Genomic DNA, 115,343 nt, shown 5'->3' on the forward strand with positions numbered 1-115,343 from the left:
CAGCAGCGTTTCGGCAAATTACTCGCCGAACTGCTCGGCTGATTGGCCCTTCCCAAAACCGCTGCAAGGGCTTTACATTGGCACTTGCAGCGGTTTTGCGAGGGTCAGCGAAAAATCAGCGCTTCCCTAAACGCTGGTGATTTTTTAAACTGCTCAGTCCGCTCGCCCAACCGGGCAGCGCGCATCTTGCATTCGCTCCGAGGAATACCATGGCCCGCGTAACCGTTGAAGACTGCCTAGAACACGTGGATAACCGCTTTGAGCTGGTCATGCTCTCTACCAAGCGTGCCCGTCAACTGGCCACTGGCGGCAAAGAGCCCCTGGTCCAGTGGGAAAACGACAAGCCTACCGTTGTAGCCCTGCGTGAAATCGCAGAAGGCCTGATGAGCTATGAGTTCATCGCCAACGCTGAAATCGTTGAAGACGAACCGCTGTTCGCAGCGTTCGAGGACGAGTCCAACGAGGCCGTCTAAGCCTATGCCTGGTCGACGTAGCACGGCGCGGGGTCACAGCCTTCGGCAGGAGTTCACACTTTGCCGAGCATAGACGCCCTCGCCGATCGCTTATCGGCCTACCTCGGCCCCGACCAGGTCAACCTGGTCCGCCGAGCGTATTTCTACGCCGAACAAGCTCACGATGGCCAACGCCGTCGTAGTGGCGAAGCGTATGTCACGCATCCTCTTGCGGTGGCAAATATTCTGGCCGACATGCACATGGACCATCAGAGCTTGATGGCCGCGATGCTGCATGACGTGATCGAAGACACCGGCATCGCCAAGGAAGCGCTCAGCGCGCAATTTGGCGAAACCGTGGCCGAGCTGGTCGACGGGGTCAGCAAACTGACCCAGATGAACTTCGAGACCAAGGCCGAAGCCCAGGCGGAAAACTTCCAGAAGATGGCCATGGCCATGGCCCGCGATATCCGCGTGATCCTGGTCAAGCTGGCCGACCGGCTGCACAACATGCGCACGCTGGAAGTACTCTCCGGCGAAAAACGCCGGCGAATCGCCAAGGAAACCCTGGAAATCTATGCGCCCATCGCCAACCGGCTGGGCATGCATGCCATTCGTATCGAGTTCGAAGACCTCGGCTTCAAGGCCATGCACCCGATGCGTTCAGCGCGCATCTACCAGGCGGTCAAGCGCGCCCGGGGCAACCGCAAGGAAATCGTCAACAAGATCGAAGAGTCCCTGAGCCATTGCCTGGCGATCGACGAGATCGAAGGCGAAGTCAGCGGGCGGCAGAAACACATCTACGGCATCTACAAGAAGATGCGCGGCAAGCGTCGGGCCTTCAACGAGATCATGGACGTGTATGCGTTCCGGATCATCGTCGACAAGGTCGACACCTGCTACCGCGTACTGGGCGCTGTACATAATTTGTACAAACCGCTGCCGGGGCGCTTCAAGGATTACATCGCGATTCCCAAGGCCAACGGCTATCAGTCGCTGCATACCACACTGTTCGGGATGCACGGCGTGCCGATCGAGATCCAGATCCGCACCCGCGAAATGGAAGAGATGGCCAACAACGGCATCGCTGCCCATTGGCTGTACAAATCCAGCGGCGATGAGCAGCCCAAAGGCACCCATGCCCGTGCCCGCCAGTGGGTCAAGGGCGTGCTGGAAATGCAGCAACGTGCCGGCAACTCCCTGGAGTTCATCGAAAGCGTGAAGATCGACCTGTTCCCGGACGAGGTCTACGTGTTCACGCCCAAAGGCCGGATCATGGAGCTGCCCAAGGGCTCCACGGCGGTCGACTTTGCCTACGCCGTGCATACCGATGTGGGCAACAGCTGTATCGCCTGTCGGATCAATCGTCGTCTCGCGCCGCTGTCCGAACCGCTGCAAAGCGGCTCCACGGTGGAGATCGTCAGCGCCCCAGGCGCGCGGCCGAATCCGGCCTGGCTCAACTTCGTGGTGACCGGCAAGGCGCGTACGCACATCCGCCACGCCTTGAAACTGCAGCGGCGTTCCGAATCCATCAGCCTGGGCGAACGCCTGCTGAACAAGGTGCTCAATGGTTTTGACAGCGCCTTGGACAAGGTCCCGCAGGAGCGCGTGCAAGCGATGCTTCACGAGTATCGCCAGGAAACCATCGAGGACCTGCTCGAAGATATTGGCCTGGGCAACCGCATGGCCTACGTGGTTGCGCGCCGCCTGCTCGGCGAAGGCGAACAGCTGCCGAGCCCCGAAGGCCCGTTGGCGATTCGCGGCACCGAGGGCCTGGTGCTCAGCTATGCCAAATGCTGCACTCCGATCCCGGGCGACCCGATTGTCGGCCACCTGTCGGCGGGCAAAGGCATGGTGGTGCACCTGGACAACTGCCGCAATATCAGCGAAATCCGACACAACCCGGAAAAATGCATCCAGCTTTCGTGGGCCAAGGATGTCACCGGCGAATTCAATGTCGAGCTGCGCGTGGAGCTGGAGCACCAGCGTGGCTTGATCGCGCTGCTGGCCAGCAGCGTCAACGCGGCCGACGGCAATATCGAGAAAATCAGCATGGACGAACGCGATGGGCGCATCAGCGTGGTCCAGCTGGTGGTCAGCGTGCACGACCGCGTGCACCTGGCCCGCGTGATCAAGAAACTGCGTGCCTTGACCGGCGTGATTCGCATCACCCGCATGCGTGCGTAGTTCTTCAAACAAGCCATCGCCTATTACAAGGAGTCATTCATGACCAAGACAGTAATCACCAGCGACAAAGCCCCGGCCGCCATCGGTACGTATTCCCAGGCGATCAAGGCGGGCAATACCGTCTACATGTCCGGCCAGATCCCGCTGGACCCAAAGACCATGGAACTGGTGGAAGGCTTTGAAGCACAGACCGTACAGGTCTTCGAAAACCTCAAGTCCGTGGCTGAAGCGGCTGGCGGTTCGTTCAAAGACATCGTCAAGCTGAACATCTTCCTCACCGACCTGAGCCACTTCGCCAAGGTCAACGAGATCATGGGCAAGTACTTCGAACAGCCGTACCCAGCCCGCGCCGCCATCGGCGTCGCTGCCCTGCCAAAGGGCGCGCAGGTTGAAATGGACGCGATTCTGGTCATCGAGTAAAAACACCCGGCGCAGCCTCAACCGCTGCGCCGACTTTGTTTCAGAAGGATTTAGTCATGCGCAAAGCGCTTATTGCCTCTTCGTTGCTCGCATTGCTGCTCGGCGGCTGTGCCAGCAACCCTGCCAATCTGGATGTGAGCGGTACCTGGATCAACCAGGCCGCCATCGATGCGGCAGCCAAGGGCGGCCCTTTGCGTGAAGCCTTGCAGACCTTTGGCCCGAACCTCGAATGGGAGGTCAACACCAAGGCCCTGCAGGCACGCTACTACAACGGTTTTGAAGTAGCGGAAGGCAAGTTGCTGGCGCAAAAGCCCGGCGCCTGGAGCGTGGACTTCTACGGCAGCTCTGCCACCGAGCTCAAGCGTAGAGGCAAAAAGCTGCTGCAGGTGGCCAACGACAACGAGCCTGAGCAACTGTTCACGCGCTCCCAGGACCCGGCTCCGGAGGGCGCACCACTGGGCGCCAACTTCGAGCGGGCGCTTTATGCGGCGTACCTGGGCGGAGACTGGAAGATCACCGACGGTGTCGGTAATGGCGCCACGGTACAGTTCCAGGCCAACGGCAAAGTCGCCGGCCTGCCTGGCGCTGATCAGTATTCGCTGTGCCTGGCCGGGGATTGCGCCTCCATGAGCGGCGGCTACGACAGCCTTTGGCTGCAGGAGAATGGCGTGGGCAACCCGTGGATCTTTGCGCGCAGAGGCAAGCAGCTGGAAATCTTCCAGGCGATCAACACTGCGCAAGCCGATGAAGTGCCGTCCTTCACGCCTGGCCCGCGCCAGTGGTTGCTTGAAAAGCAATAACCGCTGCGACACAGATCCAAATGTGGGAGGGGGCTTGCCCCCGATAGCGTTTCTTCAGTCAACCTCTCTTTGGCTGACACACCGTTATCGGGGGCTAGTCCCCTCCCACATTTTGTCCGTCGTTCAACCTTTCAAAATGGCGGCATAGCCTTCGCGATAAGTCGGATAGGTCGGCTTCCAGCCCAGCGCCTTGATGCGCGCATTGCTGCACTGCTTGCTGCCCGCACGCCGCACACTGGCGTCCTCGGACCACTCCGTCACGCCCAGATACTCGCGCAACCAACCCACCACCTCGGCCAATGGCGCCGGCGCATCGTCGACCCCGATATAAACCTTGTCCAGCGAACCGCCCTGCTCCACATGCCGCAACAAAAACGCCAACACGCCCGCAGCGTCATCGGCGTGAATCCGGTTGCCATATAAAGGCGGGTCGACGGCTACGCGATAACCCTGCCGAACCTGTGTCAGCAGCCACTCGCGGCCTGGACCATAAATGCCGGTCAGCCGCACGACGCTCGCGGGGATGCCACTATTGAGTGCCACTTGCTCGGCTTCGAGCATGACTTGGCCGGAATAACCCTTCGCCTGAGTTTCAGAGGTTTCGTCGACCCACTCGCCATTCTGCTGCCCATATACGCTGCTGCTGGACACAAACAGCAAATGCCTGGGCGTCTGGCCGTAATCGCCCAGCCACTCCAGCACATGCTGCAACCCCTGCACGTAGGCAGCGCGGTAACCGGCCTCATCGTGGTCGGTGGCCGCAGCGCAGTACACCAGGTAATCCACCCCGCCGATCGGCCAGGTATCGGGACAGGCTTTATCGAACAGATCACCGGCGATGCCGATCACGCCGCCGGGAAGGCGCGAAATATCGCGGCGCAGGCCATGCACCTCCCATCCTGCGGCCAGCAATTGGCTAGCCAGCCGACTACCCACATCGCCGCAACCGGCAATCACAACAGAAGGCGCAGACATCATAAAACTCCATTCTCAAAGGCGCAGATTAGCCGCGCGAGAGGATCAACGGCCAGTAAAAAGCGAAATAAAGTAACAGTGCCACTTTAGTTAACAAGAATTACTTGCAATAATAACCACCCATTTGTCCTCGACCCACAGGGGTCTGGCAGGACGATCACCCATTATTTTCTCTCAGGTCCGGCCAGCATGACACGTCATACAAACCCCGCTTCGCCAACCAAGCCTCACAGCCCATCCCGCGCCCGGCGTGCGATTGCTGCGATGCTGTTCAGCGTACTGCTGGCGCCGACCGCCGCCTTCGCTGATGCCACCGCACCTGCCGCACCAGCCGCTGCCGAGCAGAATACCGCCACCCCGGCTGCGCCTGCCGCCGCGCCAACCGACCCGGCCCAGGCTGCAGCTCCTGCCGACGGCACTGGGGTAGTGCTGGAAGAAGACAACACCCTGGGCATGGCCCATGACCTGTCCCCGTGGGGCATGTACCAGAACGCCGACGTGGTGGTGAAAGCCGTGATGATCGGCCTGGCTATCGCCTCCATCATTACCTGGACCATCTGGATCGCCAAAGGCTTCGAGCTGCTGGGCGCCAAGCGTCGTCTGCGCACTGAAATCGTCCACTTGAAAAAGGCCGCCACCCTCAAGGAAGCGAGTGAAACCGCCACCAAGAAGGGCACCCTGGCCAACCTGCTGGTGCATGACGCCCTGGAAGAAATGCGCCTGTCGGCCAACACCCGCGAAAAAGAAGGCATCAAGGAACGCGTCAGCTTCCGCCTGGAGCGCCTAGTGGCCGCTTGCGGTCGCAACATGAGCAGTGGCACCGGCGTGCTGGCGACCATCGGTTCCACCGCCCCCTTCGTCGGCCTGTTCGGTACCGTGTGGGGCATCATGAACAGCTTCATCGGCATCGCCAAAACCCAGACCACCAACCTCGCCGTGGTTGCTCCCGGCATCGCCGAAGCCTTGCTGGCTACGGCCCTGGGCCTGGTTGCCGCGATCCCAGCGGTGGTGATCTACAACGTCTTCGCCCGTTCGATCGCCGGCTACAAGGCCCAGGTATCGGACGCGTCGGCAGAAGTCCTGCTGCTGGTCAGCCGCGACCTCGATCACCTGCCTACCGAGCGCAGCTCGCAACCGCACATGGTGAAAGTGGGGTAATCGGCCATGGGCCTGCATTTGAATCAAGGCGACGACGAGCTCGTCGAGAATCACGAAATCAACGTCACGCCGTTTATCGACGTGATGCTGGTGCTGCTGATCATCTTCATGGTGGCAGCACCGTTGGCTACCGTGGACATCAAGGTTGACCTTCCCGCGTCCAGCGCCAAGCCGGCGCCACGCCCGGAGAAGCCGATTTTTCTCAGCGTGAAGGCCGACCAGCGCCTGTTCCTGGGCGAAGAAGAAGTCAAGGCTGAAACCCTGGGGCCGGTGCTCGATGCCAAGACCCAGGGCAAGAAAGACACGACCATCTTCTTCCAGGCCGACAAGGGTGTGGACTACGGCGACCTGATGAGCGTGATGGACGCCTTGCGGGCAGCCGGCTACCTCAAGGTAGGCCTGGTCGGACTTGAGACGGCAGCCAAGAAATGATCACGACGCGCCACAAACTGACGCGTTATGGCAGCAGCCTCGCAGTCGTGCTGGGCGTGCATGCCGTCGCGATCATCATCGCGCTTAAATGGTCCGCGCCCCAGGCGATCCCGTTGCCTCCGGCCGCGATGGTCATCGACTTGGCGCCCCTGCCGGCGCCACCGCCACCGCCTGCACCGCCCAAGGTCGTTGCGCCACCGCCACCACCGGTCGAAGAGCTGCCGCTGCCGAAGTTGGCCGAGGCGCCCAAGCCGACGATCCAGGTGCCTAAGCCGGTCAAGCCCAAACCCAAGCCACAACCGCCCAAGCCGGTGGAGAAAAAGCCCGAGCCGCCCAAGGAGAAACCTTCCGAGGAGCCACCGAGCGACACGCCGCCGAGCAACGCACCTGCGCAGAAATCCGCCCAGCCCGCTCCCGGCCCGTCGGCGCAACAGCTTGCCGCCCAGGCCTCCTGGCAAAGCACCCTGCTGGCGCACCTGCAAAAGTACAAGAAGTACCCGCCGGGCGCCCAGCAACGTGGCAAGGAAGGCATGAACCGCTTGCGCTTCGTGGTCGACGGCGAAGGCAATGTGTTGTCCTACGAGTTGGAGGGCCGCTCCGGCAACGCCGACCTGGACCGCGCCACGCTGGAGATGATCCGTAAGGCTCAACCCCTGCCCAAACCACCGGCCGACCTGTTGAAAAACGGCAGTGTGGAGCTCGTCGCACCGTTCGTTTACAACATCGATAAACGTCGCCGCTAGAGGGCAATGTGGAAGGGGGCTGGCTCCCTTCCACATTCAGCGGCAGCGAATCAGCAAAATTACCGACAGTCCTCGCTCAATCCCCAGCAAAGTTCTGATAACGTGCGTCTATCGATTGCAGCCGGTATGCTTGGCCCGCAACCTCATGGACGCCCGCTATGACTCTTACAGAATTACGCTACATCGTGACCCTCGCCCAAGAACAGCACTTCGGCCACGCGGCCGAGCGTTGCCACGTCAGCCAGCCGACGCTGTCGGTGGGCGTGAAAAAGCTCGAAGACGAACTCGGTGTGCTGATTTTCGAGCGCAGCAAGAGCGCCGTGCGCCTCACCCCGGTGGGCGAAGGCATTGTTGCCCAGGCCCAGAAGGTGCTGGAACAAGCGCAAAGCATTCGCGAGCTGGCCCAGGCCGGCAAGAACCAGCTGACCGCACCGCTCAAGGTCGGCGCCATCTACACTGTCGGCCCGTACCTGTTCCCCCATCTGATCCCGCAACTGCACCGCGTCGCGCCGCAGATGCCGCTGTATATCGAAGAAAACTTCACCCACGTACTGCGCGACAAACTGCGCAACGGCGAGCTGGACGCGATCATCATCGCCTTGCCGTTCAACGAGGCGGACGTGTTGACCCTGCCGCTCTACGACGAGCCGTTCTACGTACTGATGCCCGCCTCGCACCCGTGGACGCAGAAGGAAACCATCGACGCCGGCCTGCTCAATGACAAGAGCCTGCTGCTGCTCGGCGAAGGCCACTGCTTCCGCGACCAGGTGCTGGAAGCCTGCCCGACCCTGACCAAAGGCAACGACGGCGCCAAGCACACCACGGTGGAATCCAGCTCCCTGGAGACCATTCGCCACATGGTCGCGTCCGGCCTGGGTATTTCGATCCTGCCGTTGTCGGCGGTAGACAGCCATCACTACGCCCCCGGCGTAATCGAAGTGCGCCCACTTACGCCGCCGGTGCCCTTCCGCACGGTGGCAATCGCCTGGCGCGCCAGCTTTCCGCGGCCAAAAGCGATTGAGATCCTCGCCGACTCGATCCGCCTGTGCTCGGTGGCCAAGCCGCCTGCTGCGAGCTAAGTAACCGTATGACTGAGCTGTCGCAGGTGCCGGTGACGGCACTCAAGGGTGTCGGTGAGGCCATGGCCGAGAAACTCGCCAAGGTCGGCCTGGAAAACCTTCAGGACGTGCTGTTCCACCTGCCGCTGCGCTACCAGGATCGTACCCGCGTCGTGCCCATCGGCCACTTGCGTCCCGGCCAGGACGCGGTGATCGAAGGCACCGTCAGCGGCGCCGACGTGGTAATGGGCAAGCGCCGCAGCCTGGTGGTGCGCCTGCAGGACGGCACCGGTGGCCTGAGCCTGCGCTTCTACCATTTCAGCAATGCGCAGAAAGAAGGCCTCAAGCGCGGCACCCGCGTGCGTTGCTACGGCGAAGCGCGTCCGGGGGCCTCGGGCCTGGAGATCTACCACCCGGAGTATCGCGCCATTACCGGCGACGAACCGCCGCCGGTGGACACCACCCTCACGCCGATCTACCCGCTGACCGAAGGCCTTACCCAGCAACGCCTGCGCCAGTTGTGCATGCAAACCCTGACGATGCTCGGCCCGCAAAGCCTGCCCGACTGGCTGCCGCTGGAGCTGGCCCGCGACTATCAACTGGCGCCTCTGGCGGATGCGATTCGCTACCTGCATCACCCGCCGGCCGACGCCGATGTGGACGAACTCGCCCTCGGCCATCACTGGGCCCAGCATCGCCTGGCCTTCGAAGAACTGCTGACCCATCAACTGTCCCAGCAGCGCCTGCGCGAAAGCATGCGCTCGCTGCGCGCACCGGCGATGCCCAAAGCCACGCGCCTGCCCGCGCAATACCTGGCCAACCTGGGCTTCGCACCGACCGGCGCGCAGCAACGCGTCGGCAACGAAATCGCCTACGACCTCAGCCAGCAGGAGCCGATGCTGCGCCTGATCCAGGGCGATGTGGGCGCGGGCAAGACCGTGGTCGCCGCCCTCGCCGCCTTGCAGGCCCTGGAAGCCGGTTACCAGGTCGCGTTGATGGCGCCCACGGAAATTCTCGCTGAGCAACACTTCATCACCTTCAAACGCTGGCTCGAGCCGCTGGGCCTGGAAGTCGCGTGGCTGGCCGGCAAGCTCAAGGGCAAGACGCGCGCAGCGGCGCTGGAGCAGATTGCCGGCGGCGCACCGATGGTGGTGGGCACCCATGCGCTGTTCCAGGACGAAGTGCAGTTCAAGAACCTGGCCCTGGTGATCATCGACGAACAGCACCGCTTCGGCGTGCAACAGCGCCTGGCCCTGCGCCAGAAAGGCGTGGGTGGGCGCATGAACCCGCACCAGTTGATCATGACCGCCACGCCCATCCCACGCACCCTGGCCATGAGTGCCTACGCCGACCTCGACACCTCGATCCTCGACGAACTGCCCCCCGGCCGTACGCCGGTCAACACCGTGCTGGTCACCGACACGCGACGCGTCGAAGTGATCGAACGCGTGCGCGGCGCCTGTGCCGAAGGCCGCCAGGCGTACTGGGTGTGTACGCTGATCGAAGAGTCCGAGGAGCTGACCTGCCAGGCCGCCGAAACCACCTATGAAGACCTCACCAGTGCCCTGGGCGAGCTCAAGGTCGGGCTGATCCACGGCCGTATGAAACCTGCCGAAAAAGCCGCAGTGATGGCTGAGTTCAAGGCCGGCAACCTGCAACTGCTCGTGGCCACTACTGTGATTGAGGTCGGCGTGGACGTGCCCAACGCCAGCCTGATGATCATTGAAAACCCCGAACGCCTGGGCCTGGCCCAACTGCACCAGTTGCGCGGCCGCGTCGGCCGAGGCAGCGCCGCCAGCCATTGCGTGCTGCTGTATCACCCGCCGCTGTCGCAGATCGGCCGCCAGCGGCTGGGCATCATGCGCGAAACCAACGACGGCTTTGTCATCGCCGAAAAAGACCTCGAGCTGCGCGGCCCGGGAGAAATGCTCGGTACCCGCCAGACCGGTCTGCTGCAATTCAAGGTCGCCGACCTGATGCGCGACGCCGACCTGTTGCCCGCAGTGCGCGATGCGGCGCAAGCGCTGCTGGAACGCTGGCCTGAGCATGTCAGCCCGCTGCTCAACCGCTGGCTGCGGCACGGGCAGCAATACGGCCAAGTGTGACAGCCGGCTCACTTATCCGACCTACACCTCTACCAAGCTGGTTATACTCCAATGAATGAAAAAAATTGGATCAGGCCATGTCAGAAGTTGCCCTCGCTACCGCCCCACTGACCGCCCCGCCGGTCATTCGGGCGTTGCTCGCAAAGCTCGCCATCCCCTACACGGAAGTCGCCGAACAGACGGGCCTGAACCCTGCGCGAAAGGTCCAGGCGGTACTGCTCGAAGATGCCGTTGGCGCGCTCATGGTGCTGTTCCCCCAAAGCCAGTTGCTCGACCTCAACCGCCTTACCGAGCTCACCGGTCGGCGCCTCACCGCCGTGGCGCCGGAGCGCGTCGAGCGCATGCTGGGCAAGCATGAGCTGAACCTGCTGCCGGGCCTGCCGCCGCTCACCAGTTCGCCGTGCCTGTATGAAGGCAGCCTGCTCAACGAGCCGAGTCTATTGGTGCATTCGGGCGAAGCCGGGTTGCTGCTGGAAATCGCCAGCGAGCACTTCAAGACCATGCTGACCAAGGCCAGTGCGGCTCAGTTCGGCGAGCCCCTGAGCAACATTCGCCCCAACCTCGACCGCCCCAATGATGATCGTGAGGAAATCACCCAGGCGATGCAGGCATTCACTGCCCGCCGTATTCAGCAACGCCTGGAAGCGACCATCGAGATTCCGCCACTGGCCGACACCGCGCAGAAGATCATCAAGCTGCGTGTCGACCCCAACGCCACCATCGACGACATCACCGGCGTGGTGGAAACCGACCCGGCCCTGGCCGCCCAAGTGGTGAGCTGGGCGGCGTCGCCCTACTACGCTTCGCCGGGCAAGATCCGCTCGGTGGAAGACGCCATCGTGCGCGTGCTGGGCTTCGATCTGGTGATCAATCTGGCGCTGGGCCTGGCCCTGGGTAAAACCCTGAGCCTGCCCAAGGACCGCCCGCACCCTTCCACGCCGTACTGGCACCAGTCGATCTACACCGCCGCCGTGATCGAAGGCCTGACCCGCGCCATGCCCCGCGCCCAGCGCCCGGAAGCCGGCCTCACCTACCTGGCAGGGTTGCTGCACAACTTTGGTTACCTGCTGCTGGCCCATGTGTTCCCGCCGCACTTTTCGCTGATCTGCCGCCACCTGGAGGTCAACCCGCACCTGTGCCACAGCTACGTGGAACAACACCTGCTGGGCATCAGCCGCGAGCAGATCGGCGCCTGGCTGATGCGTTACTGGGACATGCCGGACGAACTGTCCACCGCCCTGCGCTTCCAGCACGACCCGAGCTATGACGGGCAGTACGCCGAATACCCGAACCTGGTGTGCCTGGCCGTGCGCCTGTTGCGCAGCCGAGGAATCGGTTCCGGGCCGGATGAAACCATCCCGGATGCACTGCTCGAGCGCCTGGGCTTGAGCCGGGAAAAGGCTGAAGACGTGGTCGGCAAGGTGCTGGATGCCGAGGTGTTGTTGCGGGAATTGGCGTCGCAGTTCAGCCAGCACTGAACCTGATCATTCCCACGCTTCGCGTCACCACTTAAGAGCGGACGCGGAGCGTCCAAAGCGGCATTCCCACGCAGAGCGTGGGAACGATCACTGAACGCTTACTTCTTTTTCTTCGGCTTCAGATACTTGGTCAACCCCTGGAACCAGATCACCAGCGCCGGGTTGCCCTTGATCTGGATCGATTTGTCCTGAATCCCCGTCATGAACGCCAGTTGCTTGTTCTTCGCCTGCATCGTGGCGAAGCCATAGGCGGCATCCTTGAAGGCAATCGCAAACGCCGGCTCAGGGTGTACACCCGAGCGGCTAGTGATGCGTTGGTCTTTGACGATGAAGTGACGGGCAACCTTGCCGTCGAGGGTCTGCAGCTGGAAGGCCAGGTCTTTGTCACCTAGCTGCTGCTGGAAGGCGGGGTTGGTGCGGCTGGCTTTGCCCATCATCAGGCCCAGCACCCACAGGAGAAGACGAAATTTCATGCACACGGCCTCGGTGTAATTATTGAGTGGCCGCAGCAGTGTAACGATTTGCAAACAGAACGCCACCGATCTCGCGCTTTAGCGGGAGATCGGTTGACGTTTAACGCTTATAGCAACAGGTTACTTAAACGTTAGGGCAAGGAACCGGGGCCCAGTCGGCCAGGTTTGGATCGCGGCAGCTGCCTTCGAGCTGAGCCTTGCCGGAGCTGGCGACCTGCTTGCTTTCAGCCTGCTTGGCCTGAACGGTCTGGATGCTCTTCTCGGTGGTCACCGCTTCTTTCGGCACGGTCGGGAGCACGGGTTTCTTGGCCGGCTTCACGGCTTTCTTGCCTTTGGCCGGAGTGACCACAGGCGTGGTGTCGGCGGTGGCCACGGTCACCACGTCGCTACGCTGCACGCCAACCTGCTGCAGGTCTTTCTCGTAGGCCTGGGTGTAGTTGCTGAGGTCTTCGCTGGCTTTGCCGTTGACTGCAACGATCAAGTCATTGGATTCCTTCAGGCCCGCAACGATTTCCGCCAGGCGCTTGCGGCCTTCGGTGTCGTTGACGGTCTTGGCCTTGCGGTCTGCGACCAGCTTGGTGAATGCGCTCTGGTAGCACTGTTGCGAAGCCTTGGCATAAGCAGTGCTGCGGTCGATGTCCGAGGCACTTTTGTTGAAGTCGGTGGAGTAGGAAGCGATGCGCTGGTTGTCATCGCTGATCTGCTTCTGACGCTCGGTGTAGTAACCCGCCGCGCCACCCGCCAGGGCGCCGCCCGCTGCGCCGATAGCGGCGTTACGGCCGCGCTTTTCCTTGTCGCCGGTCAGGGCGCCCAGCAAGGCACCGCCGGCCGCGCCGATGGCTGCGCCGGTCACCACCGACTTGGTCATGTTCGAATCGGTAGCACGCAGGTGCTGCACCGGCTCGTAGCAGTTGGGGTAGTACTCAACCTTGGTGCTTGACGCGACCTTGGACGCAGGCGACGTTGCGCAACCGGTCAACACGGTGCTGAAACCGGCCGCAATCAGCAGCAGGTGACGCTTGGAAACCGTCTTACGGGAAAAAAGCATAGGTGTGATCTCTATTAAGTTTGACTTGCCCAGCACGGCCCACCGCCGCCTGAGTCCCTTCCAAGCTCGCTAGACAGCCAACGATCAAGACCGCTGACCGCTCGCTGCGAGCAATTCCTTCAAGATCGTCGCCGGGTCGGCCCGCTGTTGCTTGCGGTAGTTGCCGACATGGCGAACGAACAGTGTCGCGCGCGTCACCAGGCTCTTGCCGAGCACCGGCTTGCGATCCAACTCTTCCTTGATTCGTTGAAACTGGGTCTGGATCACCGCATCGGTGTAGCGCGTGCCGGTAGCCAGGTTGTCGATGTAGATCGCCACGGCGCCGTCCAGCGCGCTGCGCCCATTGGCGATGGCCATGTCGAACAGCTGCGCGCTGGCCTGGTCTTTATTATCCACGGCTTGCTGGCGGCTCTTCTGCAGGTTGGCCAGGCGGATGTTGTAGTTGCTGATGGTCTCGGCCACCAACGCGGCGGACTGAATCAGGTTGCCTGCCGCCTCCTCGCGCTGCTGGGCGATCAGCGAAACGTTGCGCTTGAGCTCTTCGTTGACCAGCCCCAGTTCGGCCTGCAGCTTGGGGTCGACGCTGGCGGCGATGATGCTGTCCAGGCGCTTGGTCGGGTCCTGGGCGTCGTCGATGGCGTCGGTCAGCGACGCCAGGCGGCCTTCTTTCTGCCACTGCGCAAACAGCTCCTTGTAGCGCGAGCGCGGCGCCGACAGCGCGCCAATCGCCACGCGAAACCCGGTGGTCTCGTTGCTTTGCTCGGTGCCATCGGCGGCAAACAGCGGGTACTCGCGGCGCATGCCAGTGAACAAGGTGCCTTCGCCTTCCAGGTAATTGCCGCCCTTGACCACGAAGCCGCCATAGGTGCCCTGGCGGCGCCCGGCGTGCACCAGTTGGAAGGATTCCTGGACCATTTCCGCAGCGTTGCCGATCACATCGAACATCCCGATCGGGTTGGGCAGCTTGGTGCCGATAGGCATCAGCCGTGCCGCCTGGCCGGTGCCGCCGGCGACCTGGTTGAACACCGCGTAATCGCTCAGTGGACCGTCGTTTTCACTGCCCTCGACGCGGCGCGGAAACAGGCGGCCTTCCAAGTCCTGACGACTCACTGCCTGGCCACCGCGCGCGGCGAATTCCCATTCCACTTCGGTGGGCAAGCGCACAAAGCCCAGGCCGCCGTCTTCGGCCGAGGCACCGCGCCCACTCACCGGCAGTAACTCGCGGTGGTATTTCATCAGCCAGGCGCTGTACACCGCCGAGAAACGCTCGGCTTCAAAGCGCGACAGTTTCACTTTGGGCAAGCGCCCGGCCATACCCTCAGGCGCATCACAGGCCGGCGCCGGCTCGCCGCTGGCCAGCGACTGCGCCTGGGACATTACCTGGGCGTACTGGCGGGCGGTCACTTCGTACTTGCCGATGAAGTACAGCATGGGCTTGAGCGGGGTCTTGGCGTCGGTCTTCGGCATCAGCGGCGCGATGACGGTGTTCCAGTCCTTGGGCAGGTCCTTGAGGGTGAACTGGCCATTGATGAAGTCGCGCCGGTAACCGGAGATAAACGATTGCTGGTAGCCCGCCTCGCCTTCGGCAAAGGGATAGCCGAGGCTCACCTCACGGTCGTCCAGGGTGCCCTGGGCCAGCACATAGGCGTAGCGGAACACCATATTGCCTTCGCATGGCAGCGGCAGGCTCACGTCGTTCGGCAACGGCTTGGGGTTGTCGAGCTTGTCGCTTGCCTCATCGGCCCAGGCCAGCGAGGCCAGGCTCAGCGCCACACAGGCGCCCAGTAACTTAAACATCTCTGATTCCTTCAGAAGCCTGGATACGCGCCACTCGCCAACCGCCACATGCCGCCGCCACGGCGCTGACGCCGAGCACAGCCGCCAGGGCCAAGCCGTAGTGACGCGCCAACAGATGGCTGGCGTATTCGCCCGGCACCTGCACGAATAATCGATTCAAACCCGCCTCGGCCAGGCTATACAGCCCGGCACTGAGCACGGCGGCAAAACTTGCGCTGTACAGCGCCTGCATCACGACGAACAGCAACAGCGCAGCGGTGGAAAAGCCCAGCAGGCGCAACACCGACAACTCCCGACGCTTACGCGCCACCGCCGCCAACGCCCCGGCGAAGGTCGCCGCAAACGCACCGGCCAACGCCAACCCGCAGATGATCCAGAATACGAGCGACAGGTTGCGACTCAACGACTGCACCTGGGCGATGGTTTGCGCCTGGGTCGACACCAGCACGTTCTGCCCGGCGAAATACAGCCGCAGCCGTTCCACATCGCTGAGCGTGCGCGCATACAAGCGAAACGCCGGGTACACCCGCTGCTCGCCCACACCGGCCGCCTCACCTTCCCATTGCAACGCCAGCACAGCGCGGCCATCGCGATAATCTTCCACCGCCTCCAGCAACGCCAGGTCAGCAAACAACCCGTCACGGGCGAAGGCTTCCAACGGCAATACTGCCAGCACCTGCACCCGCGTGCGCTGCGCCTCGACGCGCCCCGCCAGTTGCCGCGCAAAGCGGGGCTCCAGCCAGTCGCCGGGCCGCGCCGCGAGCTTTTCGGCGGCGGTATGGCTGAGCACGATCTGGTCCAGGCCCTTCGGCATCGGCAAGCCAGCCAACAACGGATCGCCCGCAGCGGTCGGCAGCATCTCCACTACCACGGTGCCCACCTGCGCGGTCGCCGCAATCTGCCGCGTACGCGCGATGGCAAACGCCACATCACTACGCTGGGCAAGCTGCTGGACGAGGGCGCTGCTGAATCGACCGCCGCCCAACGGAATAATTTCACGGGTGGCGGGGTCGGTCTCCAAGCGTTGGGTCAAACTGCTAACCAGTCCAAACTTCAGGCCAAATAACACCAGCAATGGCGCGATGACCGCCACCAGCGCCAGCACCGAACAGGCCGACAGCCACGCATCGTTGCGATAGTCCTGCCAAGCGAGCGACGAGACCAGGGCGATGCGCATCAGCACGCCTCCCCAAGTGTCGCCGTGACGCCGCCGTCCGCATCGCGACGACAGCCGATGCGGCGCACTTGCAAGCCACTGGCGCGGGCCAAGGGTTCATCATGGGTGGCAATCACACAGGCGGCGCGGTGTTCACGGGCCTGGGCCAGCAGCGCCTGCATCACGCGCTCGGCATTGAGCGGGTCGAGGGACGCCGTCGGCTCATCGGCCAGCACCAGTTGCGGCGCATGGGCCAAGGCGCGGGCACAGCTCACACGCTGGCGCTGGCCTACCGACAAGGCGGCCGGACGCTTGTCCAACTGGTCACTGATTTCCAGCTGCTCGGCCAGGCGCGCCACGCTGCCGTCGTCCTTTAACCCCAGCAACTGGCGGGACAAGGCGATATTGCCGCGCACATCGAGAAACCCGAGCAGCCCGCCGGTCTGCAGCACATAGCCCAAATGCCGGCTGCGCAACTGGGCCAAGGCGGTTTGGCTGTCTGCGCGCCAAAGCCCGCCGATGTCGAACTGGTTGAACTCAAACTGGCCGATCCGATCCGGCGCCAACACCAGCGCCAACATATCCAGCAAGGTGCTCTTGCCGCAGCCGCTGGGCCCGACAATCGCCAGTTGTTCACCTGCGCGCAGCTGCAGCGCCGGAATCACCAGGCTATAGCGCTGGCTGCCGACGCCCCGGCTCTTGTGCACCGCGTTCAGGCTCAGCATCACGGCAACGTCGACAACGGCACGCGGTACAACGCATCGCCCGGTTCGGCATCGCCGAAACGCACCCAATTGGCCAGGTCATTGTGGAAGGTCTCGTAGAGGCGGATTTTCGAATCCAGCTCGTCGATAAAGTCTTCCTGTTCGGCCACGCTCAACGACAACCACAGGTCCTGGGTCATGTTCAGCGACTTGCTGCGATACGGCAGGCCCTCCAGATATTCGCCCAGCAGGCCGCCGTCGGCCAGATTGCCGCCTTTGCGCAGGGCCTGCGGGTCGCGGCTCATATAGGCCGAGGCGCTGGCGATTTCCTGGAAGAAGTCCTTGGGTGAGCTTTGGGTTTTGCGCGCCGCATCGACGATCAGTTTCAGCGACTGCTGCAGGTCGTTCAATTGCAGCTTGGTCAGCATCACGCACACCTGGAACGCCGGCAGCGCCGGGTTGGTCAGGTCGCGGTCGGCAGTCCAGGCGCTGACCAGCTGGGGCGCCTGGCTCGCGGTTTTGCGACCAAGGAAATCCATGTGCATCGCATAACCGACCGCGGCGGATTTATCCGCCAGGCTCGGCGTGGCACTGAGCAGCGGCACCGGCTGCGGCGTGTTACTGCGCACCTGATGCACGAGGTTGGCGAACACCGTGCCAATCTCGTCGACGCGCTCACCGAGCTTGTGCACGTCACCACCGGGCACCGACGTGTACAGGTCGCCGATCCGTGGGTTGGCGTCGGCGGTCAGGATGCGGTACTGGCTTTCGGCGCCGGCATGGGTTTTCTTGCCGGCGTCAGTGCGCAGATGCAGCGCGTAGATTTTGATCTGCTTGCCCAACGCCGCCTGGCGCACTTCGGCTTCATTCATCTGGGTGGCGGCGAACGGGTCGTTCTTGCGCAACGCACCGGCATCGGAGACCAGCAGGATGATGCGCCCGCCGTAGCCGGACCAATCCATGCCGTCCACCGCCTGCATCACCCCGGCAAACGCGTCTTCGTTGAACGAATGGCTGGACACCGTCGAGGCCTTGACCTGCCGCGCCATGTCGAGAAAGCGTTGCGGATCGCGGCCCTGGTCGAGGGTGATCAGGGTCTTGGCCACGTATTCCAGGCCGGGGGTTTTCTTGATGCTGTTGCGAAAGCCCACCAGCCCGAAGCTGACGCTGTCCAGCTCGCCGCGCTCGGCAATACGGGTTTGCAGCTCGTGTACTACGTCGCGCACTTGATCGATATACGGCTGCATCGACACGGTGGTATCGACCACCAGCACCACCGCCGTGCGGAAGGCGTCGGCATTGGCGCTGGTCACGGGCGTCGCCGGCTTGGCGACCGCGCTGCTGCCAGGGTCGATGGACGCGACATTGAGCAACTGCACGGGCTGACCGTTGTCGTCGAAGCTCTCTTTGGCATCGAAGATCGGCAACAAGTAGAACTGGTTCTGCGGTACCGCGCTGGCAGTGGGTTCCAGGGCCAGCACTTGTTGATTGTCTTCGCGGTTGTTCTGCGCCTTGGCCAACACAGCTTTCGCCGCAGCCGGATCGGCCAGCAGTTTTTCCACCTCAGCGGACTGGCGCAGGAACATCACCGGGGCACGGCCTGAGCGCTCGGTGAATTTGAGCACCAGGCTTTGCTTCCAATCACTGACCTGCGCGGCCGGCAACCACCCGTCACTGCGCCCATCGGTGGCCGCGCCGACACGCACCCAAGGGCTGCCGTCGACTTCTTTGCGCTGGTACACATACAGCACGGAAAACGCCGGCAAGACTTTGCCCGGTGCACTGCCCGCATCGGCAGACAGTTTGGCGCCGGGCTTGCTGAGCACGCGTTGGAACAGGGTTTTCTTACCTGCCATCAGCAACGGTCGTTGACCACCATCCACTTCAGCGACGGCTGCGGGCGGCGTCACCTTGGGAACTACGGCAGCCGGTGGTTGGGCAGGCTCATCGCTACTGCTCAACCACCAATAGCTGGCACCACCAATGGCCAGTGCCACCGCAACCGCCACGGCGGCCAATGCCAACACCGGCCCACGGCGCTGTTCGGACGGGGCATTGTGCTGCGTTGGCGTCACGACCGGTTGGCGCACTATCGGCTGCGGCTGTGGTTTGTCGGTGGGTATGTCGACGGTGACAGGCGTAATGCCCGCCAGGTCAAAACTTAGTGGAATCGGCAGCGGACGCACCATGGTGGCCTCCGGCGACTCCGCCGGCAGGTTGTCCAGGGCCCGCAGTAATGCATCGGCATCCGCGAAACGCTCCGCCGGGTCCTTGGCCAACAACTTGCGCAGCACCTCCTGGTAACGGCCGTGGTGCACCGGCAATTCCGGTAACGGCTCAGTCAGGTGTGCGAGCGCCGTGGAAAGCGCATCGGTTCCACGGTAAGGCAGCTCGCCGACCAGAATCTCGTAGAGCACCACGCCCAGCGCATACAGGTCGGCGCGCCCGTCGATCTCCTGGCCGCGCGCCTGTTCCGGGCTCATGTAGCTGGGCGTGCCCACGGCAAAGCCGGCCTGGGTGAATTGGGTGCGGTCGTCCAGGGACTTGGCGATGCCGAAGTCCGACAACACCGCCGTACCATCGGCGCGGAACAGAATGTTCGCCGGCTTCACGTCGCGGTGCACCAGGCCCTGGGCATGGGCATAACCCAGCGCCGAGGCAATCTGGCGGATCAGCGTCACGCCCTGCTCCGGGGTCAGCCCGGCGGCGATGCGCTCCTTGAGCGTGCCGTTGGGCAGGTACTCCATGGCCATGTAGTACAGCTCATCGACATTGCCGATGTCATGGATGGTCACTGTGTGCGGGTGCGACAAGCGCGCCAGGGTCTTGCCTTCGCGCAGGAAGCGCTCGCAGAAGCTCGGGTCAGCCGCCAGCGCCGCCGCCATTACCTTCAACGCCACCTTGCGCTCCAGCGAGCGCTGGGTCGCCAGGTACACGTTGGCCATGGCGCCTTCGCCGATCTCGCCCTCGATGTCATAGCCGGGGATGACGATGCTCATGGCGAGACCTTCACGACGATGGTGGTGATGTTGTCCGGTGCACCGCGATTGAGCCCCAGGTGCACCAAGCTGCGCACGATTTCATCCGGCGCGTCGTGGCCGAGGACCTCACGGATTTCGTGGTCCTCGACGGTCTTAGTCAGGCCGTCGCTGCACAGCAGGAAACTGTCGCCGGGGGCGATCAGCAGATCGACCGCCGCCACGTCCAGTTGCGCTTCCACGCCCACCGCACGGGTCACGATATTGGCGCGCGGGTGCACACGGGCATCGGCTTCGCTGAGCAGGCCGCTGTCTTGCAGGTCCTGCACGTAGCTGTGGTCGCGGGAGATGCTTTCCAACTCGCCGTCGCGCAGGCGGTATAGGCGGCTGTCGCCGGCCCACAGGCACACCCCGCGCAAGCCGCGCGCCGCCAGCACCACGACGGTGCTACCCATCATGGTCACGCCCCGATTGGCGGTTTCTTCACGGACCGCCGCATTGATGCGGATCAGGTCGTTGCGCAAGGCGGCCGCGTATTCCTCAAGGGAGCGCCCCACCGGCACATTGCGCAGGCTGTCGACAATCAGGCTGCTGACATAATCCCCCGCCGCGTGGCCGCCCATGCCATCGGCCACCACCCACAGGCGGTTTTGCGGCAGGTCCAGGCATGCGTCTTCATTGACCTGGCGCACCATGCCCACATGGCTTTTGCTCGCCGATTGATACGTCGCCCCCATCTACACCACACCTTCTTGTCCGAGCAAAAACTGCGCAAAATCGCGGGCGGCAGGCAAGCCCTGACACCGTAATAAACCGGGGGAAATACGCTGCGAACCCCGGCCCCACCAGAGGCTGGCCCCTTCGCAGGCCTGTTCGGCGAGCGCCGCCATGCGCCCGTGAGGCACGCTGGCGGCCACCCGTTGCAGGCCGGCGAAACGGCTGTCGAGCGCACGCGGTTCGGTCGCCGGTACGCCCAGGCGGTCGAGGCCATCGTTGAACCCTTCGAACGTCGCGCCCGCGTCCAGAGTGCTGAGCAGCAGCTCTTCGGTCTGTTCGAACCAGACATCCGGCCCGCCCACCAAGGCGGCGGGGTTGGTGTCGTGGTCGAGCACCGCCACCACCGCCAGCGGAAAATAACGCCCGACCCGATCGATACTCGGCATCACCACACCCGCCGCCGCGTCCGGCCCGCACACGCCTGGCGCGAGTACGAAGCGCCACAGCGGGCTGACCAGATAAGCGTTGAGCCAATCAGCGCCCAGGCTGTTCTGGCTGGCGAGCAAGCCCGCCGCCAGCCAGCTGTCCCACGGGCCGATAAAACTCTGGGGCAAGGCGCGGCTGACGAAATCACCGCGGCTGGCCAACTTGCCGTAGAAACCCAGCGTGGTCATAGCCGCTCCGGCAGGCTGAAGCCGCTGAGCACACGGCTCTTGAACGGGTTGAAGGCGCTATTGGCGCGCAGCTCGTAGGCAATGCTTGCGCCGTCGACCCGCAGGCGCAGGTTGAAGCGGTCCGGCGAGTTGCCGGCGGTCAGGTCCGATTGTTCCAGCAGGCGGAACCAGGCCCAGGGGCCGTCGAGGGTCACGCCGGAGCGCCCGCTGGCCGATGGAGGCATGATCGAGATACGCACCACGCCACTGCTGCCGGGGTTCGGCCATTGCATCGCCACCGGCCGGCTCGGGCCGTGGTCGTAGCTCAGTTGCTGGCCGTCGAGATCAAGCAGGAACTGGGTGATGGTCGGGTCCATCGACACCGGCTTGAGTTCGAAGCGCACGATGGGTTGCGTGCCGCCGGACCTGAAGAACGCGTCCCGAATCGTCGCCGCGCGCTGGAAGGTTTGCAGCACGCCCGGCGCGATGCCGAGTTTCTGCGCCGCGCCCGGCTGCCAGCGCCAGGTCTGGGCCGAGGTGTCGACGTAGGGCTGCAGGTACTTGCGGAAGTAGTTATCCATCACCCCGCCGACGCCGAAGAACTGGCCGAAGTCATCCAGGGTCGCGTCCCGCGCACTGCCCGGCGACATCGGATAGCGCCCGGCCAGGGACTGGCGATACACGTTGACCACTTCGCTGACCCAGGCCGCGTTCAGCTGGTTGCGCACGCCGCCCATCATGCTGTTGGTGGTGGAATTGACCACCGACTTGACCATGCCCTGCACCAGCGCAGGCTGGCGCTCGGCGTTCAGGCTGACCCGCGTGGCCGCCGCTGCCGCCTGGTTCTTGGCCTCGCCCAGCAAGGCATCGCCACTGGCGCCGACCATGGCGCTGACCTGCACATACAGCGCGTTCATGTCCGACAGCAGGCCGTCGATCGCCGCCGGCTCGCCCTCGTTTTTGCTGACGATGCTGTTGAGTTCGGCAAAGTGCGCGGTGACCGGATCATCCGCAGCGGCAGGCGCATTGGCGCTCGCTTGCTCCTGGCCGAGCAGGCTGCCCAGGCGCTCCTTGAGCTTGTCGACGCCGCCCTCCACCGGCACGCCCTTGGCGGCCAATTGGCGCTCTTCGGCTTGCAGGTCGGTCTCCCTTGCCACCGCCACCAGCAGCTTTTTCAGCGGCGAGGTCGGCCCGGAGATCACGCGCAGCACATCGGCCGCCTGGGCCACGCTGGTGATCGGCACAAAGTCGATGTCCGCCAGCAACGCATCCCATTGGCGCTGGTAATCCTGGAAGTACAAGCGGCGCACATCGGCGGCCAGGCTCACTACGTTCTGTTGATCGGCCTGTGCCTGGCCGAGCACCCATTGTTCTTCAGCCAGGGTACCGGTCTGGTTCAGGCTGCTCAGCAAAAAGCCCTGGCGATAGCCCTTGGCGGTGAAAAACCCGCTCAGCGGTTCGCCCAATGGCTTGCCGCTCTTGCGGCTGAACACCAGCGCAGCATCGCGGCCGGCGGCTTCGTTGAGGCGAAAGTCCGGGATGCCGTCGGGCAGTTTCTGACGCTTGACCCGGTCGTAGACGCGCTGGGCCACCGGCAGTTGTTGCAGTTGACGGCGCAGGTCATCGATCAGGCGTGGGTCAAGGCGCGCATTCGGTGGGTGGCGGTCAAACAGTGCCTGCAAATGCCCGGTCAACGCCTGGCGCTGATCGGCCGGCAAGTCGCGTGGCAGGTTGCGGTCCCAGTCGAGGGCGATCCAGGCCTTGATGAAGTCCGGGTCGTAATGCTCGCTGTCGGCCAGCATCAAGTAGGCCTTGAGGCCTTCGTAGAGAAAGTCCGAGTTGCCGCCGCCATGCAATTGTTCTTCGATGCGCGTGACCAGGCGCGGCGCGAACACCGCAATCAACAACTTGCGATAGACGCTCGCGGACTCGGCTTCGAGCATGTCGCCCTGGTACAGCCCCAGCCCTTCGGACCAGCTCGGCGAATCGCCTGCCAGGTTCTTCACCGCGTTGAGCAGCGGCAGCACCGCCAAGACTTCACGCTGCGCCGGGCTGAGGTTCTGCACGGCCTGGCCCAGGGGCGCGACCTTCTGATCGACCTGGGCGATATACGCCTGGTTGGCGCGATAACTTACCCACCACAGGCCGCTGACCACCACCACGGTGGCCACGGTGGCGGCCAGCACACCCCGGGCGATCCACTTGCGGCGGCGCTCGACTTTCGGGTTCACCCCTACCAGGCCACGCTCGGCGAACGCCACGGCGGTGAACAGCTTTTCGATGAAGTAACTGCGCCCGGTGCCGCTCTGGCGCGCCAGGTGCTGACGGTCCAGGTTCATGCTCTGGGCCATGGCGCCGATCAGGCGGTCAATCGGGCTGCCTTCCTGGGTGCCGCTGGTGAAGTACACGCCGCGCAACAGCACGCGCTCTTCGAAGGCGTTGGGTTTGAACACCCCTTCGAGGAAGCTTTGCAGGCAGTCTTTCAGCGCACCGAACTGTTGCGGGAAGCCATAGATCAGGTCGCGGCGCGCCGGGTCGCGCTCTTGTTGCAGGCGTTCCACCAGGCGCTCGTTGAGGCGTTGCTCCAGGCCGGCGAATTCGCTCTGCAGATGGGCCAGCGGGCTGTCGCTGTGTTTGCCGTCGTCCAGGGCAAAGGTCATGCCCCACACCTGGGCGCGGTCTTCCTTGCTCAGGTTGTCGAAGAACTCCATGAAGCCCGGTACCAGGTCGAGCTTGGTCAGCATCAGGTAGATCGGGAAGCGCACCCCCAGCTGGGTGTACAGCTCCTGGATACGCAAGCGAATCGCGGCTGCGTGGGCGGCGCGTTCGGCGTCGGTCCCGAGCAGCAGATCCGAGAGGCTGATGGCAATGAACGCGCCGTCGATGGGGCGGCGTGAACGCTGCTTTTTCAACAGGTCAAGAAAGCCCAGCCAGGCGGCCTTATCGACCGTGGAGTTGCTGTCCTGGGTGGTGTAGCGCCCGGCGGTGTCGAGCAAAACGGCCTGGTCGGTAAACCACCAGTCGCAGTTGCGCGTGCCGCCGACGCCGCGCACCGCACCGGCGCCCAACTGCGCAGCCAACGGGAAGTGCAGCCCGGAATTGACCAGCGCGGTGGTCTTGCCCGAACCCGGTGGACCGATGATCACGTACCACGGCAGCTCATAGAGATTGCGGCGTTCGTCGCCACCCAGCTTGGCTTTCTTGAGCAGCGCCAAGGCCTCGTCCATGCGCTGGCGCAGGGTGCTGAGCTCTTCGGCAGTGGCGACGCTGTTGGGGTCGACCGGGGTTTCTGCGGCCAGGCTGCGCATGACTTCGGCGGCCTGACGGCGCGCCTGGATGATGCGCAGCACGCGATAGGCGATCCACAGCGCAAACACCAGGATGATCAGCGCCCAGCGGCGCCCTTCCGGCACCAGCACATCGAGCAACGGCCCGACGAACCAGATGATCAAGCCCAGGGCGATCAAACCCAGCACGGGGATCACCCAGCGAATCATGAAACTGAACAACGCCTTCACTCGACGCCCTCCGCCAATACGGTGATTTCAACCCGACGATTGCGGGCACGGCCTTCGGCCGTACTGTTGGTCGCCAACGGCTCGGTGTCGCTGCGGCCTTCGGCGCTGAAGCGCTCGGCCTGGCCAGTCTTGGCCGCAAGGATTTCCAGTACCGACTTGGCCCGCGCTTCGGACAGCGCCCAGTTCGACGGGAAGCGCAGCGTGGCAATCGGACGATTGTCGCTGTGGCCGGTCACCCGCACCTGGCCCTTGACCTTGCGGACCGCGTCGGCGATGCGCAGCATCAGTGGCTGGTAGTCATCGACGATGCTGGAGCTGGCGGACGCAAACAGTTCATCGCCACGAATTGTCACCACCGACCGATCAACCTTGTCTTCCACGGCCACGCGGCCGGCCTTGATGTCTTCGGCCAGAAACCCGGCCAGACGCGGCCGTTCGATCACTTTTGGCTGCGCCACCGGACGGTCGATGGCCTGCACCGGGATCTCGCCCAGGGCATGGATATTCTTGAACACAGGTTCAGCCTGCGACGCCAGCAGCATGCGCAGGCCAAACAGCAACGCCAGCAGCAGCGCCAGGCCGATCGCCACGGCAATCCACGGCGGCATGAATTGCGCCAGGCGATCACGGGCCACGGTCACGCCGCGCCAGTGCGGCGACAGCTCACGCTCGTGCTCGCCCCGCGCAGTGCGAATCGCGGCGGCGGTGCGCTCGCGCAAGGCTTCCAACTGGCTGCGCCCGTCGGTCATCACGCGGTAGCGGCCTTCGAACCCCAGGCACATGCACAGGTACAACAGCTCCAGCAGGTACAGGCGTTCCCGTGGGCTTTGCAGGCAGTGGTCGAGTAACTGGAAGACCTTTTCGCCACCCCAGGCTTCGTTGTGCACGGTGATCAGCAAGCTCTGTTTGCCCCAATCGCTGGTGCTGCCCCAGGGCGTGCTCAACACGGCTTCATCGAGGGCGGTGCACAGCGCGTAACGGGCCAGCAGCACTTCGTTGCGCGCCACACCGGCGGCTTCGGCACGCTCTTCGAATTGGCGCAGATAGGCCAACAACTGCGCGCGCAGGCTGGCTGGCGCCGGGTGCGCGATGGTGTTGCGCAACCGCGTCAGCAAGGCCAGCAGCGGGCCGGCGGCGCTTTCCAGCGGGTTCAGGCCCTGGCTTTTGCCGGTGAGCATCGGCGCGGCCGGCATCGACAAGGGCGCCGGCTCCGCACGCGCAGGTTCCGGCGCACGGCCGCCTGGGCGCGGCATGAACTGAGTGCGGTCATCATCATTGGGATGCATCGCGGTTTATCCTCGGATCGCCCAGAAGGCCAGGTTCAAGCCCGGGAACTGCCCGGCGATGTGGAAGGCGAAACCGCCGGAATTGCTCAACTGCTGCCAGTGCTCGCTGCCCCGGTCCAGCTCGTAATAGGTGCTGCCCGCGTGATACGGCAACTGGCGTGGCGCCACCGGCAACGGCAGCAGGCCAATGCCCGGCAACTGCAGGTTGACCAGGTCGCGGATGTGCTCCACCGAGCCGACCTTGCTCTGCTGGCCGAAGCGCGCACGCAGGGTTTCGCCGGGCACGTCGGCACGCACCACGAGGATGAAGCTGGCGTTGTCGAGCAGGGTCTTGTCGGCCAGCATCGCCACGTGGATGCCGTAGGCCTTCTCCACAATCGGGATCGGCGTGGCCTTGCTGTCGATCAGCATCGACAGCGCTTCGCGCAGGGCCGCCATCACCGGGGCGAAGCTCAGGGCCAGGTCGTCGTGCTGGTAGTGCGGGTATTCCTGGGGGCGCCGGCTGGAGGTGGAAAACGTCGAAAACTCACCGGCAAGGCTGACCAGCTCGCTGAAGAGGCGTTCCGGGTGCAGCGGGCTCAACTGGCTGAAGTGCTGGATCAGCGGCTGGGCGCGGTTGACCAGTTGCAGCAGCATGAAGTCGGCGATTTCCGAAGCGCCACCGGCACCCGAGGCCACCACACGACCGGCCAGGGCTTCGCCACGTTGGTGCAACAGGCCGAGCAACTCACTGCGAAATGCGCTCAGCGGTTTGCTCGCGGCCACGTCCAGCACCGGCGGAATGTAGCTGTCATCGAGCACCAGTGCGCGGTCGGCGCGCTTTTCCTTGATGCGCACCAGGCCAATGGCGGCGTAGTCGCTGATGCCGTCCTGGGCGGTCAGCAAACGCAACGCCCGCGAGCCCACGGCCACCGGCGCGCGGTTTTCGAAGGGTGCGTTGTCGTCGCGCACTTCACGCACCTGGCTCACGTAGCGCGCAGCTTCGAGGGCCTCGCCGGCATCCACCGTGTCGCGCGCGCCGGCGCGTTTGAGCGGCAGGGCCAGGTACACCAGGCCGTCGCGCAGGTTATCGTCGATATTCAGCGGGCTCGGCGCCAGGTCGTCCTGGGGAATATTGAATGGCGTGCCGTCCGGCAACAGGCCACGCGCCGACACAATGGCCAGCTTGCCCTGGGCGAGCAGGCCCTGGTCGATCAGCAACTCGGAAAACCCCCAGGCGCCAGCGGACAGGGGACGACTGCGGGCGTCGATCAGGTTTTCCAGGTAACGGTCATGCTGCTGGAAGTGCTGCGTTCCGATGAACATGCCTTCCGACCAGACCACGCGATTGTTCCAGGACATGGGGGCTCCGATTGCTTGTTAGTGGGCTGGGCTGGCGGGGGTAGCCACGACGTCTGCGCGCACAGCACGCACATCGAGGCTGATCTGATATTCGGTGTATTGGCGCGGCGGCACGTTGATAACGGTGCGCCATTGCGCGCGGTCCAGCTCGCGATAGCCCACCAGCAGGCCGATCTGGCGCGTGGCCGGGTCGAGATCGCGCTGGATGCTCAGCTGTTGGCCGGGCTGGATCACCACTTCGTCCTGGTCGAGCAGGTCCAGGCCAAGGGTGGATTGCGCACGATCGGCCAGGGCGAAGTAATCGGAGCGGGCGAAGGTGGCGGCGTTTTTCAGCTCGAAAATACGCACCCGTACCGGGGCGGCCTGGCCATTGGCGCCGGGGTTGAGCCCGGCAATCGCGTGAAAATGCAATTCGACGGCAGCCGTGTCCGCTTCAGCCTCGGCAGCGGCTTCGGGTTTGGCCGCGTCCTTGGCACACGCCGCCAGCAGCAGCGCGGTGGCGGCTACGAGTAAAAACCTGGGAATCATCCTGTGTCCTCAATGACGTGTTTAGCTATCCGTTTTATCCATCAGTGCGACGCGGTTCAGCGTCGCTGTCGTGCGCTGTGCTCTTCGTAGGCCCGGCTGAATTCGCGGCCGAACAGGTCCTGGAAATCTTCCTGGGCCTCGCGGGAAATAGTGTTGTAAAGCTCGGTGAATTGCTGCCAGTACTGGGCCTGGCGCGAGCCGTTGAAAATACTCGAGAGGCCAGCGGGCTTGCCCATGCGCTCTTCCAATTGCGCCGGTTCAAAGCGCAGCAGCAGGTGCTTGAGCGAGGCTTCCACGCCGGCCATCACCGCCAATTGGTGGGTGCGCAGGTCGTCGAAACTGTCACGTACCGCGACATCAGGCGCCATAAACGCCTGGTTGCCGTGACGAAGCAGCAGCAGTAACGCTTCGTCGGCATTCGGGGCGAATTTCAACGGGTTGTTTTCGGCGGGGCGGATCATGGTTTGCTGCATGCGAAATTCGCCCTTGAGGCTGGCGCGGGCACGCAATACGTCGATCAGGCCTTCGACCATCAGCCGGTAGCTGCGGCCGATGCTTTCCATCTGGGCGCAGGCAGCGGCCTGGTCCAGGCGCATCTGATCGAGGCCGGCACCGCGCAGAAAGGCTTGCAGCAGGTCGGGCTGTGGCTGGGCGTCGCCGTCGGGGCGCGCAACAGGCTCAACCACGGGCGGCGGTGGGGGCATCGGCGCGGGAGCTGGCGCGGCATTGACGAGCGGCGCGGGCGCGTCGCCAAACGGGTCCCAGTCTTCGGGAATCACCGAACCTTGTACCACCGGTGTGTCGACAACCGGCACGGCGACCGGCTCCGGCGCACGGAAGTCGTGTTGTTCGGACGGCACATGGTCCGCCACGGTGGGCGGTGGCACGGCGGCGGGGCTGAGGAAGTCGAACAGATCCGGCAGGGTTTCCATCGACGAGGCGCCATGGAACTGCGGCGCGATCATTGGCGTCGGCGCGGGCGGGCTCGCCACCGCGCCCATCAGCGCTTCAAAGCTGTTCGGCGACTCACCGGCAAACGGCTGGCTGTCGACGGCCTGCACGTTGAAATCAATACGCGCCTGGATTTCGTAATCGCCGATCCGGATCAGCTCGCCATCCTGCAGCGGCTCGCTGTTACCCCGGCGCAAACGGATACCGGCGTTAACCAACTCCACGCCGTTGGTGCTGTTATCGGTCAGGTAATAACGGCCATCTTTGTATTGAATAATGCAATGTTGGGAGGAGACGAGGCGCTCGGGGTCGGGCAGTACCCAGTCGTTTTCCGAACTGCGGCCGATCGCCATCGAGCCCTGGTTCATGGACTTTTCGGAGCACTGCCCAGGGGTAATCTTGTGATAACTAGTGATAGTCAAACACAGCGACATCTTGCCTCCTTGCTGATACATCGCGCGCGGTCGATCCAAGGGCTACGCTTGCCTGGATACTCCGCCAGGTCGTGGGGACGACCGTCTAAATCTGCAATTGCCAGCATGATCGCTGATCTTATCTGGCTTGCATGACAAAAATCCTCTGCGGGCGCACGGTTCGACCCACCAGTCGCGCAGGTTGTTAAACACCGCACATCTGTCACAGAGGGCGAATAGCTTACCTTGACAAGGCATAAGTACTACACCAAAAATGCACAACTTCTTGAACATCAATGATGGCACGATAGTGGCACTCTGATGGTATCACCAAGAACATGCAAAGTTCACCGCGCAACTAATGCATGCATTGCCCGGCATCTAACGGGCTGATAGGGAGATCGAACTCAGTGGATGTGCCATTGTTGCTCACCGCCGTTTCCGCGTCCTCGCCCTGTGGCGAAGACATGGAATATGACGCGCAATTTCTGCAATTGGAACGTGATGCCAAGGGCCAGCCCGAGCGCAGCATGGGCGATTCGATCCTGCCCGCTGAGCCACCCGAATGGCGCAGCATCCAGCAGCAGAGCCTCGACTTGCTGCAGCGCAGCAAAGACCTGCGCATCACCCATTTCCTGCTGCAAAGCTCGCTCGCCCTGCAAGGCGTGGTCGGGCTGGCCGACGTCCTGACCCTGATCGATGCGTTATTGCGCCAATACTGGGCCGACCTGCACCCGCGCCTGGATGCCGATGACGATAACGACCCCACCGTGCGCATCAACGCGCTGTCCGGCTTGACCGGCGACACCACGATTCGTCTGCTGCGCGAGAGCATCCTCACGCGTTCGCGCACCTTTGGCCCGGTGAGCCTGCGCGCCGCGTTGAACGCCAGCGGCCTGCTGAGTTTTCCCGATGAACAACTGGGCGCCCAGCAACTCAACGCCGCGTTCCTCGACAGCGACCCGGAGCAACTGCAGGCCACCCGCGACGCCTTGAGCGCGGCGCGTGCCGCCTGCGAAGCCATCGAACAACAGGTCAACGAGCAGGTCGGTTCCGCCCGGGGCGTGGACCTCAGCGCGTTGAAACAGCCGCTCAAGCAGGCCTTGCAACTGCTCAACCAAGCGGTGCCAGGCACCGACAGCAGCAGCGAACCCGAGGCCGTCAGTGAAGACAAAGCTCCCTCGGTGAACTACGCCGCCCCCGCAGCACCCCGTCCTGCCGGCGATATCGCCAGCCGCGATGAGGTGCTGCGCAGCCTCGACAAAATCCTTGCGTATTACACCCGGCATGAGCCTTCGAGCCCGCTGCCGGTGCTGTTGAACCGCGCGAAGAATCTGGTGCACGCCGATTTCGCGGCCATCGTGCGCAATCTGATTCCCGACGGCATGTCCCAATTTGAAAACCTGCGCGGCCCAGACAGCGAGTAAGCCGCCGGACCGTGCAGTAACAACACCGTCGCTCAAGCGACCAGGAGCAGCAACGTGGCGAAGCAAAGTTCTCAGAAATTCATCGCGCGCAACCGCGCGCCTCGAGTGCAGATCGAGTACGACGTCGAGCTCTACGGCGCCGAGAAAAAGGTCCAGCTGCCCTTCGTCATGGGCGTGATGGCCGACCTCGCCGGCAAGCCTGCCGAGCCGCTGGCACCCGTGGCCGACCGCAAGTTCCTTGAAGTGGACGTCGACAACTTTGACTCCCGCCTCAAGGCCATGCAGCCACGCGTGGCGTTCCACGTACCCAATGAGCTGACAGGCGAAGGCAACCTGAGCCTGGACATCACCTTCGAAAGCATGGACGACTTCAGCCCGGCCGCCGTGGCGCGCAAGGTCGATTCCTTGAACCAGCTGCTCGAAGCCCGCACCCAACTGGCCAACCTGCTGACCTACATGGACGGCAAGACCGGCGCCGAAGAAATCATCATGAAGGCGATCAAGGACCCGGCACTGCTCCAGGCACTTGCCAGTGCGCCCAAGCCTGCAGGGGAGCAGTAAGCATGACTGACAATACCGTTCGCGAAGGCGCGTCCAACCTGGGCGCCACCGAAGAAACCAGCGAGTTCGCCTCGCTGTTGATGCAAGAATTCAAGCCTAAGACCGAGCGCGCCCGCGAAGCCGTGGAAACCGCCGTGCGCACCCTGGCCGAACAGGCTTTGGCGCAAACCGACCTGGTGTCCAACGACGCGATCAAGTCGATCGAATCGATCATCGCCGCCATCGACGCCAAGCTCACCGCCCAGGTCAACCAGATCATCCACCATCAGGATTTCCAGCAGCTGGAAAGCGCCTGGCGTGGCCTGCACTACCTGGTCAACAACACCGAGAGCGATGAGCAGCTGAAGATTCGCGTGCTCAACATCTCCAAGCCGGACCTGCACAAGACCTTGAAGAAATTCAAAGGCACGGCGTGGGACCAGAGCCCGATCTTCAAGAAGATGTACGAAGAAGAATACGGCCAGTTCGGCGGCGAACCTTACGGCTGCCTGGTAGGCGACTACTACTTCGACCAGTCGCCGCCCGATGTGGAATTGCTGGGCGAGCTGTCGAAAGTCTGCGCCGCCATGCACTCGCCATTCATCGCTGCGGCTTCGCCGACCGTGATGGGCATGGGCTCGTGGCAGGAACTGTCGAACCCGCGCGACCTGACCAAGATCTTCACCACCCCGGAATACGCCGGCTGGCGCTCGCTGCGTGAATCGGAAGATTCGCGCTACATCGGCCTGACCATGCCGCGCTTCCTGGCGCGCCTGCCGTACGGCGCCAAGACCGACCCGGTGGAAGCCTTCGCCTTCGAAGAAAACACCGACGGTGCCGACAGCTCCAAGTACACCTGGGCCAACGCCGCGTACGCGATGGCGGTGAACATCAACCGTTCGTTCAAGCACTACGGCTGGTGCTCGCGCATCCGTGGCATCGAGTCCGGCGGTGAAGTGGAAAACCTGCCGGCCCACACCTTCCCGACCGACGACGGTGGCGTGGACATGAAGTGCCCGACCGAAATCGCCATCAGCGACCGCCGTGAAGCGGAACTGGCGAAGAACGGTTTCATGCCGCTGCTGCACAAGAAAAACACCGACTTCGCCGCGTTCATCGGCGCCCAGTCGTTGCAGAAACCGGCCGAATACGATGACCCGGACGCTACCGCCAACGCCAACCTGGCCGCGCGCCTGCCGTACCTGTTCGCCACCTGCCGTTTCGCGCACTACTTGAAGTGCATCGTGCGCGACAAGGTCGGCTCCTTCAAAGAGAAGGACGAAATGCAGCGCTGGTTGCAGGACTGGATCCTCAACTACGTCGACGGTGACCCGGCGCACTCCACCGAAACCACCAAGGCCCAGCATCCCTTGGCAGCCGCCGAAGTGATCGTGGAAGAAGTGGAAGGCAACCCGGGGTACTACAACTCCAAGTTCTACCTGCGTCCGCACTACCAGCTCGAAGGGCTGACGGTGTCGTTGCGTTTGGTATCGAAGCTGCCTTCGGCCAAGAGTGCTTAAGTAACTCGCTCGTTCCCACGCTCCGCGTGGGAATGCCGCCCGGGGACGCTCTGCGTCCCAGTAACGCAGAGCGTCACAGGATGCGTTACCACGCAGAGCGTGGGAACGATCACCAAATCAAGTGGCCAGGGCCACACAGGGAGAAAACATGGCTGTTGATATTTTCATCAAGATCGGCGACATCAAGGGCGAGTCCATGGACAAGGCCCACAAGGACGAGATCGACGTGCTGAACTGGAGCTGGGGCATGGCCCAGTCCGGCAACATGCATGTGGGCGGTGGCGGCGGCGCGGGCAAGGTGAATATCCAGGACCTGTCGCTGACCAAATACGTCGACAAGGCGTCGCCGAACCTGATGATGCACTGCGCCAGCGGCAAGCACATCGACAAGGTCAAGCTGACCGTGCGCAAGGCCGGTGGCGAAAGCCAGGTCGAGTACATGGTGATCAACCTGGAAGAAGTCCTGGTGACCTCGCTGAGCACCGGCGGTTCAGGCACCGATGACCGCCTGACCGAGAACGTCACCCTGAACTTCGCCCAAGTGATGGTCGACTACCAGCCGCAGAAAGCCGACGGCACCAAAGACGGCGGCGCGATCAAGTTTGGCTGGAACATCCGTTCCAACACCAAGCGCTGATAGCCCTTGTGACCGTGGTTTCACGCCACGGTCGCAAACCTTATGTTCCTCTCGCAACCCGTCCGTGGAGCTGCTTTGGTGGTAACTGAAATCGCTTCCCGCGACCGTCTGCAACCGTCCCTGCTGGACCGGCTGACCGACGACGACCCAACCAATCCAAAGGAAAGCGCCGACAAACGCGTGCTGTCCCTGACCCAATTGAAAGCCTCGGTATTACGCGACCTGGCGTGGCTGCTCAACACCACGTCGTTGCTCGATGCCGATGCCACGCTGCACACCCCGGCCGGCACCTCGGTGGTCAATTACGGCCTGCCGGCGCTGGCGGGCAACAGCGTTTCCAGCGTGGACATCAAGGCCCTGGAAGCGCTGATCTACCAAGCCATCGCGACGTTCGAGCCGCGCATCCTGCGCCACACGCTGCGCGTCAAAGCCCGCGTCGGCCAGGGTGAAATGAACCACAACGCCTTGAGTTTCGAGATCGAAGGCGACCTGTGGGCCCAGCCGGTGCCGTTGCGCCTGCTGCTGCAAACCGACCTGGACCTGGAGTCCGGCCATGTGCGTGTAGTGAACGCCGACCAACGGAGGCGCCCATGAACCCGCGCCTGCTGGAGCTGTACAACCAGGAATTGCACCACGTGCGCGAAAGCGCCGCCGAGTTCGCCAAGGAATACCCGAAGATCGCCAGTCGGCTGACCCTGTCCGGCATGGACTGCGCCGACCCGTACGTCGAACGCCTGCTCGAGGGCTTTGCCTACCTCACCGCCCGCGTGCAGCTCAAGCTCGACGCCGAGTACCCGACCTTCACCCACAACCTGCTGGAAATCGCCTACCCGCATTACCTGGCGCCCACCCCGTCGATGACCGTGGTGCAACTGCAGACCGACCCCGACGAAGGCTCCCTCGCCAGCGGCTTCCCCCTGCCCCGCGACACGGTACTGCGCGCCGCCCTGGGCCGTGAAACCCAGACCTGCTGCGAGTACCGCACCGCGCACCCGGTGACGCTGTGGCCGTTGCAGGTGAGCAATGCTGAATACTTCGGCAACCCTGCCGCCGTGCTCGGCCGCCTGGCCGCCAGCGAACCGAAAGCCAAGGCCGGTTTGCGCCTGACCCTGCGCACCGGCGCCGAGTTGCCATTCAACAGCCTCGACCTGGATAACCTGCCGCTGTACCTCAGCGGCGCCGATGAGCAACCGTTCCGCCTCTATGAACAATTGCTGGGCAACGCCTGTGCGGTGTTCGCACGCAAGCCCGGCGGTGATTGGGTTGAGCGCTTGCCTCAGGACGCCTTGCGCTCACGGGGCTTTGACGATGCCGACGCGGCCATGCCGGTGGTAGCGCGTGCGTTCCAGGGCTATCGGTTGTTGCAGGAATACTTCGCCCTGCCCCACCGCTTCCTGTTCGTTGAATTCGCCGAACTGAGCCGTGCGGTCAAACGCTGCGACGGCCAGGAGTTGGAACTGATTGTGCTGTTCGACCGTCACGAACCGAGCCTGGAGGGCAGCGTCGGCGCGGCGCAGTTCCTGCCGTTCTGCACGCCGGCGATCAACCTGTTCCCCAAGCGCGTGGACCGCATCCATCTGTCCGACCGGGTCAACGAACACCATGTGATCGCCGACCGCACGCGGCCGATGGATTTCGAGATTCATTCGTTGAGCGGCATCACCGGCCATGGCACCGGGCCGGAGCAGCCATTTTTGCCGTTTTACGCGGTGCGCGATCCCTCCCGCTACGGCCGCGACCAAGCCTATTACACGGTGCGCCGCGAACCGCGTGTGCTGTCCAGCGACCAGCGCCGCAACGGCCCGCGTTCCACCTATGTGGGCAGCGAAACCTTCGTCAGCCTGGTGGACAGCCGGCAAGCACCGTACCGCCATGATCTGCGCCAGTTGGGCGTGACCGCACTGTGCACCAACCGCGACCTGCCGCTGTTCATGAGCGTGGGCAACGGCAAGACCGATTTCACCCTGGCCGACAGCGCCCCAGTGCTCTCGGTGCGGTGCGTCGCAGGTCCCAGCCGCCCGCGCCCCAGCCATGCCCACGATGCCAAGGCCTGGCGGCTGATCAGCCAGTTGTCGCTCAACTACCTTTCCTTAAGCGAACAGGGCCAGGGCGCCGGTGCCTTGCGTGAGCTGTTGCGCCTGTACGGCGACAGCAACGACGCCGCCCTGCAATTGCAGATCGAAGGCTTGCGCGACGTCAGCAGCAAGGCGGTGACCCGACGCCTGTCAATGCCGGGCCCGATTGTGTTTGGCCGCGGGTTAGAGATCACCCTGGAATTCGATGAAAACGCGTTTCGCGGCACCGGCGTGTTCCTGCTTGGTGCGGTGCTGGAACGCTTCCTGGCACGCTACGTGTCGATCAACAGTTTTACCGAGACGGTGATCCGTACCACCGAACGCGGCGAGATCATGCGATGGAAAGCCAAGCCCGGACGTCGTCCGACCCTGTGAGTACCCTGGACGCGATGCACCAGGAGCCCTGGGAATATGACTTCTTCCAGGCGCTGCGGCGTATCGAGTGCGAATCACCAGACCTGCCGCGCCTGGGCCATTCCCTGCGCCTGGCGGATGACCCGCTGCGCCTGGGGCAACAGGCCGATTGCACCTTCGCCCCGGCCACGCTGGCCTCGGTCGTCCCCGGCACTGATGGCAAGCCGGCGCGGCTGGAGCAGTTCTTCTTCGGCCTCGGCGGCCCCAACGGCCCGCTGCCGCTGCATATCACCGAGTACGTGCGCGAGCGCCAGCGCAACAATGCCGACAGCACCAGCAAACAGTTCCTGGATGTGTTCCACCATCGCCTGCTGACCCTGTTCTACCGGGCCTGGGCCGAGGCACGCCCGACGGTCAGCCATGACCGCCCGGATGATGACTACTGGTCCGCACGCCTCGCCGCCTTGAGTGGCCGCGGCATGCCGAGCTTGCTCAACCAGGGCTTGATCCCCGACACGGCGAAGCTGCATTACAGCGGCCACCTGTCGGCGCAGACCCGTTACCCGGATGGCTTGAAGGCCATCCTCAGCGAGTACTTCAGCTTGCCGGTGGAAATCGAAGAATACGTCGGCCAGTGGCTGGAATTGCCCGAACGCAGCCGCGTCGGCGTCAGCGCCAACCGGCTCGGCGTGGATTTTTGCCTGGGCAGCCATGTGTGGGACCGCCAGCACAAATTCCGCATTCGCCTCGGGCCGCTGAAACTCGACGATTACATGGGCATGCTGCCCGGCCACCAGCCGTTCAACGAGCTGGTGGCGTGGGTCGCCGAGTACCTGGGCCATGAACTGGACTGGGACTTGAACCTGGTTCTGCAACAACCCGAAGTCCCGGCGCTGCAACTCAACGGCCAGTTCCGCCTGGGCTTCAACACCTGGCTCGGCCAACCTGCGCATGACGCCAACGACCTAATCCTGGCACGGCATTACGCCGATCACGCCACCACCTCAAGGAATCCAGAGCATGGGTGAAATCAGTCGCGCCGCACTGTTCGGCAAACTCAACAGCGTGGCCTACAAGGCCATCGAAGCCGCCACCGTGTTCTGCAAACTGCGGGGCAACCCGTATGTGGAACTGGCCCACTGGTTTCACCAGTTGCTGCAACTGCAGGATTCGGACCTGCACCGCATCATCCGCCAGTTCAACGTGGAGCCGGCGCGCCTGGCCCGCGACCTCACCGAAGCCCTGGACCGCCTGCCGCGTGGCTCGACCTCGATCACCGACCTGTCGTCCCATGTGGAAGAAGCCGTGGAGCGCGGTTGGGTGTACGGCAGCCTGATGTTCGGCGAAAGCCAGGTGCGCACCGGTTACCTGGTGCTGGGCATCCTGAAAACCCCGAGCCTGCGCCATGCGCTGCTGGGCTTGTCGGCCGAGTTCGACAAGATCAAGCCCGAGGCCCTGAGCGAGCGCTTTGATGAATACGTCGGCGACTCACCCGAGAATGCCCTCGGCGCCAGCGATGGTTTCAATGCCGGTGTTCCCGGCGAAGCCAGCGGCGCCATGGCCCCCAGCGCGATGGGCAAGCAGGAAGCGCTCAAGCGCTTCACCGTCGACCTGACCGAACAGGCGCGCAGCGGCAAGCTCGATCCGATCGTGGGGCGTGATGAAGAGATTCGCCAACTGGTGGATATCCTCATGCGTCGGCGCCAGAACAATCCGATCCTCACCGGTGAAGCCGGGGTGGGCAAGACAGCCGTGGTCGAAGGTTTCGCCCTGCGCATCGTCGCCGGCGATGTACCGCCGGCGCTCAAGGACGTGGAACTGCGCAGCCTCGACGTGGGCTTGCTGCAAGCCGGCGCGAGCATGAAAGGCGAGTTCGAACAGCGCCTGCGCCAAGTCATCGAAGACGTGCAGGCCTCGGCCAAGCCAATCATCCTGTTTATCGACGAGGCTCACACCCTGGTCGGTGCCGGTGGCGCTGCCGGTACTGGCGATGCGGCCAACCTGCTCAAGCCTGCCTTGGCCCGTGGCACCTTGCGTACCGTGGCCGCCACGACCTGGGCCGAGTACAAGAAGCACATCGAAAAAGACCCGGCCCTGACCCGCCGCTTCCAGGTGGTGCAAGTTGCCGAGCCGTCGGAAGACAAAGCGCTGCTGATGATGCGCGGCGTAGCCTCGACCATGGAGAAACACCATCAGGTGCAGATTCTCGATGAAGCCCTGGAAGCCTCGGTGAAGCTGTCCCATCGCTACATCCCCGCGCGCCAGTTGCCAGACAAATCCGTGAGCCTGCTGGACACCGCCTGCGCCCGCGTCGCCATCAGCCTGCACGCGGTGCCTGCCGAAGTGGACGACAGCCGCCGCCGTATCGAAGCGCTGGAAACCGAACTGCAAATCATCGCTCGAGAACATGCGATCGGCATTGCGATTGGCGCGCGTCAAACCAACAGCGAAGCGTTGCTGAGCGCCGAGCGTGAGCGTCTGGCCACTCTGGAAAACCGTTGGGCCGACGAGAAAGCTTTGGTGGATGAGCTGCTCGCCACCCGCGCGACGCTGCGTGAAAAAATCGGCGAAGTCGACAGCGGCAACGACGAATTGCGCGCCCAACTGGTGGACCTGCAACAGCGCCTCAGCGCCCTGCAAGGCGAAACCCCGTTGATCCTGCCCACCGTGGATTACCAGGCCGTGGCCTCGGTGGTCGCCGACTGGACCGGTATTCCGGTGGGCCGCATGGCGCGCAACGAACTGGAAACCGTACTCAACCTCGACCAGCACCTCAAGAAACGCATCATCGGCCAGGACCACGCCCTGCAGATGATTGCCAAGCGCATCCAGACCTCCCGCGCCGGCCTCGACAACCCGAGCAAGCCGATTGGCGTGTTCATGCTGGCAGGCACCTCGGGTGTGGGCAAGACCGAAACCGCCCTGGCCCTGGCCGAAGCCATGTACGGCGGCGAGCAGAACGTGATCACCATCAACATGAGCGAATTCCAGGAAGCCCACACGGTTTCCACCCTCAAAGGTGCGCCACCGGGCTATATCGGCTATGGCGAAGGCGGCGTGCTGACTGAAGCGGTGCGGCGCAAACCCTACAGCGTGGTGCTGCTGGACGAGGTGGAAAAAGCCCACCCGGATGTGCATGAAATCTTCTTCCAAGTGTTTGACAAGGGCGTGATGGAAGACGGCGAAGGCCGGGTGATCGACTTCAAGAACACCTTGATCCTGCTGACCACCAATGCCGGTACCGAGCTGATTTCCCGCGTCTGCAAAGACCCGGCGAACATCCCCGAGCCCGAGGAAATCGCCAAGGCCCTGCGCCAGCCGCTGCTGGAGATTTTCCCACCCGCGCTGCTCGGCCGCCTGGTAACCATTCCCTATTACCCGCTGAGCGACGAGATGCTCAAGGCGATCACTCGCCTGCAACTGAACCGCATCAAGAAGCGCGTGGAGAATACCCACAAGGTCGCCTTCGACTACGACGACGCGGTGGTCGACCTGATCGTCTCACGCTGCACCGAAACCGAAAGCGGCGGGCGCATGATCGACACCATCCTGACCAACAGCCTGCTGCCGGACATGAGCCGTGAATTCCTCACGCGCATGCTCGAAGGCAAGGCGCTGGCGGGGGTGCGCATCAGCAGCCGGGATAATGAATTGCACTACGACTTCAGCGATTAACCTGACGAAATACTGCTCAAAATGTGGGAGGGGGCTTGCTCCCGATAGCGGTGCACCAGTCACCCAATGTATCAACTGACACACTGTTATCGGGAGCAAGCCCCCTCCCACATTTGGATTCGGTTTCTTCAGTTATTTAGTCATTTACAGGTTAACCGATGCTATTCAACCAAGCCTCACGCCTGGCCAAAATCACCAGCCCTCTCGGGCCGGATGTGCTGCTGCTCAATGAAATGGGTGGCGGTGAAGAGTTAGGAAGGCTGTTCAACTATGAGCTGCAACTGACGTCCCTGGACGCCAACATCGACCTCAACCAGTTGCTGGGCAAGCCAATGAGCGTCGGCCTGCAACTGGCCGACGGTGGCGAGCGGCACTTTCACGGCATCGTCGCGCGCTGCAGCCAGAACATCGACCAAGGCCAGTTCGCCAGTTACCAGGTGACGCTGCGCCCCTGGCTGTGGCTGCTCAGCCGCACCTCCGACTGCCGGATTTTTCAGAACCTGAGCATCCCGCAGATCATCAAGCAGGTGTTCCGCGACCTGGGTTTTTCCGACTTCGAAGATGCCCTGAGCCGGCCGTATCGCGAGTGGGAATACTGCGTGCAGTACCGCGAGACCAGCTTCGATTTTGTCAGCCGCCTGATGGAACAGGAAGGCATCTACTACTTCTTCCGCCACGAGCAGGACCGTCACGTGCTGGTGCTGGCCGACGCCTACGGCGCCCACACCACGGTGCCCGGCTACGCGTCGATCCCGTATTACCCCAAGGACGAGCAGCAGCGCGAACGCGACCATATGCATAACTGGCACCTGGCGCAGGAGGTGCAGCCGGGGTCGCTGGAGCTCAACGACTACGATTTCCAACGCCCCAGCGCCAGCATCGACGTGCGCTCGGCCATGCCGCGCCCGCACACCGCCGGCGACTATCCGCTGTACGACTATCCCGGCACCTACGTGCAGAGCGCCGACGGCGAACACTACGCGCGCACCCGTATCGAAGCCCTGCAAACCCTGCATGAACAGATCGAGTTCGCCGGCAACGCCCGTGGCTTGGGTTCGGGCCACCTGTTCAGCCTCACCGGCTTCAGCCGCCAGGACCAGAACCGTGAATACCTGATCGTCGGCTGTCGCTACTACATCGTTCAGGAAAGCCTGGAAAGCGGCGGCGGCTCAGGCGGCGCGCAGTTTGAAAGCAGCCTCACCTGCATCGACGCCCAGCAAAGCTTCCGCCCGCTGGCCAACACCCACCGCCCCGTCGTCAAAGGCCCGCAGACCGCACTGGTGGTGGGCCCCAAGGGCGAGGAAATCTGGACCGACCAATACGGCCGCGTGAAGGTGCACTTTTACTGGGACCGCCACGACCAGTCCAACGAAAACAGCTCGTGCTGGATCCGCGTGTCGCAATCCTGGGCCGGCAAGAACTGGGGCTCGATGCAGATCCCACGGATCGGCCAGGAAGTGATCGTCAGCTTCCTCGAAGGCGACCCGGACCGACCGATCATCACCGGGCGTGTGTACAACGCTGAGCAAACCGTACCTTACGACCTGCCGGAGAACGCGACCCAGAGCGGCATGAAAAGCCGCTCCAGCAAAGGCGGCACGCCGGCCAACTTCAATGAAATCCGCATGGAGGACAAGAAGGGGTTGGAGCAGTTGTACATCCATGCCGAGCGTAATCAGGACATCGTGGTGGAGGTGGATGAGAGCCATTCGGTGGGGCATGACCGGAATAAGAGTATTGGGCATGACGAGGTGGTGACCATCGGCAACGACCGTGTACGCGCAGTCAAGCACGACGACATGCTCATGGTGGGGTTCAGCAAGACAGACGCCATCAGTAAAAGCTACCTGATCGAAGTGGGCGAAAACCTGCGTTTGGTCTGTGGCAAAAGCGTGCTGGAGCTCAATGCCAGCGGGCAGATCAACCTCACTGGTGTTCAGATCAATGTGTACTCCGAAGGCAGCTCTGAAATTAATACAGGGGGCAAACTGCACCTGAATATTGGCGGTAAAGGCGGTACAACCCCCATGGGCCAAGGGGTCAAGGGCGACATCGACGCTGCCGTCAACTCCATGTTCCCCAAGCCGTCTTCCGGCCAATAACGAGAACTGTGTTTAATGACTTATCGACTCAATGAATTTCAATTCACCCTGCCCAGCGATGAGGTTCAGGATGCTTCCATCAATATTCTGAAGTTTGCCGCCCTGGGTACGTCATTGATCGTCAGCCGCAGCCTTCTCAGCGATGGCGAAACACTGCAGAGCAACTTCGAGGAACAACTGACCAAGCTGCAGAAACAAGTGCAAGACCTGCGCTACCAACCCGCCCAGGCCGTGCGAGTGGGCGCAGCGCAGGATATCGATGCCATCGAAGTGCATAACCAGTTCAGCAAAGGTGCCGAGCGCATACATCAGTATCAGTTGGCGCTAGTGATACCGGGTACCCGGCAAATGCTTGCTCTGAGCTATGTCAAAGCCCAGCCCCTGGGCGACGCTGAAAATGCGCACTGGGCGACTATCAAACAAACCCTGTTGCTGAATCCGCAGCCTTGAAGCCTCTCCTCCATGTCTGACGCACTCTGGGCGGCACGTCTCGGCGACGGCCTGCTGCACACCTCTGCGATGGCCGACATTCTGGGCGGTGTACTGGAAGTCGCAGCCAACATAGCGATTACTGCGGTCGCGACAGCCGCCGTGGTGGCGGCGACCGGTATTACCGTCGTCACCGGCGGGCTGGGCTGCTTTGTGCTGGGCGCAGTGGTGGGCATCATCGTCGGCATCGGCATGAGCAAGACGGGGGCGGACAAGGGACTGACAAAGGTCTGTGACTGGCTAGGCAATGCCCTGTTTCCGCCGGTCGTGATGGCGACTATTGCCACCGGCTCACATAACACCTTCACCAACGGCATACCCGCTGCGCGTGCCGCAGGCGCAATCGGCCCGGTCAGCCCGCAACCTGCCGAAGGCGGCACTCCCGAGGAAGCCAGCTACCTGGACATGGCCAAGGGCTTTTTCTCGCAGATGTGGCGCCCTACCGTGGCGGTGCCTGCGCCGGGTGCTGTTCCCAAACCGCTGGACATCGTGATTTGCACCAAGCATCCACCCATGCCACCTCAGTTCATTGCCGAAGGCTCCAGCAAGGTCACGATTAATGGCCAGCCGGCCGCCCGCAGCGGTGACCGAAGTACCTGCGACGCATCGATTGTCGAGTCGGGGATGATCTCCAGCAACGTGCGTATTGGCGGTAGCCCGGTGGTGGTCCGCGAGATCCGCAGTGGCAAGACGCCCGGTGTCGGGCTGGCGGTGACCGCACTGTTGATGCTGCGCGGTGGCGGCTCGAAGTTCTTCAGCAAGCTGCCGTGTATGGTGGTAGGCGGACTGGTTTCGTGGGGTACCAGCCAGGTGACCAATGCCATTACCTCGGCAGTGGTCGGTTCGCCCAATCCGGTGCATAGCTCAACCGGCGCTAAAATCCTCGATGGTGAAGACGACCTGGACTTCGCTCTTCCAGGCCTGCTGCCGATCGAATGGCAACGCTACTACAGCAGCCGGGATGAGCGCCGCAATGGTTTGTTCGGTGCCGGCTGGAGCGTGATCTACGAGGTGTTTGCCGCGATCCAGGCACACCCTGACGGCGGGGAGCGGCTGATCTATACCGACGAACAGGCACGACAAATCGACATGGGCGTCATCCCATTGGGAGGCGCCGTGTTCAGTGCCGGCGAAGGCTTGAGCGTGCGGCGCAACACCAATGGTCAACTGCTGATCGAAAGCGTCGACGGCCTCTATCGGCTGTTCGAGCCAACCCCGGGCGCGCCCTTTCACCTGCGCCTCAGTCAGCTGGGGGATCGTAATGACAACCGTATTTTTCTCGACTACGACAGCCAGGGTCGTCTGAGCCGACTGCGAGATACGTTCGACCAGGTGCGCATCGAACTGGGCTACAGCCAGCAATGGCCTGCCCGGGTGGAACACATCGAGCGGCTATACCCCGATCACAGTCGAGAGCCTCTTGTCAGTTACCGCTACGACGCCCGCAGCGATCTGGCCGAAGTTCGCGATAACGCCACCAACGTGCAACGCCGTTTCGCCTACGACAGCGGCCAACGCATGATCGAGCACCAGCTGCCTACCGGGCTGCGCTGCTATTACCAATGGGACTGCGTGGACGGTAGCGAATGGCGCGTCGTGCGGCACTGGACTGACGAAGGTGACGAGTACCGGTTCGACTACGACCTGCCGAGCGGCGTCACACGCATAACTGACGGCTTGCAACGGGTCAGCACACGGCGCTGGAACCCGCAGTACCAGATAACCGAGTACACCGACAACCTGGGGAAAACCTGGCAATTTGAATGGAATGACGAGCGTCAGTTGCTCAGTGCGACTGACCCGCAAGGCGGCAAATGGCAGTTCGGCTACGACGATTCCGGCAACCTGTGCAGCACCCAGGATCCGTTGGGGCGCGTCGAGTCAACGTTGTGGCTGGAGCATTGGTCGCTGCCGCTGGTGGAGACCGATGCGGCAGGCCACGCATGGCAATATCAGTACGACCAGCGGGGCAATTGCGTCAGTGAAATCGACCCGTTGGGGCATGTCACACGGTATCGCTACGATACGTTTGGACAGGTGGTGGAGATCATCGACGCCACGGGTAAAAGCAAAACCCTGCGCTGGAATGAAACCGGACAGTTAATCCAGCATATCGATTGTTCTGGGTACCCCACAGCATTCGAGTACGACCGCCAAGGTCATTTGCAGGTCGTCATTGACGCCTTGGGTGAGCGGCAGCGTTATCAACACGACAACCAAGGCAGGCTGTTGCAGAGCGAAATGCCAGACGGCCGCATCGAGCAGTACCTGCGCGATACCAGCGGCTTGTTGATCGGCTATATCGATGCCGCAGGTCAAACCACCCGCTACCAATACGGTCGTCGCGGGCACGTGCGCCAACGAATAGATGCCCACGGCCGGCAGATTGAGTTCCGCTACGACGCCTATGGGCACCTCCAGACCCTGACCAATGAAAACGGTGAGAGTTACCGCTTTACCTGGGACCCATGCGACCGCCTTGTAGAGCAACAAGACCTCGATGGCAGCGCTCGACGTTATGCCTATGACCTTCTTGATAACGTAGCCGCTGTCGAGTACGTGCCTACCGGACAGGCACCTGAGCCTTCAATCGTGCATCGTCTCGAACGGGACGCGGTTGGCCGCCTGCTGCTCAAACACACCCGTGATGGCTGCACCGAATACGCCTACGACCCGTTGGACCAACTCACCGGTATCACCTTTACCGGCAACGACGAAACCACCCAGACACTGGCTTTCGCCTACGACCCATGCGGCCAACTACTCACCGAACAAAGCGCCGCCGGGAGCCTGAACTACCACTACGATGAACTGGGCAACCTGATCCAGACGCAATTGCCCGACGGCCGTTGGCTCAATCGCCTGTACTACGGCAGCGGCCACTTGCATCAGATCAATCTCGACGGCCGCGTCATCAGCGACTTCGAGCGCGATCGCCTGCACCGTGAAGTCCTGCGTACCCAAGGCCAGATCACCACGCGCAGCGAATACGACCGCAGCGGCCGCCTGCGCTCGCGGATACGCCGCCCCAGTGGCCAGCCAACGCAACTGCCAGCCGCCCAGCAAAAACACTTCGACTACGACCCGGCCGATAACCTGATCGGCCGCCTGGAGCGCGACCGGGAAAAACACCGCGATCAACGCCAATTGCTGCACTACGACGCGACTGGACGCATTATCGCCAGCCAGGACAACGCCCAGGGCCAGCGAGAAACGTTTGCCTACGATGCTGCCGCGAACCTGCTGGACGGGCCGGCGACCAGTGCGGGACTGGTGGTGCACAACAAGCTGTTGACCTACCAGGACAAACGCTACCGATATGACGGTTTCGGTCGAATGATCGAAAAGCGCAGCGCTGTGCAGGGTGTGCAATATTTCGCCTACGACGCCGAGCATCGCTTGATCCAGGTGCGTAGCCAGAAAGACGGGCGCGAAACGGTCGTGAACATGACCTACGACCCACTCGGGCGGCGCATCGCTAAAACCGAACAGGACAGCAACGGCTACCCGTTGGGCGAAACCCGCTTTGATTGGGAAGGCCTGCGCCTGCTGCAGGAACATCGGCACAGCCAGACCAGCCTCTATATCTATGAAGACGACGGCTATGCACCGCTTGCTCGCGTGGACGGGACCGGCGAGCATCAGAGCGTGCGGTACTACCACAACGACCTGAATGGGTTGCCTGAACAACTGACCGAAGCTGACGGGAAAACCGTGTGGCAGGCGCGGTATCAGGTATGGGGGAACACGGTCGAAGAAGTGCGTGAAGCGTATTTTATCGAAGAGCAGAATGTGCGGTTCCAGGGGCAGTACCTGGATCGGGAGATCGGGCTGCACTACAACACGTTTCGGTTTTATGATCCGGATGTGGGACGGTTTACGACGCCGGATCCGATTGGGTTAGCGGGGGGTTATAACCTCTATCAGTACGCACCCAATACAGCCGGGTGGATCGACCCGCTTGGACTGCTAAAAGAAGGTGAGGTCGCAGGTTACGGTGCCAAGGCGCACAAGAACGATGGGCTTGAAGCACACGAGATTGTCCGTAATAAATTCTTGGAAGAAAAAGGTATTGCCAAAGGCCGTCGCTACAAGGGCAACCCGTCCATTGCGTTGTCACCTAAGCATCACGACATGGTACATGCCGAGGAAAATCGTTTGCGACGCGCGCGCGGCATGGGCCCTAACCAAATGCTCAAGCGCGGCAAGCTGGAAATTCGCCTCATGTCTCAAGCCATACACAACTCGCTGGTCAAAACCGGCATCATCACGCAACAACAGGCCAGAACGGCGAGGCGCTCCGCCACCTCATTCGCCAAACGAAAAGGTTGTTTCTAAAGGATCACGCGCTATGGGCATCAACCAAATCATTCTTTCAGAGCAGGATCATAGCCTTGGACAGGTAGGTGGAGGCGCGTGGCTGAAAGATCTCGCTCTCTGGCCTAAAGACCCGCAAACCGGGCAATTGATGCTGCCCGTGATGATGATGACTTCAACGTTCCTGAGCGTGCCATTCATTCCACCTGGAATGGCGCTGACGGTGTTTGTCAGCGTTGAGCGAAATGACGAAACCTACACACGCTCATCGGTACGCAAGTTGGTTGTTCATCAACAAAGCGAGATGCAGACACTTCAAACTGGCCATAGCCGTGTCCTGCTTCACACGCTCGCTTCCGCTGAGCTCACACCCGCTACATTGGCTGACCCGATTCCGCGAAGGTACATCGCACAGCAACCGTTGACTCCCGAACAAATGGAAGAAGAACTGGAAGACGTGGAATGTGGGGTGGGTATCAGCAAGGTTCTAGGGCGCCCGGCATGGCTGCAAGACCCTCTGTATGAAAACCCTCGCTACTATTTCCTGGCTCAGTTGACCGACGCCGATATCGCAAAATTAAGCGCTCGTCACGAAGGTATATTCGGTGGCGGCATAGGTTATGTATTTGCCGATAATCGAGCGAAAAAAATGAAAGAAGGCGAAATAGGGGGCTACTTCCTCGTTCAATTTAGCTGATCACACAAACACAAAGACCAAAAAAAGGGCACCCGATCCCGTCGGCGTGCCCTTTTTTTCATACCATCCCGCCTCCCTTGGGGCGGTCCCGCTTATTACGGATTGACGCTGTCTTTAAGCGATTTACCCGGCTTGAAAGCGACGGTGTTGCTGGCCTTGATCTTCACAGGCTCACCGGTTTGCGGGTTTTTGCCGGTGCGGGCGCCGCGGTGGCGTTGCAGGAAAGTGCCGAAGCCGACCAGGGTAACGCTGTCCTTGCGGTGCAGGGCGCCGGTGATTTCTTCGAGAACGGCGTTGAGTACGCGGTTGGCCTGTTCTTTGGTGAGATCGGCTTTTTCAGCGATGGCGGCTGCGAGATCTGGTTTACGCATATATGAAGCCTCTTTGACGGTTTTTTGTTGTTATGTCCGTGCTGCTCTCTGGTGGAGCAGCGCCAAGGCGCCGCAGGCTCTACTCTGCGGCAGACGGGAGTGAGGATGGCATGCCCTCGCACGCTCCGCCAGCCTCGCCGCGACCTTTCTACAGGTAAGAAGAGGCTGATTCCGACAGAACGACCGACATTTACGCCAGCAGCGGCGGAAGTTCCTTATTCAATGCCAGTTTTTCCATGACGGCGGTACCGGTCAGCGCATAGCCCAGCAGGCGACCGCTGGCGTCGCGGCACAGGGCCTTGATGTCGGCGCCCTCGCCTTCGACACTCCATACGCCTTCGCCGCCGCGTGGAGGCGGTGAGACCACCAGCGGGCAGACCGGGGTTTTTACAGTGATCGGCATCGGCCCGTAGCTGACGGCCGTGGCGTTGCCGGCCAGGGTCTGGGCCAAGGCGCGGGCGCAACTCATCAAGGGCATGACGTACAGCAGGTTCAAGCCATCGACTTCGGCGCAGTCGCCCAAGGCGTAGATATTAGCGTGAGAGGTCTTGAGGTGACGATCCACCATGATGCCCCGGTTGACTTGCAGGCCGGCCGCCGCCGCCAGATCTATGCGTGGGCGCAGGCCGATGGCGGACACCACCAGGTCGCACTGGATCACTTCACCGTCAGACAGATGGGCTTCGAGGCCGTCAGCATTGCGTAGCAGGCGGTTGAGCACCGGCCCCAGGTGGAAACGCGCGCCAAGCCCTTCCAGCCCGGCTTGCACCGCAGCCGCCGCTGCCGGATGCAGCAGGGTCGGCATGACTTGTTCGCACGGCGCGACCAGATCGACTTCATAGCCGCCAAGGATCAGGTCGTTGGCAAATTCACAGCCGATCAGGCCGGCGCCGAGCAGCAGCACGCGGCGTTTGCCTGCAGCTGCGGCGCGAAAGCGCGCGTAGTCTTCGAGATCATTGATCGGGAAAACCAGCTCGGCGCCGTCACCCTCCACGGGTACGCGGACAGTCTCTGCGCCCCACGCCAGGATCAGGTCACGATAGGCCACCGATTCCTCGCCGATCCACAGACGCTTGTGGCCTGGGTCAATGCCGCTGATACGCGTGTGGGTGCGCACTTGCGCCTTGAGTTGCTCGGCCATGGCACCAGGTTCAGCCATGCTCAGGCCATCGGCTTCCTTGTTCTTGCCAAACCCGGTGGAAAGCATGGGCTTGGAGTAGGAGCGCCCGTCATCTGCGGTGATCAGCAGCAATGGGGTGTCGCCGTCGAGCTTGCGAAACTCCCGAGCTACGTTGTAACCGGCCAATCCTGTGCCAATGATCACGACAGGTGCGTTCATTCCTTTCTCCTTGTAGTAGGTTTCGTAAACTTCGAATTAGCCGATTTCGATCATTTCGAAATCCATTTTGCCCACGCCGCAGTCCGGGCACAGCCAATCTTCCGGGACGTCCTGCCACGGGGTGCCAGGAGCGATTCCGTCATCCGGCCAGCCATCCGCTTCGTTGTAAATCAGGCCACAGACGATACATTGCCACTTCTTCATTACTTGCTTCCTCAGGGTCCAGGCATCTTGGCCGACGGTCGATAAACCTGCGCTGCCGCTCGGCTCAGGGCGTTTTGTACTGATCGCGGCCGGCAGATGCAAGCACGATCGGCGCAAACGGCCGGTTCAGCGCGGCAAAAGTTCAGGTCGTCATGGTAAGCTCGCCGCCTCTTTTGCTGCCAATATTGACTCGCCGTGCCGCACTCAATCACCCCTTCCGATGCTTGCCGATGGCTGCCCCAGAGCCTGCTGAGCCCAATGCCTGCGCCCCTGACCCTCGATTGGCTGTTCGATGAAGGCTCGCTGACGCGGCGGCTGACGGGGCTGTCCGCGAGCGGCTTCAGCGTGACGCCGCTGCTCGAGGGCTGGCAAGCGTTGCGCGACGATGAATGCGCGGCGCTGGACCTGCCCCCGGCGACTATCGGCTGGGTGCGCGAGGTGTATTTGCGCGGGCATGGCCAGCCTTGGGTATTTGCCCGCAGTGTCGCGTCGCGCGATGCATTGCAGGGCGACGGCTTGCATATGGATGAGTTGGGCAGCCGGTCGCTGGGCGAGTTGTTGTTCTGCGACCGCGCCTTTACCCGCCAGCCGATCGAGGTGTGCCATTACCCAGGGCCATGGCTACCCACGGCGGATCAGGCCGACGGGCTGTGGGCACGCCGCTCGCGCTTTGATCGTGGCTCGCTGAGCGTGCTGGTGGCGGAAGTTTTCCTGCCGAGTTTCTGGCAGGTGCTGCAGGACCATCCGGAGAACCGCTGATGTATCAACGCGCACTCAAATCCTTGAATCGCCTGAACCCCAGGGCCTGGGATTTCATTCAGCTGACGCGCATGGACAAGCCTATCGGCATCTACCTGCTGCTGTGGCCGACGCTATGGGCGCTGTGGATCGCCGGCAAGGGCTCGCCGTCGCTGCTCAATATCATGATTTTCGTGCTGGGCGTGGTGCTGACCCGTGCCGGTGGCTGTGTGATCAATGACTGGGCCGACCGCAAGGTCGACGGCCATGTGAAACGCACCGAGCAACGTCCGCTGGTCAGCGGCAGGATCAGTTCGAAAGAGGCGTTGGTGTTTTTTGCGCTGTTGATGGGCGTCAGCTTCCTGCTGGTGCTGCTGACCAACGCCAGCACCATCCTGCTGTCCCTCGGCGGGCTGGCACTGGCGGCGAGCTATCCGTTCATGAAGCGCTACACCTATTACCCGCAGGTGGTGCTGGGCGCGGCGTTTTCATGGGGCATGCCGATGGCGTTCACGGCCGAGACCGGCCACCTGCCGGCCGAGGCGTGGCTGCTGTACATCGCCAACCTGTTGTGGACGGTGGGTTACGACACCTATTACGCGATGACCGACCGCGACGACGACGTGAAGATCGGGGTGAAATCCACCGCGATTCTGTTTGGTGATGCTGACCGTGTGATCATTCTCACCCTGCAGGGGCTGGCGCTGGTGTGCCTGTTGCTCGCGGGGGCTCGGTTCGAGCTGGGCGGCTGGTTCCACCTCGGGCTGCTGGCGGCGGCGGGCTGTTTTGCCTGGGAATTCTGGTACACCCGGGACAGGGATCGCATGAAGTGCTTCAAGGCCTTCTTGCACAACCATTGGGCGGGGTTGGCGATTTTCGTGGGGATTGTGGCTGACTACGGGTTGCGATGAGAGGATTGCGGTGACTGTTCTGACGCTATCGGGGGCAAGCCCCCTCCCACATTTGAAAGCGTTCACAAATCAATTGTGGGAGGGGGCTTGCCCCCCGATGGTCTTAGAAGCGCAACAGCCTCAAGGCTTGATGATGTGCCAAACCCCACCCTTGCCATCACCGGTCTTGTCCCCGGCCTTCTTGTCATCCTTGTAGGTGTAGACCGGCTTGCCTTTGTAGGCCCATTGGCTGGTCTGGTCGTCGCGGGTGATGACTGTCCAGTCGCCAGCCTTGATATCGGTAGACTCCGCCTTCAGTGGCGGCCAGTTGGTCGCGCACTGGTCCTTGCACACTGATTTGCCATCGGCATCCTTGTCGAAGGTGTAGAGGGTCAAGCCTTTGTGATCGACCAACATCCCATTTTTCGTCATCGCAGGTTCTGCGGCGAATGCCACGCCCGGCAGCGTCAATGCGGCCGCTACCAGCAGGGCTTTCCAGGAAATCGTGCTGTAAGTCATCGGAACCTTCCTTTTGTGGTTGTCAGGATTCGGACCCAAAGGGTAGTCCAGAGTGCCGTGAATTGCCCAAGCGTCTAAATTACTGTCACACGACTGCAATAATTCCGTTATCTAATGCGGCGCAAGACAGTTAAATGACAAGAGGATTTCGAGCATGGTTGGCAGGAGCATTCTGATTGTTGACGACGAAGCGCCCATTCGCGAGATGATCGCCGTTGCGTTGGAAATGGCCGGCTACGACTGCCTGGAGGCGGAGAACTCCCAGCAGGCCCATGCCATTATCGTCGACCGCAAGCCGGACCTGATCCTGCTCGACTGGATGCTCCCCGGCACCTCCGGCATCGAACTGGCCCGGCGCCTCAAGCGTGACGAACTGACCGGGGATATCCCGATCATCATGCTCACCGCCAAGGGCGAAGAGGACAACAAGATCCAGGGCCTGGAAGTCGGCGCCGATGACTACATCACCAAGCCTTTTTCCCCTCGAGAGCTGGTCGCGCGCCTCAAAGCCGTACTGCGCCGGGCCGGCCCGACCGATGGCGAAGCGCCCATCGAAGTCGACGGCCTGATCCTGGACCCGATCAGCCACCGGGTGACCATCGACGGCAAGCCGGCCGAAATGGGCCCGACCGAATACCGCCTGCTGCAGTTTTTCATGACCCATCAGGAACGCGCCTACACCCGCGGCCAACTGCTGGACCAGGTGTGGGGCGGCAATGTGTACGTGGAGGAGCGCACGGTCGACGTGCATATCCGCCGCCTGCGCAAAGCCTTGGGCGATGCCTATGAGAATCTGGTACAAACCGTGCGTGGCACGGGCTACCGGTTTTCAACCAAAGGTTGAAACCTGGCTGCAAGTGATCAGCTACAAGCGGCAAGACAAAACCGCCTCGCTCTGACTTGAAGCTTGCAGCTTGAAACTTAAAGCTGCTCCCAAGGACGCTCCATGAACCAAAACTGGCATGGCACCCTGATTCGCCACATGCTCCTGCTGATCACCGGTTGCCTGCTGGTCGGGCTGATCAGTGGTTATTACGGCTGGAGCCTGGCCATCGGCATCGCCCTGTACCTGGGCTGGACCCTCAAACAATTGCTGCGCCTGCATGAATGGCTGCGCCAGCACAAACCCGACGAAGCACCGCCCGACGGTTACGGCCTGTGGGGCGAGGTGTTCGACAGCATCTACCACCTGCAACGCCGCGACCAACGGGTGCGCGGGCGCCTGCAAGCGGTGATCGACCGGGTACAGGAGTCCACTGCCGCGCTCAAGGACGCGGTGATCATGCTCGACAGCGACGGCAACCTGGAATGGTGGAACCGCGCCGCCGAGACCCTGCTGGGCCTCAAGACGCCCCAGGACAGCGGCCAGCCGGTGACCAACCTGGTGCGCCATCCGCGCTTCAAGGAATACTTCGAGCAGGACAACTACGAAGAAGCCCTGGAAATCCCCTCGCCCACCAACGACCGCGTGCGTATCCAGCTGTACCTGACGCGCTACGGCAACAACGAGCACCTGATGCTGGTGCGCGACGTGACCCGCATCCATCAGTTGGAACAGATGCGCAAAGACTTCGTCGCCAACGTTTCCCACGAACTGCGCACACCGTTGACGGTGATCTGCGGCTATCTGGAGACGCTGCTCGACAATGTCGAGGCGATCAACCCGCGCTGGAGTCGCGCCCTGCAGCAAATGCAGCAGCAAGGCTCACGCATGCAAACCCTGCTCAACGACCTGTTGCTGCTGGCCAAGCTTGAAGCCACTGATTATCCGTCGGACAACCACCCCGTGGCCGTGCAGAGCCTGCTGTACACCATCAAGAATGACGCCAAGGCCCTGTCCGGCGAGCGCGGCCAGCACATTACCCTGGAAGCCGACCCGCTGGTGTTGCTCAAGGGCAGCGAAGGCGAGCTGCGCAGTGCGTTCTCCAATCTGGTGTTCAACGCGGTGAAATACACCCAGGACAACGGCAATATCCGCATCCGCTGGTGGGCTGACGCACACGGCGCGCACCTGAGCGTGCAGGATTCCGGCATCGGCATCGACGCCAAGCACCTGCCGCGCTTGACCGAACGCTTCTACCGCGTCGATTCCAGCCGCAACTCCAACACCGGCGGCACCGGGCTGGGCCTGGCGATCGTCAAGCACGTGCTGCTGCGCCATCGCGCCCGCCTGGAAATCAGCAGCGTGCTGGGACACGGCAGCACGTTTACCTGCCACTTTCCCCCCGCGCAGGTGACCCGCTCGCAGGTGATCGGCACCGACGAATAACCCGCAGACGCTACAAGACTAATGTGGGAGGGGGCTTGCCCCCGATAGCGGTATATCAGTATCAGATGTGCTGACTGACACCCTGCTATCGGGGGCAAGCCCCCTCCCACATTTGGACTTGCAGTGTCTTGAAGGGCGCATTCCAGGCCCCGCCCGGCAGTGAGTACTAGGCAAGCGCCCCGTCAGCCGCTACATTGGCCGACTTGCGCCTGCTTTTCAGGCCTGCTCCCCCCTATTGAACATACGGAACCTGCAAAACCCCATCATGGACCCTTCCCCTGGTATCACCCTCGCTACACTTTTCGCCGATTTCGGCATGATTCTATTTGCACTGGTCCTGGTACTGCTCAACGGTTTCTTCGTTGCGGCGGAATTTGCCATGGTCAAACTGCGCTCGACGCGAGTCGAGGCCATCGCCCACACCAACGGCTGGCGCGGGCAGATCCTGCGCACCGTGCACAGCCAGCTCGACGCTTACCTGTCGGCCTGCCAGCTGGGCATCACCCTCGCCTCCCTGGGCCTGGGCTGGGTCGGTGAGCCGGCCTTCGCCCATATCCTCGAGCCGTTGCTGGGCGCCGCAGGCGTTGAGTCGCCGGAAGTGATCAAGGGCGTGTCGTTCTTTGCCGCCTTCTTCGTGATTTCCTACCTGCACATCGTGGTCGGTGAGCTGGCCCCCAAATCCTGGGCCATCCGCAAGCCCGAATTGCTGTCGCTGTGGACCGCCGTGCCGCTCTACCTGTTCTACTGGGCGATGTACCCGGCGATCTACCTGCTCAACGCCAGCGCCAATGCTATCTTGCGCATCGCAGGTCAAGGCGAGCCCGGCCCGCATCACGAACACCATTACAGTCGCGAAGAACTCAAGCTGATCCTGCACTCCAGCCGTGGCCAGGACCCCAGCGACCAAGGCATGCGTGTACTCGCCTCCGCCGTGGAAATGGGCGAACTGGAAGTGGTGGACTGGGCCAACTCCCGGGAAGACCTGGTTACCCTGGACTTCAACGCGCCCCTCAAGGAAATCCTCGCGCTGTTCCGCCGCCATAAATTCAGCCGTTACCCGGTATACGACGCGGTGCGCAATGAGTTTGTAGGCCTGTTGCACATCAAGGACCTGCTGCTGGAACTGGCGGCCCTGGACCATATCCCCGAGTCGTTCAACCTGGCCGAACTGACCCGCCCGCTGGAGCGCGTATCGCGCCACATGCCGTTGTCGCAGTTGCTGGAACAGTTCCGCAAAGGCGGCGCGCACTTCGCCCTGGTGGAAGAAGCCGATGGCAAGATCATTGGCTACCTGACCATGGAAGACGTGCTGGAAGTGCTGGTGGGCGATATTCAGGACGAACACCGCAAGGCCGAGCGCGGCATCCTCGCCTACCAGCCGGGCAAGCTGCTGGTGCGTGGCGACACCCCACTGTTCAAGGTAGAACGCCTGCTCGGCGTCGACCTGGACCACATCGAAGCCGAAACCCTGGCGGGCCTGATCTACGACACCTTGAAGCGGGTGCCCGAAGAGGAAGAAGTGCTGGAGGTTGAAGGTTTGCGGATCATCATCAAGAAGATGAAAGGGCCGAAGATCGTGCTGGCCAAGGTGCTAATGCTGGACTGACTGCAGGAACGCAAACCAAATGTGGGAGGGGGCTTGCTCCCGATAGCAGTGTGTCAGCCACCCGATACAGTGACTGATACTCCGCTATCGGGGGCAAGCCCCCTCCCACATTGGTTACTGGCCATCCTTTGGATCAAGCACCCGGCACGAAATGCTTCTGCGCCGTGCCCCGCGCGATCAGGCGGGAGATGTAGTCCAGCTTCTGCGCATCCTGGTCGATAAACCGGAAGGTCAGTTGCAGCCAGTCGCTGTCGGGCTTGGGCTCGTAGGCAACGATCGCGTGCAGGTAGCCATTGAGGCGCGCCACTTCAGCGTTTTCGCCTTGCTCCAGGTCAAGCACGGCGCTTTCCAGCACCTGGGGCAGGACCTCACCGCGACGCACCACCAACAACGCCTCCTTGATGCTCAGCGCCTTGATCACGCATTGCTGGGTGCCGCTGGACAGGCGCAACTGGCCCTGACCACGTCCGCCGGCAGGCGAAGGGGCCGGGGCGGCGGTGACAGGCGCGCTGTTGAGCAGGCCTCTGCTCGGGGCGGCGGCAACTGGTGCCGGCTTGACGGCATCAGGCTTGCCACCGGTCAGCGCGCTCAGGGAGTCGTTGCCGAAGGCCGAGTTCATCTTGGTCGGCGCGCTGGCGATCAACGCGTCGAGGCGGCCGATCTTGTGCAGCGCCTGCTTGACCTTGTTCAGCAATTGTTCGTTGGTGAACGGCTTGCTGACGTAACCGGAAACACCGGCCTGGATCGCCTGCACTACGTTTTCCTTGTCGCCACGGCTGGTCACCATCACGAACGGCATGGCCTTCAGATGGGCTTGCTCGCGGCACCAGGTCAACAGCTCAAGCCCGGACATCTCTGGCATTTCCCAGTCGCACAGCACCAGGTCGAAAGACTCGCGCATCAGAATGGATTGCGCCTTCTTGCCGTTCACCGCATCTTCGATCTGGATCCCGGGGAAGTAATTGCGCAGGCACTTCTTCACCAGGTCGCGAATAAACGAGGCGTCATCCACCACCAACACACTGACTTTGCTCATCGACCCTTCATCCTATAAAACCTTGCTGGCAGTACGCCTGACTGATGGCAGTTTGCCAAAACTCTGCAGTCACGTTAGGACTTATTTGGCCCTATCCGCAATAAATTCCGCTCGCCGCAAACGAAAACGCCCGGCCAATGGCCGGGCGTTAATTTCTCGGGCAACCTTACTTATCGTCAGATTCGCCCGGAACATTAGGGATAAGATCAGCATTGCCTTCAACTTCGGCTTTCATGCGCTTGAGGCCCATGTGCCGAACGTCGGTGCCGCGCACCAGGTAAATCACCAATTCCGAGATATTGCGCGCATGGTCGCCGATGCGCTCCAGGGAGCGCAGCACCCAGATGATGCTCAAGACACGCGAGATAGAGCGCGGGTCTTCCATCATGTAGGTGGCCAGTTCACGCAGGGCGGTCTTGTATTCGCGATCGATGACCTTGTCGTACTGAGCCACCGACAGCGCCAGGTCCGCATCGAAACGCGCAAACGCATCGAGGGCATCGCGCACCATGTTGCGCACCTGGTCGCCGATATGGCGCACTTCCACGTAACCGCGCGGCGCTTCGCCTTCTTCGCACAGTTGGATGGCGCGGCGGGCGATCTTGGTGGCTTCGTCGCCGATACGCTCGAGGTCGATCACCGATTTGGAGATGCTGATGATCAAGCGCAGGTCGGACGCCGCCGGCTGGCGACGGGCAAGAATGCGCAGGCATTCTTCGTCGATGTTGCGTTCCATCTGGTTGATCTGGTCATCGATCTCACGCACTTGCTGGGCCAGGCCCGAGTCGGCCTCGATCAGCGCGGTGACCGCATCGTTGACTTGCTTCTCCACCAGGCCGCCCATCGCCAGGAGGTGGCTGCGCACTTCCTCAAGCTCGGCGTTGAACTGCGCGGAGATGTGGTGGGTAAGGCCTTCTTTGCTAATCATGGGTTTGCTCCGCAAACGCTGTAAGCGACAAGCTACAAGCTGCAAGTTGATAGGTGTCGTGGCACTGAACTGCTTTTACTTGCCGCTTGAAGCTTGCGGCTAGCACCCCAGCCCTAGCCATAGCGACCGGTGATGTAGTCTTCGGTCTGCTTCTTCGCCGGATTGGTGAACAGGGTATCGGTATCGCCAAACTCCACCAGCTTGCCCATGTACATGAACGCGGTGTAGTCGGACACCCGCGCCGCCTGCTGCATGTTGTGGGTCACGATGACGATGGTGAACTTGGATTTGAGCTCGTAGATCAGCTCTTCGACTTTGAGCGTCGAGATCGGGTCGAGCGCCGAGCACGGTTCGTCGAGCAACAGCACTTCAGGCTCCACGGCGATGGTGCGCGCGATCACCAGGCGCTGCTGCTGGCCGCCGGACAGGCCCAGGGCCGACTCGTGCAGACGGTCCTTGACCTCATCCCACAGCGCGGCCCCCTTGAGCGCCCATTCCACGGCTTCATCGAGGATGCGCTTCTTGTTGATGCCCTGGATGCGCAGGCCATAGACCACGTTTTCATAGATGGTCTTGGGAAACGGGTTGGGCTTCTGGAACACCATGCCCACGCGGCGGCGCAACTCGGCCACATCTTCGCCCTTGCGGTAGATGTTGGTGCCGTAGAGGTTGATCGCGCCTTCCACACGGCAACCGTCCACCAGGTCGTTCATGCGGTTGAAGGTGCGCAGCAGCGTGGACTTGCCGCAGCCCGACGGGCCGATGAAGGCGGTCACGCGCTGCTTGGGGATGTTCATGCTGACGTCGAACAGCGCCTGCTTTTCACCATAGTAGAGGCTCAGGCCGGGCACTTCGATGGCCACGGTTTCCTGGGCCAGGCTCAGGCTCTGCTTGTCGCGACCCAGGGCAGACATGTTGATGCCGTGGGAATGGGTTTCATGTTGCATGGTCTCACTCCGTTCGTAGCTGCAAGCTTTTAGCTGCAAGCTGCAAGATTTGAGCAAAAGCGGCTTGTAGCTTGCCGCTTGTGGCTAATAGCTTTAGCTGTCCAACGCCTTGTACTTCTCGCGCAGGTGGTTACGTATCCACACCGCCGACAGGTTGAGCGTGGCGATCACCAGCACCAGCAGCAACGCGGTGGCGTACACCAGCGGCCGCGCCGCCTCGACGTTGGGGCTCTGGAAGCCGACGTCATAGATATGGAAGCCCAGGTGCATGATCTTCTGGTCAAGGTGCAGGTACGGGTAGTTACCGTCCAACGGCAGCGACGGGGCCAGCTTCACCACGCCGACCAGCATCAGCGGCGCCACTTCACCGGCGGCACGGGCCACGGCGAGGATCATGCCGGTCATCATCGCCGGGCTGGCCATTGGCAGCACGATCTTCCACAGCGTTTCCGCCTTGGTCGCGCCGAGCGCCAGGGACCCTTCACGCACGGTGCGAGGTATCCGCGCCAGGCCTTCCTCAGTCGCCACGATCACCACCGGCACCGCCAGCAGCGCCAGGGTCAGCGAGGCCCAGAGCAGGCCCGGCGTGCCGAAGGTCGGCGCCGGCAAGGCTTCGGCGAAGAACAGCCGGTCCACCGAGCCACCCAGTACATACACGAAGAAGCCCAGGCCAAACACGCCGTAAACGATGGCCGGCACGCCCGCCAGGTTGTTGACCGCGATGCGGATGATCCGCGTCAGGGCGTTCTGCTTGGCGTATTCACGCAGGTACACCGCTGCCAGCACGCCGAACGGCGTCACGATCATCGCCATGATCAAGGTCATCATCACAGTGCCGAAGATCGCCGGGAAGATCCCGCCTTCGGTGTTGGCTTCCCGTGGGTCGTCGCTCAAGAATTCCCAGACCTTGCTGAAGTAGAAGCCGATCTTGGTCATCGTGCCCATAGCGTTCGGCTGGTAGGCGTGCACCACTTTGCCGATGCCGATTTCGATTTCCTTGCCGTTGCCGTCACGGGCCGTCAGCGCGTCGCGGTTGAACTGGGCGTGCAGGTCGGCCAGGCGCGCTTCGATGTCCTGATAGCGGGCATTCAGTTCGGCGCGGTCGGCGTCCATGTCAGCTTGGGCGGCGGCGTCGAGCTTGCCTTCCAGTTCCAACTTGCGGCCGTGCAGGCGGACGCGCTCCAGCCCGGCGTTGATCGCGCCGATATCGGTTTTTTCCAGGCTCTTGAGCTGGGCGGCGAGCTTGTTGACCCGATCTACGCGAGCTTGCAGCTCCGGCCACGCGGCCTCGCCTTCGGCGATGACCTTGCCGTCCTGCTTGACGTTGACCAGGGTGCCGTAGAAGTTACCCCACTCACGTCGCTCGATGGTCATCAACTGCACCGGTTTGGTCTGGTCCTTCAACCATTCGCCGACGATCCAGGTGAAATCATTGCCGTTCAAATCACGGTTGCCGACCTTGATCAGCTCGCGAGTCATGAACTCCGGGCCTTCATCGGGCACCGGCAGGCCAGCGCTTTTCAGGCGCTCGCGGGGCACTTCTTCCTTCTGCACCACTTCGCCGATGACGATATGGTTTTCCTGGCCCGGCACGTTGTAGGTGGCCTGGATCAGGTCAGCTGGCCAGAAGTGGCCTAAACCGCGCACCGCAATCACCGCCAGCAAACCCAGGGTCATGATGACCGCGATGGACACCGCGCCACCGCTGATCCAGACGCCCGGGGCGCCGCTCTTGAACCATCCATTCAGGGAGTTCTGTTTCACAGACTTCTACCTTTCTTAAAGCGACGAGTATTTCTTGCGCAGACGCTGACGAATCAGCTCGGCGAGGGTGTTCATGATGAAAGTGAACAGCAGCAGCACCAGCGCCGAGAGGAACAGCACGCGGTAGTGACTGCCGCCCACTTCCGACTCGGGCATTTCCACCGCGACGTTGGCCGCCAGCGTGCGCAGGCCTTCGAACAGGTTCATCTCCATCACCGGCGTGTTACCGGTGGCCATCAGCACGATCATGGTCTCGCCAACCGCGCGGCCCATGCCGATCATCAGCGCAGAGAAGATGCCCGGGCTGGCGGTGAGGATGACCACGCGGGTCATGGTCTGCCATGGCGTGGCGCCCAGGGCCAGGGAGCCCAGGGTCAGGCCGCGCGGCACACTGAACACGGCGTCTTCAGCGATGGAGTAGATGTTCGGGATTACCGCAAAGCCCATGGCCAGGCCGACCACCAGGGCGTTGCGCTGGTCGTAGGTAATGCCCAGGTCATGGGAGATCCACATGCGCATGTCACCGCCGAAGAACCAGGTTTCCAAGTACGGGCTGATGTACAGCGAGAGCCAGCCCACGAACAGGATCACCGGGATCAGGATCGCGCTTTCCCAGCCATCGGGAACGCGCAGGCGGATCGATTCAGGCAAGCGGCTGAACACAAAGCCGGCCACCAGGATGCCGATCGGCAACAGCATCAGCAGGCTGAAAATCCCCGGCAAGTGCCCTTCCACATAGGGCGCCAGGAACAGGCCGGCGAAGAAGCCGAGGATCACCGTCGGCATCGCTTCCATCAACTCGATCACCGGCTTGACCTTGCGGCGCAGGGTCGGGGCCATGAAGTAAGCCGTGTAGATCGCGGCGGCAACGGCCAGCGGCGCGGCGAGCAGCATCGCGTAGAACGCGGCCTTCAGCGTACCGAAGGTCAGCGGCGCCAGGCTCATCTTGGGTTCGAAGTCGGTGTTGGCAGCGGTCGATTGCCAGACGTATTTAGGCTCGTCGTAGTTCTCGTACCAGACCTTGCTCCACAGCGCGCTCCAGGACACTTCCGGGTGCGGATTGTCGAGCAGTAGCGGTTGCAGCTTGCCACCGGCCTCGACGATCACGCGGTTGGCCCGTGGTGACAGGCCGAACACGCCCTGGCCGTCGACCACCGGGTCGACCAGCAAGGTGCGGTGCGCGGTGCTGTGGAACACGCCGAACTGGCCGGAAGCGTCGAGGGCGGTGAAGCCTTTGCGACGTTCCTCAGCCGTGATTTCCATGATGGGCGCAGTGCCCATCTGGAAGGTCCGGATTTGCTTCAGGCGCTGCTCGCCATCCGGGTCGCGGGCCATGAACCACTGGGCCAGGCCACCTTTGGAGTTACCGACGATCAGCGAGATGCCGCCCACCAGCTGGGTGCTGGCGGTGACTTCGGCATTGCCGTCTTCAAGCAGTTTGTAGCGACCGTTGAGGCTCTTGTCGCGCAGGCTGAACACATCGGCCAGGGCGCGACCGTTGATCACATACAACCATTGCTGGCGCGGGTCGATGAAGATCGCCTTCACCGGCTCGGTCATTTGCGGCAGTTCGACACGCTTCTGCTCGCTGGTGACTTCGCCGGTCATCATGTTTTCTTCACGGCTCAGGGTCAGCACGTTCAAGTGCGAACCGGCCGAGCCGGCCACCACCAGGGAGGTATCGGTGGCATTGAGCGCGACGTGCTCCAACGGGCGGCCGGCTTCATCCAACACGATCGGCGTTTCACCGTAGGGGTATTCGATCGCAGGGCTGATGGTTTTCTTGCCGTCCGGGTAGGACACCTTGTAGGTGTGGCGGAACACCATGGACTGGCCGTTGGACAGACCCAGGATCACCAACGGGCTGCCCGGCTGGTCTTCACCGATGGACACCACCTGGGTACCGGCCGGCAGTGGCAGGTCGACGCGCTTTAATTCAGCGCCAGTGTCGACTTCAAAGAACAGCGCCTGGCCCTTGTCGGAAACCCGCATGGCGACCTGGTTCTGTTCTTCAAGCGAGATCAGCAAGGGCTTGCCGGCGTCCTGCATCCAGGCGGGCGTCAGCGCGTCTTCCTTGGTCAGCGAGGCGCCCTGGAACAGCGGCGCAACGACATAGGCGAGGAAGAAGAAAATCAGGGTAATGGCAGCCAGCACAGCGAGACCGCCGACCAGTACATACCAACGGGTGAAACGATCCTTGAGCGCGCGAATGCGCCGCTTGCGTTGCAGCTCAGGCGTATTGAAATCAATGCGCTTGGGGGGAGAAGTCGTCGTCATGGTGGAATTGGCCAGATCATTCATGCGCACACCCTAGCGATCCTGTATGACAGAAAGATGACAATGCAGTGACGCAAGAAATCCGCCGCGTAGCAAAGCTGGCAGCGGACAAAAAATTAGGAGTTTCTGTAGGAGCGAGCTTGCTCGCGAAGATCGTCAACGATAACGCGCCGTTTCTGAATAAACGCGGCGCCCTGTCGCCTTTCGCGAGCAAGCTCGCTCCTACAGAAGGCCGGTTTTACCCCGCCCAGCTACTTAGTTGCCTTCTTTCAGACCCAGGTCAGCCAGGGCCTTGGCGGCCACTTTGGCTGGCAGTGGGATGTAGCCATCCTTGACCACCACTTCCTGGCCCTGCTTGGACAGCACCAGTTTCACGAACTCAGCTTCCAGCGGAGCCAGCGGCTTGTTCGGAGCTTTGTTGACGTACACGTAGAGGAAACGCGACAGCGGATACTTGCCGTTGAGGGCGTTTTCTTCAGTGTCTTCGATGAAGTCAGTGCTGCCTTTCTTGGCCAACGCCACGGTCTTCACGCTGGCGGTCTTGTAGCCGATGCCCGAGTAACCGACGCCGTTCAGCGAGGAGCTGATCGACTGCACGACCGAAGCCGAGCCCGGTTGTTCGTTCACGTTAGGCTTGTAGTCGCCTTTGCACAGGGCTTCTTCCTTGAAGTAGCCGTAAGTGCCGGATACCGAGTTACGACCGAACAGTTGCACCGGCTTGTTGGCCAGATCGCCGGTCACGCCCAGGTCACCCCAGGTTTTTACATCGGCTTTGGCGCCGCACAGACGCGTCGAGGAGAAGATCGCGTCGACCTGTTCCATGGTCAGGTGCTGGATCGGGTTGTCCTTGTGCACGAAGACTGCCAGGGCGTCCACGGCAACCGGGATAGCGGTTGGCTTGTAGCCGTACTTCTGCTCGAAGGCCGCCAGTTCCGTGTCCTTCATCTTGCGGCTCATCGGGCCCAGGTTGGAGGTGCCTTCAGTCAGCGCAGGTGGCGCAGTGGCGGAGCCGGCAGCTTGAATCTGAATGTTGACGTTCGGGTATTCCTTTTTGTAACCCTCGGCCCACAGGGTCATCAGGTTGGCCAGGGTATCGGAACCGACGCTGGACAAGTTGCCCGACACACCAGTGGTCTTCACGTAAGCCGGGATGGCCGGGTCAACACCAGCAGCCACCGCGTTGGCAGTTGCAACGCCAGCAGCGACGAACGTCATTGCCGCCATCAAACGCTTCAGTTTCATGCCTTACTCCTAGCAGATAGGGATAGTTGGATCGGGGCCAAGTATCGGTAGGCCGTGTGAACACTCTATGTCTGGAATGTGACAATTAGATGAAAGGCCAGTATTGGAAGAGGACGGGCATTTGAGAGGCAAACGCTCGGAAATACTGGGTTGCATGAGCAGATGAGCGTCATGGGCCTATGGTTTAGAAACACTCTGTAATTGTTAACCAGAGAGTTCCCACAACTATTTAGGGTTGTCGCTCGGAACCGGCCTTACTAACCTCCCTCGCGCCAACGCAAACTCACCCGCCGGGATTCGGACATCCAACGTAGACCTTGGGTTGACAAAAAAATGCAAAAGCATAGCCTTGTCAACCTAAGGAGATCTCACATGATTAATGATCGAATTCGCCGCGCAAGGTTGTTGCGTGGTATGTCGCTGGAAGCGCTCGCGCTCAGTCTTGGCGATATAACCAAGCAAGGTCTGAGCAAATATGAAAAAGGGTCGAGTACCCCCAACTCCCAGCGCCTTTTGCAATTGGCAAAGGCGCTGGAGGTGAGCCCGGAGTATTTTTTCCGTACCCAGGCATTGCCACTCGCTCCGCTGGAATTTCGTAAGCTGGCGAAGATGCCGCGATACCGGCAGATCCAGGTCGAGGAGCAGATTCGAGAGCATCTGGAACGTTACATCGCCCTTGAAGAGTGCTTCGACCCGGTGGACATCCAAACTGCCAAAACGCCTGCGCAGATGTTGTCGGTATCGTCTATTGGCGAAGCTGAACGAGCGGCAGATGAGCTCCGCCGATATTGGGACATCGGTGAAGATCCTATCGCCCATCTGACCGAGCAGTTGGAAGAGCACGGCATCAAGGTGGTGATGCTGAACGGCCCTGATGATTTTGATGGTGCCTGCGCCGCTACTCATGACGGCCAACACGTGTTGATTGCATTGAATGCGCAACGACCCGGTGAGCGCATTCGCTTCACTGCAGCCCATGAATTGGGACATTGGGTGATGCGCCTGCCAGATGATATGTCCGAGCGCGATAAGGAAAACTGCTGCCACCGCTTTGCAGGGGCTTTTCTTTATCCCGCTAAAAGTGTCACCGGAGACTTTGGCAGCCATCAGCGATCACGTGTTCACCCCCGTGAGCTTTTGATCGTCAAACGGCAATACGGGCTATCCATGCATGCGGCGCTCCGTCGTTTGAAAGACCTCAACCTGTTGGGTGAAGGTGGCTATAAGTCCCTGACTATTCAATTCAGCAGCAATGGCTGGCGAAAGGCGGAGCCTGAACCGCTACCTTGCAAACCCCCTCAGCGTTTCGAATCACTGGTATTTTGGGGGTTGGCAGAGGGTCTTATTACCAAGTCACGAGCGGCTGAGTTACTGCGTCGTCCAGTGAAGGCTCTGGATCCCAATTTTCTGGGCTCACTGGAGAGTGCATGAGCCTGATCTATATCAGCGACACCAACATCTGGATTGACTTCAGAAACGCGGGATTGCTGGATCATATGTTCAGACTGCCATTCACTCTTTGTTGCACTGATTTCGTCATGCACGAACTGGAGGACTTTCCCCGTGACGAGCTGCTCGCGCGGGGCCTGCTTGTCGAATCATTCGATGAGGACGGCGTAAGAAAGCTCGTAGAACTCAAAGTCGAACACAACAACAGCTCATTGGCGGACGTTTCCTGTTACCTGCTGGCACAAGTAACCGGCAGGCCGTTACTGACGGGTGATGGGAAGCTCCGCCGCCAGGCAATTCGAGACGGCCTGCAAGTGCACGGTGCACTTTGGTTGCTCGATCTTATGGTCGAATACCAAGTAATCAACAGCCGCGACGCAGCAATGGCTCTGGATAACATGCTCACGGGAGGAGCTCGTTTACCAGCATCAGAATGCCAGACAAGACTCTCCACATGGCGCCCCCTGTAAAAAATCCAACTGGAAGGTACCTCCGTGTACATAAAAGGCTTCCTACTCGCTCAACGCCCGCGCTTCCACAGATACCCACCCACCACCATCCCCATCACACACAGGACAGCCACGTAGTACGCCGGCCCCATCGGGCTCTCCTTCATCAGCAGCGACACCGCCAGCGGCGTCAGCCCGCCGAACACGGCGTAGGCCACGTTGTAGGAAAACGACAAGCCGCTGAAGCGCACCACCGGCGGGAAAGCTTTCACCATCACGTAAGGCACCACGCCGATAGTGCCTACAAACAGGCCGGTCAAGGCGTACAGCGGGAACAGCCAGTCCGGATGGGCCATCAGGCTGTGATAAAGCGTCCAGGACGTGGCCAGCAGTAAGGCGCAACCGCTGATCAGGACCCGGCCGGCGCCGAAGCGGTCGGCCAGCGCGCCGGCGGCGATGCAACCCAGGCTCAGGGTGACAATAGCCAGGCTGTTGGCCTGCAACGCCACCGTGGGGCTGAAGTGGTAGACGGTCTGCAGCACGGTCGGGGTCATCAGGATGACCACCACGACGCCCGCCGACAGCAGCCAGGTCAGCAGCATCGACAACACGATAGCGCCACGATGGTCGCGCAGTACCGCGCGTAACGGCAGCTCGGCGGCCAGGGTCTTGCGTTGCTGCATTTCGGCGAAGATCGGCGTTTCATGCAGCCAGCGGCGCAGGTACACCGACAGCAAGCCGAACACGCCGCCGAGCAGGAACGGAATACGCCAGGCAAATGCCGAAACCTGCTCCGGGCTGTAGATCGAGTTGATCGCCGTGGCCACCAGCGAACCCAGCAAGATACCGGCGGTGAGGCCGCTGGTCAGGGTGCCGCAGGCGTAGCCGATATGGCGTGGCGGGACGTGTTCGGAGACGAATACCCAGGCGCCCGGTACCTCACCGCCAATCGCCGCGCCCTGGATGATGCGCATCAGCAGGAGCAGGAGCGGTGCCCACAGGCCGATCTGCGCGTAGGTCGGCAGCAGGCCCATGATCAAGGTCGGCACGGCCATCATGAAGATGCTCAGGGTGAACATTTTCTTGCGGCCCAGCAGGTCGCCGAAGTGCGCCATGATGATGCCGCCCAGGGGGCGGGCCAGGTAGCCGGCGGCGAAGATGCCGAATGTCTGCATCATGCGCAGCCATTCGGGCATGTCGACGGGGAAGAACAGTTTTCCGACCACCGTGGCGAAAAACACGAAAATGATGAAGTCGTAGAACTCCAGCGCCCCGCCCAAGGCAGACAGCGACAGGGTTTTGTAGTCGTTGCGGGTCAGCGGGCGCGAAGGTTGCGCGCTGCTTGCGGGCACGGAGGACATGGCAAGGCTTCTCTTATAGTAGTCATCGTAAAGGACTGCGCGCCTGTGACTTGCGGCGGGTTTGGCAAGATAGCAAATCGCTTGAAAAAGCACAGCGCCATGAGAACAGTTGCGCGCAAAAGCCCCGATACAGCGTCTATTTACCGACCAAATGAGCCTCAGGTGGTCGTCGTCGCGCCAGCGTCTCGATATACTCGCCCGTGCAAGCGCAGGAACCCCAGCCTTGAGGGGCTGCTGTGCCAAAACGTTGTTGGGCGCCATCCAGCCGATTTGGCAGAGTTTCCCTTTAGTTCGCCTTACGAGAAACGCATCGAGCGGTGTATGTTGGTGCTGAAACGTTTTTCCAGAAGACGGCTATCCACTTGAAATACCCATGAAGCGTCACGGGTCAGAGGCACCCTCGGCATGATCGAACTCGAACAAGAAGATCCTATCCCGCAAGGCGATCTCGCCCTGCAAATCACCGCGCTTCCGCGTGAAACTAATGGTTTTGGCGATATTTTCGGTGGCTGGCTGGTCGCGCAGATGGACCTGGCCGGCACTGCCATGGCCAGCAAGGTCGCAGGCGGGCGCGTGGCAACCGTGGCTATCGATCGCATGGCCTTCCTGGTACCGGTCGCGGTGGGCGCGCAGTTGTCCTTCTATACCCAGGCCCTGGAAATCGGCCGCAGCTCGATCCAGATGATGGTCGAAGTGTGGAGCGACGACCCGCTGTCCAGCGAATGGCGCAAGGTTACCGAGGCGGTATTCGTGTTCGTCGCCATCGATGGTAGTGGCCGCACGCGCTCGGTTCCATCGCGCGCGCGTTAAACCTCACCGGGTTTTGACGGTCAATTGCCCCATTGCCTGCCACTGAGAGTGCTTTGATATGCCGACGCCCCACGTTGAAACCGTGAAAATCGACGAGCTGGACTGCTGGCGTATCCGCCACAACGGCGCCGAATTGATGGTGGCCCAACAGGGTGCGCATCTCTTCAGCTACCAGCGCGACGGCGAGCAGCCGCTGATCTGGCCGAATCCTGAAGCGGTGTTCAAAAAAGGCAAAGGCATCCGCACCGGCGTACCGGTTTGCTGGCCGTGGTTTGGCGTATTCGACCGCAACCCGCAGAGTGTTAAGGCCATGCGCCAGAGCGATCAGCCGGCCGGTGCCCATGGTTTTGTGCGTACGGCGCTGTGGGCATTAGCCGCGACCGAGCTGAAAGGCCAAGCGCTGCGGGTAGACCTTGTGCTGCCGGTACCCGCCGGCGGCTTTCCTGGTTGGCCCCATCCGGTCGATTTGAAGCTGAGCCTGGTGCTGGACGACCAGTTGCATATCCACCTGACCAGCCATAACCGTGGCACTGACACGGTGACGCTCAGCCAGGCGCTGCACACCTACTTCGCCGTCAGCGATGTGCGCAACGTGCAGGTCGAAGGCCTGGACGGGTCGGCGTACATCGACACCGCCGATGGCTGGGCCGAGAAACAGCAATCCGGCCTGCTGCACTTCACCACCGAGACCGACCGCATCTATCTGGATACGCCGGCTGAACTGAGTATTGTCGATAAAGACTGGGGACGCCGCGTGCAACTCACCAGCCAGGGTTCGAAGTCGACGGTGATCTGGAACCCCTGGACCGAACGCGCCAAGGCCTTCGATGACATGGCCGACGATGGCTGGCAGGGCATGCTGTGCATCGAGACGGCGAATGTGCTGGAAGATGTGGTGGCTTTGGCACCCGGTGAAAGCCACACCCTCGGCGTGAGCATCACCACTATCGCCCTGTAGATGAAAATCAAAATGTGGGAGGGGGCTTGCCCCCGATTGCGGTGGTTCAGTCAATTCATAGGTGACTGATACACCGCTATCGAGGGCAAGCCCCCTCCCACATTGATTTGTGGTGTGATTTTAGAGATCCGACTCCTTCACCACCCTCACCTTCCCCGCATCCAGTGCATACGCCGCATCCGCCAGATCGTTGTTCACCTTTTCTACCTTCAACGTGCCCGTGACCCACAGCGGCGTATAGATATCCTCCAGCTTCAAACCCTTCGGATACCGCACCAGCACCAGTTGGTTAGGCGGCGGTGGCGGCACGTGGATGCAGGCGCCTGGGTAGGGCACCAGGAAAAACAGCGTGCTGCGGCCCTTGGCGTCGGTTTCCAACGGCACCGGGTAGCCGCCGATACGGATGTTCTTGCCGTTCATGGCCGCCACGGTCTTGGTGGAATACATCACCGCCGGCAAGCCTTTGCTCTGCTTCAAGCCGCCTTTATCGGTAAAGGTGCCTTGGGCTTCGGGGGAGTTGTGATCGATCTCGGGCATGGCCTCGAGGGCTTTCTGATCCGACAGTGGCATCAGGTCCAGCCAGTCGGTTTCCGGCAGTTCGCCAGCGTGTACCAGGCCTGGGCCCAGCAAGAGGAGAGTCAACAAAAGACGGCGCATGAAGAGGCTCGGCAAGTTCAGGTGGCGAGCATTCTAGCCCTCTGCGCCTGCGCAGCGCAGAGGACTTTGTCGGCTGGTTACTTCCTTTTGATCAGGCCGTAGATCACCAGTAGCACAATGGCACCGACCAGCGCGCCGATAAAGCCTGCGCCTTGACCGGCCTGGTAGATCCCCAGGGCCTGGCCGCCATAGGTCGCGGCCAGGGAGCCGGCGATACCCAGCAGGATGGTCATGATCCAGCCCATGCTGTCGTCGCCAGGCTTGAGGAAACGCGCCAGCAGGCCGACGATCAAGCCGATAAAAATGGTTCCGATAATACCCATGGCATTTCCCTCTGATTGGTATGAGACATGCCAAAGCCTAGTCAGACTTCGGCATCCTGCAATCAGAGAGACGCCGAGCCTTAATGGTTCCCGTGGCGGCGCGGCTTATTGTTCGGCGATCAAGGCTTCGACCTTGAGGATCTGCGCCTGAAGGGTCGCGCGGTCCTTGCAGCGCAGGTTGGCGTGACCCACTTTGCGCCCGGCCTTGAAGGCCTTGCCGTAGTGATGCACATGGCAATCGTCGATCGCCATTACCCGCTCAACCGGCGGTACCACGCCGATGAAGTTGAGCATGGCGCTCTCGCCCACCTTGGCCGTGGAGCCCAACGGTAAGCCCGCCACCGCCCGCAGGTGGTTTTCGAACTGGCTGCACTCGGCGCCTTCGGTGGTCCAGTGCCCGGAGTTGTGCACGCGCGGGGCGATTTCGTTAGCCTTGAGGCCGCCATCGACTTCGAAGAACTCGAACGCCATCACGCCGACGTAATCCAGCTGCTTGAGCACGCGGCTGGAGTAGTCTTCGGCCAGCGCCTGCAGCGGGTGATCAGTGCTGGCCACGGAAAGCTTGAGGATGCCGTTGACGTGGGTGTTGTGCACTAACGGGTAGAAACGGGTTTCGCCATCACGGGCGCGCACGGCGATCAACGAGACTTCGCCGGTGAACGGCACAAAGCCTTCCAGCAGGCAGGCGACGCTGCCCAGCTCGGCGAAGGTGCCGGCCACATCGGCAACAGTGCGCAGCACTTTCTGGCCCTTGCCGTCATAGCCCAGGGTGCGGGTTTTCAGCACGGCCGGCAGGCCGATACTGGCGACGGCGGCGTCCAGGTCCGCCTGGGACTGGATATCAGCGAAGGCCGGCGTCGGGATGCCCAGGTCCTTGAACATGCTCTTTTCGAACCAGCGGTCGCGCGCGATGCGCAGGGCTTCGGCGCTCGGGTACACCGGTACGAACTGCGACAGGAAGGCCACGGTTTCGGCCGGGACGCTTTCGAACTCGAAGGTCACCAGGTCGACCTCGTCGGCCAACTGGCGCAGATGGTCCGGGTCGCTGTAGTCCGCGCGCAGGTGTTCACCCAAGGCGGCCGCGCAAGCGTCCGGCGCCGGGTCCAGGAAAGCGAAATTCATCCCCAGCGGGGTTCCCGCCAGAGCGAGCATGCGACCCAGTTGGCCGCCACCGATTACACCGATTTTCATCGTCAACAACCTCAGGCGATACGTGGGTCTGGATTGTCCAGCACGCTGTCTGTCTGCTCAGCACGGAATTTTTTCAGCACCGCATGAAACTGCGGATGCTTGGCGCCCAGGATGCTGGCGGACAGCAACGCGGCGTTGATCGCGCCGGCCTTGCCGATCGCCAGGGTCGCTACCGGGATGCCGGCGGGCATCTGCACGATGGATAACAGCGAATCCACGCCCGAGAGCATCGACGACTGCACCGGAACGCCCAGCACGGGCAGGTGAGTCTTGGCTGCACACATGCCTGGCAAGTGCGCCGCACCACCGGCACCGGCGATGATCACCTCGATGCCACGGGATTCTGCTTCATCGGCATACTGGAACAGCAGGTCCGGGGTGCGGTGGGCGGAAACCACCTTCACTTCATACGGAATGCCGAGTTTTTCCAGCATATCGGCGGTGTGGCTAAGGGTGGACCAATCGGACTTGGAGCCCATGATCACGCCAACCAATGCACTCATCGTCGTGCCTCTTCTCTCTGGGCGCCCGCAGGCGCGTCAAAAAACAACAAGCCACGCGGGAAATCCGGCGTGGCTTGGTGTACGAATTAAGGCCGGTTGGACCGGCCGAAGGCCGCGCAGTATACCGTAATAATCCAGATAAACAGCCCCTTGGACGACCATCTGCCCAGCGGTGCAAAGTGGCGGTTTTATTGACTTAAGAGTCAGCCAAATCACCACAAAACCCTGTGGGAGGGGGCTTGCTCCCGATAGCGGTGTATCAGTGACATTTCCAGTGCCTGACACACCGCAATCGGGAGCAAGCCCCCTCCCACATTTGCCCTGCATTCGGCCCGAGATTGGGCTCAGGTGTTTTGCGCCGCCCCACCTTCCAGCTTGCGCCACAACAACCGCACATTCGCCTTGCGCACCAGCGCACAGCGGTACAGCCGAATCTCCAGCGGCACGTGCCACTGCGATCCGCCACACACCACCAATTCGCCCCGGGCCAGCTCCGCCCGCACGCTCAATTGCGGCACCCAGGCGATACCCAATCCTTCCAACGCCATGCTTTTGAGGCTGTCGGCCATGGCCGTCTCGTAGATCGTCGTGAAACGCAGGGCGCGCTGGCGCAGCAGTAAGTTCACCGAACGGCCCAGGAACGCGCCGGCGCTGTAGGCCAGCAAAGGCACGCTGCCCTCGCCTTCGAGGTCGAACAACGGTTTTCCGTCCGCATCGGCGGCGCACACCGGGAGCATTTCGGTATTGCCCAAGTGCAGCGAGGGAAAGATCTCCGCGTCCATCTGCATCGCCGCATCCGGGTCATAGAACGCCAGCATCAGATCACAACCGCCTTCGCGCAGCGCATGCACGGCATCGCCGACGTTGGTCGCCACCAGCCGCGTGGCGATGTTCAGGCCTTCATTGCGCAACTGCGCGATCCAGCGTGGGAAAAAGCCCAGCGCCAGGGAGTGCGCGGCTGCCACTTGCATGACTTCGCCCTGCCCGCCTTCCAGGTGATGTAAATGGCGCAGCACTTCACCGAGCTGCTCGACCACCGTGCGTGCGGTGACCAGGAACAACTGGCCCGCCGCCGTCAGCTCCACCGGCGTGCGCGAGCGGTTGACCAGGGTCAGGCCCAACGCGGCCTCCAGGCTGCGAATGCGTCGGCTGAACGCCGGCTGGGTGACAAAGCGCCGCTCCGCCGCCTGGGAAAAACTGCGCGTCGCCGCCAAGGCGCTGAAGTCTTCCAGCCATTTGCTTTCAAGGTTCATCACTGCCTCCACGGGAATGCACCATTTTGGCACACACGCCCGTTATGGTAACCGGGTCACATCCACATTATGCCGTTTGTGCATAGGCCAGTGCTGAACAGCATTGGCCCAAAAACTCTCACAAGCCTAGCATTCGCAGCGTTCCGGCCAGTTCCGGGTCCATATCGAGATGATTTCCGTCATGTCCTCCGCTGCATCATTCCGCACAGAAAAAGACCTGCTTGGCGTACTCGAAGTACCCGCTCAAGCGTACTACGGCATCCAGACCCTGCGAGCGGTGAATAACTTCCGCCTCTCGGGCGTTCCGATTTCGCATTACCCGAAATTGGTGGTCGGCCTGGCAATGGTCAAGCAAGCAGCCGCTGACGCCAACCGCGAACTGGGCCAACTCAGCGAAGCCAAGCACGCGGCCATCAGCGAAGCCTGTGCCCGCCTGATCCGCGGCGATTTCCACGAAGAATTCGTGGTGGACATGATTCAAGGCGGCGCCGGCACTTCAACCAACATGAATGCCAACGAAGTCATCGCCAACATCGCGCTGGAGGCCATGGGCCACCAGAAAGGCGAGTATCAGTACCTGCACCCCAACAACGACGTGAACATGGCGCAGTCGACCAACGACGCCTACCCGACCGCGATCCGCCTGGGTCTGCTGCTGGGCCATGACGCGCTGCTGGCCAGCCTCGACAGCCTGATCCAGGCGTTCGCCGCCAAAGGCGTCGAGTTCGGGCATGTGTTGAAAATGGGCCGTACCCAATTGCAAGACGCCGTGCCGATGACCCTCGGCCAGGAATTCCGCGCCTTCGCCACTACCCTCGGTGAAGACCTGGCCCGCCTGAAAACCCTGGCGCCGGAGCTGTTGACCGAAGTGAACCTGGGCGGCACCGCCATCGGTACCGGCATCAATGCCGACCCGCGCTACCAGGCCCTGGCCGTGCAACGCCTGGCCCTGATCAGCGGCCAGCCGCTGGTACCGGCTGCCGACTTGATCGAAGCCACCTCCGACATGGGCGCCTTCGTGCTGTTCTCGGGCATGCTCAAGCGTACCGCCGTGAAGCTGTCGAAGATCTGCAACGACCTGCGCCTGCTGTCCAGCGGCCCACGCACCGGCATCAACGAGATCAACCTGCCGGCACGCCAGCCAGGCAGCTCGATCATGCCCGGCAAGGTCAACCCGGTGATCCCGGAAGCGGTGAACCAGGTGGCCTTCCAGGTCATCGGCAACGACCTGGCGCTGACCATGGCAGCCGAAGGCGGCCAACTGCAGTTGAACGTGATGGAGCCGCTGATCGCGTTCAAGATCTTCGACTCGATCCGCCTGCTGCAACGCGCCATGGACATGCTGCGCGAGCATTGCATCGTCGGCATCACCGCTAACGAAGCACGCTGCCGCGAACTGGTGGAACACTCCATCGGCCTGGTCACCGCGCTGAACCCTTACATCGGCTATGAAAACGCCACCCGCATCGCGCGTATCGCCCTTGAAAGCGGCCGCGGCGTGCTGGAACTGGTGCGCGAAGAAGGCTTGCTCGACGACGCCATGCTCGACGACATCCTGCGCCCCGAAAACATGATCGCTCCACGCTTGGTCCCGTTGAAGGCCTAAGTGTTTGTTGCACCGCTCACCAGGTTGAGGGACTAGACACCTCTCACCTTTTGAGGGCCTGAAGGCTCGTTCTTCAGGCCCTTTTTTTTGCTCTGAGGTTGTGAAATGACGCCCATAAAAAATCCAATATCGCACCGCAAACCCACCTCTCCTGTAACGGCTTGGCTGAAACCTTTAATCGGCCCAGGCAGACGGATCACATTCGCCTAGGTATAGTGCCGCCCCTCTCGCGTCTGCGGCCGTCGGTAACGAGGCCCGGGTACAACGCGAAACCGCATGAATAACAACACCCGCAAAAGGATTGGGGTCGAACGTCGTGCACTGCCTGGTGCCATACGATGCGTCGGACCGTCCTGCGTTTGCCATTAGAAAAATCAGCGAGGAACACTCCATGCTCGAAGTCATCAACGACTTCCTCTCAGGGAAAGTACTGATCGTGCTCATTGTCGGGCTCGGCGGTTATTTCACGATTCGCTCGCGTTTCGTGCAGTTGCGTCACTTTTTCCACATGTTCTCGGTGTTTCGCGACAGCCTCAAGAGCAGCTCCGGCCAACTCAGTTCATTCCAGGCGCTGATGCTCAGCCTGGCGGGCCGCGTCGGTGCCGGTAATATCGCCGGCGTCGGCATTGCCGTGACCCTGGGCGGCCCCGGTGCCGTGTTCTGGATGTGGGTCACCGCGCTGGTGGGCATGTCTTCGAGCTTCATCGAGTGCTCCCTGGGCCAGTTATACAAGCGCACCGACGCCGAGGGCACCTACCGTGGCGGGCCGGCTTATTACATCCAGCACGGCCTGCACAAACGCTGGCTGGGAATGGTGATGGCGTTCCTGTTGCTGGTGACCTTCGGTTTCGCCTTCAACGGCCTGCAAGCCCATGCCGTGACCCACTCGCTGAATAACGCCTTCGGCCTCGACACCACCTACACCGGCCTCGCGCTGGCGGTGCTGCTGGGCCTGGTGTTCATCGGCGGGATCAAGCGTATCGCCTCGATCGCCGACCTGCTGGTACCGGTCAAGACCCTGGTCTACATCGCCGTGACCCTGTACGTGATCGTGCTGCAATTCGACCATGTGCCGGCCATGCTCGCGACGATCGTCAAGAGCGCATTCGGCCTCGACCAGGCCTTCGGTGGCCTGGTGGGCAGCGCGATCATCATGGGCGTCAAACGCGGCGTGTTTGCCAACGAAGCCGGCCTGGGCAGCGCGCCTAACGTGGCAGCCGTAGCGTCGGTGGAACACCCGATCGCCCAGGGTGTGGTGCAAGCGTTCAGCGTGTTCCTCGACACCTTTGTGATCTGCACCTGCACCGCTTTGCTGATCCTGCTGTCCGGCTTCTACACCCCAGGCTTCGAAGGCGACGGCATTGCCCTGACCCAGAACTCCCTGGCGGCAGTGGTGGGTGACTGGGGCCGCATGTTCATCTCGGTGGCCCTGGCGTTGTTCGTGTTCACGTCGATCATGTACAACTACTACCTGGGCGAGAGCAACCTGCGCTTCTTGGTCGGCAACAACCGCAAGGTGCTGATGGGCTACCGCGCATTGGTGCTGGTGCTGATTTTCTGGGGTTCCATCGAGAACCTGGGCACCGTGTTCGCCTTCGCCGACATCACCATGACCATGCTGGCGTTCGTCAATCTGTTCGCCCTGGCGTTCCTGTTCAAGATCGCCATGCGCGTCCTGAACGACTACGACAACCAGCGCGCCGCAGGCATCAAGACCCCGGTGTTCGACTCCAGCCAGTTCCCCGACCTGGACCTGGACCGCAAGGCCTGGCCGGCCAATCCGGTGAAGCCGGACCCTGCCGTGCAGGCCGCTGCTGAACTGAACGCCCAGGCACAACGCTAAGCAGATGACACGCCGCGAGGCCTTGGGCATGCTCTGGGCCTCGCGGCGTTTTTCGTTCAGGAGAATCAAATGACCCAACCCGCCCAGCACGTCATGGTGCTCTATACCGGCGGCACCATTGGCATGCAGGCCAGTGCCAACGGCCTGGCACCCGCTTCGGGGTTTGAAGCGCGGATGAGCGACTACCTCGCCAGCCAACCGCAACTCACCGTGCCTACGTGGCGCTTTCGCGAAATGGCGCCGCTGATCGACAGCGCCAACATGACCCCGGCTTACTGGCAACGCCTGCGTGTGGCGGTGGTCGAGGCGATCGACGCCGGCTGCGATGCGGTATTGATCCTGCACGGCACTGACACCCTGGCCTACAGCGCTGCCGCGATGAGCTTCCAGCTGCTGGGTTTGCCGGCACCGGTGCTGTTTACCGGTTCGATGCTGCCGGCCGGTGTGCCGGACAGCGACGCCTGGGAAAACCTGGGCGGCGCCCTTGCGGCACTCGGTGAAGGCCTGGCGCCGGGGGTGCAGCTGTACTTCCATGGTGAGCTGCTGGCGCCGACCCGTTGCGCGAAGATCCGCAGCTTCGGCCGCAAGCCGTTCGCCACCCTGCAACGCCAGGGCGGTGTCGCCCGTGCCGAATCGGTGCCGGGCAAGCTGGATTATCGCCAGGACAAGGCGGCGGCCTGCATCGGCGTGCTGCCGTTGGTGCCGGGCATCACGCCTGCGCAGCTTGATGGTTTGCTCGGCAGTGGCATCCAGGCCCTGGTGCTCGAGTGCTTCGGCAGCGGCACCGGGCCGAGCGACAATCCCGCGTTTCTCGCCAGCCTCGAGCGGGCACGGGACGCCGGCATCGTGGTGGTGGCAATCACCCAATGCCATGAAGGCGGCGTGGAACTGGACGTGTACGAAGCGGGCAGCCGCCTGCGAAGCGCGGGCGTTGTTTCGGGCGCGGGCATGACCCGGGAAACCGCGTTGGGCAAGCTCAACGCGCTGGTCGGCGCCGGTCTGGCGGCGGATGTCATTCGCCAGTTGGTGGCCGTCAACCTGTGTGGCGAACTGGACTGACGCCGACGCATAGATAAGCACCCCTACACGCTCTGGCCGGGCGGCGCATGCACGTCTCGTCTTACGGCTTGCTCGGTTATGCGCTGCTCATCAGTGCCAGATCAAATTGGGAAGGTGAGCGGCCGCGTTCAGCCAGCCCAGGCCTGGCGTAAACGCGCCAAGGCTTGGGCGATCGCGGCAGGCGGCACAGCGGCGAAGCCCAGCACCAGCCCTGCCTGCGCGTCCGTCGGGCCGGTGGAATCAGGCAACCAGTAGCGGCTCAGGGCATTGACCTCGACATCGGCCGCTTCAGCCCTGGCAACCAAGGCCTGCTCGCGCTCGATGCTCTCGACCTTGACCATGAAGTGCAGCCCCGCCGTCATCGCCGGTAAATCGCCAAGGCCGGCCACACCCTGCGGCCAACCGGCCAGCACCGCATCACGGCGACTCGATGCCGCGCGGCGCATGCGCCGGATATGCCGCTGGAAATGCCCGGCCGCCATGAACTCGGCCATCACTACCTGGGTGCTGATTTCCGAATGCCGCACATCCACCGCGCGGCGCTGGGCGAAGGCCTGCACCAGGCCTGCGGGCAGCACCAGGTAACCCAGGCGCAGGGCCGGAAACGCCACCTTGCCGAACGTGCCCACGTACAGCACGCGCCCGCTGCGATCCAACGCAGCCAAGGGCGCCAAAGGTGCGCCGCTGTAGCGGTACTCGCCGTCGTAATCGTCCTCGACGATCCAGCCATCGCTGCGCTCGGCCCACGCCAGCAGCTCCAGGCGCCGGGCCAGGCTCATCACCACCCCGGTCGGGTACTGGTGGGACGGCGTGACATACGCCAGGCGGCAACCTTCCAGCCTCGACAGCGCCGCACAATCGATGCCCTCGGCATTCACCGCTACGCCATGCAAGTGTGCCCCCGCAATCGCGAAGGCATGCCCGGCGGCGCGATAGCCTGGATTTTCAACAGCGACGCCATCGCCCGGCTCCACCAGCAGCTGTGCACAAAGGCTGATGGCCTGCTGCGCGCCACTGGTGATCACAATTTGCTCAGCGCCACACTGCAAACCCCGCGAGCTGCGCAGGTAGGCGGCGATCAACCCGCGCAGGCGCCAGTCGCCGGCCGGGTCGCCGTAACAGAGGTGTTGCAGGTCGGGTCGGCGCCAGAATGCCGCGTTCAGCTTGGCCCACACTTCAAACGGGAACAGATCGAACGCCGGCACGCCCACCCGAAACGCGCGTGGCGGGCCGCTGGGGGGACGGGGCAAATGGTGCCGGTCGAGGCGTTCCAGCGCCGAACTGTGGATAACTTTTTGGCTGGAAATGTCGGCTGAACGGCGAGAATTTGTGGATAACCCTGGGGATAAGCCTGTTGATAAGCCTGTGGATGGTTTTGTGGATAATTTTGCGACGCGGGCCGGGGTGTGCGGCAACTGCGCAACGTAAGTGCCATCACCTACCCGAGCCTCGATAAACCCCTCGGCATACAGCTGGTCATAGGCGCGCACTACGCTGTTGCGGGATATCGCCAGGGCAGCAGCCAAATCGCGGCTGGCGGGCAGCCGCGTGCCGCTGACCAGGCGCCCGTCCAGTACACGCTGACGCAACGCCTGGTACAACTGACGTGTCAGCCCCTGGCGCCGATCCAGCTCAATGCCGGCGGGGTTGAAAGACAGCGGCGGCTCTATCGGCAACATGGCAATTGGACCTATGAAATTGACCCGAGATGGCTCTTACATCGAACCATTAGCCTGCCTAGGATGAACGCATTCGCCAAGGAAAAAATCATGTATACACCCAACGCCTTCGCCCTTGATGACTTGCCCGAACTGCACCAACTGATCCAGCACACTCGCCTGGCGCAGGTGGTGACCTTTGGGGAGCATGGCTTGCAAGCCAGCCACCTGCCGCTGCTGCTCAACCCCAACGAAGGCCCCAGCGGCACGCTCTACGGGCACCTGGCCAAGGCCAATCGGCAATGGCAGGACTTGCAGAACGGCAGCGACGCCCTGGTGATCTTCGCCGGCGCCGAGGCCTATATCAGCCCGGCGTTCTACCCGGCCAAGGCCGAGCACGGCAAAGTGGTACCGACCTGGAATTACCTGGCAGTGCACGCCTACGGCAAGGCCGATGTGTTCACCGACGCCGAACGCCTGCTTGGCCTGGTCAGCGCGCTCACCGATCGCCATGAAAGCGCTCGCGACCAGCCCTGGAAAGTCAGCGACGCGCCGGCCGGCTACATTGACGGCATGCTCAAGGCCATCGTCGGCTTCGCGCTGCCCATCGATCGCCTGATCGGCAAACGCAAACTCAGCCAAAACCGCAGCGCGGCTGACATCGCCGGCGTACGCGATGGCCTGGCCACCAGTGTCGATGTACGCGACCAGACCCTCGCCCGCTTTATGCCCCAAGGAGTTCCAGAATGAGCCCGATCAAGATCCGCCGGGTCAGCGCCGCCGACCACACCGCCTGGTTGCCGCTATGGCAGGCGTATTTGACGTTCTACAACACGCAATTGCCGGACGCAGTCAGCCAAAGTACCTGGCAACGCCTGGTCGACGCCGACGAGCCGACCCATTCGGCGCTGGCCTGGCAGGACGGCAAGGCGGTGGGCATGGTCAACTTCATCTACCATCGCTCCAACTGGAGCATCGAGAACTCCTGCTACCTGCAGGACCTGCTCGTGGACTCGGCCCAACGCGGCACCGGCGTCGGTCGCAAACTGATCGAGTTCGTCTATGCCACGGCCAAGGCAGATGGCTGCGGCAAAGTGCATTGGCTGACCCACGAGACCAACGCCACGGCGATCCAGCTCTATGAGCGCATCGCTGAACGCCCAGGTTTAATTCAATTTCGCAAAGCCCTTTAAGGAGCGCAGCATGCCCACCTCCCTCGCTGACTGGAAAGGCGTTCCGGCGCCCACGGCTCAACTGCTCGAAGGACGTTTTGTCCGCCTGGTCAAACTCGACCCCGCGCGCCACGCCGATCAACTGTGGCAAGCCCTCGAAGGCCCCGGCGCCGACCCCAAGTTGTGGGACTATCTGCCTTACGGCCCGTTTGCCGAGCGCGCCGCGTTCGATGTGTGGTTGAACAACCACGCGGCCAGCACCGACCCGTATTTCTTCAGTGTGGTCGACCGCGCCAACGATGAGGTGCAGGGCATCCTGAGTTTGATGTCTATCGTCCCGGCCCAAGGCCGTATCGAAATCGGCCATGTCACCTTCGGCGCCCCGATGCAGCGCTCGCCGAAAAGCACCGAGGCGGTGTATCTGCTGGCCAAGTATGCGTTCGAGCAGGGCTACCGTCGCCTGGAATGGAAATGCAACAACGGCAACGCCCGCTCCCGATACGCAGCCGAGCGCCTGGGTTTCAGTTTCGAAGGGGTGTTCCGCCAGCACATGGTGGTCAAGGGCCAGAATCGCGATACGGCATGGTTTTCTATACTGGATTCGGAATGGCCGGCGATTGACGCGGGGTTCGAACAGTGGCTGTCGGAGGCTAACCAGACCAGCGCCGGGCAGCTGAAAACACTGGCCGAGTGCAGAAATTGAAACGAGGGGTTTGCCCCAATGCCCCTGTAGAAGCGAGCTTGCTCGCGAAAAACGCCCAGGCAACACGTTCATCCTGGATAAACGTGAAGGCCCCCGAGTTCTTCGCGAGCAAGGGCTAGCCGCCCGCCTCGCTCCTACAAAAAAGCCTTAACTGTTGGGGGTAAAGTGCTTGGCCAGCACCGCAATATGCTCCGGCCCGATCCCACAGCAACCGCCAAGATGGCTGGCCCCGCGCGCCTGCCAATCGGCCGCCCAGTGCAGATAGCCGGGTGGGTCGAGGTCATCGCGCAGCGGGTCGAGGCCATCGTTGGCCGTGGCCTCCTTGGGTTGCGGCGGGAACGCGTTGGCATAGGCGCCAAGCTGGATCGCCACGCCAAGGCGCTCGAAGCTCTGGCGGGCAGCGTCAATCGCCGCGCCGATCACTTCCGGCTGGCTGCAGTTGAACAGCAGCACCTCCACGCCCAACTGCGCTGCCGCTTCGGCGGCGTCCGCCACCGGTTCGCCTGAGCGCAGGCGTGGCACGTCGTCCGTGTCTTCGTCCTTCAAGGTAAATGACAGCCAGAGCGGTTTACCGTCTTTCGGCAGCCCGGCCTGGATCGCCCGCGCCTCGACGATGGAACTCTGGGTTTCCGCCAGCCACAGGTCGACATGGGGCGCCAGGCCGTTGACCAGAGGCGTCAGCAGCTCGTTCACCCGCCCAGGCTCGAACAAATCCGGCCGATAAGAACCGAACAGCGGCGGCAATGAACCCGCCACCCGCACCGCCTGGCCTGAAGCCTGCACCGCACGGCGGGCCAGTTCACCAGCGAGGGCCGCCAGCGCCTGACCTTCGGCGGCGAACCGCGCCTCACCAATATGAAAGGGCACAACGGCGTAGCTGTTGCTGGTGATCACGTTGGCGCCGCTCTGGATATACGCCGCGTGCACCGCCTCAACCGCCTGAGGCGCTTCGCTCAACGCCAGCGCCGACCACTCCGGCTGCCTGAACGGCGCGCCACGGCGCTGCAGCTCACGGCCCATACCGCCATCGAGAATTACTGTAGGTTGTGCGCCCATATAGCTTTTACTCATATGCTTATGAAAATAACTCACTATGAGAGTCGTTCTTATAACTATTTAATACGCACCAACCGGTTCATAACAACTCTTTTTTCTTCAGGTGTCCGCTTTGAAACTTAAACCGCTATTGGCCCTGGGCCTGACAATGCTCGCTGCCGCCACTCAGGCCTTCGGCGGTACGACCCTGGATCGGATTGAGCAAAAGAAAGAACTGGTCGGCGTGCTGATGGAAAGCTACCCGCCGTTTTCGTTTCTCAACGAGCAGAACCAGCTCGACGGCTTTGACGTCGACGTGGCCAAAGCCGTGGCGCAGAAGCTGGGCGTGAAGCTTCGCCTGGAAACCCCGTCCTGGGACGTGATCGCCGCCGGCCGCTGGAGCGGGCGCTACGACATCTGCATCTGCTCCATGACCCCGAGCAAGGCGCGCGCCGAAGTGTTCGATTTCCCGGTGGAGTACTACGCCTCGCCTGCGGTGATCGTGGTCAATGCCAAAGATGACCGCATCCACGGCGCCAAGGACCTGAGCGGCAAGAAAGTCGGCCTGACCAGCGCATCGAGCTACGAGAGCTATCTGAACAAGAACCTGGTGATCGAAGGCGCCGAAGACACGCAACTGCAGTATCCGTTCGAGGACGTGCAGATCGCGCCGTACGACACCGATAACGTGGCCTTCCAAGACCTCGGCTTGGGCGCTGGCGTGCGCCTGGACGCGATCCTCACCAACCTGGTGACCGCCCAACCACGCTTGACCGCCGACAAGCGCTTCAAGCTGGCCGGCGAGCCGCTCTACTCGGAGCCCAACTCGGTCGCCATCGAAAAAGGCGACCCGCAGTGGGACAGCAAAGTGCGTGAGGTCTTCGCCCAGCTCAAGCAGGACGGCACCTTGAGCAAGCTGTCGCAAAAATGGATCGGCGCCGACATCAGCCAATGACCGCATTCCCGACCCCGCCCCAACCCCCGGTAACCACGTCGCGGCTGCGGCGGCTGTTCGGCTTTCGCACGCGGCTGTACCTGACCTGGGCCGCGCTGTTTTGCCTGTTTGCCAGTTTCTTCCTGAGCTTTGACCTGAAGTTCTCGATCATCCTCGACAAGCTGCCCAACCTGGTTGGCGTGCACTTGGCGCCCAACGGCTTCCTGCAAGGCGCGGCGCTGACGCTGTTTCTGTGCCTGTGTTCGATCGTGGCGTCGTCGGTGCTGGGTTTCGTCACTGCGCTGGGACGCGTGTCGAAAAGCGCCCTGGCCTTCGGCGTTGCCACGTTCTATGCCTCGTTTTTTCGCGGTACGCCGCTGCTGATCCAGATCCTGCTGATCTACCTCGGCCTGCCGCAACTGGGCCTGGTTCCGGGCGCGATCGTCGCCGGGATCATTGCGCTGTCGCTGAACTACGGCGCCTACCTGAGCGAAATCTTCCGCGCCGGCATCCTCGGCGTGCCCCACGGCCAACGGGAAGCGGCACTGGCCCTGGGCATGCGCGACAGCGCGATCTTCTGGCACGTTACGCTGCCCCAGGCCATGCGCACCATCGTCCCGCCGGCCACCAACCAGTTCATCTCGATGCTCAAGGACTCGTCGCTGATCTCGGTGATGGGCGTGTGGGAAGTGATGTTCCTCGCACAATCCTATGGGCGCTCAAGCTATCGCTATATCGAGATGCTCACCACGGCGGCAATCATCTATTGGGTGATGTCTCTCGGACTGGAGCTGATCCAGGCGCGCATGGAGCGGCACTATGGCAAAGGGTACGTAAGGCGAGGATGACGGGCAGCAAAGCAACTACCGTGATCCGCCCTATCGCTCATTGTTTTTAATCGCACCAGACGAGAGACATCTCCCGCAAACGATCGGCTCGCAGGCCGACATTTATCCCCCCGGCACCCCGCTAAATTCCCAGCCTCATACATTAAGAGGTGGGTTTACATGCCGCTCATACACAAACAACTCGCACTGGCCATCACCCTGGCGTTCGCAGCGATCAGCACTCAACAGGCGCAGGCACGCGGCGACATCGAGCCAGACAGTGAATGGCTTGAGCCGGCTCCGGTGAACGGTGGAAAACAATATTTCGAACCGGCCCTCCCAGCGCCTGAAGACTTCTACTTCGCCAACACGGCTACCAGCCGCAACGGCTTGAGCGTCGCCCATGTGCTGGACTCCGCAGTGGAGACACTGCTGGCGTCGGACGAACTGCACGAATGGGAAAAAGACCATCTTGAGCAATACGGCCAGTACCTCAGCACTTTGGAGCCAGCCAGGCTAGGTGCCGTGCTTGAGCAATTGGCAGGCAGCCAGAACGCCAACTTGGGCACCGCCACCCAAAACAGCATGAAACAATTGAACGACAGCCTGTTGTCGGCAATACGTCTGCTGGACAACAACACCAGCGAGACGGGACGCGTGTGGTTCCAAGGCTTGGGCAATAGCGGCAGGCTCGATGCCCAACACGGCAGTGCCGGTCTGAAGCAACGCAGCCAAGGCCTGCTGCTGGGTGCTGACTGGTCAATCGATCACGCATGGCGGCTGGGCGTGGTGGCCGGCAAGTCCGGCAGCGAACTGAACGCCACGCGTTTCAAGGGTGATCTGGACAGCTGGCACCTGGGCGCTTACGCCGTGCGTCAAGACGGACCACTGGCGTTGCGCCTGGGCGCGCTTTACAGCAGCCATACCGGAAAAAACAAACGTACGGTCGATTTCGACCTCATTGACCATCGCCAGAACCTCACCGGCAAGTACAACGCCCAGAGCCAAAACGTATTCGCAGAGGCGGGCTATCAACTGGATATCGGCGGCTTGCACGCCGAGCCCTTTGCCAACGCAGGTTTTCAACGTTATCAGCGCGACCGCTTCCAGGAAAAAGGCGGCTATAGCGCTTTGGACGTGGGTGCACAAACCCAGCAAAACTTCAGTAGCACCTTCGGTCTGCGCCTGAGCCACGACGTTGCAATAGGCAACCAGATGACCCTCAAACCGCACCTGAGCACCCAATGGAAACACCTGTATGGCGACGTCAACAGTCGCGTTCGCCAGTCATTTTCCTGGAATAAACGAGAGGACTTCAACAGCGAGTTCACCATCGGCGGCACTGCTCTGGACCGCAACAGCCTGGCGCTGCGTACCGGTATGGACATGGCACTGTCGGCTGAACACACCGTGGGCCTGGCCTACACCGCCGAATTCGGCAGCACGAGTCGCAACCAGGGATTGATGGGGCAGTGGGCGATGGCGTTCTAAGGCGCCAATGCCTGATCAGCAGGCAAAAAAAAGGGGGCACATGCCCCCCGAGGTTTAAGCGGTAGTGTCGAAGGCTAGGTATCAGCCTTCGATTTCAATCAGGATTTCGCCAGGGTTCACGCGGTCGCCCTTGGCCACATGCACGGCGGTGACTTTACCGGCGATGGAGGCCTGCACTTCGGTTTCCATCTTCATCGCCTCGGTGATCAGCACCGCCTGGCCGGCCTTGACCACGTCGCCTTCCTTGACCAGCACGTCGACGATATTGCCTGGCATCGCGGTGCTGACATGGCCTGGCTCGGTGGCATGCTTGCGCTTGCTGCCGCCACTGCTGACGAACTCGTTGAGCGGTTCGAACACCACTTCTTCGGGCATGCCGTCGATGGACAGGTAGAAGTGGCGCTTGCCTTCGGCTTTCACCCCGACACCGGTGATGTCCACGCGGTAGCTTTCACCGTGCACATCGATGACAAACTCGGTCGGCACGCCTTCGCCACCGGCACGGGCCACGCCGCCGGCTTCTGGGATCGGCAGCAGCACTTCCGGCGCCAGCGTGCCGGCGCCGCGCTCTTCGAGGAATTTGCGACCGATGTCGGGGAACATGGCGTAGGTCAGCACGTCTTCTTCGGACTTGGCCAACGCGCCGATTTCACCGCGCAGCTTGGTCATTTCCGGCTTGAGCAAATCGGCCGGACGTACGTCGATGACCTCTTCGCTGCCGATGGCCTGACGGCGCAGCTTTTCGTTCACAGTGCCCGGCGCCTTGCCGTAGCCGCCTTGCAGGTAGAGCTTCACTTCGTTGGTGATGGTCTTGTAGCGCTCGCCGGCCAGCACGTTGAAGAACGCCTGGGTGCCGACGATCTGCGAGGTTGGGGTGACCAGCGGCGGGAAGCCAAGGTCTTCACGCACGCGGGGAATTTCGGCGAGCACCTCGCTCATGCGGTTCAGCGCGCCCTGCTCTTTCAACTGGTTGGCCAGGTTGGAAATCATCCCACCGGGCACCTGGTTGACTTGCACGCGGGTGTCGACAGCGGTGAACTCGCTTTCGAACTGGTGGTATTTCTTGCGCACGGCATAGAAGTACAGGCCGATTTCCTGCAGCAGTTCCAGGTCCAGGCCGGTGTCGAATTCGCTGCCCTTGAGGGCGGCGACCATCGACTCGGTGCCCGGGTGGCTGGTGCCCCAGGCGAAGCTGGAGATGGCGGTGTCGATGTGGTCGGCGCCGTTTTCGATGGCCTTGAGTTGGCACATCGCGGCCAGACCCGCGGTGTCGTGGGAGTGGATAAAAATCGGCAGGTTCTGCTCGGCTTTCAGCGCCTTGACCAGCTCGCCGGTGGCGTAGGGCGTCAGCAGGCCGGCCATGTCCTTGATCGCGATGGAGTCGCAGCCCATGGATTCGAGTTGCTTGGCCTGGGCCACGAACGCCTCGACGGTGTGCACCGGGCTGGTGGTGTAGGCGATGGTGCCCTGGGCGTGCTTGCCGGCGGCTTTGACCGCTTCGATGGCCACTCGCAGGTTACGCACGTCGTTCATCGCATCGAAGATGCGGAACACGTCGATGCCATTAACGGCGGCTTTGGCAACGAACGCGCGGACCACGTCATCGCTGTAGTGGCGGTAGCCCAGCAGGTTCTGGCCGCGCAACAACATTTGCAGGCGCGTGTTGGGCAATGCGGCGCGCAGTTGGCGCAGGCGCTCCCAAGGGTCTTCTTTGAGGAAGCGCACGCAGGCGTCGAAGGTCGCACCGCCCCAGACTTCCAGGGACCAGTAGCCGACTTTGTCGAGCTTGTCGCAGATCGGCAGCATGTCGTCAGTGCGCATGCGGGTCGCCAGCAACGATTGGTGGGCGTCGCGCAGGATGGTGTCGGTTACGAAGATTTTCTTAGACATTGGAATGTTCCTCACAGGCCTGCGTGGGCGGCGATGGCGGCGGCGATGGCCAGGGCCAGCTCTTCGGGTTTGCGCTTGATCGAGTAGTTGGTCAGCTCAGGGTGGCTTTCCACAAAGCTTGTATTGAACTGACCGCTGCGGAACTCCGGGTTGCGCAGGATTTCCTGGTAGTAGGCGGCGGTGGTCTTCACGCCTTGCAGGCGCATGTCATCCAGGGCACGCAGGCCGCGGTCCATGGCTTCTTCCCAGGTCAACGCCCACACCACCAGTTTCAAGCACATGGAGTCATAGAACGGCGGGATGGTGTAGCCGGTGTAGATCGCCGTGTCGGTACGCACGCCGGGGCCGCCGGGGGCGTAGTAACGGGTGATCTTGCCGAAGCTTGGCAGGAAGTTGTTCTTCGGGTCTTCGGCGTTGATACGAAACTGCAACGCGAAGCCACGGTGCTGGATGTCTTCCTGCTTGACCGACAGCGGCAGGCCCGAGGCGATGCGGATCTGCTCGCGGACGATGTCGATCCCGGTGATTTCTTCGGTGATGGTGTGTTCCACCTGCACCCGGGTGTTCATCTCCATGAAGTACACCTCGCCCTCGGCGAGCAGGAACTCCACGGTGCCGGCGTTCTCGTAGCCCACGGCCTTGGCCGCACGCACCGACAGATCGCCGATATAGGCGCGCTGTTCAGGGGTGAGCTGGGGGCTGGGAGCGATTTCGATGAGTTTCTGGTTGCGGCGCTGGATCGAGCAGTCGCGCTCGAACAGGTGCACGACGTTGCCAAAGCTGTCACCGAGGATCTGCGCTTCGATGTGCTTGGGATTGACGATGCATTTTTCCAGGAACACTTCCGCCGAACCGAAGGCCTTGGTGGCTTCGGAAATCACCCGGGGGAAGGCTTGTTCAAGTTCTTCGCGGCTGTTGCAACGACGGATACCGCGCCCGCCACCACCGGACGTGGCCTTGAGCATCACCGGGTAACCGATACGGTCGCCTTCGGTGAGGGCTTCATGGATATCGGCGACGTTGCCTTCGGTGCCCGGCGTGACCGGCACGCCAGCCTTGATCATGCTGCGGCGCGCTTCGGTCTTGTCGCCCATGCGGCGAATCACTTCCGCCGAAGGGCCGATGAACTTGATGCCGCGTTCGGCGCAGATGTCCGCCAATTCGGCGTTTTCCGACAGGAAGCCGTAACCGGGATGCAGCGCATCGCAACCGGTCTCTACGGCCAGGTTCACCAGCTTGCGCGGGTTCAGGTAGCCGGCCAAAGGCTCGGCGCCGATGCTGTGGGCTTCGTCGGCACGCTTCACGTGTAACGCGTGGCGGTCGGCGTCCGAATAAACCGCAACCGAGCGAATGCCCATCTCGGCGCAGGCACGCACGATTCGTACGGCAATTTCACCACGGTTGGCGATCAGGATCTTTTTTATCACTTGGAAATTCCCTTGAGCCGATTGCTGCGTTCTTCGACCCGTTGTAGGCGGGTCGACGCGTGACCAAATGTTTCATGACAGTCGCGAGACACACACTATGCGCACTTGAGGATTAACAAAAATCAATAATTGTTGGGCTGTGTATAAGTAAAGACTTATAGTTGGCCGGACGACCGAGGATTGAGGAGTCATTTAATGCGTAAGTCATTGATGCGTATGACATTGCGTCAATTGCAGATTTTCAATGAAGTGTGTGATCTGCGTTCCTACAGCCGTGCAGCCGAGGAAATGTCCCTCACCCAACCCGCCGTCAGCCTGCAAATTCGCCAGCTCGAAGAGCTGCTTGGCCAGCCGCTGTTCGATTATGTCGGCAAAAAGCTCTACATGACCGAGGCCGCTGAAGCTTTGCAGCGGGCCAGCCGGGATATTTTCGGGCGCCTGGAAAATCTCGATATGCAACTGTCGGACATGCAGGGCTCCCTGCAGGGCCAGTTGAAGCTGGCGGTGGAGTCCAGCGCCAAGTACTTCGTGCCGCACTTGTTCGCCGCCTTCAAGCGTCAACACCCGGAGGTGCAATTGCACCTGACCGTGGTCAATCGCGCCCAGGTGATTCGCCGGCTTTCGGACAACCGTGACGACCTGGTGATCATGTCCATGGTGCCTCAGGACATGGGCCTGGAATTCCTGCCATTCCTGAATAATCCGATTGTCGCCGTGGCGCTGCCGGATCACCCCTTGAGCCTGCAAGGGCCGCTACGCTTGCAGGATCTGGAACCCTACACCCTGCTCATCCGAGAACCGGGTTCCGGCACGCGGCTGGCCTGCGAAGAGTACTTCAAGGAAAAACGCGTGCACTTCACGCAGACGGTGGAAGTGGCCTCGGCCGAGGCGCAACGCGAGTGCGTGGCTGCAGGGTTGGGCGTGGCCCTGCTGACGCGCCACGCCCTGAACCTGGAGTTGGTCACCGGCGGGCTCAAGGAGCTGCCGGTGGAAGAACTGCCGCTGTACCGCAGTTGGTGCCTGGTGCAGGCCAAAGCCAAGCGGCTGTCACCGGTGGCCCACGCGTTCCTGGGCTTTATCCGCAGCGAACGGGTGCAGATCAGCGCGCTGGCTGAGCGTTTCGCTGGGCAGCCAAGGGTGCCTGCCAATGGAGTTCCGGGTAGTCACTGATGCTCTGGAGCAGTTGGCGCTGGTCGCAGCGGTCTTCGATTGCGCGACGGAACGCCATGCGGCGCTGGTCTTCCTGCTGACGACGGGTCTTGACGGTGCTGTTGCTGTCTTCGTAGGGCCGGGCCATTTCAAGTCTCCCAATGCAAGTACGGGGAGTACAGGATGGGCGCGGGGGATGACGGGGCTATGACAGCCTGATGAAGATTCTGAGGATGCGGCGATTCGAAATGTGGGAGGGGGCTTGCCCCCGATGGCGCAGTGTCAGTCACCAGATTTATTGACTGGCCTATAGCTATCGGGGGCAAGCCCCCTCCCACATTGGAGCTGTGTGCAGGCTTAGTCGTCGAGGGCTTTGACCGACTTGGGCGACAACCGCAAGCTGCGCAAACTGCGCTTCACGCTCTTGAGGTGGTTGACCAGGCTCGGCCCGCGGGCCATGGCCACGCCCATTGCCAACACGTCGATCACCACCAGGTGGGCAATGCGTGAGGTCAGCGGCGTGTAGATCTCGGTGTCTTCGTGTACGTCGATCGCCAGGTTCACCGTGGACAATTCCGCCAACGGCGTCTGGCTCGGGCACAGGGTGATCAGCGAAGCGCCGCTTTCACGCACCAGGTTGGCGGTGATGAGCAGGTCTTTGGAGCGCCCGGACTGGGAAATACAGATAGCCACGTCGGTGGGCTTCAAGGTCACCGCCGACATTGCCTGCATGTGCGGATCGCTGTAGGCCGCCGCCGTGAGCAGCAGGCGGAAAAATTTGTGCTGGGCGTCGGCCGCTACCGCGCCGGAAGCACCAAAGCCATAGAACTCCACGCGCTGGGCCTGAGACATCGCGGTCACGGCCTTTTGCAGCTCCACCGGGTCGAGCTTCTCGCGCACTTCCATCAGGGTGTGCAAGGTGGTGTCGAAGATTTTCAGGCTGTAATCGGCGACCGAGTCGTCTTCATGGATCGCAAATTGGCCGAAGCTCGCGCCCGCGGCCAGGCTTTGCGCCAGCTTGAGTTTCAAGTCCTGGAACCCGGAGCAACCGATGGCGCGGCAGAAGCGCACGATGGTCGGCTCACTGATACCCACGCTGTGGGCCAGGTCGGCCATGGAACTGTGCATCACAGCCGCAGGGTCAAGCAGCACGTGATCGGCAACCTTGAGTTCCGATTTGCGTAACAGGTGGCGCGACTGGGCGATATGTTGCAACAGGTTCAAAGGGCAGGACTCTTGTTATTGGCAGACGCCAGGGATGTAGCAAGCTTGTAGTTATACTACAAGAATTGCCGTTTTGCCCGCCTGATGCAGCACTAAATCGCCCCGCTCCCCTCTGAAACTAAGGGCAGAGGCTTTGTAGCCACAGGGACGCCACTCGAGCCGTTAAGAAAAATCTGGATTTTTTCGTAACAAATCTGCCAGCCCCTCAGCGTCCATCGGCCGGCTGATCAGATAACCCTGCACCTCGTCGCACTGCTCGCTTCGCAGAAAATCCAGTTGCTGCTGGTCCTCCACGCCTTCGGCCACCACTTTGAGCGACAACCCATGGGCCATGGCAATGATCGCCCGGGTAATGGCCGCATCCTCGCGGCCCTGGCCAAGACCCCGGATAAAGGTCTGGTCGATCTTCACGTAGTCCACCGGAATGCGCTTGAGGTAGCTGAGGGATGAATAGCCGGTGCCGAAATCGTCGATGGCCAGCTTCACGCCCAGGTCACGCAGCTGCCGGAAGGTGGTGATGATGTGCTCGACACTGTCGAGCAGCTGGCTTTCGGTCAATTCCAACTCGAGGTATTGCGGGTCCAGCCCGGTCTCCTCCAGCACCTGGCGCACCAGACTGACCAGCTTGCCCTGGCGCAACTGATGCACCGACAGGTTCACCGACACCCGAATCGGCGCCAGCCCCTGGCGTTGCCACTCACAGGCCTGCCAGCACGCCTGGCGCAACACCAGCTCACCCAACGGCACGATCAGGCCGGTTTCTTCGGCCAGGCCGATGAAGTCTCCCGGCGGTACCAGGCCCCACTGCGGATGTTCCCAGCGCACCAGGGCCTCGACCGCATTAAGCTTGCCGGTGGCCAGGCACAGTTTGGGTTGGTAGAACACCGTGAGCTGGCCCTCGTCGATGGCCTTGCGCAGATGGTTTTCCAGTTGCAAGCGCTCCAGGGTGCTGGCTTGCAGGCTGTCGGTGTAGAACTGGAAATTGTTCCCGCCCAGGTGCTTGGCATGCTGCATCGCCATATTCGATTGGCTGACCAGCGCAGAAATTTCCCGCGCATTATCCGGCAGCAGGCTGACGCCCATGGAGGCGCTGACCACCAGCTCATGCCCCTCCACCGTCACCGGCACGCGCAGCTTGGCCAGCAGCCGAGTCGCCACCCGCGCCAGGCTCGACAGGTTGCCATAGGCGTCGAACAGCACAGCGAATTCATCACCGGACAGGCGTGCAATGGTGTCGGCTTCCGGCAGTGCGTTGATCAAGCGCCGCGCCATTTTCTGCAACAGTTGGTCGGCCACTTCATGGCCAAGGCTGTCATTGAGCAGCTTGAAACGGTCGAGGTTGATGTGCAGCAGCGCCAGGCTGCGCCCACCCTGACGTACGCGTTGATGCGCTTCGCGCAGCCGTTCGCGAAACAGCGAACGGTTGGCCAGGCCGGTCAACTCGTCGTAATGGGTGAGGTAGCGCATGCGCTCCTCGGACTCGCGCCGCGCGGACAGATCGGCGAAGAAGCCCACTATATGACTGACATTGCCGCGAACATCGCGCACCACGCTCAGCTGCAGCCACTGCGGGTACAGCTCGCCGTTCTTGCGTGTTTCCACTAACTCGCCCTGCCAGGTGCCGTGGCTGAGCAGCGCCTGGCGGATCACCGGGAAGTGACGTCGGGCATCGCGACTGCTGGGCAGCTCCACGACATTGCGACCGAGCATGTCGTCGATGTCAAAACCGGTGACACGGCTGAACGCCTGGTTGACGGCGAGCAGCACATAGTTCGGGTCGAGAATCACGATGCCTTCGCTGGCGGCCTCGAACACCGTCGAGGCGAGCCGTTGCTGTTCTTCCACGGCCTTGCTGGCACTGATGTCACGGCGCGTGCCGAGCATGCGGATCACCCGGCCACTGGGCGAACGCTCTACCGCGCGCCCACGGTCCTCGATCCACACCCAGTGCCCGTCGCCGTGGCGGATCCGGTATTCCACCTGATAGTCCTCGCTGCGGCCCTTGAGATGCTCCACCAATGCGTGCTTGAGCAGCGGCAGGTCGTCTGGGTGCAGGCGCGGCTTGAGATGGCTGAGCATCGCGGTGACAAACTCGGGTTCCAGGCCGAACAGTTCCTTGAGCTGGGTGTGGTGCACCTCATCGGTTTGCAGGTTCCAGTCCCACAGGCCCAGTTCACTGGCCTGCAGCGCCATGGCCAGGCGCGCCTCGCTTTGATTCAGGGCGAGGCTGGCGGCGTCCAGTTCCTGGCTGCGCAGCGCCACACGGTCTTGCAGGCCAACCTGGGCTTCACGCAGTTCCTGTTCGACCTCGCGGCGCTGTTCGACTTCGCGCAGCAGTTCCTGGTTCAACTGCTCGCTGCGCTGCTGCGCCTGCTGCAAATGCTCGATCAGGGCCTGGTTCTGGAAGCGTCGCAGCAGCCCGCGCTGGATCAGGCGGTTGACCTGCCACGCCACCACACTTAATGACGCCAACAGGATCAGACCGAGCACGCCCCAACCCTGTTGCCGCGAGGTGCCGTTCCAGAACAGATAGGCGATGACCGGCAACAGGCACGGCAAGGCGAAGGACAGAAAGGCCCAAAGGCTGACGGCATAGGCCACGCTGGCCGACAACGTCGCCGCGCCGATCAGGCCGAACACCCAGGCCTGTTGCATGAAGCTGTCGGTCGGTACCAGGGCGATGGCGGCGATCGACAGGGTCAGGCCGCTGACCGCTGAACCGAGCATGAACATGCGGCGCCAGACGGGCTGGGCCTGCCGGCTGGGCATCGCCGAATCAAACGCCGCCACCTGGATGACGCGCATCGCCACCAGGGCCAGCAACCAGACCAGCCAGACGCTGTCGAGCAGGTAGTGCTTGGGGTCCCACAAAAGCCAGGCGCAGACCAAACCGTTGACCAGCATCAACAGGGTCGGCAGCAGCGAGCCCTGATACAGCAGGCGTGTACGCTCGACCGCGATCTCGGTGGCGTAGTGTTTGCGGATAACCTGCGCAGGCGCCGCCGAGGGGCCGAACAGGTCAGTGTCAAAGGTCATAGGCAGTGTTCTTATAATGGTGAGCCCGAAACGTCGTCGGAGCATACACAAGCAAGCGCTCGGACCAAACCGCTCCAGGTCATAAAAACCTCTCGCCGGTTGAGCGCAAAACGTTGTCCCAGACAGCTTGAACGAGACGGCACGCGGGTTGTGGCGCATGACTAACCGGTCATCCGCGTCCGCAGAATGTTTGCGCGCAGGTGGTTTTGTGTCGACCACCCGGCATTGGGATTTGCCCCTCTCCCCCCGGCACCCTAGAATGCGCCGATGCGCGATGATCTCTCCCTTTTGCTGAACTCCCTCAACGATGCCCAACGCCAGGCCGTAGCGGCCCCCGTTGGCCGTCAGTTGGTCCTGGCCGGTGCTGGCTCCGGTAAAACCCGAGTGCTGGTGCACCGTATCGCCTGGTTGATCCAGGTCGAGAACGCTTCTCCCCATTCCATCCTGTCGGTGACGTTCACCAACAAGGCGGCTGCCGAGATGCGCCATCGCATCGAGCAGTTGATGGGCATCAGCCCGGCCGGTATGTGGGTGGGCACCTTCCATGGCCTGGCGCACCGCCTGTTGCGGGCGCATTGGCAGGAAGCGGGGCTGAGCCAGACGTTCCAGATCCTCGACAGTGACGACCAGCAACGCCTGGTCAAGCGGGTAATCCGCGAGCTGGGCCTCGATGAACAGCGTTGGCCGGCACGCCAGGCCCAGTGGTTTATCAACGGCCAGAAAGACGAAGGCCTGCGCCCGCAACATATCCAGGCCAGCGGTGACTTGTTCCTGGCGACCATGCGCAGCATCTATGAAGCCTACGAGGCGGCCTGCTTACGCGCCGGCGTGATCGACTTCTCCGAACTGCTGTTGCGTGCCCTCGACCTGTGGCGCGACAACCCCGGCTTGCTGGCCCACTACCAGAAGCGCTTCCGGCATGTTCTGGTGGACGAGTTCCAAGACACCAACGCCGTGCAATACGCCTGGTTGCGCCTGCTGGCCAAGGGTGGCGAAAGCCTGATGGTGGTGGGCGATGACGACCAGTCGATCTACGGCTGGCGCGGCGCGAAAATCGAGAACATCTACCAGTATTCCGAAGACTTCCCGGACGCGGTGACTATCCGCCTCGAGCAGAACTACCGCTCCACCGCCGGAATCCTGAAGGCCGCCAACGCCTTGATCGCCAACAACACCGGGCGCCTGGGCAAAGAGCTGTGGACCGACGGCGGCGAAGGCGAAGCGATCAACCTGTACGCCGCGTTCAATGAGCACGATGAAGCGCGCTATGTGGTGGAAACCATCGAAAGCGCGTTGAAAACCGGCCTGGCGCGCAGCGACATCGCTATTCTCTACCGCTCCAACGCCCAATCGCGGGTGTTGGAAGAAGCCTTGTTGCGCGAGCGCATCCCCTATCGCATCTATGGCGGCCAGCGTTTCTTCGAGCGCGCGGAAATCAAGAACGCCATGGCCTACCTGCGCCTGCTGGAAGGTCGCGGCAACGATGCGGCGCTGGAGCGGGTGATCAATATCCCGGCCCGTGGTATCGGTGAAAAAACCGTCGAGGCCATTCGCGAACACGCCCGCCATGCCGATGTGTCGATGTGGGAGGCCATGCGCCTGCTCATCGCCAATAAAGGCCTGACAGGCCGCGCAGCCGGCGCATTGGGCGTGTTTGTCGAGCTGATCGAGAACCTCGCGGCCAAATGCGCGGAAATGCCCCTGCATTTGATGACCCAGACCGTGATCGAACAGTCCGGGCTGATCGCCTACCACGAGGCGGAGAAAGGCGAGAAAGGCCAGGCCCGGGTAGAAAACCTCGAGGAACTGGTCAGCGCAGCCCGCGCCTTCGAAAACACCGAGGACGATGAAGAGCTGACCCCGCTCGCCGCTTTCCTTGGTCACGCATCGCTGGAAGCTGGCGATACCCAGGCCGACGAGCATGAAGACAGCATTCAGCTGATGACCTTGCACAGTGCCAAGGGCCTGGAATTCCCGTATGTGTTCCTGGTGGGCATGGAAGAAGGCCTGTTCCCCCACAAGATGAGCCTGGAAGAGCCCGGCCGCCTTGAGGAAGAACGCCGCCTGGCTTACGTGGGCATTACCCGGGCCATGCAGAACCTGGTGATGACCTATGCCGAGACCCGACGCCTGTACGGTAGCGAGACCTACAACAAGGTGTCGCGCTTCGTACGTGAAGTGCCGAAGGGGCTGATCCAGGAAGTGCGTCTGTCCAACAGCGTCAGTCGCCCGTTCGGCGGCGGCCAGCAGCAGAACTCCAGCACTATGTTTGCCGGCTCCGAGATCCCGGAAACCCCGTTCAGCCTGGGCCAGCAGGTCCGGCATGCGATCTTCGGCGAGGGCGTGATCCTCAATTTCGAAGGCGCTGGCGCCCAGGCGCGGGTGCAGGTCAACTTCGCCGAGGGCAGCAAGTGGCTGATGATGGGCTATGCGAAGCTTGAGGCGGTCTGAAGCCGATCGTTTGTGGCGAGGGAGCTTGCTCCCGCTGGCGTGCGCAGCGCGCCCGTTTTTCAGGGCTGCTGCGCAGCCTAGCGGGAGCAAGCTCCCTCGCCACAACAAGCCCGCCTATGAAACACTGCGTAACATGAAGATGCTTGGCTCGCCCTTGTTTTAGATGAGCGCGGGCCAATATCTGTAATAAGTCCTACAGACCATTCTGAATCGGTCCTACGTAAAAGCCCGAAACATTATGTCGCTAGCCACTGTCACGACACCTGTGCAACATGGCGCGCGTGCAATCCACAAATGGGAATTCCCTTTATGAAACGTTTTCTTAGCATCGCCATGGCGTTGTGCATCGGCTTGACGATGAGCCTCGACGCCAACGCCAAACGCTTCGGTGGCGGCAAAAGCATGGGCTCGGCACCGACCCACCAGACCAGCCAGATGGCTCCATCCGCCGGTGCCGGCGGTGCTGCGGCTACCGCAGGCGCGGCCGGTGCTGCGGGCGCTGCTGCCAAGGCCGGCGGTGCTTCGCGCTGGTTGGGCCCATTGGCCGGCATCGCCGCCGGTGGCCTGCTCGCTTCCATGTTCATGGGCGGCGGCTTCCAGGGCATGCAGATCTTCGACATCCTGATCCTGGCCGTTATCGCCTTTGTGATCTTCCGCTTTATCGCCGCCCGTCGCCGCAAGCAGCAGGAGCACCTGGCTCCGGCCGGCGCGCCGATGCAGCGTGAAGTGTTCGAGCAAAAACCGGCCATGGGTTCGATCTTCGGTGGTTCGGCAGCGCCTGCCGCCGCCCGTCCGGTGATCAACGCACCGGCCTGGTTCAACGAAGAGCGTTTCGTCGAAGCGGCCCGCAGCCACTTCCAGTCCCTGCAGCAGCACTGGGACGCCAACGAAATGGACAAGATCTCCGAGTTCGTGACCCCGCAACTGCTCGAGTTCCTCAAGCGCGAACGCGCCGACCTGGGTGACGCCTTCCAGTCGACTTATATCGACGACCTGCGCGTACAACTGGAAGGCGTGGATGATCGCGCCGACAAGACCATCGCCACCCTGACCTTCAGCGGTGTGTCGAAGACCTCGCGTTTCGACCAGGGCGAAGTTTTCAGCGAAAGCTGGAACATGGAACGCGCCCAGGGCGACAACCAGCCATGGCTGGTCGCCGGTATCCGCCAGAACGGCTGATACCTGCTCGTTTGAGCACGCGGTAACAAAAACCCCGGACATGTCCGTAATGCTGTTCACTTAAGCATTTGAGCTAAAGCGGGGCTTCCTAGAAAATCCGATGCCAGACCTCTGGCATCGGATTTTTTTATGTCTGTTCAACAGGACCTGCTCGACCTCGGCGACCTTTTCAACTTCTGCGACCTAAGCACTTTCACCCAGAACATCCCCATTGAATGGGTTGCGTCTGCGCTGGATCTATCCAGTCAGGCCACTATTCGTCGGCGTCGCTTGCCCGCCGATCAGGTGCTTTGGTTGGTGCTTGGCATGGCGTTGTTTCGTGATGAGCCTGTCCATGAGGTCGCTAGACGGTTGAACATTTGCGCTCAAGGCCTCGCCTCCGACCACTTGTTGGCCCGAAGCGGCGTCACTGAAGCCCGCAAGCGACTAGGGGCCGATCCCGTTGAGTGGTTATTCCGTAAAACCGGCACTCAATGGGGCTTGGAGCGCTACGACGAGGACGACTGGCACGGTTTGCAGGTCTTCGCGGTGGACGGTGCGCTCTTGCGCACGCCGGACACACCCGAGCTTCGAGATCATTTCGGGTCAGGAAATACGCCCAGTGATCGTCAGACTCCCTTCCCCATGATGCGCTTGGTAGCGCTGATGAACGTGCGTTCGCACTTAATCCTGGATGCACAATTAGGGCCTTACCGGCGCAGTGAAATGCGCTTGGCCGACGAGTTTTTGCAGCAAGTCCCCGACCACTCCGTGACGCTATTCGATAAAGGATTTTGGGGCGCAGAAATGCTGTTGAGCCTGAGTAACACCGGAACCCACCGTCATTGGTTGATTCCCGCCAAAAAAGGCATGGTCTGTGAAGAAGTGATCCGTTACGGCGAGCACGACCGCTTGGTGCGCATGAAGGTCTCACCGCAAGCCAGAAAGAGAAATCCGGCTCTTGGCACCCACTGGGAAGCCCGCGAAGTCAGCTATGAAATCCAAGGCAGATTAAAAACTGTCATGACGTCGTTACCAGCCAACACCTACAGCACCAAGGTCGTTGCCAAACTTTATCAGGAACGCTGGGAAATCGAATTGGGCTTTAGGGATATCAAAAGCTCTATGCAGCAGAATGCCGTGACCTTGCGCAGTAAAAAAATCGACTTGGTCTATCAGGAGGTCTGGGGGCTTTTACTCGCTTACAACGTGATTCGCCGGGAGGCCGGTCAAGCAGCGGTAGCGTTTGGTCGAGCTCCGTCGGACATACGCTTTAAGCCCGTTTGCCAGTATATCGCCGTGCAGTTGATCGTGATGGCGGCAGCCAATCCGGTATCAGCCACAGGCAGACGCTTGGCCGAACTAAGGAAGGGTATCGGCAGCTTGTTTCTGGATCACCGCCCCAGACCTGCAAGGCCGAGGACGGTGAAGATCTCAAAAACCCGATTTCCAGTGGATCGCAATGCTGCTCCGCTTAAGTGAACAGCATTACGGACATGTCCGGGGTTTTCTATTTCACGGTTGCACTTATAGCGAGCTACTGTATAAAACGCCCCTATAAACCGCGCCTACTAGCAAGAGGATCCCGGCCGTGGAAGAAATCATCGAACAACTGCGTGAAGCCAACGAACCGGTCCCGGTTCCTTTGGAGCTGCCTGACGAAGACCAACTGGTGGAAATCGAGGAACAACTGTTCATCGACATCCCGTTTGTGTTCCGCGAATTCCTGCTGACCGTCAGCGACGTGGTCTACGGCAGCCTTGAGCCGGTGACCGTCACCGACCCGCAATCCCACACCTATCTGCCGGATGTTGCCGCCAACGCCTGGGATGCCGGGGTTGATCGCAGCATGATCCCGATCTGCCAGGATGGCGACGATTACTACTGCGTCGAGGAAGACGGCACCGTGGTGCTGTGGTCCGCCGAGGAAGAACTGGTCCAGGAAGAGACCTGGGAGTCGGTGTGGCACTGGGCACGGGACGTCTGGCTGGAGAGCTGATTCCCAAACCCCGCTAGTGCTCCGGCGTATCCTTGTGGTTATCCAGCGTCTCCAGCAAGGCCACCTGCATCCGCGTATGCACGCGGATGAACCAGCGCCAGAGCACCGCCGCCACCGCCGCCGTGACTACCGCGATCAGCACCAGCAACTTGTTGGTCGGCAGAATACTGGCCGACAAGGCTGCCAACAGCAGGAAGATCACCAGCAGTGACAGGATGGGGATCAACTCTGCAATCACCCGCCGCACCCGCTGGGTATGCCGGCCCGCCATTTCCGGCTTCACGCTCATCTCGGCCAGCAACATCGACAACGCCTTGAGCTTGCGATACGCCGCAATCAGGAACGGCAGCGACAAGAGCAACGCCCCGCCCCAGATCAATGCCTTCTGCCAGCTTTGATCGCTGATCCAGCCTTCCAGATACCCACCGATGCGCGCCGCAAAAAAGCTTCCTGCGAAGAAGATCGCGATCACCAGCGCCAGGTTCACTCCTACTTGCAGCACGATCTTACGGATCATCGACGCCAGCATGGCGCCTTCGCCTTGAGGCTGAATACTGCGCAGCCATTCGCCATACATCCCGAATACCCGGCTCATGCGCTGGGGCATCACGGCGGCAATTTTCAACGACAGCGGGTCGGCACCGCGGATCAGGTAAGGCGTGAGCAAGGTGGTGATCGCCGAAACCGCCACCGCCACCGGGTAGAGAAAGTCGCTGGTCACTTGCAGGGTCATCCCCAGCGCCGCGATGATGAAAGAGAACTCGCCGATCTGTGACAGCCCCATGCCCACCCGCAGCGAGGTGCGACCATCGTTGCCAGCGATAAACGCGCCCAGCCCGCACGACAGCATCTTGCCCAACACCACCGCCACAGTGATCACCGCAATCGGCCAGGCGTACTGCAGCAAGATCTGCGGGTCGATCATCAACCCAATGGCCACGAAGAAAATCGCACTGAACATGTCGCGCACCGGCTCGATCAGGCGCTCGATTTTAATCAGTTGGCGTGACTCGGCCATAATCGCACCGATCAGGAAGGCCCCCAGCACCATGCTGTATTCGAGCTTGACCACCAGCAGGCAGAAGCCGAAACACAGGCCCAACACGGTGATCAGCAGCATCTCGTTGCTTTCGAACCTGGCGACGTAAGCCAGCAGGCGGGGCACCAGCAGAATGCCAATCACCAGCGCAACAATCATGAACAACGACAGCTTGCCCACGGTGGAAAACACCTCGCCGGAGCTGACCGTGCCACTGACGGCGATGCTCGACAGCAAAGCAATGATGCCGATGCCCAGGATGTCCTCGACGATCAGCACGCCGAATATCAGCTGGGCGAACCGCTGATTCTTCATCTTCAGGTCATTGAGCGCCTTGACGATGATGGTGGTCGAGGAAATCGCCAGGATCGCGCCGAGAAACAACGAGTCCATGGTGTTCCAGTCAAACCATTGGCCGATTTCGTAGCCGATCCAGATCATCAGGATGATTTCCAGGAACGCCGCGATAAACGCCGTGGCGCCTACCTTGAACAGCTTGCGCAGGCTGAACTCCAGGCCCAGGCAGAACATCAGGAAGATCACCCCCAGTTCTGCCAGGGTCTTGATCGTATCTTCATCGTGAATCAGGCCGAACGGCGGCGTGTGCGGGCCAATAATGAAGCCGGCGACGATGTAGCCCAGCACCACCGGCTGCTTGAGGCGATGGAACAGAATGGTGACAACCCCTGCCACCAACATGATCACGGCCAGATCCTGGATAAAACTGATGGCGTGCATGGCGAAGGGCTCCTTGAAATGGCTGGCGCTTTCTCACTTTCCGCGTGTGCTACCGCTGAAAGAAAAGTCTGCCGTGATCGTAAGAAATGCCCGGAGATGGGCTTTTGAAGGTTAACACCGCGACTTCCGCCGGAAAGCCGGTGCAATATATGGAAACAGATCGACCCGCGCGTGACGGCAAGCCGTCCACTGGCGTCCCGTTAGGGATGGCGCTGCAAAGACCCCAGCACCCGCAGAGGTGCCCTACCCAACCAATGCCTACAACCCGTGAGTGTGCTATGGAACCCGGAAACGCCCAGCTGTCGATGACGGTATTGATGACCCCTGACATGGCCAATTTCTCAGGCAATGTCCACGGCGGTACCCTGCTCAAGTACCTCGACGAAGTGGCGTACGCGTGCGCCAGCCGTTATGCCGGCCGCTATGTGGTCACGCTGTCGGTGGACCAGGTGATTTTCCGCGAGCCGATCCATGTCGGCGAGCTGGTGACCTTTCTCGCGTCGGTCAACTACACCGGCAACACCTCGATGGAAGTGGGCATCAAGGTGGTGACCGAGAACATCCGTGAACGCTCAGTGCGTCATACCAACAGTTGCTTTTTCACCATGGTGGCGGTGGACGACCAGCGCAAACCGGCCGCCGTGCCACCCTTGCAGCCGCACAACAGCGAAGACAAACGCCGCTTCGTACAGGCCCAGCAGCGTCGGCAGATTCGCCAGGAATTGGAAAAGCGCTATCAGGAAATCAAGGCCGACGCGCCTTGAATTCCAAGCTGCGAACCGGATCAAATGTGGGAGGGGGCTTGCTCCCGATAGCGGTGGATCAGTCTCGAACATGCTGACTGACACACCACCATCGGGAGCAAGCCCCCTCCCACATTGGTTCTGTGTGCTTACAGGCTGATCGGCGTGGCCTCGAACCGTACGCGGGGATGGGCAATGCGATCCTGCGCCCGCACCAGTTCCAGTTCATAACTGGCGCAGGCCTGGGTCTCCAGCAGCACCTCGTGCACCGCTGCGGCGGTGAATTCGAAGGCCGCCACCAGGCTATCCCCCAGCAGCACCCGCGCCAGGAACAGCCCTGACGTCAGGTCGCCCACACCCACCGGCTGGCGCGGGAATGCCAGCAGCGGCCGACGCAAGTGCCAACTGCCATCAGCCGTCACCAGCAGCATCTCAAAGCCGTCCGGCAGCTTGCCGGGGTACTCCAGATGCTTGACCAGCACCGCCTTCGGCCCGCGCGCCAACAGGGCTTTGGCCATCGCCAGGCAATCGAACAGCGATTGCGGTTTGCGCCCGGCAAAGCTGTCCAGCTCCAGTTGATTGGGGCACAGGAAATCCGCCATGGCCGCCGCCTCGTTCAGCAGGAAATCACTGACTTCCTGCGGCACGATGCAGCCTTTTTCAGGATGGCCCATCACCGGGTCGCACAGGTACATCGCCTTGGGATTGAGCGCCTTGATGCGCGCCACGCCGGTAAGAATCGCACGCCCCTGATCCGCACTGCCGAGGTAGCCGGACAGCACTGCATCGCAGTTACCCAGCTCGCCGATGGCTGCGATACCTTCCACCAATGCCGGAATCTGCTGCGGCGCCAGCACTTCACCTGCCCAGTGGCCATACTGTGTGTGGTTGGAGAACTGCACTGTGTTGAGCGGCCATACATTCACCCCGACCCGCTGCATGGGGAACACGGCGGCGCTGTTTCCGGCGTGGCCGAAAACCACATGAGACTGGATCGCAAGCAGATGGGGTGTGCGTTTCATGCAGGAGATGTCCATAAAGCCGTTGAAATTCTGGCCGCGCAGTATGCGACTAAACGCAGCCTGTACGACAGACCGGCGACACAGTTAAGCTGCGCTCACTTTGTTGGAGTTCATGCAATGCTGACCCTGGGAAACATGTTCGTGTTGATGCTGCTGGCGACCGGCGCCGCTTGGGTCTGGCACAACCATGGCCTGCGCGAGCGCGCGTTGGAGCGGGTCAAGCAGCACTGCGCCAAGCTCGATATCGAACTGCTCGACGGCGCGGTTGCACTCAAACGCATCGGTTTCGTGAAGGATGCCAAGGGTCGGCGCCGGTTGGCACGGGTCTACAATTTCGAGTTCACCGTGACGGGCGAGGCTCGCCACAGTGGCACCATTACCCAATTTGGCGCCCACAGCGCGCAGATTGAATTGGCGCCCTACCCGTTCGAAGCCAAGGAGCCGCTGCCCAGCGCCAACGTCATCGAGCTGAGCCAGTGGCGCCAGGACCACGCAACCAAGAACCGTCAGTAACGGCAGGCAGCCAGAGCGGCCTGCAATGCCGCCACGTTCTGTGGTGCGCTGAAGATCAATTCGATACGTGAATCGCGGCGCCATTCGCTGGGCTGCCAGACGAGTGGACTGTTATCCACAGCGTTGGCGGACATCCACGCGTCACGGCTGTGGATAACAAGTTTGGCGCGACGCCATTGCAGACTCGTCAGCCATTGGCTCACTCGTTCCAGGTCAAATCGCTGGCTCGGATGCCAGCGCCAGCCAATGCTCCAGCCTCCTTCCTCGGCCTGGCTCAAGCAGATCGGCAACGTGGGGTCGCTCCAGATCGCCGGCATTTGCGCCAAGCCTTGGGGCACCGCGAAGTTATCCACAACCCCGCCAGCCTGGGCTTTCAAGCCAGGCAAGTGTTCCAGAGGCAACTGAGCCTGGCGCGTCCAATAGAGCGCGCTGCCGGGTAACCGTTGCTCAATAGCCTGGCGTTGCGCAGCGTCCAGCGCCTCATCCTTGTTCAACACCAGCAAGCCGGCACCGGCCAGCGCCTCCTGCTGCGCTTGCGGCAAGGGTTTGCCCGCTGCCAGGGCCTGGGCGTCCAGCACCAGCACCCAGGGCTGAACCGCCAGCACGCCTTGCCATGGCGCTTCGCCTAACTGTTTGAGCAACTGCGCCGGATGGCCCAGGCCCGACGGCTCGATAAACAACCGATCCGGCTTGGCCTTACGCAATAACCGACCCAGGCCTACCTGGAACGGCGCGCCATTCACACAACACAGGCAGCCACCCGCCACTTCGCCCAAGGCAATGCCATCGTCAGCTTGAGTGAGCAAGGCCGCGTCCAGGCCGATCTGCCCGAACTCGTTGATCAGCACCGCCCAGCGCTCGTTGGCCGGGCGTTGGGCAAGCAGGTGTTTGATCAGGCTCGTCTTGCCGGCGCCCAAGGGCCCGGCAATCACATGGGTGGGAATGTTCTGCAGCATGGGTTGGCATCATTCAGACCGTGTAGAGCGCTTGATCCTACGCGTTTATGCAAGCCAATCCAGTGTGAGGATCAAGCGACGCTCATTGGCTTTCAGTGCAGGTGAGCGGTGAATGAGGCCATGGTCTTCGTTGCCATGCCATTTGGTGCCCTTGAGCAGGGCCACCTCTCCACAGAGAATTTGCTCGATGCGCTCGGTGGGCTCTGCGTCGGGCTGGCTTAATCGTCGGCGGTCCATGACGCCTTCGCGCAGCCATTGGCTGCCGACGCCAGCGTAGGTGGTGATCAGCCGCACAGGCACATGGTCGACGTGAAAACGCGGGCACATGGCCCTGTCCAGCAGGCGCAGACGCACGCCGATGCGCCTGGCGCCCAGCAGGCAGGCGAATGCGCTGACCAGCCAGGACACGTCGGCGATAAAACCGTCATAGCCTTCAAGATCGCGGCAATGGGGCGCCAGCCCCTGCAGGTTCGGCGCGCTGTCTTCGCGGTCCAACTCGATAACTAGTGCTTCGGCCAGCAGCTCATCGAGCGCCACGACCAAGGCGGCGAATTCGGCGATGTGCAAGGGTAATTGGCGCTGCCACAGCGCCAGGTTCACGCCGTCTTCCAGGATGTCAGACAGCGCCAGCGGGGTTTGCCCGCGGGTTTGGCGAACCACCGGGCGCAGGGGAGTAAGCGGGGCCAACATCAGGCGGCTGCCTCTTCATACCAAGGGCCAAAGGGATCGGCCAACTGGCGCCAAGCTTCGATGCCCAGGGCCATTTCTTCATCCGTGAGCAAGCATTGGTCCAGCTCGGCGCGCATCTGCGCAAAGTCGATGTTCTGGCCGATAAACACCAGTTCCTGACGGCAATCACCGGTGCTCGGTTGCCAGTTGTCCATGATCGCCGCGACACTTTCTGCGTCTTGCGACCACTGGCTTTTCGGCACGAAACGCCACCAGCGCCCGGCAAAGCCATGGCGCATCAAACCACCGGCCTGGGACCAACTGCCGGCGTCCTGGTGTTTGCTGGCCAGCCAGAAGAAGCCTTTGGAACGCAGCAGTTTGCCATTCACCCACGGGCGGTCGATAAAGTCGAAAAACCGCTGTGGGTGAAACGGACGGCGCGCACGGTAAGCGGTGGACGCAATGCCGTACTCGTCGGTTTCCGGCACGTGTTCACCGCGTAACTCCTGCAACCAGCCCGGTGCCTGGGCAGCCCGTTCGAAATCAAAGCGGCCGGTGTTGAGGATTTTGTTCAGCGGCACTTGCCCCATGACCATCGCAATGATCTGCGCCTGGGCGTTGAGGCGTTCAAGAATGGCCATCAATTCTTCGCGCTCGTGACTGCTGATCAGGTCGATCTTGCTGACCAGTATCACGTCGGCGAATTCGATCTGTTCGATCAACAGGTCGGTGATCGAGCGCTCGTCCTCCTCGCCCAAGGTTTCCCCACGTGAGGCCAGGCTTTCTGCGGCTTGGTAGTCGAGCAGGAAATTCACCCCGTCGACCACTGTGACCATGGTGTCCAGGCGTGCGACATCCGCCAGGCTCTGCTGGTTTTCATCGCGAAACGTGAAGGTTTCGGCCACAGGCATGGGTTCGGAGATGCCGGTGGATTCGATCAGCAAGTAATCGAACCGGCCTTCCCTGGCGAGCTTGCCGACTTCTTCGAGCAAGTCCTCGCGCAGGGTGCAGCAGATGCAGCCGTTGCTCATCTCCACCAGCTTTTCTTCAGCGCGATTAAGTGTGACGTCGCGCTGCACCTCACTGCCGTCGATGTTGATTTCGCTCATGTCGTTAACGATTACCGCCACCCGCAGGTTTTCGCGGTTGCGCAGTACATAGTTGAGCAGGGTGCTTTTGCCGGCGCCGAGAAAGCCGGACAACACGGTGACGGGTAGACGGTTGGGCATCGGTTCGCTCTCATCAGGCTGCCCGGTCGAGCCAGGCTTTGTTTTTATGCTATAGTATAACAATGCAAATAAGCCAACCCTCCTTGCTCTTCGCGATTTGCGCCCTGTTATCAGCAGTGGCAGGATCTGCCTGTGCCCAACCCCCAAGCCTGCTAGCCAACTGCACCCGCAGCGCCAACCTGCTGGCCTGTGTCGACCCGCTGGGCAACGCCTATAGCGTGGCGACCGTTGGCAGCACCACGTATCTGCGCGGGTTCGAAGTGATCGGCAAACGCTACTGGGCACAAACTAACAGCCGCTATGGGCAGCTGACGTTTTTTACCGGGTTGGCATCGGACGGTGAGGCGTGGGTTGGCTACACGCGGCGCGTGGGCTGGACCACCCTTAACCGGTTCTCCAGTTCGGGTGGCGCCAGCGCCAGGTTCACCTGCAGCCGAATGACCGGCTGTTAGACCTGGTTGTTCTTCTGCTCCTGCACCCAGGCCATGTAGCTGTTCATTGGAGGGTTCTTCTCGAAGTATGTTTTCAGCCCGTTGAACAAGCCGTCCGCCACTGCCTGTTGATGGCGCGCCGTCACCAGCCGCTGGGCGTCCTGGGTGTTGGAGATAAACCCGGTCTCGACCAGGATCGACGGCACGTCGGGCGATTTGAGCACCGCGAAGCCAGCCTGCTCCACACGCTTCTGATGCAAGCTGGTGATGTTTTGCAGGCTGCCCAACACCGCGCTGCCCAGTTGCAGGCTGGAGGCGATGGTGGCGTTCATCGACATGTCGAGAATCACGCCCGCGAGCATCGGGTCCTTGTCCTTCAGGTTGAGTAACGTCGTGGCGCCCAGCAGATCCGCGCCGTTTTCGCGCTGTGCCATGAAACGCGCGGTTGCCGAGGTGGCACCGCCCTCGGACAACGCATACACCGAGGCCCCCGATGCGGTGAGCCTGGGTGCCGCGTCGGCATGCACCGAGATGAACATATCGGCTTTGTGCTGGCGGGCGATGTCCACGCGCTTGCGTAAAGGCACGAAAAAGTCATCGTTGCGCACCAGCTTTACATCGAAACCCTTTTCGCGTTTCAAGCGTTTAGCCAGCAACTGGGCAATCGACAACACCACGTCTTTTTCCCGCTGGCCTTTGGAGCCGATGGCGCCGGGGTCTTTGCCGCCATGGCCAGGGTCGACCACCACGATGATGTCGCGCCTGGGATGAGCTTTATCCACCGGCGCGATCAATGGCGCAGGCTCAGCGGCGATTTGACGAGGCGCCGAGGTGGCGCGGGTCAGGTCGAGCACCAGGCGATGACCCTGACCTTCCTGGGGCGGCAATAAAAAACTGTTGAGCTGCATCGGTGCGGCCAGGTCCAGCACGATGCGGGTGTCGTCCTTGCCGAAATGTCCGGAGCGAATCGAGGTAATTCCACTGTTTTTCAGCACCAATTGCGAAAAGTCACCACTGAGCCCGGCGCCGCTCAGGTCGATGATCACGCGTTCCGGGGCAGCCAGGGAAAACGTCTTGTATTGCACCGGGCCGCTGAGGTCGAACACCAGCCGCAGCTTATCCTCCGAACGCCACAGGCGCGCATTGCGGATTTGCGTGGCGCAGGCCCCCAGCGGCAAGGCGAACAAGGGGCTGACCAGCAGCAGGTTGAGGAGCTGACGTCTGTGCATGACCAATACCGCAAATAAAGGAGCGTCCCTGCTCAACGTGGCTGAAGAAAGGCTGGAGCAGAAATTTCATCGTCGAGGCGACTGTTATACTATAACATGTCGAATTATTTCCGACGATGGACCTGCTTATGAATGCGCTGACTCTGCCGGATATCGCTGCGCAGGCTTCACGCCAAGCCTTGCCACTCGACTGGGTGGGCATGTGCGGCATCGCCTTGCCGATTCTGCTCGAGGACCAACGTCTGCCTGCCATCGCCGATGCAGGGGTGAGCCTGGACGATGGCTTGGCCCGTGGTATTCATATGTCACGCCTGTACCTGGCGCTGCAGGTGTTCGACCAGCAACCGCTTACGCCTGCACTTCTGCGTAATGTACTGCAGCGCTTTCTCGACACACATGAAGATTTATCTAACAACGCCTACCTGCGGATCCACACCCATTTACTGTTGAAACGCCCCGCCCTGGTCAGCCCATTGGACGGTTGGAAGCGCTACCCGGTAATCATCGAGGCACGTCTGGAAAACCAGATGTTCCACGTGGAACTAAAAATTGACGTTGCTTATTCCTCGACCTGCCCGTGTTCCGCTGCCCTTGCCAGGCAATTGATTCAGCAGCAATTTCTCGAAGATTTCGCCAACACGCCATTGCGGCATGCAGACGTGTTGACCTGGCTCGGCAGCACCAATGGCATCGTTGCCACGCCCCACAGTCAGCGCAGCAGCGCACAGTTGCATGTGCAACTGCAAGGCGACCAATTGTCCGTCATCGATTTGATCAACGCTGCCGAAGCCGCGCTCGGCACCGCTGTGCAAACCGCAGTGAAGCGTGCCGACGAACAAGCCTTCGCGCTGGCCAACGGGCAGAACCTGATGTTCTGCGAAGACGCCGCCCGCCGCCTGAACCTCGCCTTGAAACGCTCGGATGCGGTCAAAGCCTTCCACCTCAAAGTGATCCACGCTGAAAGCCTGCACGCGCACGATGCCGTGGCTGAAAGCCGTTGGACGAGACCCTCCCCATGATCATCTGCAACGCTTTGCGCTGGGGCGCCCCGGGCCAACCGCTGACCCCCGCCGTGGATTTCACCCTGGCAAAGGGCAGTCTCACTGGCGTCATCGGCCCCAATGGCTGTGGCAAAAGCAGCCTGCTCAAAGTCATCGCCGGCCTGCAAAAGCCGCTGGCGGGGACCGTCAGCGTCGCTGTTCCACGCCGTGGCGGCTTGGCGTTCCTGCCTCAGCAGCAACACCTGGACCGCCAGTTCCCCATCAGCCTGCAAGAACTGGTTGCCGCCGGATTCTGGGGCACCCGGCTCACACCACCGCAACGCAGCGAGCGCCTGCAAACCGTGCTGGAAGACTGGTGCCTCAGCGGCCTGGAGCAACGCCCATTGATGGCGCTGTCTGGCGGCCAGCTGCAACGCGCCCTGCTCGCCCGCATGAGCCTGGCCGACGCACCGGTCCTGCTGCTCGACGAACCTCACGCGGCCCTCGACGAAGAAGGCCAGGCGCTGTGCTGGAAACACATCCACGCCTGGCACGAAGCGGGCCGCACGCTGATGGTGGTCTGCCATGACCTGGCGTCGGTGCGCCACCACACTCCGCATGTGCTGCACATCAAAAGCACCGGCTGCGCATTGGGCCCGAGCAAAGAGCTGATCCGCCCACAACCGCAATTGCAGGTGGCCTGATGCACTTTGCTGCTCACTTGTGGATGCCTTTTGTCGACTTCGTCTTCATGCGCCGCGCGCTGATCGGCGGCCTGGTACTCGCCTGCAGCACGGCGCCGCTGGGCGTGTTTCTGATCCTGCGGCGCATGAGCCTGATCGGTGACGCCGTGGCCCACGGCATTCTGCCCGGTGCCGCCCTGGGCTTCTGGTTCGCCGGGTTGAGCCTGCCGGCACTGACTATCGGCGGCCTCGGTGCGGGCCTGAGCATGGCCGGGCTATCCGCCTGGATCACCCGCCGCACCGGCCTGCGTGAAGACGCCAGCCTTGCCGCCATCTACCCTATCTCCCTCGCTGCCGGCGTGCTGATCCTGGGCATCGCCGGCAAGCGCCTGGACCTTTTGCACCTGCTGTTCGGCTCGGCCCTGGCCGTGGATGAGACCACCCTCACCGGCATGCTCTGGGTCTGCGGCTTGAGCCTGATCGCCATGGCGCTGATCTACAAACCGCTGCTGCTCGATACGCTCGACCCGCTGTTTCTGCAAACCGTCAGCCGCCTCGGCCCGCTCGCCCACGGGCTGTTCCTGACCCTGGTGGTGCTGAACCTGGTCATCGGTTTCCAGGCCATCGGCGCCTTGATGGTGGTGGGTTTGATGATGTTGCCGGCCATCGCTTCGCGCTTCTGGAGCCGGCGCCTGCCGGTATTGATCGCGGTATCGGCGGTGCTGGGATGCCTGTCGGTGTGGCTGGGATTATTGCTGTCGTTCTACTACTCACTGCCCAGCGGCCCGGCCATCGTGCTGGTGGCGGGCGCCGGGTATGCGTTGTCCGTGGTTTTCGGTCCGGTGCACGGCTTGCTGCGCCGCCCGCCCTTGCTTACATCCCAATGAGGTGTTTTCCGATGCGCGCTCTACTTGTGCTGTTCAGTCTGCTGTTGCCCCTCTCGATGGCCCAGGCCGCCGATAAACTCCAAGTGGTCACCAGCTTCAGTATTCTCGATGACATCACCCACCAGATCGGTGGCGATCATATCCAGATCAGCAACATGGTCGGCCCGGACGCCGACGCCCACACCTACGAACCCACGCCGGACGACGCCAAGGCGTTGCTCAAGGCCAGACTCATCATCAAGAACGGCCTAGGCTTCGAGCCTTGGCTGGACCGCCTGGTGAGCAGCACCGAGACCAAGGCCACGGTGGTCACCGCCAGCAAAGGCGTGATCTCCCACACCATGGACGAGGACGGCGAGACCATCCCGGACCCACACGCCTGGCACAATCTGGCCAACGCCGAGATTTACGTCAACAACATCACCAAGGCCCTGGTGACCGCCGACCCGGCCAACCAGGCGGACTACCTGCGCAACAGCCAGGCCTACCTGAAAGAAATCCACCGCGTGTTGGCCGAAGCCAAGGCCAAGTTCGGCGCACTGCCGGCGGGTAACCGCCGTATCGTGACCTCCCATGACGCCTTCGGTTACCTGGGCCAGGCCTATGGCATCCAGTTCCTCGCGCCACAAGGTTTGTCCACCGAGCGCGAACCATCAGCCGCCGAAGTGGCCGCGCTGATCACCCAGATTCGCCAGGACAAGGTCAAGGCCGTGTTCATGGAGAACATCAAGGACTCACGCCTGCTCAAGCAAATTGCCGACGAAAGCGGCGCGCAGATCGGCGGCACGCTGTACTCCGACGCCCTCGCCACCGAAGGCCCGGCCAGCACGTTTATCGGGCTGTTCGAATACAACCTCAATACCTTGTGCGCGGCTCTGGGCACACCATGATTCGCAATGCCTGATGGTTCTGCGTCAAGCGCGAGGTTTGACGGTACCGCAATCGTTGCCCAGCCATTGCGCGTGAGTGTCCAGGCTGCCCTTTTGCTGGATGCCGGTGGCATTGAAGGTGCCGTTGACGGTGGTGGTGAATTCTTTCTGGCTCTGGAAAGTCGCCACGCCTACGCCTTGGGCTTTCGGGCAACTGAAGCGGAACTTCCATTGGTTGCCGGTCTTGTCGGTGACTTGCTGTTTGCAACCCGATTGCGGGTCCGTCAGGGGGATGGAATCGGACGCGACCTGAGCCGGCGTCAGGCACACCTGCACGCCTTTACCGGCCATGGTGATGCCTTGTTTTTCCAGCATGGCGCGCTGTTCGGGGGTCATCTGCTGCTTCAGCTGACCGAGGATCAGTGACAGGTCCGGCAGGTCCTGGTTATCGACTTTCATATTGCTGGTAGTCAATTCCCACAAGCCCGGCGCCAACATCTGTGCCTGTGCTGCCACCGGCAGCGACAAACCAACAACCATGGATAAACAGAGCAGACGAGCATTCATCGGGTAACTCCTGGGCAATTGTGGGCGTTAGACGCCGCAAAGGTGCCAGTGTTGCACGGCAAATAAAATAGCGACATTCACTGTGGAACATGGTCTGTTACGCACTGGACTGCCCGGAGTAATGTCGTTCATGGATTTTTTTGGCCCGCACCTGCTCGCCTACTTCATCGCCACGCTGCATTTTCTCGGGAGCCTCGCCGCGATCCATGCGGTACTGACCGTCAGGACCGCCCAAGGCTCGATTGCCTGGGCGTTGTCGCTGATGTTCATGCCTTACCTCACACTGATTCCCTACCTGATTTTTGGCCGCAGCACCTTCGACGCCTACATCCAGGCGCGTCGCCAGGCCAACCAGGAAATGCACACGGCCATCGCCGAATTGAACTGGCGCCCCTGGGTCGAGGAGGCGCTGGCCGCGCGCAATTCCAATGCCTACGCCTCTTTGCGCGCCATGCCCAAATTGGGCCGCATGCCCTGTCTGGCCAATAACCAGGTGCAGTTGCTGATTAACGGCGACGCCACCTTCAGCGCAATCTTCGAGGCCATCCGCAGCGCGAAAACCGCTGTGCTGTTCCAGTTCTTCATCATTCATGACGATGAACTCGGTCGCCAACTGCACAGGTTGCTCACGGCAAAAGCGGCCGAAGGCGTGGATATTTACGTGCTCTACGACCGCATCGGCAGCCACGCCCTGCCCCATCGTTATGTGCAGTCGCTGCGCGACGCGGGTGTCAACGTCAAAGCCTTCGCCACCCGCAGCGGCTGGCTGAACCGCTTCCAGGTCAACTTTCGCAACCACCGCAAGATCGTGGTGGTGGACGGCATCACCGGGTTCGTCGGCGGGCACAATGTGGGCGATGAATACCTCGGCAAAAAGCCGCCCTTGTCGCCGTGGCGCGATACCCATGTGCAGGTCACCGGCCCGGTGGTGGCGTGCTTGCAAGAGTCGTTTGCCGAAGACTGGTTCTGGGCCGCACGCCAACTGCCACCCCTGATTCTGCCGGACGCTTACCCCGAGAATGGCGTGCTCTGTCAATTGCTCGCCAGCGGCCCGGCCGACGCGTATGAAACCTGCTCGCTGTTTTTCGTCGAGGCCATTCACGCCGCGACCGAACGCGTGTGGATCACAAGCCCGTATTTCATCCCCGACGAAGCCGTATTCGCCGCCCTGCGCCTGGCGGTCTTGCGCGGGGTCGACGTGCGCCTGTTACTGCCATCGCGCCCTGATCACCGCATCGTCTACGCCGCCTCCAGCCTTTACGCGATCGAAGCGGTACGCGCTGGCGTGCGGGTGTTCCGCTATACGCCGGGCTTTCTGCATCAGAAGGTGGTGCTGGTGGACAGCGAAATCAGCGCCATCGGCAGCGCGAACATGGACAACCGTTCGTTCCGGCTGAATTTCGAAGTGATGTTGCTGACGGTCGACGAAGCCTTCGCCAAAGAGGTGGAGCGGATGCTGCTGGACGACTTCGCCCTGGCCCATGAAGTCAGCCAGGAGGAAAGCCGCGAAACCCGGCGCCTGCAACAGCTGGGCATGCGCGTGGCGCGTTTGATCTCGCCGATTCTGTAACAACTGTGGGTGGGGGCTTGCTCCCGATGGCGGTGTGTCAGCCAGCTAATGGGTAGCTGATAAACCGTCATCGGGGGCAAGCCCCCTCCCACATTTGGTCCTTCAGTGTTCTGAAGAAACGGGTCAGCGGTAGATATCCTCCCGCGTCCACGGCAGTTCATGGCTGCCATCGGCATGGGGTTTTACCGCCAGGATCTGATGCAGGTTGATCCAACCCCGCGCAAAGGCATAGGCGCAACCCGCCAGGTACAGGCGCCAGATACGCAAGGCGTGCTCCGGCACCATCTTCGCCGCTGCTTCGAGGTTGTCCTCCAGGCGCTCGCTCCAATGGTCCAGCGTACGGGCGTAGTGCAGGCGCAGGCTTTCGACGTCCACCACTTCCAGCCCGACTTCGCTGATTTCGGCCGTCATCATCGCCAGGTGCGGCAGCTCGCCGTTGGGGAACACGTAGCGCTCGATAAAGTCCCCGGCGCCACGGCCCACGGGACGGCCGTCGGTGTGTTTGGCAGTAATGCCATGGTTCATCACCAGACCGCCCTCACGCACGGCGCCGTGCAGAATCTGACAGTATTGCGCCAGGTTGGCGTGGCCGACATGTTCGAACATGCCCACGCTCACCACTTTGTCGAAACGGCCGTCCTGAGGCAGGTCGCGGTAGTCGAGCAGCTGCAGGTCGACCTGGTCCTCCAGGCCTTCGGCCTTCACCCGCTCCTGGGCCAGGGCCAGTTGTTCCTTGCTCAAGGTAATCCCAAACACCTTGACCCCGAATTCCCGCGCCGCAAACCGCGCCAGCCCGCCCCATCCACATCCCACATCGAGCAGATACTCACCCGGCTGCAGCCGCAATTTGCGGCACAGATGGCGGAATTTGTCTTGTTGGGCCTGGTCGATGGACTCGCTGCCGGTTTCGAAATAACCGCAGGAATACACCATGTCCTGGTCCAGCCATAGCTGGTAGAACTCGTTGGACAGGTCGTAATGGTAGGAAATGGCCGCCGCGTCGGTCGCCTTGTCGTGGATCGAGCGCACCGGCCGAGGGCCATCGTCGTCTTCGATCAAGGCGTGACTCAACTCGTCACATACCCTGATCACCTCGGCGATGGAGCCTTCCAGCTCCAGTTTGCCCTCGACGAAGGCTTCGCCCAGGGCGTCGAGCGTGGGATGGGTCAGTTGTGAGACGACCGTAGGGTCCTTGACCACGATGGTCACACTGGGCTCGGGGCCCAGGTTGAATTCATGGCCGTCCCAGAGTCGAAGACGCAGCGGTAGCTGAAGATTCTGTAAGGCCGGTGGAAGTTGCGCGAGCATGAGTAGTCCCCCCTTGTTTCAGACGTCTGCTGTGAGGGTAGACCATCCAAAATAAAGTAGGAAGCTATCGATTAAATAACTGCCTGCCATTAAGCCCGACGCTCGAGCAACCCGTCCTGGATCCACTGTTTCAACCATGTGGCCGCTTGCAGTGGCGCACCCTCTTCATAAGTGACTGCCAACTCGACGCACAGTTCTGAAAAGTTCCAGCTGCTGGCGGTCATGCCTATCAGGGCGTGGGCTTCGGCGGGCTCGAGACTGCGATAACGACACAGGTTCTGATGGCGCCACACCAGGCAGACCTGCGCCAGGTCCAGCGCCTGGCTGCCGGGAAAGTCCGATTCATCCTTATTGGCCCGCCAGATGCCCAGCGTGTTGAAACGGCACGTTAGCTGCTGTACTGAAGGCACCAGCGATACGCGCAATGCCGGCCAGCCTTCAGGCGCCAGTTGCGCCATATGGTCGAGGGTCAGCGGCTCGCCCGCAGGCGCGTCGAATGCCAGGGTGAATGCCCACTCCAGCCGCGCCAGTTCCGCCAGCGGGACACTTTGTTCGGCCATCAGGTGCTCAAGAATAAACCCTGCAAAACGCTCACCCAGCCACCGCAGGCTGTAATGGGCCGAGGGATAACGACGAATATACGCTTGGCTCAGCGCGGCAAATTCATCATCGCCCAGCCAATACCGGATGGCGGCAAAGTCGTGACGTAATACGTCCTGCAATCGGGACAGGTAGGCGTTGTGATAAATCGCCAGGCCCGTGTCCACATCCAGCGTCGGCCCGCCAAGCAAGGTGGCGGCAAAGCCACTGTCGGCGGTGCAGGTTTCAGACAGCAGATGTGCCTCGAACGCCCGTTGCCAATCGATCAAGCGCATAGCGACCGCCTGGCCAACGCAGTGGCACCCAGTTCCCGGGCCTTGTTCAATTCAGCCAGCAGCACTTCGAACGGCGGGAAATGAT

The 115,343-nt window shown here is 61.8% G+C and carries 101 protein-coding genes (2 of these 101 only partly in view); 54 read left to right on the forward strand and 47 right to left on the reverse strand.

Annotated elements, in window-relative coordinates:
- The 5 genes from gmk to C4J90_RS26135 form a co-directional block, all read left to right on the forward strand.
- Nucleotides 1-42: the 3' portion of a guanylate kinase gene (gmk, locus tag C4J90_RS26115; RefSeq protein ID WP_124405667.1), read on the forward strand. It extends 579 nt beyond the left edge of the window; only the last 42 of its 621 coding nucleotides appear in the window; its start codon lies off the left edge, out of view; it ends in the stop codon at nt 40-42.
- Nucleotides 43-209: 167 nt separating this feature from the next.
- Nucleotides 210-473 carry a DNA-directed RNA polymerase subunit omega gene (gene rpoZ, locus C4J90_RS26120; RefSeq protein ID WP_003176920.1) on the forward strand — a complete coding sequence of 88 codons (264 nt, stop codon included), beginning with the start codon at nt 210-212 and terminating at the stop codon, nt 471-473.
- A 60-nt stretch (nt 474-533) separates the two neighbouring features.
- Nucleotides 534-2,639 (forward strand): bifunctional GTP diphosphokinase/guanosine-3',5'-bis pyrophosphate 3'-pyrophosphohydrolase, encoded by a 2,106-nt coding sequence (gene spoT, locus C4J90_RS26125; RefSeq protein WP_124364979.1) that lies wholly within the window; start codon nt 534-536, stop codon nt 2,637-2,639.
- A gap of 39 nt (nt 2,640-2,678) precedes the next feature.
- The gene (locus C4J90_RS26130) at nt 2,679-3,059 is read left to right on the forward strand and encodes a RidA family protein (RefSeq protein ID WP_003176922.1); all 381 of its coding nucleotides are present in this window, start codon (nt 2,679-2,681) and stop codon (nt 3,057-3,059) included.
- 56 nt (nt 3,060-3,115) lie between these two features.
- A complete protein-coding gene (locus C4J90_RS26135) occupies nt 3,116-3,859 on the forward strand; it encodes a hypothetical protein (RefSeq protein ID WP_124421120.1) in 744 nt (247 codons plus the stop codon).
- A 123-nt stretch (nt 3,860-3,982) separates the two neighbouring features.
- On the opposite strand, the gene C4J90_RS26140 is transcribed toward C4J90_RS26135, so the two are convergent.
- The gene (locus tag C4J90_RS26140; RefSeq protein WP_124415915.1) at nt 3,983-4,834 is read right to left on the reverse strand and encodes an SDR family oxidoreductase; all 852 of its coding nucleotides are present in this window, start codon (nt 4,832-4,834) and stop codon (nt 3,983-3,985) included.
- 189 nt (nt 4,835-5,023) lie between these two features.
- Between C4J90_RS26140 and exbB the strand changes: the two genes are divergently transcribed.
- From exbB to C4J90_RS26170, 6 genes are all read left to right on the forward strand, one after another.
- Nucleotides 5,024-5,992 carry a tonB-system energizer ExbB gene (exbB, locus tag C4J90_RS26145; protein WP_124421121.1) on the forward strand — a complete coding sequence of 323 codons (969 nt, stop codon included), beginning with the start codon at nt 5,024-5,026 and terminating at the stop codon, nt 5,990-5,992.
- 6 nt (nt 5,993-5,998) lie between these two features.
- The gene (exbD, locus tag C4J90_RS26150; RefSeq protein WP_003195519.1) at nt 5,999-6,424 is read left to right on the forward strand and encodes a TonB system transport protein ExbD; all 426 of its coding nucleotides are present in this window, start codon (nt 5,999-6,001) and stop codon (nt 6,422-6,424) included.
- A complete protein-coding gene (locus C4J90_RS26155; RefSeq protein ID WP_124364984.1) occupies nt 6,421-7,167 on the forward strand; it encodes an energy transducer TonB in 747 nt (248 codons plus the stop codon). The genes exbD and C4J90_RS26155 overlap by 4 nt, the downstream gene beginning before the upstream one ends.
- A 158-nt stretch (nt 7,168-7,325) precedes the next feature.
- A complete protein-coding gene (locus C4J90_RS26160; protein WP_124364985.1) occupies nt 7,326-8,246 on the forward strand; it encodes a hydrogen peroxide-inducible genes activator in 921 nt (306 codons plus the stop codon).
- Between the two features lie 8 nt (nt 8,247-8,254).
- A complete protein-coding gene (recG, locus tag C4J90_RS26165; protein WP_124368828.1) occupies nt 8,255-10,330 on the forward strand; it encodes an ATP-dependent DNA helicase RecG in 2,076 nt (691 codons plus the stop codon).
- A 77-nt stretch (nt 10,331-10,407) separates the two neighbouring features.
- Nucleotides 10,408-11,808 (forward strand): aminoacyl-tRNA deacylase and HDOD domain-containing protein, encoded by a 1,401-nt coding sequence (locus tag C4J90_RS26170; RefSeq protein ID WP_124368829.1) that lies wholly within the window; start codon nt 10,408-10,410, stop codon nt 11,806-11,808.
- 98 nt (nt 11,809-11,906) lie between these two features.
- Here C4J90_RS26170 and C4J90_RS26175 read toward each other — a convergent pair whose 3' ends face one another.
- From C4J90_RS26175 to tagH, 13 genes are all read right to left on the reverse strand, one after another.
- Nucleotides 11,907-12,281, reverse strand: a complete 375-nt coding sequence (locus C4J90_RS26175; protein WP_032803751.1) for a hypothetical protein — start codon at nt 12,279-12,281, stop codon at nt 11,907-11,909.
- 124 nt (nt 12,282-12,405) lie between these two features.
- The gene (gene tagQ, locus C4J90_RS26180; RefSeq protein ID WP_124372290.1) at nt 12,406-13,329 is read right to left on the reverse strand and encodes a type VI secretion system-associated lipoprotein TagQ; all 924 of its coding nucleotides are present in this window, start codon (nt 13,327-13,329) and stop codon (nt 12,406-12,408) included.
- A gap of 84 nt (nt 13,330-13,413) precedes the next feature.
- A complete protein-coding gene (locus C4J90_RS26185) occupies nt 13,414-15,126 on the reverse strand; it encodes an SUMF1/EgtB/PvdO family nonheme iron enzyme (protein WP_124421122.1) in 1,713 nt (570 codons plus the stop codon).
- The gene (locus C4J90_RS26190; RefSeq protein WP_124421123.1) at nt 15,119-16,303 is read right to left on the reverse strand and encodes an ABC transporter permease; all 1,185 of its coding nucleotides are present in this window, start codon (nt 16,301-16,303) and stop codon (nt 15,119-15,121) included. Before C4J90_RS26190 ends, C4J90_RS26185 begins: the two co-directional genes overlap by 8 nt.
- Nucleotides 16,303-17,007, reverse strand: a complete 705-nt coding sequence (locus C4J90_RS26195; protein ID WP_124411088.1) for an ABC transporter ATP-binding protein — start codon at nt 17,005-17,007, stop codon at nt 16,303-16,305. The genes C4J90_RS26190 and C4J90_RS26195 overlap by 1 nt, the downstream gene beginning before the upstream one ends.
- Nucleotides 17,007-19,985, reverse strand: a complete 2,979-nt coding sequence (locus tag C4J90_RS26200; protein ID WP_124421124.1) for a serine/threonine-protein kinase — start codon at nt 19,983-19,985, stop codon at nt 17,007-17,009. Before C4J90_RS26200 ends, C4J90_RS26195 begins: the two co-directional genes overlap by 1 nt.
- Nucleotides 19,982-20,701 carry a PP2C family serine/threonine-protein phosphatase gene (locus C4J90_RS26205; RefSeq protein ID WP_124364994.1) on the reverse strand — a complete coding sequence of 240 codons (720 nt, stop codon included), beginning with the start codon at nt 20,699-20,701 and terminating at the stop codon, nt 19,982-19,984. Before C4J90_RS26205 ends, C4J90_RS26200 begins: the two co-directional genes overlap by 4 nt.
- On the reverse strand, nt 20,702-21,355 hold the full coding sequence (gene tagF, locus C4J90_RS26210; protein WP_124415922.1) for a type VI secretion system-associated protein TagF: 654 nt from the start codon (nt 21,353-21,355) through the stop codon (nt 20,702-20,704).
- Nucleotides 21,352-24,852 (reverse strand): type VI secretion system membrane subunit TssM, encoded by a 3,501-nt coding sequence (gene tssM / locus C4J90_RS26215; RefSeq protein WP_124421125.1) that lies wholly within the window; start codon nt 24,850-24,852, stop codon nt 21,352-21,354. The genes tagF and tssM overlap by 4 nt, the downstream gene beginning before the upstream one ends.
- Nucleotides 24,849-26,138 (reverse strand): DotU family type VI secretion system protein, encoded by a 1,290-nt coding sequence (locus C4J90_RS26220; protein WP_124364997.1) that lies wholly within the window; start codon nt 26,136-26,138, stop codon nt 24,849-24,851. Before C4J90_RS26220 ends, tssM begins: the two co-directional genes overlap by 4 nt.
- 6 nt (nt 26,139-26,144) lie before the next feature.
- Nucleotides 26,145-27,479, reverse strand: coding sequence for a type VI secretion system baseplate subunit TssK (gene tssK, locus C4J90_RS26225; protein WP_124364998.1), 1,335 nt, complete (start codon nt 27,477-27,479; stop codon nt 26,145-26,147).
- 18 nt (nt 27,480-27,497) lie between these two features.
- Complete coding sequence (gene tssJ, locus C4J90_RS26230; protein ID WP_124364999.1) at nt 27,498-28,007, reverse strand: type VI secretion system lipoprotein TssJ; 510 nt, start codon at nt 28,005-28,007, stop codon at nt 27,498-27,500.
- A gap of 56 nt (nt 28,008-28,063) precedes the next feature.
- The gene (gene tagH / locus C4J90_RS26235; protein ID WP_124421126.1) at nt 28,064-29,392 is read right to left on the reverse strand and encodes a type VI secretion system-associated FHA domain protein TagH; all 1,329 of its coding nucleotides are present in this window, start codon (nt 29,390-29,392) and stop codon (nt 28,064-28,066) included.
- Nucleotides 29,393-29,781: 389 nt separating this feature from the next.
- On the opposite strand from tagH, the gene tssA reads away from it, so the two are divergent.
- The 12 genes from tssA (at nt 29,782) to C4J90_RS26295 (ending at nt 47,204) form a co-directional block, all read left to right on the forward strand.
- Nucleotides 29,782-30,798: a type VI secretion system protein TssA gene (gene tssA / locus C4J90_RS26240; RefSeq protein WP_124421127.1), complete on the forward strand. Its 1,017-nt coding sequence runs from the start codon at nt 29,782-29,784 to the stop codon at nt 30,796-30,798.
- 54 nt (nt 30,799-30,852) lie between these two features.
- Complete coding sequence (gene tssB, locus C4J90_RS26245; RefSeq protein WP_003195557.1) at nt 30,853-31,359, forward strand: type VI secretion system contractile sheath small subunit; 507 nt, start codon at nt 30,853-30,855, stop codon at nt 31,357-31,359.
- A gap of 2 nt (nt 31,360-31,361) precedes the next feature.
- The gene (gene tssC, locus C4J90_RS26250; protein ID WP_065953261.1) at nt 31,362-32,858 is read left to right on the forward strand and encodes a type VI secretion system contractile sheath large subunit; all 1,497 of its coding nucleotides are present in this window, start codon (nt 31,362-31,364) and stop codon (nt 32,856-32,858) included.
- 148 nt (nt 32,859-33,006) lie between these two features.
- On the forward strand, nt 33,007-33,495 hold the full coding sequence (locus C4J90_RS26255) for a type VI secretion system tube protein Hcp (RefSeq protein WP_005792512.1): 489 nt from the start codon (nt 33,007-33,009) through the stop codon (nt 33,493-33,495).
- Between the two features lie 78 nt (nt 33,496-33,573).
- Complete coding sequence (gene tssE / locus C4J90_RS26260) at nt 33,574-34,089, forward strand: type VI secretion system baseplate subunit TssE (protein ID WP_042945974.1); 516 nt, start codon at nt 33,574-33,576, stop codon at nt 34,087-34,089.
- Complete coding sequence (gene tssF / locus C4J90_RS26265; protein WP_124421128.1) at nt 34,086-35,945, forward strand: type VI secretion system baseplate subunit TssF; 1,860 nt, start codon at nt 34,086-34,088, stop codon at nt 35,943-35,945. The genes tssE and tssF overlap by 4 nt, the downstream gene beginning before the upstream one ends.
- A complete protein-coding gene (gene tssG, locus C4J90_RS26270) occupies nt 35,909-36,952 on the forward strand; it encodes a type VI secretion system baseplate subunit TssG (RefSeq protein ID WP_124421129.1) in 1,044 nt (347 codons plus the stop codon). The genes tssF and tssG overlap by 37 nt, the downstream gene beginning before the upstream one ends.
- Entirely contained in the window at nt 36,945-39,599 is a 2,655-nt protein-coding gene (gene tssH, locus C4J90_RS26275) for a type VI secretion system ATPase TssH (protein ID WP_124421130.1), read from the forward strand. Before tssG ends, tssH begins: the two co-directional genes overlap by 8 nt.
- Before the next feature lie 158 nt (nt 39,600-39,757).
- Entirely contained in the window at nt 39,758-41,701 is a 1,944-nt protein-coding gene (locus C4J90_RS26280; RefSeq protein WP_124421131.1) for a type VI secretion system Vgr family protein, read from the forward strand.
- Between the two features lie 15 nt (nt 41,702-41,716).
- On the forward strand, nt 41,717-42,151 hold the full coding sequence (locus C4J90_RS26285; protein ID WP_124415930.1) for a DcrB-related protein: 435 nt from the start codon (nt 41,717-41,719) through the stop codon (nt 42,149-42,151).
- 12 nt (nt 42,152-42,163) lie between these two features.
- A complete protein-coding gene (locus tag C4J90_RS26290) occupies nt 42,164-46,528 on the forward strand; it encodes an RHS repeat-associated core domain-containing protein (RefSeq protein ID WP_256658901.1) in 4,365 nt (1,454 codons plus the stop codon).
- Nucleotides 46,529-46,541: 13 nt separating this feature from the next.
- Nucleotides 46,542-47,204, forward strand: coding sequence for a hypothetical protein (locus C4J90_RS26295; protein WP_124415931.1), 663 nt, complete (start codon nt 46,542-46,544; stop codon nt 47,202-47,204).
- A 95-nt stretch (nt 47,205-47,299) separates the two neighbouring features.
- Here the strand turns inward: C4J90_RS26295 and C4J90_RS26300 are convergent, their stop codons facing one another.
- The 3 genes from C4J90_RS26300 to C4J90_RS26310 all read right to left on the reverse strand — a co-directional run bounded on the left by C4J90_RS26300 (nt 47,300) and on the right by C4J90_RS26310 (nt 49,118).
- Entirely contained in the window at nt 47,300-47,575 is a 276-nt protein-coding gene (locus C4J90_RS26300; protein WP_003195589.1) for an HU family DNA-binding protein, read from the reverse strand.
- Between the two features lie 190 nt (nt 47,576-47,765).
- Nucleotides 47,766-48,914 carry an NAD(P)/FAD-dependent oxidoreductase gene (locus C4J90_RS26305; RefSeq protein ID WP_124421132.1) on the reverse strand — a complete coding sequence of 383 codons (1,149 nt, stop codon included), beginning with the start codon at nt 48,912-48,914 and terminating at the stop codon, nt 47,766-47,768.
- Between the two features lie 36 nt (nt 48,915-48,950).
- Nucleotides 48,951-49,118: a rubredoxin gene (locus C4J90_RS26310; protein WP_095093029.1), complete on the reverse strand. Its 168-nt coding sequence runs from the start codon at nt 49,116-49,118 to the stop codon at nt 48,951-48,953.
- A 195-nt stretch (nt 49,119-49,313) separates the two neighbouring features.
- On the opposite strand from C4J90_RS26310, the gene C4J90_RS26315 reads away from it, so the two are divergent.
- Complete coding sequence (locus C4J90_RS26315; protein ID WP_124421133.1) at nt 49,314-49,877, forward strand: chorismate lyase; 564 nt, start codon at nt 49,314-49,316, stop codon at nt 49,875-49,877.
- Nucleotides 49,877-50,767, forward strand: a complete 891-nt coding sequence (gene ubiA, locus C4J90_RS26320; RefSeq protein WP_124365012.1) for a 4-hydroxybenzoate octaprenyltransferase — start codon at nt 49,877-49,879, stop codon at nt 50,765-50,767. Before C4J90_RS26315 ends, ubiA begins: the two co-directional genes overlap by 1 nt.
- A 120-nt stretch (nt 50,768-50,887) precedes the next feature.
- Here ubiA and C4J90_RS26325 read toward each other — a convergent pair whose 3' ends face one another.
- Complete coding sequence (locus tag C4J90_RS26325) at nt 50,888-51,265, reverse strand: hypothetical protein (RefSeq protein WP_124421134.1); 378 nt, start codon at nt 51,263-51,265, stop codon at nt 50,888-50,890.
- A 154-nt stretch (nt 51,266-51,419) separates the two neighbouring features.
- Here C4J90_RS26325 and phoB point away from each other — a divergent pair, with 154 nt between their 5' ends.
- The 3 genes from phoB to C4J90_RS26340 all read left to right on the forward strand — a co-directional run bounded on the left by phoB (nt 51,420) and on the right by C4J90_RS26340 (nt 55,140).
- Complete coding sequence (phoB, locus tag C4J90_RS26330) at nt 51,420-52,109, forward strand: phosphate regulon transcriptional regulator PhoB (RefSeq protein ID WP_003195617.1); 690 nt, start codon at nt 51,420-51,422, stop codon at nt 52,107-52,109.
- Nucleotides 52,110-52,211: 102 nt separating this feature from the next.
- A complete protein-coding gene (gene phoR, locus C4J90_RS26335; RefSeq protein ID WP_124365014.1) occupies nt 52,212-53,534 on the forward strand; it encodes a phosphate regulon sensor histidine kinase PhoR in 1,323 nt (440 codons plus the stop codon).
- Nucleotides 53,535-53,799: 265 nt separating this feature from the next.
- Entirely contained in the window at nt 53,800-55,140 is a 1,341-nt protein-coding gene (locus C4J90_RS26340) for a hemolysin family protein (protein WP_124365015.1), read from the forward strand.
- Nucleotides 55,141-55,273: 133 nt separating this feature from the next.
- Here C4J90_RS26340 and C4J90_RS26345 read toward each other — a convergent pair whose 3' ends face one another.
- From C4J90_RS26345 to C4J90_RS26375, 6 genes are all read right to left on the reverse strand, one after another.
- Entirely contained in the window at nt 55,274-56,176 is a 903-nt protein-coding gene (locus tag C4J90_RS26345; protein ID WP_124365016.1) for a response regulator, read from the reverse strand.
- Nucleotides 56,177-56,342: 166 nt separating this feature from the next.
- Nucleotides 56,343-57,104, reverse strand: a complete 762-nt coding sequence (gene phoU / locus C4J90_RS26350) for a phosphate signaling complex protein PhoU (RefSeq protein WP_065953276.1) — start codon at nt 57,102-57,104, stop codon at nt 56,343-56,345.
- Between the two features lie 113 nt (nt 57,105-57,217).
- Nucleotides 57,218-58,051: a phosphate ABC transporter ATP-binding protein PstB gene (gene pstB, locus C4J90_RS26355; RefSeq protein WP_048723523.1), complete on the reverse strand. Its 834-nt coding sequence runs from the start codon at nt 58,049-58,051 to the stop codon at nt 57,218-57,220.
- 93 nt (nt 58,052-58,144) lie between these two features.
- Entirely contained in the window at nt 58,145-59,815 is a 1,671-nt protein-coding gene (gene pstA, locus C4J90_RS26360; protein ID WP_124421135.1) for a phosphate ABC transporter permease PstA, read from the reverse strand.
- A 15-nt stretch (nt 59,816-59,830) separates the two neighbouring features.
- Nucleotides 59,831-61,864, reverse strand: coding sequence for an ABC transporter permease subunit (locus tag C4J90_RS26365; RefSeq protein ID WP_177413430.1), 2,034 nt, complete (start codon nt 61,862-61,864; stop codon nt 59,831-59,833).
- A gap of 483 nt (nt 61,865-62,347) precedes the next feature.
- Entirely contained in the window at nt 62,348-63,334 is a 987-nt protein-coding gene (locus C4J90_RS26375; protein WP_124365019.1) for a phosphate ABC transporter substrate-binding protein PstS, read from the reverse strand.
- Between the two features lie 372 nt (nt 63,335-63,706).
- Between C4J90_RS26375 and C4J90_RS26380 the strand changes: the two genes are divergently transcribed.
- Both C4J90_RS26380 and C4J90_RS26385 read left to right on the forward strand, forming a co-directional pair.
- Nucleotides 63,707-64,765, forward strand: a complete 1,059-nt coding sequence (locus C4J90_RS26380; protein ID WP_124415938.1) for a helix-turn-helix domain-containing protein — start codon at nt 63,707-63,709, stop codon at nt 64,763-64,765.
- Complete coding sequence (locus C4J90_RS26385; RefSeq protein WP_124415939.1) at nt 64,762-65,253, forward strand: type II toxin-antitoxin system VapC family toxin; 492 nt, start codon at nt 64,762-64,764, stop codon at nt 65,251-65,253. Before C4J90_RS26380 ends, C4J90_RS26385 begins: the two co-directional genes overlap by 4 nt.
- A gap of 50 nt (nt 65,254-65,303) precedes the next feature.
- On the opposite strand, the gene C4J90_RS26390 is transcribed toward C4J90_RS26385, so the two are convergent.
- Nucleotides 65,304-66,593 carry an MFS transporter gene (locus C4J90_RS26390; RefSeq protein ID WP_124421137.1) on the reverse strand — a complete coding sequence of 430 codons (1,290 nt, stop codon included), beginning with the start codon at nt 66,591-66,593 and terminating at the stop codon, nt 65,304-65,306.
- 405 nt (nt 66,594-66,998) lie between these two features.
- Here C4J90_RS26390 and C4J90_RS26395 point away from each other — a divergent pair, with 405 nt between their 5' ends.
- Together C4J90_RS26395 and C4J90_RS26400 are read left to right on the forward strand one after the other, a co-directional pair.
- A complete protein-coding gene (locus tag C4J90_RS26395; RefSeq protein ID WP_003176975.1) occupies nt 66,999-67,403 on the forward strand; it encodes an acyl-CoA thioesterase in 405 nt (134 codons plus the stop codon).
- A gap of 58 nt (nt 67,404-67,461) precedes the next feature.
- Nucleotides 67,462-68,361 carry a D-hexose-6-phosphate mutarotase gene (locus tag C4J90_RS26400; protein ID WP_124421138.1) on the forward strand — a complete coding sequence of 300 codons (900 nt, stop codon included), beginning with the start codon at nt 67,462-67,464 and terminating at the stop codon, nt 68,359-68,361.
- Between the two features lie 120 nt (nt 68,362-68,481).
- On the opposite strand, the gene C4J90_RS26405 is transcribed toward C4J90_RS26400, so the two are convergent.
- The 5 genes from C4J90_RS26405 to C4J90_RS26425 all read right to left on the reverse strand — a co-directional run bounded on the left by C4J90_RS26405 (nt 68,482) and on the right by C4J90_RS26425 (nt 72,288).
- On the reverse strand, nt 68,482-69,018 hold the full coding sequence (locus tag C4J90_RS26405; protein ID WP_124421139.1) for a DUF3299 domain-containing protein: 537 nt from the start codon (nt 69,016-69,018) through the stop codon (nt 68,482-68,484).
- Between the two features lie 77 nt (nt 69,019-69,095).
- Nucleotides 69,096-69,341, reverse strand: a complete 246-nt coding sequence (locus C4J90_RS26410) for a GlsB/YeaQ/YmgE family stress response membrane protein (protein WP_057006311.1) — start codon at nt 69,339-69,341, stop codon at nt 69,096-69,098.
- Between the two features lie 105 nt (nt 69,342-69,446).
- A complete protein-coding gene (locus C4J90_RS26415; RefSeq protein ID WP_124421140.1) occupies nt 69,447-70,532 on the reverse strand; it encodes a 5-(carboxyamino)imidazole ribonucleotide synthase in 1,086 nt (361 codons plus the stop codon).
- 11 nt (nt 70,533-70,543) lie between these two features.
- The gene (gene purE, locus C4J90_RS26420; protein WP_003195648.1) at nt 70,544-71,035 is read right to left on the reverse strand and encodes a 5-(carboxyamino)imidazole ribonucleotide mutase; all 492 of its coding nucleotides are present in this window, start codon (nt 71,033-71,035) and stop codon (nt 70,544-70,546) included.
- A 344-nt stretch (nt 71,036-71,379) separates the two neighbouring features.
- The gene (locus tag C4J90_RS26425) at nt 71,380-72,288 is read right to left on the reverse strand and encodes a LysR substrate-binding domain-containing protein (RefSeq protein WP_057726084.1); all 909 of its coding nucleotides are present in this window, start codon (nt 72,286-72,288) and stop codon (nt 71,380-71,382) included.
- Between the two features lie 181 nt (nt 72,289-72,469).
- On the opposite strand from C4J90_RS26425, the gene aspA reads away from it, so the two are divergent.
- The 3 genes from aspA (at nt 72,470) to C4J90_RS26440 (ending at nt 76,796) form a co-directional block, all read left to right on the forward strand.
- Complete coding sequence (aspA, locus tag C4J90_RS26430) at nt 72,470-73,894, forward strand: aspartate ammonia-lyase (RefSeq protein WP_124368861.1); 1,425 nt, start codon at nt 72,470-72,472, stop codon at nt 73,892-73,894.
- A 391-nt stretch (nt 73,895-74,285) separates the two neighbouring features.
- Entirely contained in the window at nt 74,286-75,737 is a 1,452-nt protein-coding gene (locus tag C4J90_RS26435; protein ID WP_124421141.1) for a sodium:alanine symporter family protein, read from the forward strand.
- 69 nt (nt 75,738-75,806) lie between these two features.
- Nucleotides 75,807-76,796, forward strand: coding sequence for an asparaginase (locus C4J90_RS26440; protein WP_256658902.1), 990 nt, complete (start codon nt 75,807-75,809; stop codon nt 76,794-76,796).
- 128 nt (nt 76,797-76,924) lie between these two features.
- Here the strand turns inward: C4J90_RS26440 and C4J90_RS26445 are convergent, their stop codons facing one another.
- Nucleotides 76,925-78,475: a PLP-dependent aminotransferase family protein gene (locus tag C4J90_RS26445; RefSeq protein ID WP_124421142.1), complete on the reverse strand. Its 1,551-nt coding sequence runs from the start codon at nt 78,473-78,475 to the stop codon at nt 76,925-76,927.
- Nucleotides 78,476-78,565: 90 nt separating this feature from the next.
- Between C4J90_RS26445 and C4J90_RS26450 the strand changes: the two genes are divergently transcribed.
- Genes C4J90_RS26450 through C4J90_RS26460 form a run of 3 tightly spaced genes read left to right on the forward strand, consistent with a single transcriptional unit; the run spans nt 78,566 to nt 80,329 of the window.
- Entirely contained in the window at nt 78,566-79,204 is a 639-nt protein-coding gene (locus tag C4J90_RS26450) for an FMN-binding negative transcriptional regulator (RefSeq protein ID WP_124421143.1), read from the forward strand.
- A complete protein-coding gene (locus C4J90_RS26455; RefSeq protein WP_124421144.1) occupies nt 79,201-79,647 on the forward strand; it encodes a GNAT family N-acetyltransferase in 447 nt (148 codons plus the stop codon). The genes C4J90_RS26450 and C4J90_RS26455 overlap by 4 nt, the downstream gene beginning before the upstream one ends.
- A 10-nt stretch (nt 79,648-79,657) precedes the next feature.
- The gene (locus C4J90_RS26460) at nt 79,658-80,329 is read left to right on the forward strand and encodes a GNAT family N-acetyltransferase (protein WP_124421145.1); all 672 of its coding nucleotides are present in this window, start codon (nt 79,658-79,660) and stop codon (nt 80,327-80,329) included.
- 147 nt (nt 80,330-80,476) lie between these two features.
- Here the strand turns inward: C4J90_RS26460 and C4J90_RS26465 are convergent, their stop codons facing one another.
- Nucleotides 80,477-81,385 (reverse strand): homocysteine S-methyltransferase family protein, encoded by a 909-nt coding sequence (locus C4J90_RS26465; protein ID WP_124415946.1) that lies wholly within the window; start codon nt 81,383-81,385, stop codon nt 80,477-80,479.
- A 112-nt stretch (nt 81,386-81,497) separates the two neighbouring features.
- On the opposite strand from C4J90_RS26465, the gene C4J90_RS26470 reads away from it, so the two are divergent.
- From C4J90_RS26470 to C4J90_RS26480, 3 genes are all read left to right on the forward strand, one after another.
- Nucleotides 81,498-82,319, forward strand: coding sequence for an ABC transporter substrate-binding protein (locus C4J90_RS26470; RefSeq protein ID WP_124365031.1), 822 nt, complete (start codon nt 81,498-81,500; stop codon nt 82,317-82,319).
- Entirely contained in the window at nt 82,316-83,146 is an 831-nt protein-coding gene (locus tag C4J90_RS26475) for an amino acid ABC transporter permease (protein WP_124365032.1), read from the forward strand. The genes C4J90_RS26470 and C4J90_RS26475 overlap by 4 nt, the downstream gene beginning before the upstream one ends.
- A gap of 159 nt (nt 83,147-83,305) precedes the next feature.
- The gene (locus C4J90_RS26480) at nt 83,306-84,616 is read left to right on the forward strand and encodes an autotransporter domain-containing protein (protein ID WP_124421146.1); all 1,311 of its coding nucleotides are present in this window, start codon (nt 83,306-83,308) and stop codon (nt 84,614-84,616) included.
- A gap of 81 nt (nt 84,617-84,697) precedes the next feature.
- Here the strand turns inward: C4J90_RS26480 and oadA are convergent, their stop codons facing one another.
- Both oadA and C4J90_RS26490 read right to left on the reverse strand, forming a co-directional pair.
- Nucleotides 84,698-86,506, reverse strand: a complete 1,809-nt coding sequence (gene oadA, locus C4J90_RS26485; RefSeq protein WP_124421147.1) for a sodium-extruding oxaloacetate decarboxylase subunit alpha — start codon at nt 86,504-86,506, stop codon at nt 84,698-84,700.
- A gap of 11 nt (nt 86,507-86,517) precedes the next feature.
- Nucleotides 86,518-87,933 carry an acetyl-CoA carboxylase biotin carboxylase subunit gene (locus C4J90_RS26490; RefSeq protein ID WP_003195732.1) on the reverse strand — a complete coding sequence of 472 codons (1,416 nt, stop codon included), beginning with the start codon at nt 87,931-87,933 and terminating at the stop codon, nt 86,518-86,520.
- A gap of 195 nt (nt 87,934-88,128) precedes the next feature.
- Between C4J90_RS26490 and C4J90_RS26495 the strand changes: the two genes are divergently transcribed.
- Complete coding sequence (locus C4J90_RS26495; RefSeq protein ID WP_124421148.1) at nt 88,129-89,103, forward strand: LysR family transcriptional regulator; 975 nt, start codon at nt 88,129-88,131, stop codon at nt 89,101-89,103.
- On the opposite strand, the gene C4J90_RS26500 is transcribed toward C4J90_RS26495, so the two are convergent.
- From C4J90_RS26500 to C4J90_RS26510, 3 genes are all read right to left on the reverse strand, one after another.
- A complete protein-coding gene (locus C4J90_RS26500) occupies nt 89,033-89,230 on the reverse strand; it encodes a PA3496 family putative envelope integrity protein (RefSeq protein ID WP_124365036.1) in 198 nt (65 codons plus the stop codon). The two genes, C4J90_RS26495 and C4J90_RS26500, sit on opposite strands and share 71 nt — an antisense overlap.
- Nucleotides 89,231-89,439: 209 nt before the next feature.
- Nucleotides 89,440-90,306, reverse strand: coding sequence for a transcriptional regulator HexR (hexR, locus tag C4J90_RS26505; RefSeq protein ID WP_003177007.1), 867 nt, complete (start codon nt 90,304-90,306; stop codon nt 89,440-89,442).
- 162 nt (nt 90,307-90,468) lie between these two features.
- Nucleotides 90,469-93,342 (reverse strand): EAL domain-containing protein, encoded by a 2,874-nt coding sequence (locus tag C4J90_RS26510; RefSeq protein WP_124365037.1) that lies wholly within the window; start codon nt 93,340-93,342, stop codon nt 90,469-90,471.
- A 267-nt stretch (nt 93,343-93,609) separates the two neighbouring features.
- Here C4J90_RS26510 and uvrD point away from each other — a divergent pair, with 267 nt between their 5' ends.
- The 4 genes from uvrD (at nt 93,610) to C4J90_RS26530 (ending at nt 98,950) form a co-directional block, all read left to right on the forward strand.
- A complete protein-coding gene (gene uvrD / locus C4J90_RS26515; protein ID WP_124421149.1) occupies nt 93,610-95,793 on the forward strand; it encodes a DNA helicase II in 2,184 nt (727 codons plus the stop codon).
- Between the two features lie 309 nt (nt 95,794-96,102).
- Nucleotides 96,103-96,972 carry a Tim44 domain-containing protein gene (locus C4J90_RS26520; protein WP_124365039.1) on the forward strand — a complete coding sequence of 290 codons (870 nt, stop codon included), beginning with the start codon at nt 96,103-96,105 and terminating at the stop codon, nt 96,970-96,972.
- Between the two features lie 129 nt (nt 96,973-97,101).
- Nucleotides 97,102-98,433 carry an IS4 family transposase gene (locus C4J90_RS26525; RefSeq protein ID WP_124361991.1) on the forward strand — a complete coding sequence of 444 codons (1,332 nt, stop codon included), beginning with the start codon at nt 97,102-97,104 and terminating at the stop codon, nt 98,431-98,433.
- 109 nt (nt 98,434-98,542) lie between these two features.
- Nucleotides 98,543-98,950 (forward strand): SMI1/KNR4 family protein, encoded by a 408-nt coding sequence (locus C4J90_RS26530; protein WP_078735291.1) that lies wholly within the window; start codon nt 98,543-98,545, stop codon nt 98,948-98,950.
- Between the two features lie 13 nt (nt 98,951-98,963).
- Here the strand turns inward: C4J90_RS26530 and C4J90_RS26535 are convergent, their stop codons facing one another.
- A complete protein-coding gene (locus tag C4J90_RS26535; protein WP_124415955.1) occupies nt 98,964-100,727 on the reverse strand; it encodes a cation:proton antiporter in 1,764 nt (587 codons plus the stop codon).
- 278 nt (nt 100,728-101,005) lie between these two features.
- Here C4J90_RS26535 and C4J90_RS26540 point away from each other — a divergent pair, with 278 nt between their 5' ends.
- The gene (locus C4J90_RS26540; protein WP_034110411.1) at nt 101,006-101,491 is read left to right on the forward strand and encodes an acyl-CoA thioesterase; all 486 of its coding nucleotides are present in this window, start codon (nt 101,006-101,008) and stop codon (nt 101,489-101,491) included.
- 128 nt (nt 101,492-101,619) lie between these two features.
- On the opposite strand, the gene pdxY is transcribed toward C4J90_RS26540, so the two are convergent.
- On the reverse strand, nt 101,620-102,492 hold the full coding sequence (gene pdxY, locus C4J90_RS26545; protein ID WP_124415956.1) for a pyridoxal kinase PdxY: 873 nt from the start codon (nt 102,490-102,492) through the stop codon (nt 101,620-101,622).
- A gap of 117 nt (nt 102,493-102,609) precedes the next feature.
- On the opposite strand from pdxY, the gene C4J90_RS26550 reads away from it, so the two are divergent.
- The gene (locus tag C4J90_RS26550; RefSeq protein ID WP_124365041.1) at nt 102,610-103,005 is read left to right on the forward strand and encodes a DUF3301 domain-containing protein; all 396 of its coding nucleotides are present in this window, start codon (nt 102,610-102,612) and stop codon (nt 103,003-103,005) included.
- On the opposite strand, the gene C4J90_RS26555 is transcribed toward C4J90_RS26550, so the two are convergent.
- Genes C4J90_RS26555 through zigA form a run of 3 tightly spaced genes read right to left on the reverse strand, consistent with a single transcriptional unit; the run spans nt 102,999 to nt 105,859 of the window.
- Nucleotides 102,999-103,961: a GTP-binding protein gene (locus C4J90_RS26555; RefSeq protein WP_124421150.1), complete on the reverse strand. Its 963-nt coding sequence runs from the start codon at nt 103,959-103,961 to the stop codon at nt 102,999-103,001. The two genes, C4J90_RS26550 and C4J90_RS26555, sit on opposite strands and share 7 nt — an antisense overlap.
- Before the next feature lie 45 nt (nt 103,962-104,006).
- Nucleotides 104,007-104,651 carry a DUF1826 domain-containing protein gene (locus C4J90_RS26560; protein ID WP_124421151.1) on the reverse strand — a complete coding sequence of 215 codons (645 nt, stop codon included), beginning with the start codon at nt 104,649-104,651 and terminating at the stop codon, nt 104,007-104,009.
- A complete protein-coding gene (gene zigA, locus C4J90_RS26565) occupies nt 104,651-105,859 on the reverse strand; it encodes a zinc metallochaperone GTPase ZigA (protein WP_124421152.1) in 1,209 nt (402 codons plus the stop codon). Before zigA ends, C4J90_RS26560 begins: the two co-directional genes overlap by 1 nt.
- Before the next feature lie 62 nt (nt 105,860-105,921).
- Between zigA and C4J90_RS26570 the strand changes: the two genes are divergently transcribed.
- On the forward strand, nt 105,922-106,311 hold the full coding sequence (locus tag C4J90_RS26570) for a glutamine synthetase (protein ID WP_372237482.1): 390 nt from the start codon (nt 105,922-105,924) through the stop codon (nt 106,309-106,311).
- Here C4J90_RS26570 and C4J90_RS26575 read toward each other — a convergent pair.
- Nucleotides 106,308-107,519, reverse strand: a complete 1,212-nt coding sequence (locus C4J90_RS26575) for an N-acetylmuramoyl-L-alanine amidase (RefSeq protein WP_124365046.1) — start codon at nt 107,517-107,519, stop codon at nt 106,308-106,310. The genes C4J90_RS26570 and C4J90_RS26575 overlap by 4 nt on opposite strands.
- Before the next feature lie 128 nt (nt 107,520-107,647).
- Here C4J90_RS26575 and folE2 point away from each other — a divergent pair, with 128 nt between their 5' ends.
- From folE2 to C4J90_RS26595, 4 genes are read left to right on the forward strand one after another with little or no spacing between them, the layout of a single operon-like run.
- Nucleotides 107,648-108,538, forward strand: coding sequence for a GTP cyclohydrolase FolE2 (gene folE2 / locus C4J90_RS26580; RefSeq protein ID WP_124421154.1), 891 nt, complete (start codon nt 107,648-107,650; stop codon nt 108,536-108,538).
- On the forward strand, nt 108,535-109,203 hold the full coding sequence (locus C4J90_RS26585; RefSeq protein WP_124365048.1) for a metal ABC transporter ATP-binding protein: 669 nt from the start codon (nt 108,535-108,537) through the stop codon (nt 109,201-109,203). Before folE2 ends, C4J90_RS26585 begins: the two co-directional genes overlap by 4 nt.
- Entirely contained in the window at nt 109,203-110,069 is an 867-nt protein-coding gene (locus tag C4J90_RS26590) for a metal ABC transporter permease (protein WP_124365049.1), read from the forward strand. The genes C4J90_RS26585 and C4J90_RS26590 overlap by 1 nt, the downstream gene beginning before the upstream one ends.
- A gap of 11 nt (nt 110,070-110,080) precedes the next feature.
- Nucleotides 110,081-110,959, forward strand: coding sequence for a metal ABC transporter substrate-binding protein (locus C4J90_RS26595; protein ID WP_124421155.1), 879 nt, complete (start codon nt 110,081-110,083; stop codon nt 110,957-110,959).
- A gap of 24 nt (nt 110,960-110,983) precedes the next feature.
- Here C4J90_RS26595 and C4J90_RS26600 read toward each other — a convergent pair whose 3' ends face one another.
- Complete coding sequence (locus C4J90_RS26600) at nt 110,984-111,505, reverse strand: DUF3617 domain-containing protein (protein WP_065933659.1); 522 nt, start codon at nt 111,503-111,505, stop codon at nt 110,984-110,986.
- Nucleotides 111,506-111,635: 130 nt separating this feature from the next.
- On the opposite strand from C4J90_RS26600, the gene cls reads away from it, so the two are divergent.
- Nucleotides 111,636-113,075 carry a cardiolipin synthase gene (gene cls / locus C4J90_RS26605; RefSeq protein WP_124365051.1) on the forward strand — a complete coding sequence of 480 codons (1,440 nt, stop codon included), beginning with the start codon at nt 111,636-111,638 and terminating at the stop codon, nt 113,073-113,075.
- A gap of 123 nt (nt 113,076-113,198) precedes the next feature.
- On the opposite strand, the gene cfaB is transcribed toward cls, so the two are convergent.
- The 3 genes from cfaB to C4J90_RS26620 form a co-directional block, all read right to left on the reverse strand.
- On the reverse strand, nt 113,199-114,383 hold the full coding sequence (gene cfaB, locus C4J90_RS26610; protein ID WP_124365052.1) for a C17 cyclopropane fatty acid synthase CfaB: 1,185 nt from the start codon (nt 114,381-114,383) through the stop codon (nt 113,199-113,201).
- A gap of 89 nt (nt 114,384-114,472) precedes the next feature.
- Nucleotides 114,473-115,258, reverse strand: coding sequence for a DNA-binding domain-containing protein (locus tag C4J90_RS26615; protein WP_124421156.1), 786 nt, complete (start codon nt 115,256-115,258; stop codon nt 114,473-114,475).
- A protein-coding gene (locus C4J90_RS26620) for a DUF692 domain-containing protein (RefSeq protein ID WP_124415967.1) crosses the window boundary here: on the reverse strand, nt 115,249-115,343 show its 3' end. Its footprint extends 751 nt past the window's final position; only the last 95 of its 846 coding nucleotides appear in the window; the start codon falls outside the window, past its right edge — the gene reads right to left on this strand; the stop codon is at nt 115,249-115,251. Before C4J90_RS26620 ends, C4J90_RS26615 begins: the two co-directional genes overlap by 10 nt.

This window comes from Pseudomonas sp. R2-60-08W (assembly GCF_003852335.1).
Taxonomy (GTDB): domain Bacteria; phylum Pseudomonadota; class Gammaproteobacteria; order Pseudomonadales; family Pseudomonadaceae; genus Aquipseudomonas.

Bases quoted from the DNA above. Each gene is read 5' to 3' on its own strand.
- rpoZ (WP_003176920.1), top strand. From the start codon at position 210: ATGGCCCGCGTAACCGTTGAAGACTGCCTAGAACACGTGGATAACCGC.
- C4J90_RS26130 (WP_003176922.1), top strand. From the start codon at position 2,679: ATGACCAAGACAGTAATCACCAGCGACAAAGCCCCGGCCGCCATCGGT.
- C4J90_RS26135 (WP_124421120.1), top strand. From the start codon at position 3,116: ATGCGCAAAGCGCTTATTGCCTCTTCGTTGCTCGCATTGCTGCTCGGC.
- C4J90_RS26140 (WP_124415915.1), bottom strand. From the start codon at position 4,834: ATGTCTGCGCCTTCTGTTGTGATTGCCGGTTGCGGCGATGTGGGTAGT.
- exbB (WP_124421121.1), top strand. From the start codon at position 5,024: ATGACACGTCATACAAACCCCGCTTCGCCAACCAAGCCTCACAGCCCA.
- exbD (WP_003195519.1), top strand. From the start codon at position 5,999: ATGGGCCTGCATTTGAATCAAGGCGACGACGAGCTCGTCGAGAATCAC.
- C4J90_RS26155 (WP_124364984.1), top strand. From the start codon at position 6,421: ATGATCACGACGCGCCACAAACTGACGCGTTATGGCAGCAGCCTCGCA.
- C4J90_RS26160 (WP_124364985.1), top strand. From the start codon at position 7,326: ATGACTCTTACAGAATTACGCTACATCGTGACCCTCGCCCAAGAACAG.
- recG (WP_124368828.1), top strand. From the start codon at position 8,255: ATGACTGAGCTGTCGCAGGTGCCGGTGACGGCACTCAAGGGTGTCGGT.
- C4J90_RS26170 (WP_124368829.1), top strand. From the start codon at position 10,408: ATGTCAGAAGTTGCCCTCGCTACCGCCCCACTGACCGCCCCGCCGGTC.
- C4J90_RS26175 (WP_032803751.1), bottom strand. From the start codon at position 12,281: ATGAAATTTCGTCTTCTCCTGTGGGTGCTGGGCCTGATGATGGGCAAA.
- tagQ (WP_124372290.1), bottom strand. From the start codon at position 13,329: ATGCTTTTTTCCCGTAAGACGGTTTCCAAGCGTCACCTGCTGCTGATT.
- C4J90_RS26185 (WP_124421122.1), bottom strand. From the start codon at position 15,126: ATGTTTAAGTTACTGGGCGCCTGTGTGGCGCTGAGCCTGGCCTCGCTG.
- C4J90_RS26190 (WP_124421123.1), bottom strand. From the start codon at position 16,303: ATGCGCATCGCCCTGGTCTCGTCGCTCGCTTGGCAGGACTATCGCAAC.
- C4J90_RS26195 (WP_124411088.1), bottom strand. From the start codon at position 17,007: ATGCTGAGCCTGAACGCGGTGCACAAGAGCCGGGGCGTCGGCAGCCAG.
- C4J90_RS26200 (WP_124421124.1), bottom strand. From the start codon at position 19,985: ATGAGCATCGTCATCCCCGGCTATGACATCGAGGGCGAGATCGGCGAA.
- C4J90_RS26205 (WP_124364994.1), bottom strand. From the start codon at position 20,701: ATGGGGGCGACGTATCAATCGGCGAGCAAAAGCCATGTGGGCATGGTG.
- tagF (WP_124415922.1), bottom strand. From the start codon at position 21,355: ATGACCACGCTGGGTTTCTACGGCAAGTTGGCCAGCCGCGGTGATTTC.
- C4J90_RS26220 (WP_124364997.1), bottom strand. From the start codon at position 26,138: ATGCATCCCAATGATGATGACCGCACTCAGTTCATGCCGCGCCCAGGC.
- tssK (WP_124364998.1), bottom strand. From the start codon at position 27,479: ATGTCCTGGAACAATCGCGTGGTCTGGTCGGAAGGCATGTTCATCGGA.
- tssJ (WP_124364999.1), bottom strand. From the start codon at position 28,007: ATGATTCCCAGGTTTTTACTCGTAGCCGCCACCGCGCTGCTGCTGGCG.
- tagH (WP_124421126.1), bottom strand. From the start codon at position 29,392: ATGTCGCTGTGTTTGACTATCACTAGTTATCACAAGATTACCCCTGGG.
- tssC (WP_065953261.1), top strand. From the start codon at position 31,362: ATGACTGACAATACCGTTCGCGAAGGCGCGTCCAACCTGGGCGCCACC.
- C4J90_RS26255 (WP_005792512.1), top strand. From the start codon at position 33,007: ATGGCTGTTGATATTTTCATCAAGATCGGCGACATCAAGGGCGAGTCC.
- tssF (WP_124421128.1), top strand. From the start codon at position 34,086: ATGAACCCGCGCCTGCTGGAGCTGTACAACCAGGAATTGCACCACGTG.
- tssG (WP_124421129.1), top strand. From the start codon at position 35,909: ATGGAAAGCCAAGCCCGGACGTCGTCCGACCCTGTGAGTACCCTGGAC.
- tssH (WP_124421130.1), top strand. From the start codon at position 36,945: ATGGGTGAAATCAGTCGCGCCGCACTGTTCGGCAAACTCAACAGCGTG.
- C4J90_RS26280 (WP_124421131.1), top strand. From the start codon at position 39,758: ATGCTATTCAACCAAGCCTCACGCCTGGCCAAAATCACCAGCCCTCTC.
- C4J90_RS26285 (WP_124415930.1), top strand. From the start codon at position 41,717: ATGACTTATCGACTCAATGAATTTCAATTCACCCTGCCCAGCGATGAG.
- C4J90_RS26290 (WP_256658901.1), top strand. From the start codon at position 42,164: ATGTCTGACGCACTCTGGGCGGCACGTCTCGGCGACGGCCTGCTGCAC.
- C4J90_RS26295 (WP_124415931.1), top strand. From the start codon at position 46,542: ATGGGCATCAACCAAATCATTCTTTCAGAGCAGGATCATAGCCTTGGA.
- C4J90_RS26300 (WP_003195589.1), bottom strand. From the start codon at position 47,575: ATGCGTAAACCAGATCTCGCAGCCGCCATCGCTGAAAAAGCCGATCTC.
- C4J90_RS26305 (WP_124421132.1), bottom strand. From the start codon at position 48,914: ATGAACGCACCTGTCGTGATCATTGGCACAGGATTGGCCGGTTACAAC.
- C4J90_RS26310 (WP_095093029.1), bottom strand. From the start codon at position 49,118: ATGAAGAAGTGGCAATGTATCGTCTGTGGCCTGATTTACAACGAAGCG.
- ubiA (WP_124365012.1), top strand. From the start codon at position 49,877: ATGTATCAACGCGCACTCAAATCCTTGAATCGCCTGAACCCCAGGGCC.
- C4J90_RS26325 (WP_124421134.1), bottom strand. From the start codon at position 51,265: ATGACTTACAGCACGATTTCCTGGAAAGCCCTGCTGGTAGCGGCCGCA.
- phoB (WP_003195617.1), top strand. From the start codon at position 51,420: ATGGTTGGCAGGAGCATTCTGATTGTTGACGACGAAGCGCCCATTCGC.
- phoR (WP_124365014.1), top strand. From the start codon at position 52,212: ATGAACCAAAACTGGCATGGCACCCTGATTCGCCACATGCTCCTGCTG.
- C4J90_RS26340 (WP_124365015.1), top strand. From the start codon at position 53,800: ATGGACCCTTCCCCTGGTATCACCCTCGCTACACTTTTCGCCGATTTC.
- C4J90_RS26345 (WP_124365016.1), bottom strand. From the start codon at position 56,176: ATGAGCAAAGTCAGTGTGTTGGTGGTGGATGACGCCTCGTTTATTCGC.
- phoU (WP_065953276.1), bottom strand. From the start codon at position 57,104: ATGATTAGCAAAGAAGGCCTTACCCACCACATCTCCGCGCAGTTCAAC.
- pstB (WP_048723523.1), bottom strand. From the start codon at position 58,051: ATGCAACATGAAACCCATTCCCACGGCATCAACATGTCTGCCCTGGGT.
- C4J90_RS26365 (WP_177413430.1), bottom strand. From the start codon at position 61,864: ATGCAGGACGCCGGCAAGCCCTTGCTGATCTCGCTTGAAGAACAGAAC.
- C4J90_RS26375 (WP_124365019.1), bottom strand. From the start codon at position 63,334: ATGAAACTGAAGCGTTTGATGGCGGCAATGACGTTCGTCGCTGCTGGC.
- C4J90_RS26380 (WP_124415938.1), top strand. From the start codon at position 63,707: ATGATTAATGATCGAATTCGCCGCGCAAGGTTGTTGCGTGGTATGTCG.
- C4J90_RS26385 (WP_124415939.1), top strand. From the start codon at position 64,762: ATGAGCCTGATCTATATCAGCGACACCAACATCTGGATTGACTTCAGA.
- C4J90_RS26390 (WP_124421137.1), bottom strand. From the start codon at position 66,593: ATGTCCTCCGTGCCCGCAAGCAGCGCGCAACCTTCGCGCCCGCTGACC.
- C4J90_RS26395 (WP_003176975.1), top strand. From the start codon at position 66,999: ATGATCGAACTCGAACAAGAAGATCCTATCCCGCAAGGCGATCTCGCC.
- C4J90_RS26400 (WP_124421138.1), top strand. From the start codon at position 67,462: ATGCCGACGCCCCACGTTGAAACCGTGAAAATCGACGAGCTGGACTGC.
- C4J90_RS26405 (WP_124421139.1), bottom strand. From the start codon at position 69,018: ATGCGCCGTCTTTTGTTGACTCTCCTCTTGCTGGGCCCAGGCCTGGTA.
- C4J90_RS26410 (WP_057006311.1), bottom strand. From the start codon at position 69,341: ATGGGTATTATCGGAACCATTTTTATCGGCTTGATCGTCGGCCTGCTG.
- C4J90_RS26415 (WP_124421140.1), bottom strand. From the start codon at position 70,532: ATGAAAATCGGTGTAATCGGTGGCGGCCAACTGGGTCGCATGCTCGCT.
- purE (WP_003195648.1), bottom strand. From the start codon at position 71,035: ATGAGTGCATTGGTTGGCGTGATCATGGGCTCCAAGTCCGATTGGTCC.
- C4J90_RS26425 (WP_057726084.1), bottom strand. From the start codon at position 72,288: ATGAACCTTGAAAGCAAATGGCTGGAAGACTTCAGCGCCTTGGCGGCG.
- aspA (WP_124368861.1), top strand. From the start codon at position 72,470: ATGTCCTCCGCTGCATCATTCCGCACAGAAAAAGACCTGCTTGGCGTA.
- C4J90_RS26435 (WP_124421141.1), top strand. From the start codon at position 74,286: ATGCTCGAAGTCATCAACGACTTCCTCTCAGGGAAAGTACTGATCGTG.
- C4J90_RS26440 (WP_256658902.1), top strand. From the start codon at position 75,807: ATGACCCAACCCGCCCAGCACGTCATGGTGCTCTATACCGGCGGCACC.
- C4J90_RS26445 (WP_124421142.1), bottom strand. From the start codon at position 78,475: ATGTTGCCGATAGAGCCGCCGCTGTCTTTCAACCCCGCCGGCATTGAG.
- C4J90_RS26450 (WP_124421143.1), top strand. From the start codon at position 78,566: ATGTATACACCCAACGCCTTCGCCCTTGATGACTTGCCCGAACTGCAC.
- C4J90_RS26455 (WP_124421144.1), top strand. From the start codon at position 79,201: ATGAGCCCGATCAAGATCCGCCGGGTCAGCGCCGCCGACCACACCGCC.
- C4J90_RS26460 (WP_124421145.1), top strand. From the start codon at position 79,658: ATGCCCACCTCCCTCGCTGACTGGAAAGGCGTTCCGGCGCCCACGGCT.
- C4J90_RS26465 (WP_124415946.1), bottom strand. From the start codon at position 81,385: ATGGGCGCACAACCTACAGTAATTCTCGATGGCGGTATGGGCCGTGAG.
- C4J90_RS26475 (WP_124365032.1), top strand. From the start codon at position 82,316: ATGACCGCATTCCCGACCCCGCCCCAACCCCCGGTAACCACGTCGCGG.
- C4J90_RS26480 (WP_124421146.1), top strand. From the start codon at position 83,306: ATGCCGCTCATACACAAACAACTCGCACTGGCCATCACCCTGGCGTTC.
- oadA (WP_124421147.1), bottom strand. From the start codon at position 86,506: ATGTCTAAGAAAATCTTCGTAACCGACACCATCCTGCGCGACGCCCAC.
- C4J90_RS26495 (WP_124421148.1), top strand. From the start codon at position 88,129: ATGCGTAAGTCATTGATGCGTATGACATTGCGTCAATTGCAGATTTTC.
- C4J90_RS26500 (WP_124365036.1), bottom strand. From the start codon at position 89,230: ATGGCCCGGCCCTACGAAGACAGCAACAGCACCGTCAAGACCCGTCGT.
- C4J90_RS26510 (WP_124365037.1), bottom strand. From the start codon at position 93,342: ATGACCTTTGACACTGACCTGTTCGGCCCCTCGGCGGCGCCTGCGCAG.
- uvrD (WP_124421149.1), top strand. From the start codon at position 93,610: ATGCGCGATGATCTCTCCCTTTTGCTGAACTCCCTCAACGATGCCCAA.
- C4J90_RS26520 (WP_124365039.1), top strand. From the start codon at position 96,103: ATGAAACGTTTTCTTAGCATCGCCATGGCGTTGTGCATCGGCTTGACG.
- C4J90_RS26525 (WP_124361991.1), top strand. From the start codon at position 97,102: ATGTCTGTTCAACAGGACCTGCTCGACCTCGGCGACCTTTTCAACTTC.
- C4J90_RS26535 (WP_124415955.1), bottom strand. From the start codon at position 100,727: ATGCACGCCATCAGTTTTATCCAGGATCTGGCCGTGATCATGTTGGTG.
- C4J90_RS26540 (WP_034110411.1), top strand. From the start codon at position 101,006: ATGGAACCCGGAAACGCCCAGCTGTCGATGACGGTATTGATGACCCCT.
- pdxY (WP_124415956.1), bottom strand. From the start codon at position 102,492: ATGAAACGCACACCCCATCTGCTTGCGATCCAGTCTCATGTGGTTTTC.
- C4J90_RS26550 (WP_124365041.1), top strand. From the start codon at position 102,610: ATGCTGACCCTGGGAAACATGTTCGTGTTGATGCTGCTGGCGACCGGC.
- C4J90_RS26555 (WP_124421150.1), bottom strand. From the start codon at position 103,961: ATGCTGCAGAACATTCCCACCCATGTGATTGCCGGGCCCTTGGGCGCC.
- C4J90_RS26560 (WP_124421151.1), bottom strand. From the start codon at position 104,651: ATGTTGGCCCCGCTTACTCCCCTGCGCCCGGTGGTTCGCCAAACCCGC.
- zigA (WP_124421152.1), bottom strand. From the start codon at position 105,859: ATGCCCAACCGTCTACCCGTCACCGTGTTGTCCGGCTTTCTCGGCGCC.
- C4J90_RS26570 (WP_372237482.1), top strand. From the start codon at position 105,922: ATGCAAATAAGCCAACCCTCCTTGCTCTTCGCGATTTGCGCCCTGTTA.
- C4J90_RS26575 (WP_124365046.1), bottom strand. From the start codon at position 107,519: ATGCACAGACGTCAGCTCCTCAACCTGCTGCTGGTCAGCCCCTTGTTC.
- folE2 (WP_124421154.1), top strand. From the start codon at position 107,648: ATGAATGCGCTGACTCTGCCGGATATCGCTGCGCAGGCTTCACGCCAA.
- C4J90_RS26585 (WP_124365048.1), top strand. From the start codon at position 108,535: ATGATCATCTGCAACGCTTTGCGCTGGGGCGCCCCGGGCCAACCGCTG.
- C4J90_RS26590 (WP_124365049.1), top strand. From the start codon at position 109,203: ATGCACTTTGCTGCTCACTTGTGGATGCCTTTTGTCGACTTCGTCTTC.
- C4J90_RS26595 (WP_124421155.1), top strand. From the start codon at position 110,081: ATGCGCGCTCTACTTGTGCTGTTCAGTCTGCTGTTGCCCCTCTCGATG.
- C4J90_RS26600 (WP_065933659.1), bottom strand. From the start codon at position 111,505: ATGAATGCTCGTCTGCTCTGTTTATCCATGGTTGTTGGTTTGTCGCTG.
- cls (WP_124365051.1), top strand. From the start codon at position 111,636: ATGGATTTTTTTGGCCCGCACCTGCTCGCCTACTTCATCGCCACGCTG.
- cfaB (WP_124365052.1), bottom strand. From the start codon at position 114,383: ATGCTCGCGCAACTTCCACCGGCCTTACAGAATCTTCAGCTACCGCTG.
- C4J90_RS26615 (WP_124421156.1), bottom strand. From the start codon at position 115,258: ATGCGCTTGATCGATTGGCAACGGGCGTTCGAGGCACATCTGCTGTCT.